This is a genomic window from Desertihabitans brevis (assembly GCF_003327535.1).
Lineage (GTDB): Bacteria > Actinomycetota > Actinomycetes > Propionibacteriales > Propionibacteriaceae > Desertihabitans > Desertihabitans brevis.
Map to the genome: position 1 here is coordinate 1 of NZ_QOUI01000013.1, position 111,439 is coordinate 111,439.

The 111,439-nt window shown below is 74.0% G+C and carries 112 protein-coding genes, 1 tRNA gene and 2 pseudogenes (1 of these 115 cut by a window edge); 92 read left to right on the plus strand and 23 right to left on the minus strand.

Features of this window, described 5'->3' with window-relative positions; genetic code table 11:
- The 4 genes from infB to DT076_RS17200 form a co-directional block, all read left to right on the plus strand.
- A partial coding sequence (gene infB, locus DT076_RS17185; RefSeq protein ID WP_114128036.1) for a translation initiation factor IF-2 occupies positions 1–2,687 on the plus strand: 2,687 nt, incomplete at its 5' end.
- A 124-nt stretch (positions 2,688–2,811) separates the two neighbouring features.
- Complete coding sequence (gene rbfA / locus DT076_RS17190) at positions 2,812–3,306, plus strand: 30S ribosome-binding factor RbfA (RefSeq protein ID WP_114127940.1); 495 nt, start codon at positions 2,812–2,814, stop codon at positions 3,304–3,306.
- The gene (gene truB / locus DT076_RS17195) at positions 3,303–4,199 is read left to right on the plus strand and encodes a tRNA pseudouridine(55) synthase TruB (protein ID WP_114127941.1); all 897 of its coding nucleotides are present in this window, start codon (positions 3,303–3,305) and stop codon (positions 4,197–4,199) included. The genes rbfA and truB overlap by 4 nt, the downstream gene beginning before the upstream one ends.
- 125 nt (positions 4,200–4,324) lie before the next feature.
- Positions 4,325–5,215 carry a bifunctional riboflavin kinase/FAD synthetase gene (locus DT076_RS17200; RefSeq protein ID WP_114127942.1) on the plus strand — a complete coding sequence of 297 codons (891 nt, stop codon included), beginning with the start codon at positions 4,325–4,327 and terminating at the stop codon, positions 5,213–5,215.
- A 25-nt stretch (positions 5,216–5,240) separates the two neighbouring features.
- On the opposite strand, the gene DT076_RS17205 is transcribed toward DT076_RS17200, so the two are convergent.
- Together DT076_RS17205 and DT076_RS19705 are read right to left on the minus strand one after the other, a co-directional pair.
- Entirely contained in the window at positions 5,241–5,552 is a 312-nt protein-coding gene (locus DT076_RS17205) for an AzlD domain-containing protein (RefSeq protein WP_114127943.1), read from the minus strand.
- Complete coding sequence (locus tag DT076_RS19705) at positions 5,549–7,141, minus strand: AzlC family ABC transporter permease (RefSeq protein ID WP_199539264.1); 1,593 nt, start codon at positions 7,139–7,141, stop codon at positions 5,549–5,551. The genes DT076_RS17205 and DT076_RS19705 overlap by 4 nt, the downstream gene beginning before the upstream one ends.
- A gap of 150 nt (positions 7,142–7,291) precedes the next feature.
- Between DT076_RS19705 and DT076_RS17220 the strand changes: the two genes are divergently transcribed.
- The 9 genes from DT076_RS17220 (at position 7,292) to DT076_RS17260 (ending at position 17,643) form a co-directional block, all read left to right on the plus strand.
- The gene (locus tag DT076_RS17220) at positions 7,292–8,578 is read left to right on the plus strand and encodes an ABC transporter substrate-binding protein (protein ID WP_114127945.1); all 1,287 of its coding nucleotides are present in this window, start codon (positions 7,292–7,294) and stop codon (positions 8,576–8,578) included.
- A complete protein-coding gene (locus tag DT076_RS17225) occupies positions 8,578–9,573 on the plus strand; it encodes a carbohydrate ABC transporter permease (protein WP_114127946.1) in 996 nt (331 codons plus the stop codon). Before DT076_RS17220 ends, DT076_RS17225 begins: the two co-directional genes overlap by 1 nt.
- Entirely contained in the window at positions 9,570–10,466 is an 897-nt protein-coding gene (locus DT076_RS17230) for a carbohydrate ABC transporter permease (protein ID WP_114127947.1), read from the plus strand. The genes DT076_RS17225 and DT076_RS17230 overlap by 4 nt, the downstream gene beginning before the upstream one ends.
- A gap of 33 nt (positions 10,467–10,499) precedes the next feature.
- The gene (locus DT076_RS17235; RefSeq protein WP_114127948.1) at positions 10,500–11,741 is read left to right on the plus strand and encodes a glycosyltransferase; all 1,242 of its coding nucleotides are present in this window, start codon (positions 10,500–10,502) and stop codon (positions 11,739–11,741) included.
- Between the two features lie 184 nt (positions 11,742–11,925).
- Positions 11,926–12,189, plus strand: a complete 264-nt coding sequence (gene rpsO / locus DT076_RS17240) for a 30S ribosomal protein S15 (protein ID WP_114127949.1) — start codon at positions 11,926–11,928, stop codon at positions 12,187–12,189.
- 255 nt (positions 12,190–12,444) lie between these two features.
- Positions 12,445–14,670 carry a polyribonucleotide nucleotidyltransferase gene (locus tag DT076_RS17245; RefSeq protein ID WP_114127950.1) on the plus strand — a complete coding sequence of 742 codons (2,226 nt, stop codon included), beginning with the start codon at positions 12,445–12,447 and terminating at the stop codon, positions 14,668–14,670.
- A gap of 7 nt (positions 14,671–14,677) precedes the next feature.
- Positions 14,678–16,006, plus strand: coding sequence for a M16 family metallopeptidase (locus DT076_RS17250; RefSeq protein WP_114127951.1), 1,329 nt, complete (start codon positions 14,678–14,680; stop codon positions 16,004–16,006).
- Between the two features lie 162 nt (positions 16,007–16,168).
- Complete coding sequence (gene dapB / locus DT076_RS17255; protein WP_114127952.1) at positions 16,169–16,918, plus strand: 4-hydroxy-tetrahydrodipicolinate reductase; 750 nt, start codon at positions 16,169–16,171, stop codon at positions 16,916–16,918.
- The gene (locus DT076_RS17260) at positions 16,915–17,643 is read left to right on the plus strand and encodes a DUF2993 domain-containing protein (RefSeq protein ID WP_114127953.1); all 729 of its coding nucleotides are present in this window, start codon (positions 16,915–16,917) and stop codon (positions 17,641–17,643) included. The genes dapB and DT076_RS17260 overlap by 4 nt, the downstream gene beginning before the upstream one ends.
- Before the next feature lie 10 nt (positions 17,644–17,653).
- Here the strand turns inward: DT076_RS17260 and DT076_RS20300 are convergent, their stop codons facing one another.
- The 3 genes and pseudogenes from DT076_RS20300 to DT076_RS17270 form a co-directional block, all read right to left on the minus strand.
- Positions 17,654–17,929 (minus strand): PhzF family phenazine biosynthesis protein, encoded by a 276-nt coding sequence (locus tag DT076_RS20300; protein ID WP_267896846.1) that lies wholly within the window; start codon positions 17,927–17,929, stop codon positions 17,654–17,656.
- A gap of 76 nt (positions 17,930–18,005) precedes the next feature.
- Positions 18,006–18,587, minus strand: a pseudogene (locus tag DT076_RS20305) (PhzF family phenazine biosynthesis protein); the annotation flags it as partial.
- Positions 18,485–19,033 (minus strand): GNAT family N-acetyltransferase, encoded by a 549-nt coding sequence (locus tag DT076_RS17270; protein ID WP_114127954.1) that lies wholly within the window; start codon positions 19,031–19,033, stop codon positions 18,485–18,487. The pseudogene DT076_RS20305 and the gene DT076_RS17270, both read right to left, overlap by 103 nt.
- Before the next feature lie 137 nt (positions 19,034–19,170).
- On the opposite strand from DT076_RS17270, the gene DT076_RS17275 reads away from it, so the two are divergent.
- The 5 genes from DT076_RS17275 to DT076_RS17295 all read left to right on the plus strand — a co-directional run bounded on the left by DT076_RS17275 (position 19,171) and on the right by DT076_RS17295 (position 24,036).
- The gene (locus DT076_RS17275) at positions 19,171–19,896 is read left to right on the plus strand and encodes a HemK2/MTQ2 family protein methyltransferase (RefSeq protein ID WP_199539265.1); all 726 of its coding nucleotides are present in this window, start codon (positions 19,171–19,173) and stop codon (positions 19,894–19,896) included.
- The gene (locus DT076_RS17280) at positions 19,893–20,126 is read left to right on the plus strand and encodes a CDGSH iron-sulfur domain-containing protein (protein ID WP_233494033.1); all 234 of its coding nucleotides are present in this window, start codon (positions 19,893–19,895) and stop codon (positions 20,124–20,126) included. The genes DT076_RS17275 and DT076_RS17280 overlap by 4 nt, the downstream gene beginning before the upstream one ends.
- Complete coding sequence (locus tag DT076_RS17285) at positions 20,123–21,124, plus strand: iron-containing redox enzyme family protein (protein WP_114127955.1); 1,002 nt, start codon at positions 20,123–20,125, stop codon at positions 21,122–21,124. The genes DT076_RS17280 and DT076_RS17285 overlap by 4 nt, the downstream gene beginning before the upstream one ends.
- Positions 21,125–21,177: 53 nt before the next feature.
- Positions 21,178–22,860, plus strand: a complete 1,683-nt coding sequence (locus DT076_RS17290) for a ribonuclease J (protein ID WP_114127956.1) — start codon at positions 21,178–21,180, stop codon at positions 22,858–22,860.
- Between the two features lie 327 nt (positions 22,861–23,187).
- Complete coding sequence (locus tag DT076_RS17295) at positions 23,188–24,036, plus strand: carbon-nitrogen hydrolase family protein (RefSeq protein ID WP_199539266.1); 849 nt, start codon at positions 23,188–23,190, stop codon at positions 24,034–24,036.
- 69 nt (positions 24,037–24,105) lie between these two features.
- On the opposite strand, the gene rpmB is transcribed toward DT076_RS17295, so the two are convergent.
- Positions 24,106–24,303, minus strand: coding sequence for a 50S ribosomal protein L28 (rpmB, locus tag DT076_RS17300; RefSeq protein WP_114127957.1), 198 nt, complete (start codon positions 24,301–24,303; stop codon positions 24,106–24,108).
- A gap of 301 nt (positions 24,304–24,604) precedes the next feature.
- Between rpmB and DT076_RS17305 the strand changes: the two genes are divergently transcribed.
- Positions 24,605–24,943 carry a hypothetical protein gene (locus DT076_RS17305; protein WP_199539267.1) on the plus strand — a complete coding sequence of 113 codons (339 nt, stop codon included), beginning with the start codon at positions 24,605–24,607 and terminating at the stop codon, positions 24,941–24,943.
- 6 nt (positions 24,944–24,949) lie between these two features.
- On the opposite strand, the gene DT076_RS17310 is transcribed toward DT076_RS17305, so the two are convergent.
- The gene (locus DT076_RS17310; protein WP_114127958.1) at positions 24,950–25,144 is read right to left on the minus strand and encodes a hypothetical protein; all 195 of its coding nucleotides are present in this window, start codon (positions 25,142–25,144) and stop codon (positions 24,950–24,952) included.
- A 117-nt stretch (positions 25,145–25,261) separates the two neighbouring features.
- Between DT076_RS17310 and DT076_RS17315 the strand changes: the two genes are divergently transcribed.
- From DT076_RS17315 to ftsY, 13 genes are all read left to right on the plus strand, one after another.
- The gene (locus DT076_RS17315; RefSeq protein WP_233494034.1) at positions 25,262–27,529 is read left to right on the plus strand and encodes an ATP-dependent DNA helicase RecG; all 2,268 of its coding nucleotides are present in this window, start codon (positions 25,262–25,264) and stop codon (positions 27,527–27,529) included.
- The gene (rsmD, locus tag DT076_RS17320) at positions 27,526–28,146 is read left to right on the plus strand and encodes a 16S rRNA (guanine(966)-N(2))-methyltransferase RsmD (RefSeq protein WP_114127959.1); all 621 of its coding nucleotides are present in this window, start codon (positions 27,526–27,528) and stop codon (positions 28,144–28,146) included. The genes DT076_RS17315 and rsmD overlap by 4 nt, the downstream gene beginning before the upstream one ends.
- Positions 28,146–28,622, plus strand: a complete 477-nt coding sequence (coaD, locus tag DT076_RS17325; RefSeq protein WP_325048385.1) for a pantetheine-phosphate adenylyltransferase — start codon at positions 28,146–28,148, stop codon at positions 28,620–28,622. The genes rsmD and coaD overlap by 1 nt, the downstream gene beginning before the upstream one ends.
- 131 nt (positions 28,623–28,753) lie before the next feature.
- Positions 28,754–29,335: a YceD family protein gene (locus tag DT076_RS17330; protein ID WP_114127961.1), complete on the plus strand. Its 582-nt coding sequence runs from the start codon at positions 28,754–28,756 to the stop codon at positions 29,333–29,335.
- Between the two features lie 2 nt (positions 29,336–29,337).
- A complete protein-coding gene (rpmF, locus tag DT076_RS17335; RefSeq protein WP_114127962.1) occupies positions 29,338–29,529 on the plus strand; it encodes a 50S ribosomal protein L32 in 192 nt (63 codons plus the stop codon).
- On the plus strand, positions 29,492–30,334 hold the full coding sequence (rnc, locus tag DT076_RS17340) for a ribonuclease III (RefSeq protein WP_114127963.1): 843 nt from the start codon (positions 29,492–29,494) through the stop codon (positions 30,332–30,334). The genes rpmF and rnc overlap by 38 nt, the downstream gene beginning before the upstream one ends.
- Positions 30,327–31,181, plus strand: coding sequence for a bifunctional DNA-formamidopyrimidine glycosylase/DNA-(apurinic or apyrimidinic site) lyase (gene mutM, locus DT076_RS17345; protein WP_114127964.1), 855 nt, complete (start codon positions 30,327–30,329; stop codon positions 31,179–31,181). Before rnc ends, mutM begins: the two co-directional genes overlap by 8 nt.
- A gap of 114 nt (positions 31,182–31,295) precedes the next feature.
- On the plus strand, positions 31,296–31,826 hold the full coding sequence (locus DT076_RS17350; RefSeq protein WP_114127965.1) for a gluconokinase: 531 nt from the start codon (positions 31,296–31,298) through the stop codon (positions 31,824–31,826).
- Positions 31,827–31,925: 99 nt separating this feature from the next.
- Positions 31,926–32,912 (plus strand): class II fructose-bisphosphatase, encoded by a 987-nt coding sequence (gene glpX, locus DT076_RS17355; RefSeq protein ID WP_114127966.1) that lies wholly within the window; start codon positions 31,926–31,928, stop codon positions 32,910–32,912.
- A gap of 58 nt (positions 32,913–32,970) precedes the next feature.
- On the plus strand, positions 32,971–33,570 hold the full coding sequence (locus tag DT076_RS17360) for a GtrA family protein (RefSeq protein ID WP_114127967.1): 600 nt from the start codon (positions 32,971–32,973) through the stop codon (positions 33,568–33,570).
- The gene (smc, locus tag DT076_RS17365) at positions 33,570–37,151 is read left to right on the plus strand and encodes a chromosome segregation protein SMC (RefSeq protein WP_114127968.1); all 3,582 of its coding nucleotides are present in this window, start codon (positions 33,570–33,572) and stop codon (positions 37,149–37,151) included. Before DT076_RS17360 ends, smc begins: the two co-directional genes overlap by 1 nt.
- Before the next feature lie 136 nt (positions 37,152–37,287).
- The gene (locus DT076_RS17370; RefSeq protein ID WP_114127969.1) at positions 37,288–37,557 is read left to right on the plus strand and encodes a hypothetical protein; all 270 of its coding nucleotides are present in this window, start codon (positions 37,288–37,290) and stop codon (positions 37,555–37,557) included.
- A gap of 48 nt (positions 37,558–37,605) precedes the next feature.
- Positions 37,606–38,805: a signal recognition particle-docking protein FtsY gene (gene ftsY / locus DT076_RS17375; protein WP_114127970.1), complete on the plus strand. Its 1,200-nt coding sequence runs from the start codon at positions 37,606–37,608 to the stop codon at positions 38,803–38,805.
- Between the two features lie 56 nt (positions 38,806–38,861).
- Here ftsY and DT076_RS17380 read toward each other — a convergent pair whose 3' ends face one another.
- Positions 38,862–39,350, minus strand: coding sequence for an SRPBCC domain-containing protein (locus DT076_RS17380; protein ID WP_114127971.1), 489 nt, complete (start codon positions 39,348–39,350; stop codon positions 38,862–38,864).
- Positions 39,347–39,706: an ArsR/SmtB family transcription factor gene (locus DT076_RS17385; RefSeq protein WP_233494035.1), complete on the minus strand. Its 360-nt coding sequence runs from the start codon at positions 39,704–39,706 to the stop codon at positions 39,347–39,349. Before DT076_RS17385 ends, DT076_RS17380 begins: the two co-directional genes overlap by 4 nt.
- Positions 39,707–39,834: 128 nt before the next feature.
- Here DT076_RS17385 and ffh point away from each other — a divergent pair, with 128 nt between their 5' ends.
- From ffh to DT076_RS17455, 14 genes are all read left to right on the plus strand, one after another.
- The gene (gene ffh, locus DT076_RS17390) at positions 39,835–41,442 is read left to right on the plus strand and encodes a signal recognition particle protein (RefSeq protein WP_114127973.1); all 1,608 of its coding nucleotides are present in this window, start codon (positions 39,835–39,837) and stop codon (positions 41,440–41,442) included.
- A 158-nt stretch (positions 41,443–41,600) separates the two neighbouring features.
- Entirely contained in the window at positions 41,601–42,905 is a 1,305-nt protein-coding gene (locus DT076_RS17395; protein ID WP_114127974.1) for an ABC transporter substrate-binding protein, read from the plus strand.
- A gap of 3 nt (positions 42,906–42,908) precedes the next feature.
- Complete coding sequence (locus tag DT076_RS17400) at positions 42,909–43,865, plus strand: carbohydrate ABC transporter permease (protein ID WP_114127975.1); 957 nt, start codon at positions 42,909–42,911, stop codon at positions 43,863–43,865.
- The gene (locus DT076_RS17405; RefSeq protein ID WP_114127976.1) at positions 43,858–44,775 is read left to right on the plus strand and encodes a carbohydrate ABC transporter permease; all 918 of its coding nucleotides are present in this window, start codon (positions 43,858–43,860) and stop codon (positions 44,773–44,775) included. The genes DT076_RS17400 and DT076_RS17405 overlap by 8 nt, the downstream gene beginning before the upstream one ends.
- Positions 44,776–44,863: 88 nt before the next feature.
- Positions 44,864–46,195: a Gfo/Idh/MocA family oxidoreductase gene (locus DT076_RS17410; RefSeq protein ID WP_233494036.1), complete on the plus strand. Its 1,332-nt coding sequence runs from the start codon at positions 44,864–44,866 to the stop codon at positions 46,193–46,195.
- Positions 46,192–48,792 (plus strand): glycosyl hydrolase, encoded by a 2,601-nt coding sequence (locus tag DT076_RS17415; protein ID WP_158548187.1) that lies wholly within the window; start codon positions 46,192–46,194, stop codon positions 48,790–48,792. Before DT076_RS17410 ends, DT076_RS17415 begins: the two co-directional genes overlap by 4 nt.
- Before the next feature lie 42 nt (positions 48,793–48,834).
- Positions 48,835–49,989, plus strand: a complete 1,155-nt coding sequence (locus tag DT076_RS17420) for a Gfo/Idh/MocA family protein (RefSeq protein ID WP_114127977.1) — start codon at positions 48,835–48,837, stop codon at positions 49,987–49,989.
- A 46-nt stretch (positions 49,990–50,035) separates the two neighbouring features.
- A complete protein-coding gene (locus DT076_RS17425; protein ID WP_233494037.1) occupies positions 50,036–51,133 on the plus strand; it encodes an amidohydrolase family protein in 1,098 nt (365 codons plus the stop codon).
- A 199-nt stretch (positions 51,134–51,332) separates the two neighbouring features.
- The gene (gene rpsP, locus DT076_RS17430; protein WP_114127979.1) at positions 51,333–51,797 is read left to right on the plus strand and encodes a 30S ribosomal protein S16; all 465 of its coding nucleotides are present in this window, start codon (positions 51,333–51,335) and stop codon (positions 51,795–51,797) included.
- A gap of 1 nt (position 51,798) precedes the next feature.
- Positions 51,799–52,053 carry an RNA-binding protein gene (locus tag DT076_RS17435; RefSeq protein ID WP_114127980.1) on the plus strand — a complete coding sequence of 85 codons (255 nt, stop codon included), beginning with the start codon at positions 51,799–51,801 and terminating at the stop codon, positions 52,051–52,053.
- Positions 52,054–52,057: 4 nt separating this feature from the next.
- Positions 52,058–52,615 carry a ribosome maturation factor RimM gene (gene rimM, locus DT076_RS17440; protein WP_114127981.1) on the plus strand — a complete coding sequence of 186 codons (558 nt, stop codon included), beginning with the start codon at positions 52,058–52,060 and terminating at the stop codon, positions 52,613–52,615.
- An 85-nt stretch (positions 52,616–52,700) separates the two neighbouring features.
- On the plus strand, positions 52,701–53,408 hold the full coding sequence (locus DT076_RS17445) for a succinate dehydrogenase cytochrome b subunit (RefSeq protein ID WP_114127982.1): 708 nt from the start codon (positions 52,701–52,703) through the stop codon (positions 53,406–53,408).
- A gap of 98 nt (positions 53,409–53,506) precedes the next feature.
- Positions 53,507–55,522 carry a fumarate reductase/succinate dehydrogenase flavoprotein subunit gene (locus DT076_RS17450; protein WP_114128042.1) on the plus strand — a complete coding sequence of 672 codons (2,016 nt, stop codon included), beginning with the start codon at positions 53,507–53,509 and terminating at the stop codon, positions 55,520–55,522.
- Positions 55,523–55,565: 43 nt separating this feature from the next.
- On the plus strand, positions 55,566–56,309 hold the full coding sequence (locus tag DT076_RS17455) for a succinate dehydrogenase/fumarate reductase iron-sulfur subunit (RefSeq protein WP_114127983.1): 744 nt from the start codon (positions 55,566–55,568) through the stop codon (positions 56,307–56,309).
- Positions 56,310–56,381: 72 nt separating this feature from the next.
- On the opposite strand, the gene DT076_RS17460 is transcribed toward DT076_RS17455, so the two are convergent.
- Both DT076_RS17460 and DT076_RS17465 read right to left on the minus strand, forming a co-directional pair.
- On the minus strand, positions 56,382–57,191 hold the full coding sequence (locus DT076_RS17460) for a hypothetical protein (RefSeq protein ID WP_114127984.1): 810 nt from the start codon (positions 57,189–57,191) through the stop codon (positions 56,382–56,384).
- Positions 57,188–57,682: an RNA polymerase sigma factor gene (locus tag DT076_RS17465; protein WP_114127985.1), complete on the minus strand. Its 495-nt coding sequence runs from the start codon at positions 57,680–57,682 to the stop codon at positions 57,188–57,190. Before DT076_RS17465 ends, DT076_RS17460 begins: the two co-directional genes overlap by 4 nt.
- A 269-nt stretch (positions 57,683–57,951) precedes the next feature.
- Between DT076_RS17465 and rplS the strand changes: the two genes are divergently transcribed.
- The 7 genes from rplS to dprA all read left to right on the plus strand — a co-directional run bounded on the left by rplS (position 57,952) and on the right by dprA (position 63,437).
- Complete coding sequence (gene rplS, locus DT076_RS17470; protein ID WP_114127986.1) at positions 57,952–58,299, plus strand: 50S ribosomal protein L19; 348 nt, start codon at positions 57,952–57,954, stop codon at positions 58,297–58,299.
- A 142-nt stretch (positions 58,300–58,441) separates the two neighbouring features.
- Positions 58,442–59,227, plus strand: a complete 786-nt coding sequence (gene lepB / locus DT076_RS17475; RefSeq protein WP_233494038.1) for a signal peptidase I — start codon at positions 58,442–58,444, stop codon at positions 59,225–59,227.
- Positions 59,227–59,916 (plus strand): ribonuclease HII, encoded by a 690-nt coding sequence (locus tag DT076_RS17480; RefSeq protein ID WP_114127988.1) that lies wholly within the window; start codon positions 59,227–59,229, stop codon positions 59,914–59,916. Before lepB ends, DT076_RS17480 begins: the two co-directional genes overlap by 1 nt.
- A 13-nt stretch (positions 59,917–59,929) precedes the next feature.
- Positions 59,930–60,244, plus strand: a complete 315-nt coding sequence (locus DT076_RS17485) for a DUF2469 domain-containing protein (RefSeq protein WP_114127989.1) — start codon at positions 59,930–59,932, stop codon at positions 60,242–60,244.
- 150 nt (positions 60,245–60,394) lie between these two features.
- Positions 60,395–60,757: a YraN family protein gene (locus DT076_RS17490; protein ID WP_114127990.1), complete on the plus strand. Its 363-nt coding sequence runs from the start codon at positions 60,395–60,397 to the stop codon at positions 60,755–60,757.
- On the plus strand, positions 60,754–62,283 hold the full coding sequence (locus DT076_RS17495) for a YifB family Mg chelatase-like AAA ATPase (RefSeq protein WP_114127991.1): 1,530 nt from the start codon (positions 60,754–60,756) through the stop codon (positions 62,281–62,283). Before DT076_RS17490 ends, DT076_RS17495 begins: the two co-directional genes overlap by 4 nt.
- Positions 62,280–63,437, plus strand: coding sequence for a DNA-processing protein DprA (dprA, locus tag DT076_RS17500; protein WP_233494039.1), 1,158 nt, complete (start codon positions 62,280–62,282; stop codon positions 63,435–63,437). The genes DT076_RS17495 and dprA overlap by 4 nt, the downstream gene beginning before the upstream one ends.
- On the opposite strand, the gene DT076_RS17505 is transcribed toward dprA, so the two are convergent.
- Positions 63,394–64,299, minus strand: a complete 906-nt coding sequence (locus DT076_RS17505) for an MBL fold metallo-hydrolase (RefSeq protein WP_199539269.1) — start codon at positions 64,297–64,299, stop codon at positions 63,394–63,396. The genes dprA and DT076_RS17505 overlap by 44 nt on opposite strands.
- Before the next feature lie 47 nt (positions 64,300–64,346).
- Here DT076_RS17505 and DT076_RS17510 point away from each other — a divergent pair, with 47 nt between their 5' ends.
- Complete coding sequence (locus DT076_RS17510) at positions 64,347–64,994, plus strand: hypothetical protein (protein WP_158548188.1); 648 nt, start codon at positions 64,347–64,349, stop codon at positions 64,992–64,994.
- A gap of 18 nt (positions 64,995–65,012) precedes the next feature.
- Here the strand turns inward: DT076_RS17510 and DT076_RS17515 are convergent, their stop codons facing one another.
- On the minus strand, positions 65,013–65,372 hold the full coding sequence (locus DT076_RS17515) for a GNAT family N-acetyltransferase (RefSeq protein ID WP_325048386.1): 360 nt from the start codon (positions 65,370–65,372) through the stop codon (positions 65,013–65,015).
- Between the two features lie 195 nt (positions 65,373–65,567).
- Between DT076_RS17515 and DT076_RS17520 the strand changes: the two genes are divergently transcribed.
- Together DT076_RS17520 and DT076_RS17525 are read left to right on the plus strand one after the other, a co-directional pair.
- A complete protein-coding gene (locus DT076_RS17520) occupies positions 65,568–66,749 on the plus strand; it encodes a cystathionine gamma-synthase (protein ID WP_114127994.1) in 1,182 nt (393 codons plus the stop codon).
- Positions 66,750–66,830: 81 nt separating this feature from the next.
- Positions 66,831–66,916, plus strand: a tRNA-Leu gene (locus DT076_RS17525).
- A gap of 31 nt (positions 66,917–66,947) precedes the next feature.
- Here DT076_RS17525 and DT076_RS20475 read toward each other — a convergent pair.
- Positions 66,948–67,463 (minus strand): annotated as a pseudogene (locus tag DT076_RS20475) (lysoplasmalogenase family protein); the annotation flags it as partial.
- Positions 67,464–67,566: 103 nt separating this feature from the next.
- Positions 67,567–68,985: an MFS transporter gene (locus DT076_RS17535; RefSeq protein WP_114127995.1), complete on the minus strand. Its 1,419-nt coding sequence runs from the start codon at positions 68,983–68,985 to the stop codon at positions 67,567–67,569.
- Between the two features lie 73 nt (positions 68,986–69,058).
- Here DT076_RS17535 and DT076_RS17540 point away from each other — a divergent pair, with 73 nt between their 5' ends.
- A complete protein-coding gene (locus tag DT076_RS17540) occupies positions 69,059–70,177 on the plus strand; it encodes a LacI family DNA-binding transcriptional regulator (RefSeq protein ID WP_114127996.1) in 1,119 nt (372 codons plus the stop codon).
- Positions 70,178–70,182: 5 nt separating this feature from the next.
- Here DT076_RS17540 and DT076_RS17545 read toward each other — a convergent pair whose 3' ends face one another.
- From DT076_RS17545 to DT076_RS17555, 3 genes are all read right to left on the minus strand, one after another.
- A complete protein-coding gene (locus DT076_RS17545; RefSeq protein ID WP_114127997.1) occupies positions 70,183–71,697 on the minus strand; it encodes an aldehyde dehydrogenase (NADP(+)) in 1,515 nt (504 codons plus the stop codon).
- Between the two features lie 61 nt (positions 71,698–71,758).
- A complete protein-coding gene (locus DT076_RS17550) occupies positions 71,759–72,610 on the minus strand; it encodes an NAD-dependent epimerase/dehydratase family protein (protein WP_114127998.1) in 852 nt (283 codons plus the stop codon).
- The gene (locus DT076_RS17555; protein ID WP_199539270.1) at positions 72,607–73,386 is read right to left on the minus strand and encodes an IclR family transcriptional regulator; all 780 of its coding nucleotides are present in this window, start codon (positions 73,384–73,386) and stop codon (positions 72,607–72,609) included. Before DT076_RS17555 ends, DT076_RS17550 begins: the two co-directional genes overlap by 4 nt.
- A 150-nt stretch (positions 73,387–73,536) precedes the next feature.
- Between DT076_RS17555 and DT076_RS17560 the strand changes: the two genes are divergently transcribed.
- From DT076_RS17560 to DT076_RS17600, 9 genes are all read left to right on the plus strand, one after another.
- Positions 73,537–74,847, plus strand: coding sequence for an enolase C-terminal domain-like protein (locus DT076_RS17560; RefSeq protein ID WP_114127999.1), 1,311 nt, complete (start codon positions 73,537–73,539; stop codon positions 74,845–74,847).
- 25 nt (positions 74,848–74,872) lie between these two features.
- A complete protein-coding gene (locus tag DT076_RS17565; protein WP_114128000.1) occupies positions 74,873–75,994 on the plus strand; it encodes a hypothetical protein in 1,122 nt (373 codons plus the stop codon).
- A gap of 58 nt (positions 75,995–76,052) precedes the next feature.
- Complete coding sequence (locus DT076_RS17570; RefSeq protein WP_114128001.1) at positions 76,053–76,811, plus strand: (Fe-S)-binding protein; 759 nt, start codon at positions 76,053–76,055, stop codon at positions 76,809–76,811.
- The gene (locus DT076_RS17575) at positions 76,808–78,313 is read left to right on the plus strand and encodes a LutB/LldF family L-lactate oxidation iron-sulfur protein (protein WP_114128002.1); all 1,506 of its coding nucleotides are present in this window, start codon (positions 76,808–76,810) and stop codon (positions 78,311–78,313) included. Before DT076_RS17570 ends, DT076_RS17575 begins: the two co-directional genes overlap by 4 nt.
- A complete protein-coding gene (locus DT076_RS17580; RefSeq protein ID WP_114128003.1) occupies positions 78,310–79,002 on the plus strand; it encodes a LutC/YkgG family protein in 693 nt (230 codons plus the stop codon). The genes DT076_RS17575 and DT076_RS17580 overlap by 4 nt, the downstream gene beginning before the upstream one ends.
- Positions 79,003–79,049: 47 nt before the next feature.
- Complete coding sequence (locus DT076_RS17585) at positions 79,050–79,841, plus strand: SDR family NAD(P)-dependent oxidoreductase (protein ID WP_114128004.1); 792 nt, start codon at positions 79,050–79,052, stop codon at positions 79,839–79,841.
- Between the two features lie 46 nt (positions 79,842–79,887).
- Positions 79,888–80,760 (plus strand): CPBP family intramembrane glutamic endopeptidase, encoded by an 873-nt coding sequence (locus tag DT076_RS17590; RefSeq protein WP_114128005.1) that lies wholly within the window; start codon positions 79,888–79,890, stop codon positions 80,758–80,760.
- A gap of 26 nt (positions 80,761–80,786) precedes the next feature.
- The gene (locus DT076_RS17595; protein WP_199539271.1) at positions 80,787–81,521 is read left to right on the plus strand and encodes an N-acetyltransferase; all 735 of its coding nucleotides are present in this window, start codon (positions 80,787–80,789) and stop codon (positions 81,519–81,521) included.
- Between the two features lie 65 nt (positions 81,522–81,586).
- The gene (locus DT076_RS17600) at positions 81,587–81,784 is read left to right on the plus strand and encodes a DUF5703 family protein (protein WP_114128006.1); all 198 of its coding nucleotides are present in this window, start codon (positions 81,587–81,589) and stop codon (positions 81,782–81,784) included.
- A gap of 131 nt (positions 81,785–81,915) precedes the next feature.
- Here DT076_RS17600 and DT076_RS17605 read toward each other — a convergent pair whose 3' ends face one another.
- Positions 81,916–82,914 carry an aldo/keto reductase gene (locus DT076_RS17605; protein ID WP_114128007.1) on the minus strand — a complete coding sequence of 333 codons (999 nt, stop codon included), beginning with the start codon at positions 82,912–82,914 and terminating at the stop codon, positions 81,916–81,918.
- A 51-nt stretch (positions 82,915–82,965) separates the two neighbouring features.
- On the opposite strand from DT076_RS17605, the gene DT076_RS17610 reads away from it, so the two are divergent.
- Positions 82,966–84,012 carry an LLM class F420-dependent oxidoreductase gene (locus DT076_RS17610; protein ID WP_114128008.1) on the plus strand — a complete coding sequence of 349 codons (1,047 nt, stop codon included), beginning with the start codon at positions 82,966–82,968 and terminating at the stop codon, positions 84,010–84,012.
- Here the strand turns inward: DT076_RS17610 and DT076_RS17615 are convergent.
- Positions 84,009–84,842, minus strand: a complete 834-nt coding sequence (locus DT076_RS17615; protein WP_114128009.1) for an undecaprenyl-diphosphate phosphatase — start codon at positions 84,840–84,842, stop codon at positions 84,009–84,011. The two genes, DT076_RS17610 and DT076_RS17615, sit on opposite strands and share 4 nt — an antisense overlap.
- A gap of 171 nt (positions 84,843–85,013) precedes the next feature.
- Here DT076_RS17615 and DT076_RS17620 point away from each other — a divergent pair, with 171 nt between their 5' ends.
- The 4 genes from DT076_RS17620 to DT076_RS17635 all read left to right on the plus strand — a co-directional run bounded on the left by DT076_RS17620 (position 85,014) and on the right by DT076_RS17635 (position 89,973).
- On the plus strand, positions 85,014–85,529 hold the full coding sequence (locus tag DT076_RS17620) for a flavin reductase family protein (RefSeq protein WP_114128010.1): 516 nt from the start codon (positions 85,014–85,016) through the stop codon (positions 85,527–85,529).
- 134 nt (positions 85,530–85,663) lie between these two features.
- Positions 85,664–87,208: an aldehyde dehydrogenase family protein gene (locus tag DT076_RS17625; RefSeq protein ID WP_114128011.1), complete on the plus strand. Its 1,545-nt coding sequence runs from the start codon at positions 85,664–85,666 to the stop codon at positions 87,206–87,208.
- Positions 87,205–88,650 (plus strand): aminotransferase class III-fold pyridoxal phosphate-dependent enzyme, encoded by a 1,446-nt coding sequence (locus tag DT076_RS17630; protein WP_199539272.1) that lies wholly within the window; start codon positions 87,205–87,207, stop codon positions 88,648–88,650. Before DT076_RS17625 ends, DT076_RS17630 begins: the two co-directional genes overlap by 4 nt.
- Entirely contained in the window at positions 88,651–89,973 is a 1,323-nt protein-coding gene (locus DT076_RS17635) for an aminotransferase family protein (protein ID WP_114128012.1), read from the plus strand.
- Here DT076_RS17635 and DT076_RS17640 read toward each other — a convergent pair.
- Entirely contained in the window at positions 89,968–90,351 is a 384-nt protein-coding gene (locus tag DT076_RS17640; RefSeq protein ID WP_158548189.1) for an ester cyclase, read from the minus strand. The two genes, DT076_RS17635 and DT076_RS17640, sit on opposite strands and share 6 nt — an antisense overlap.
- A gap of 275 nt (positions 90,352–90,626) precedes the next feature.
- Between DT076_RS17640 and DT076_RS17645 the strand changes: the two genes are divergently transcribed.
- From DT076_RS17645 to DT076_RS17685, 9 genes are all read left to right on the plus strand, one after another.
- Positions 90,627–91,184 (plus strand): ATP-binding protein, encoded by a 558-nt coding sequence (locus DT076_RS17645; protein WP_114128014.1) that lies wholly within the window; start codon positions 90,627–90,629, stop codon positions 91,182–91,184.
- 56 nt (positions 91,185–91,240) lie between these two features.
- On the plus strand, positions 91,241–91,945 hold the full coding sequence (locus tag DT076_RS17650; RefSeq protein ID WP_114128015.1) for an MSMEG_4193 family putative phosphomutase: 705 nt from the start codon (positions 91,241–91,243) through the stop codon (positions 91,943–91,945).
- Positions 91,946–91,999: 54 nt separating this feature from the next.
- Entirely contained in the window at positions 92,000–92,605 is a 606-nt protein-coding gene (locus tag DT076_RS17655) for a DUF3090 domain-containing protein (protein WP_114128016.1), read from the plus strand.
- An 18-nt stretch (positions 92,606–92,623) separates the two neighbouring features.
- Positions 92,624–93,448, plus strand: coding sequence for an SCO1664 family protein (locus tag DT076_RS17660; RefSeq protein WP_233494040.1), 825 nt, complete (start codon positions 92,624–92,626; stop codon positions 93,446–93,448).
- A gap of 140 nt (positions 93,449–93,588) precedes the next feature.
- The gene (locus DT076_RS17665; protein WP_158548190.1) at positions 93,589–94,896 is read left to right on the plus strand and encodes an ABC transporter substrate-binding protein; all 1,308 of its coding nucleotides are present in this window, start codon (positions 93,589–93,591) and stop codon (positions 94,894–94,896) included.
- A gap of 43 nt (positions 94,897–94,939) precedes the next feature.
- Entirely contained in the window at positions 94,940–96,184 is a 1,245-nt protein-coding gene (gene mshC, locus DT076_RS17670) for a cysteine--1-D-myo-inosityl 2-amino-2-deoxy-alpha-D-glucopyranoside ligase (protein ID WP_114128018.1), read from the plus strand.
- Between the two features lie 43 nt (positions 96,185–96,227).
- The gene (locus DT076_RS17675; protein ID WP_114128048.1) at positions 96,228–96,503 is read left to right on the plus strand and encodes a phosphoribosyl-ATP diphosphatase; all 276 of its coding nucleotides are present in this window, start codon (positions 96,228–96,230) and stop codon (positions 96,501–96,503) included.
- Positions 96,504–96,552: 49 nt separating this feature from the next.
- Complete coding sequence (gene hisG / locus DT076_RS17680; RefSeq protein WP_114128049.1) at positions 96,553–97,395, plus strand: ATP phosphoribosyltransferase; 843 nt, start codon at positions 96,553–96,555, stop codon at positions 97,393–97,395.
- Between the two features lie 4 nt (positions 97,396–97,399).
- Positions 97,400–97,834 (plus strand): PH domain-containing protein, encoded by a 435-nt coding sequence (locus DT076_RS17685; protein WP_114128019.1) that lies wholly within the window; start codon positions 97,400–97,402, stop codon positions 97,832–97,834.
- Between the two features lie 21 nt (positions 97,835–97,855).
- Here DT076_RS17685 and DT076_RS17690 read toward each other — a convergent pair whose 3' ends face one another.
- Positions 97,856–98,380, minus strand: a complete 525-nt coding sequence (locus tag DT076_RS17690; RefSeq protein ID WP_114128020.1) for a hypothetical protein — start codon at positions 98,378–98,380, stop codon at positions 97,856–97,858.
- Between the two features lie 102 nt (positions 98,381–98,482).
- Between DT076_RS17690 and DT076_RS17695 the strand changes: the two genes are divergently transcribed.
- The 5 genes from DT076_RS17695 (at position 98,483) to DT076_RS17715 (ending at position 101,662) form a co-directional block, all read left to right on the plus strand.
- Positions 98,483–99,001: an SseB family protein gene (locus DT076_RS17695; RefSeq protein WP_114128021.1), complete on the plus strand. Its 519-nt coding sequence runs from the start codon at positions 98,483–98,485 to the stop codon at positions 98,999–99,001.
- Between the two features lie 303 nt (positions 99,002–99,304).
- The gene (infC, locus tag DT076_RS17700) at positions 99,305–99,976 is read left to right on the plus strand and encodes a translation initiation factor IF-3 (protein ID WP_407642744.1); all 672 of its coding nucleotides are present in this window, start codon (positions 99,305–99,307) and stop codon (positions 99,974–99,976) included.
- A 146-nt stretch (positions 99,977–100,122) separates the two neighbouring features.
- Positions 100,123–100,317, plus strand: coding sequence for a 50S ribosomal protein L35 (gene rpmI / locus DT076_RS17705; protein ID WP_114128023.1), 195 nt, complete (start codon positions 100,123–100,125; stop codon positions 100,315–100,317).
- Between the two features lie 125 nt (positions 100,318–100,442).
- Positions 100,443–100,817 (plus strand): 50S ribosomal protein L20, encoded by a 375-nt coding sequence (rplT, locus tag DT076_RS17710; RefSeq protein ID WP_114128024.1) that lies wholly within the window; start codon positions 100,443–100,445, stop codon positions 100,815–100,817.
- 35 nt (positions 100,818–100,852) lie between these two features.
- On the plus strand, positions 100,853–101,662 hold the full coding sequence (locus tag DT076_RS17715) for a TrmH family RNA methyltransferase (RefSeq protein WP_114128025.1): 810 nt from the start codon (positions 100,853–100,855) through the stop codon (positions 101,660–101,662).
- A 4-nt stretch (positions 101,663–101,666) separates the two neighbouring features.
- Here the strand turns inward: DT076_RS17715 and DT076_RS17720 are convergent, their stop codons facing one another.
- Entirely contained in the window at positions 101,667–102,977 is a 1,311-nt protein-coding gene (locus tag DT076_RS17720; protein ID WP_114128026.1) for a uracil-xanthine permease family protein, read from the minus strand.
- 56 nt (positions 102,978–103,033) lie between these two features.
- On the opposite strand from DT076_RS17720, the gene DT076_RS17725 reads away from it, so the two are divergent.
- From DT076_RS17725 to DT076_RS17755, 7 genes are all read left to right on the plus strand, one after another.
- On the plus strand, positions 103,034–103,843 hold the full coding sequence (locus DT076_RS17725) for an LLM class flavin-dependent oxidoreductase (RefSeq protein WP_114128050.1): 810 nt from the start codon (positions 103,034–103,036) through the stop codon (positions 103,841–103,843).
- A gap of 143 nt (positions 103,844–103,986) precedes the next feature.
- On the plus strand, positions 103,987–105,069 hold the full coding sequence (gene pheS / locus DT076_RS17730; protein WP_233494046.1) for a phenylalanine--tRNA ligase subunit alpha: 1,083 nt from the start codon (positions 103,987–103,989) through the stop codon (positions 105,067–105,069).
- The gene (pheT, locus tag DT076_RS17735) at positions 105,066–107,567 is read left to right on the plus strand and encodes a phenylalanine--tRNA ligase subunit beta (RefSeq protein WP_114128028.1); all 2,502 of its coding nucleotides are present in this window, start codon (positions 105,066–105,068) and stop codon (positions 107,565–107,567) included. Before pheS ends, pheT begins: the two co-directional genes overlap by 4 nt.
- Before the next feature lie 63 nt (positions 107,568–107,630).
- Complete coding sequence (gene argC, locus DT076_RS17740) at positions 107,631–108,665, plus strand: N-acetyl-gamma-glutamyl-phosphate reductase (RefSeq protein WP_114128029.1); 1,035 nt, start codon at positions 107,631–107,633, stop codon at positions 108,663–108,665.
- Positions 108,662–109,945 carry a bifunctional glutamate N-acetyltransferase/amino-acid acetyltransferase ArgJ gene (argJ, locus tag DT076_RS17745; protein ID WP_233494041.1) on the plus strand — a complete coding sequence of 428 codons (1,284 nt, stop codon included), beginning with the start codon at positions 108,662–108,664 and terminating at the stop codon, positions 109,943–109,945. The genes argC and argJ overlap by 4 nt, the downstream gene beginning before the upstream one ends.
- A 116-nt stretch (positions 109,946–110,061) precedes the next feature.
- Positions 110,062–110,961 (plus strand): acetylglutamate kinase, encoded by a 900-nt coding sequence (argB, locus tag DT076_RS17750; protein ID WP_233494047.1) that lies wholly within the window; start codon positions 110,062–110,064, stop codon positions 110,959–110,961.
- A protein-coding gene (locus tag DT076_RS17755; protein WP_114128031.1) for an acetylornithine transaminase crosses the window boundary here: on the plus strand, positions 110,958–111,439 show its start. It continues 790 nt past the right edge of the window; only the first 482 of its 1,272 coding nucleotides appear in the window; its start codon is at positions 110,958–110,960; its stop codon lies off the right edge, out of view. Before argB ends, DT076_RS17755 begins: the two co-directional genes overlap by 4 nt.

The following is a 111,439-nucleotide window of genomic DNA, read 5'->3' on the forward strand; positions in this document are numbered from 1 at the left end:
GATCTCCCGAGAGCGGGAGCCGCCCGGCCGCGACGGGTCCCCGTCCGGGCGCGCCGCGTCCCGGGGCCCCGCGTCCCGGTGGCCCGCAGGCCGGCGGTCCGCAGACCGGAGACGCCCCGCGTCCCGGCACCCAGCCCGGTGGGGCAGCCCGTCCCGCCGGTCAGCCCGGTCCGCAGGACGGGGCACCCCGCCCGGCCGGCCCGCAGGGCGGTGCGCCGCGTCCCGGTGGTCCCTCCGCCGGTGCCCCGCGCCCCGGTGCGGCGCCGCGTCCGGGCGCCCCGCGTCCCGGCGCCCCCGGTCCGCGTCCGCCGCGTGCCGGCTCCACCGGCGGCCTGCCCAGCGGGCAGCCGGCCGGACGTCGTGGGCCCGGTGCCCCGCGTCCGGGCAACAACCCGTTCGCCTCCTCGCAGGGGATGGGCACCCAGCGTCCCCGTCCGCCGCGTCCCGACGCCGGACGTCCCGCCGAGGGCGCGCGTCCGGGTGGGCCACGTCCGCCGGCCGCCCGTCGTCCCGGTGGGCCCGGCGCCCCGGGTGGCGCCGGCCCGCGTCCCGGTGTGCCGGGGATGCCGCGCCCCAACCCGGCGATGATGCCCAAGCAGTCCTCCGGACAGCTCGGCGCGCCGGCCCAGCGCGGTCGTGGCGGCCCCGGTGCCGGTCGCGGTCGCGGCGGCCCCGGTGGTGGCGGTCGTGGTCCCGGTGGTTTCGGCGGCCCGCCGATGGGCGGTGGCGGCCCCCGCGGTCGCGGCGGTCGCAGCGGTGGTGGCACCCAGGGCGCCTTCGGTCGCCCCGGTGGTCCGTCGCGCCGCGGTCGGAAGTCGAAGAAGCAGCGTCGTCAAGAGTTCGACCAGATGGAGGCGCCGAGCTTCGGCGGCGTGAGCGTCCGCAAGGGCGACGGCTCCACCATCCGGCTCGCCCGCGGTGCCTCGCTGACCGACCTCGCCGAGAAGATCGGTGCCGAGCCGGCGTCGCTGGTGCAGGCCCTGTTCCACCTCGGTGAGATGGTCACCGCCACCCAGTCGGTGAACGACGAGACCCTGCAGCTGCTGGGGTCGGAGCTCAACTACGACATCCAGGTCGTCTCCCCCGAGGACGAGGACCGGGAGCTGCTGGAGAGCTTCGACATCGAGTTCGGCGAGGACGAGGGCGACGAGTCCGACCTGGCGGCCCGTCCGCCGGTCGTCACCGTGATGGGTCACGTCGACCACGGCAAGACGAAGCTGCTGGACGCGCTCCGGCGCTCCAACGTGGTGGCCGGCGAGGCCGGTGGCATCACCCAGCACATCGGCGCCTACCAGATCGAGACCGAGGTCGACGACGTCGAGCGCAAGATCACCTTCATCGACACCCCGGGTCACGAGGCGTTCACCGCCATGCGTGCCCGCGGTGCCAAGGCGACCGACATCGCCGTGCTGGTGGTCGCCGCCGACGACGGTGTGATGCCGCAGACGATCGAGGCCCTCAACCACGCCACGGCGGCCGACGTGCCGGTCGTGGTCGCGGTGAACAAGGTCGACAAGGAGGGCGTGGACCCGTCCAAGGTCCGCGGCCAGCTCACCGAGTACGGCCTGGTCCCCGAGGAGTACGGCGGCGAGACGATGTTCGTCGACGTCTCCGCGGTCACCGGTCAGGGTCTGGAGGAGCTGCAGGAGGCGATCGTGCTGACCGCCGACGCCGCGCTCGACCTGCGGGCCAACCCCGACATGGACGCCCAGGGCGTGGCGGTCGAGGCGCACCTCGACAAGGGCCGCGGCCCGGTGGCCACGGTGCTGGTCCAGCGGGGCACCCTGCGGGTCGGCGACTCCATCGTCTGCGGTCCGGCCCACGGCCGGGTCCGGGCGCTGATCGACGACAACGGCAACACCCTCGACGAGGCGCTGCCGTCGACGCCGGTGCAGGTGCTCGGTCTGACCGCCGTCCCCGGCGCGGGCGACAGCTTCATCGTCGTCAACGACGACCGGATGGCCCGCCAGATCGCCGAGCGTCGCGAGGCCCGGCTCCGGATGGCCGCCCAGGCCGCCGGTGCCCGCCGCAAGACCCTCGACCAGCTGTTCGAGCAGATGGAGAAGGGCGAGACCAGCGAGCTGCTGCTCATCCTCAAGGGTGACGGCTCGGGCTCGGTGGAGGCTCTCGAGGACGCGCTGAGCAAGATCGACGTCGGCGAGGAGGTCTCGCTGCGGGTGATCGACCGCGGTGTCGGTGCCATCACCGAGACCAACGTCTCGCTGGCGGCCGCCTCCGGTGCGGTGATCATCGGCTTCAACGTCCGGGCGCAGGGCAAGGCCACCGAGATGGCGGACCGCGAGAACGTGGACATCCGCTACTACTCGGTGATCTACGACGCCATCGACGAGATCGAGGCCGCGCTGAAGGGGATGCTCAAGCCGATCTACGAGGAGGCCCAGCTGGGCACCGCGGAGATCCGCGAGATCTTCCGCTCCTCCCGTGCCGGCATCATCGCCGGGTGCATGGTCACCGGCGGCATCATGCGCCGGAACGCCTCGGCTCGTCTGCTCCGGGACGGGGTGGTCGTGCACGAGTCGTCCATCGCCTCGCTGCGGCGGGAGAAGGACGACGTCACCGAGGTCCGCGAGGGCTTCGAGTGCGGTCTGACCATCGCCAACTACTCCGACATCCGGATCGGCGACATCATCGAGACCTACGAGATGCGCGAGAAGCCCCGCGACTGACCGAGGTCCCCGAGCGGCGACGGCGCACCCCCACCCGGGGGTGCGCCGTCGGCGTCTCGGGCCCCGTCCGCAACGACTAGGCTGAACCGTCCGCCACCGCTGCGGACCGACCCGAGGAGGAACGATGCCCTCACCCCGAGTGCTCAAGCTCGCCGACCAGATCAAGGTCATCACCGCGCAGATGCTCGAGCGCAGGATCAAGGACCCGCGGCTCGGCTTCGTCACCGTCACCGACTGCCGGCTCACCGGTGACAGCCGCGACGCCACCGTCTTCTACACGGTCTACGGATCCGAGGCCGAGCGCGCCGGGACGGCCGCCGCACTCGCCTCGGCCACCGGGCTGATCCGCTCCCAGATCGGCAAGCAGCTGGGTCTGCGCCACACCCCGTCGCTGGTGTTCGTCGAGGACGCCGTGCCGGAGGCGGCCCGCCACTTCGAGGACGTCCTGGCCGAGGCGCGCTCCGGCGACGCCGCGGTGGCCGCCCGCGCCGCCGGCGCCAGCTACGCGGGGGAGGCCGACCCCTACAAGAAGCCACGGGTCGCCGAGGACGAGGACGAGGACGACGACGAGCCGGTCGACGACGGGCCGGTCGACGACGAGGACGACCGCACCCGGTGAGCCCGACGCCCGCCGGTGTGCTCGTCGTCGACAAGGCGCCCGGGCTGACCTCCCAGCAGGTGGTCGGACGGGTGCGCCGGCTGGCCGGCACCCGCAAGGTCGGCCACGCCGGGACCCTCGACCCGATGGCGACCGGCGTGCTCGTGGTCGGCATCGGTCGCGCGACCCGGCTGCTCGGCCACCTGATGCGGGGCCGCAAGGGCTACTCCGCCACCATCCGGTTCGGCCAGACCACGGTCACCGACGACGCCGAGGGCGACCCGACCGGCGCGGCCGGCGCCGGCGACCTCACCCTGGAGCGGGTGCGCTCGGCGCTGCCCGACTTCACCGGCGAGATCTCCCAGGTGCCCACGGCGGTGTCGGCGGTCAAGGTGGACGGCCGGCGCGCCTACGCGCTGGTCCGGGCGGGGGAGGACGTCGAGCTGCGGGCGCGTGACGTCACCGTGCACTCCTTCGTGGCCACCGCGGCCCGGGCGGCCACGGCCGCGACCGACGGCGCGGAGGTCGCGGTGCTGGACGTCGACATCGAGGTGGAGTGCAGCTCCGGCACCTACATCCGGGCGCTGGCCCGCGACCTCGGTGCGCGTTTCGGCACCGGTGGGCACCTCACCCGGCTGCGGCGCACCTTCGTGGGCCCGTTCGACCTGGCCCGCGCCACGGTCCTCGACCCGGCGCCCGAGCCGCTGCCGGTGCTCGGCCTGGACGCGGTCGCCCGAGAGTGCTTCCCCGCGGTCGACCTCGACGCCGCCGCCGCCACCGACGTGGGCTTCGGACGCCGGCTCGACCTCGAGCTGCCGGCCGAGCTGACCGCCCTGTTCGACCCCGACGGCCGGTTCCTGGCCCTCTACCGGCGGCGCGGCCGCGCCGCGGTCGCCGAGGCCGTCTTCGTCTGACCGCCGGGCGCCGCCAACCTGAGGGACGGCCGTCCCCTCCGTGGTCGGGAGGCACCGTCCCCGGTGGCTACAGTGAGACCCCGGACGCGTCGTGGACCGCAGCGGCGCCCGGGGACGGGAGACGGATGAGCAGGTCGGTCGTCGTGATCGGCAACTTCGACGGCGTGCACACCGGCCACCGGTGGTTGCTCGAGCAGGCCCGGCTCCGCGAACCCGGCGCCCGGCTGGTGGCCGTGACGTTCTGGCCGCACCCGGTCTCGGTGGTGCGGCCCGGCCGGGAGCCCAAGCTGCTGACCGACCCCTCGCAGCGGGAGCGGCTGCTCCGCGAGGCCGGCGCCGAGCAGGTCGTCGTGGTCTCCTTCACCACCGAGGTCTCGCGCTGGTCGCCCGCGGAGTTCGTCGACCGGGTGCTGCGTCCCCTCGACCCGGTGCGGGTGCTGGTGGGGGAGGGCTTCACCTTCGGCCACCGGGCCGCCGGCACCCCCGACACCCTCCGCGAGCTGCTCCGGGGTGTGGCCGAGGTGGACGCGGTAGCCCTGCACCGCGCCGACGAGGCGCCCGCCTCCTCCAGCCGGATCCGCGCCGCCCTGGCCGCCGGTGACCTCGCCACGGCCAACGCGCTGCTGGGACGTCCGTACTGCTTCAGCGGGACGGTGGTGGTCGGCGACCAGCGCGGCCGCCAGATGGGCTTCCCCACCGCCAACCTGCTCGTGCCCGAGTCGATGGCCGTGCCCGCCGACGGCATCTACGCCGGCTGGCTGACCGCCCGCAGCGGCCCCGACGCCGGACGCCACCCCGCCGCCATCTCGGTCGGCACCAACCCCACCTTCGACGGCGTCCAGCGCCGGGTGGAGGCCAACGTCATCGGCCGCACCGACCTGCAGCTGTACGGGGTCGAGGTCGACGTCGAGTTCACCGCCTGGGTGCGCGGGCAGGTCCGCTACACCGGGATGGACGACCTGGTGGTGCAGATCCGCGCCGACGTGGCGACCATCCGCGAGGTGCTCGGCATCTGAGCCCGGGACGGCCGGACGCCCGCACTCAGGGCATCCCGGCCAGCCGGGCCAGGGCCGCGGCCGCCGCCCCGGCCACCACCACCACGATGAACGGCGCCCGCAGCACCAGGGCGAGGGCCGCGGCCGCCAGCGCCACCAGGCGGGCGTCGGGGCGCAGCAGCTGGCCGTCCGCGACCGCGTTGAGGATGGTCAGCGAGGCCAGCAGCCCGACGGTCAGCGTCCCCGCCGCCTGCAGCAGCCAGGGCCGCTGCAACCGCTCGGCCGGCACCAGCCAGCCCAGCAGCTTGGTGGTGAACGCGATCACGCAGGCCAGCAGGATCCAGCCCCACAGCGTCATCGTCGACCTCCCCGGGCGTCCCGCGTGCGCAGCAGCAGGTGCAGCAGCACCGCGACGGCGGCCGCGGCCAGGATCGGGATCCCCGGCGGCAGCCACGGCACCGCGACCACGGTCACCACGGCGCAGACCACCGCCACCGCGACCGGGTCGCGCCCCTTCAGCCGGGGCCACAGCAGGCCGAGGAAGGCCGCCACCGCGGCCCCGTCCAGACCCCAGACCCGGGGGTCGCCGATCGCGCTGCCCAGCAGCGAGCCGACCACGGTGAAGAGGTTCCACAGCACGAAGATCCCCAGACCGGCGGCCCAGAACCCGCGGCGCTGCTCCTCCCGGTCGCCCTGGGCGGTGGCGATCGCGGTCGACTCGTCGATGGTCACCTGGGCCGAGGCCAGCCGACGCGCCCAGCCGCGCGGGGCCAGCAGGGCGTTGAGCTGCACCGCGTAGAGCGCGTTGCGCACCCCCAGCAGGGACGCCGCCGCGGTGGCCGCCGCGCCGCCACCGCCGCCGGCGAGCACCCCGATGAAGGCGAACTGCGAGCCGCCGGTGAACATCAGGAAGCTGAGCGCCTGGGTCTGCAGCACCGACAGCCCGGCCGCGGTGGCCAGCGCCCCGAACGAGACGCCGTAGATGCCGGTGGCCGCCGCGAGCGTGAGACCCGCGCGGACGGCCGGGGAGGTGCGGAGTACGGGGGAGAGCGGCACCGCAGCAGGGTAGTGCGGACGACCGACGGTGGGCGCTGCCGCCTCAGAGCCCGTCGGTGTCGTGCCAGTGCTGCTGCCAGCGCCAGTCGATCGGGTCACCGGCGCGCTGGTAGCGGATGTCGGTGGACAGCCGCAGCCGGCGTCCGGGGTCCACGTTGTCCAGCGAGGCGTGGACGATGTAGGGCGAGTGCACGAGGACGTCCCCGCGCGCAGCCCGGCCACCAGCCAGCGGGTGTCGTGCTGCTCGGCCAGCGACGGCAGGTCGGGGGTCATCGACGCCGCGGGACGGGCCCGCCCCTCGGCCTCCTCCCGGGCGTAGACGTGGTGCGACCCCTCCAGGTAGGTCAGCGGTCCCACCTCGAGCGGGGTGTCGCCCAGCGGCACCCACAGCGACAGCAGCCGGTCGGTGCCCTCGCGCAGGTAGACCAGGTCGTAGTGGGCCTGGGTGGCGGTGCCGATCCCGCGCTCGCCCGGGCGGAGGTGGCGGACGATCTTGCGCCGGTGCAGGAACGTCTCGGCGTCGTACAGCCAGCCGAACCAGTCCCGGATCGCCGGCTGGCGGCAGAACTCGGCGTAGGCGGGCCCGGGCACCACCTCGGTGAACAGCGCGTGCCGCATCGCGGCCAGGTCGACCGTCCCGCCGCCGTCGACGCCCTCCACGGGAGCCCGGGCGGGGTCGAGCAGGCCGACCCCGGCCAGGGCGGTGAAGTAGTGCGCCCGGAAGGCCAGCACGTCGTCGGGGTCGAGGAAGCCGGGCAGGAACAGGTAGCCGTGCTCGCGCAGCCGGGCCCACAGCGCGTCGCGGTCGCCGCGCTCGGCGTCCGGCACCGCGACGAGGTCGCCGAGGCGGTGCGGCCGGTCGTCCAGCACGTGGCCGTTGGAGGTCAGCACCCGTCCAGCCTGCCCCGACGCCCCCCGCAGCGGAAGCCCCGCCCGGCCTTACGGGGGTCGTTGACACGTCTCAACGCCGGTGCGACGCTGTCGACCACGACCGGGCCCCGACCTGGTAGGGCCCTGCTCACGACGAAGTGAGAGGTACTGATGCACCCCCTCAGTCGACGACGCCTGCTCGGGCTCGGAGCAGCCGCCGGCGCCGCGGCCGCCACCGCCGGCCTCAGCGCCTGCACCGGCAGGACGTCGCTGTCCACCGACCCCGACGAGCTCGTGCTGTGGCTGTGGAACCGCTCGGCCAGCCCGCAGCTGCTCGCCGAGGCGGCCGAGAACATCCCCGGCACGACCAAGCGGCTGCGCGCCGACTACATCGGCACCACCTTCGACACCAAGCTGCGCACCAGCCTGGCCGCGCAGTCCTACATCCCCGACCTGACCTACATCAACTCCAACAACGCGCTGTACTTCCCCAGCGAGGACCAGTTCCTCGACCTGGGCGAGCTGGGCGCCTCCGCCCACGAGCAGGACTTCTACCCCTGGAAGTGGAGCCTGTGCCGCACCCCGACCGGCGTGCTGCGCTTCTACCCGCTCGACATCGGACCGACGGGGTTCTTCTACCGGCGCGACATCTTCGCCGACGCCGGGCTGCCGTCCGAACCCGAGGAGGTCTCCGCGGCGATCCGCACCTGGGACGAGTGGCTGGAGCTGGGCGCGAAGCTGCGCCGCGACGCCGACGTCGCCCTGGTGCAGACCACGACGGTGCTCTTCAACATGTTCATCAACGCCTCCGCCGAGCGGTACTTCGACGCCCAGGACCGGCCGCTGTTCGACCGTCCCGGCAGCGCCGTCCGGCAGGCCTGGGACCTCGCGGTGCGCGGGCTGGAGACCGGGGTGGTGGCCAACGCGGCCAGCACCACCGACCAGAACGCGGCCTGGGTCAGCGGCTCGACCGCCGGCCACATCGAGGGCGCCTGGTGGACGCAGGTGGTCAAGGAGACCGCTCCCGACACGGCGGGGCAGTGGCGGATCGCGGTCCAGCCCGGGCCCCCGGGCAACTCCGGCGGATCCTTCGTCGCCCTCTCGCGCACCTGCAAGGACCCCGAGGCCGCGTTCGCCCTCATCGAGTGGATGCAGTCGCCGGAGAACCAGGTGCGCAGCTACAACGACGTCCAGCTGTTCCCCTCCACCCCGGCCTCCTTCGAGACCGGCGAGATGGACCCGCAGAGCGACTTCTTCGGCGGGCAGGACCCGCTGGAGTTCTTCTCCACCGCCGCCGAGACGGTGCCCACCACCTTCATCAGCACCCACGAGTCCAAGGTCGGCGCCTTCCGCACCGAGCTCGCCCTGGTCGCCAACGGCGCCAAGGAGTCCGAGGCCGGCTGGGAGGCCGCGGTCGCCGAGGTCAACCGGGTGCTCGAGAAGCGAGGAGTGATCTGATGGCGAGCACCAGCTCGGCCGCGACCCTGCCCACCCGCGTCGGCGCCGAGGACGCCCCCCGCCGGCGCGGCGCGCTCGTCCGGTACTGGCCGCAGTACGTGGCGATCGCCCCGTTCTACGTGCTCTTCCTCGTCTTCGGCCTCTTCCCGGTGGCCTACTCCTTCTACCTCTCCTTCACCGAGTGGGACGGCGCGAGCGACATCACCTTCGTCGGCCTGGCCCAGTACCAGTACCTGCTCGGCGACGCCCGGTTCTGGAACGCGGTCGGCAACACGCTGATCATCTGGGTCGGCTCGACCGTCCCGATGCTCTTCTTCGCCCTGCTCATCGCGTTCCTGCTGCACCAGAACATCCGCTTCAAGGGCGCCTACCGGATCGCCTTCTTCCTGCCCAACGTCACCTCGATGGTGGCCATGGCCATCGTCTTCGGCTCGGTGTTCTCCGACAGCTTCGGCCTGGCGAACGGTCTGCTGCGCGGCATCGGGCTGCCGGAGGTCGGCTGGCTCACCGAGGGCTGGAGCATCAAGCTGACCCTGATCATCATGGTGATCTGGCGCTGGACCGGCTACAACGCGATCATCTACCTCGCCGGGCTGCAGGCCATCCCGACCGAGCTCTACGACGCCGCCAAGGTGGATGGGGCCAGCACCTGGCGCCAGTTCGTCTCGATCACCGTGCCGATGCTGCGCCCCGTCATCCTCTTCACCGTCATCACCTCGACCATCGGCGGGCTCAGCCTGTTCACCGAGCCGCAGGTCCTGCTGGCCAACGCCGGCGGCAACGAGAACTCCGGCGGTCCGGGTGAGGCCGGCATGACGATCGTGCTGTACCAGTACAACCAGGCCTTCACCCAGTTCGACTTCGGCTACGCCTCCGCCATCGCCTGGGCGCTGTTCGTGCTGGCCTCGGTCTTCGCCATCATCAACTGGCGGCTGGTCCGCGACCGCGAGGGCCTGGTCGAGCGACGGCGCCGCCGCGGAGGGGAGGCCCGATGAGCACCACCGACCTCGGCACCGCCCGGCTGGGCGACCCGACCCAGCAGCGCGCCGACCGCGCGATCGTGCGCCGCAGCCGGGCCGGACGGGTGGTGATCCACGTCTGCCTGGTGCTGGCTGCGCTGGTCTCGATCTTCCCGTTCTACTGGCTGGTCGCGATGGCCACCCAGTCCACGGCCGAGATCTTCGGCTACCCGCCCAAGCTGACCTTCGGCGGGCAGCTGCTGGCCAACGTCCGCGACGTGGTGACGAGCATCGACCTGCTCGACGCCCTGCTCAACACGGTCTTCGTGGCCGGCGCCTCGGCCGTCCTGGTGATGCTGTTCGACTCCCTCGCCGCCTTCGCCTTCGCCAAGTACCGCTTCCCCGGGCGCGACCAGCTCTTCGTCGTGCTGCTGGTGACGTTCCTGCTGCCGGGGAGCCTGTCGCTGGTGCCGAGCTTCATCCTCGTCTCCCGGCTGGGCTGGGTGGGCGGCTTCGAGTCCCTCATCATCCCGGGCATGGCCAACGCCTTCGGCATCTTCCTGCTGCGCCAGATCGCCAGCTCCTCCATCGACGACTCCCTCATCGAGTCGGCGCGGATCGACGGTGCCGGGTTCTTCAAGACGTGGTGGTTCGTCGGGGTGCCGATGATGCGCGGCGGGCTGGCCTTCCTCGGCATCTTCACCTTCATCGCCCAGTGGAACGACTACGTCTGGCCGTTGATCGTGCTGGTCGACCCCGAGCGGCAGACCCTGCAGACCGCGCTGCAGTCGCTCAACACCATCTACAACACCGAGTACGGCATGGTGATGGCCGGGGCGCTGATCAGCGTCGTCCCGCTCATCGTCGTCTTCGCCCTCGGCGCCCGCCACCTCATCGCCAACATCGGGGCGGGGGCGTTGAAGGGCTGACCACGGCGGGCGCGGTGGCGTAGCGTCGGCCTCATGCGGGTGCTGATCGTGACCTACGGCACCGAGGGCGACGTCCGGCCCTACGTCGCGCTGGCGCGGGGGCTGCAACGGGCCGGCCACGAGGTGGCGGTCTGCACCGCCGACTCCTTCGCCGGCCTGGTCGAGGGCGCCGGTGTCCCGCTGCTGGGGTTCGGCGACGAGCTGTACCGGGCCACCCGGGAGGTGATGGCGAACGCGTCGGGGGTGCTGGGCACGCTCGCGCAGGCCCGGGTGTTCCCCCGGCTGATGCGCCAGGGCTTCGACCGGCAGTGGGCGGCGGCGCAGGAGTTCCGCCCCGACGTCGTCGTCTACCACCCCAAACCGCTCGCCCCGCCCTCCATCGCCGAGAAGCTGGACGTGCCGGCGGTGGCGGCGCTGCCGTTGCCGATGTACACCCCGACCACCGCCTTCGGCTCGGCGTTCCTCCCCGCCGCGCCGCGACCGCTCTGGCCGGCGGCCTACTGGCTCGGCCGGGTCTCCGCCGGTGCCTACGTCTCGGTCGTCAACGACTTCCGCCGCGGTCTCGGCCTGCGACCGCTGCCGCCCTGGCACGACGAGCTGGTCCAGCCCGACGGCAGCCCCCGGCACGTCCTCTACCCGTTCTCCCCCCAGCTGGTGCCGCGTCCGGCGGACTACCCCCCGACCGCGCACGTCACCGGCTACTGGTTCCTCGACACGGCGACCGGCTACGTCCCCGACGAGCGGCTGGCCGCCTTCCTGGCCGACGGCCGCCCCGACCTCTACCTGGGCTTCGGCTCGATGGCCTTCGGCCGGGTCCGCGAGCAGCGCACCGCGGTGGTCCGCGAGGCGCTGGCGCGGACCGGGCTCCGGGCCGTGGTGGCCAGCGGCTGGGGAGGGCTGGACCCGGACGGCTGGCCCGCGCACGTGCTGGCGGTGGGCAGCGTCCCGCACGACTGGCTCTTCGAGCGCGTGCGCGCGGTCGTCCACCACGGTGGCGCCGGCACCACCGGCGCCGGGCTGCGCGCCGGACGTCCTGCCCTGGTCTGCCCGGTGCTGGCCGACCAGCCGTTCTGGGGTGAGCGGCTGCACCGGCGCGGGCTCGGGCCCGAGCCGCTGCCGGCCGGCCGGCTGACGCCGTCGCGCCTGGCCTCCCGGCTGGGCGAGCTGGTCGGACGACCCGACTTCGCGGCCCGGGCCGCGACCGTCGGCGCCGCGGTCCGGTCCGAGGACGGCGTGGCGGAGGCGGTGCGGGTGCTCGAGCAGGTGGTGCGCTGAGCGCGGACGTCGGGGCCGGGGAGCAGGATTCGCCCTGGCCGACACGCCGCTGGTAGCATCTCCGAGGTTGCCGTTCGATCGGCCGCGGATGCCCAAGAGCTCCCGCCCACACCGAGTGGATCCTCCTGCAGCGCAGGGGAGGGAGCGCCGCGCAACAAGTCACGAGAGGAGCTCTGGCCCCAGCATGGATGCCGAGACCAAGAAGAAGATCATCGAGGAGTACGCCACCCAGCCGGGCGACACGGGCTCCCCGGACGTGCAGATCGCGGTGCTCACCCACCGCATCTCCCACCTGACCGAGCACCTGAAGCAGCACAAGGGTGACCACCACAGCCGCCGCGGGCTGATGCTGATGGTCGGTCAGCGTCGCCGGCTGCTCAACTACGTCGCCCGCAACGACATCGAGCACTACCGCTCGCTGATCGCCCGCCTGGGTCTGCGCCGCTGACCCGGCACGGCTCCCCACCTGCGTGGGGAGCCGTTCGGCGTTCTGGGCCCGGTCGACCAGACTGGGCCCGACAACTGGATACCAACCGTTCCCACCGGCACCGCGACCGCCCAGCGCGCCCGGTCCTCGGTAGTGGCCCTCGGAGCGCACCGCACGGCGGTGCCCCGTTCCGCGGGCCTCGATCGAAGACCGGCTCTGGGGTCCTCCCGCTGCGAGAGGCGCGTGTGGTGCTGGTGCCACCCGAAAGGACACCCCATGGAGGGACCTGACCTGCAGTACACCGAGGCCGTCCTCGACAACGGCAGCTTCGGCAAGCGCACCGTGCGCTTCGAGTCGGGCCTGCTGGCCCGCCAGGCCGCGGGCTCCGCCGCGGTCTACCTCGACGAGGACACCATGCTCCTCTCGGCCACCAGCGCCCAGAAGAACCCGCGCGAGGCCATCGACTTCTTCCCGCTCACCGTCGACGTCGAGGAGCGGATGTACGCCGTCGGGCGCATCCCCGGCTCGTTCTTCCGCCGCGAGGGACGCCCCAGCGAGGGCGCCATCCTCACCTGCCGGCTGATCGACCGCCCGCTGCGGCCCTGCTTCGTCAAGGGCCTGCGCAACGAGGTCCAGGTCGTCGTCACCGTGATGGCGCTCAACCCCGAGGTGCTCTACGACGTGGTGGCGATCAACGCCGCCTCGATGTCGACCCAGCTGGCCGGTCTGCCGTTCTCCGGCCCGGTCGGCGGCGTCCGCGTCGCCCTGATCGGTGACCAGTGGGTGGCCTTCCCGACCGTCTCCCAGCTCGAGGACGCCACCTTCGACATGGTGGTGGCCGGCCGCGTCACCGCCGACGGCGACGTCGCGATCATGATGGTCGAGGCCGAGTCCACCGAGAAGACCTGGGACCTGGTCCGCAGCGGGCGCACCGCCCCGACCGAGGAGGTCGTCGGCGGTGGTCTGGAGGCCGCCAAGCCGTTCATCAAGCAGCTCTGCGACGCCCAGGCGGAGCTGGCCGCCAAGCTGCCCCCGAAGGCGACCGGGGAGTTCCCGCTGTTCCTCGACTACGAGGACGACGTCTTCGGTGCGGTCTCCGACGCCGCCGCGGACGAGCTCGGCTCGGTCCTGGCCATCGCCGGCAAGCAGGAGCGCGAGGAGGCCACCGAAGTCCTCAAGGACAAGGTGGTGGCCCAGCTGGCGCCGTCCTACCCGGGCCGGGAGAAGGAGATCACCGGGGCCTACCGGGCGCTGACCAAGAAGCTGGTCCGCCGCCGGGTGCTCACCGAGAAGGTCCGCATCGACGGCCGCGGGCTGGCCGAGATCCGCACCCTGAGCGCCGAGGTCGACGTGATCCCGCGCGTGCACGGATCGGCGCTGTTCCAGCGCGGGGAGACCCAGATCCTGGGCGTCTCCACCCTGAACATGCTCGACATGGAGCAGAAGCTCGACACCCTGGCGCCGGAGAAGTCCAAGCGCTACATGCACAACTACAACTTCCCGCCCTACTCCACCGGTGAGACCGGCCGGGTGGGTTCGCCGAAGCGTCGCGAGATCGGCCACGGCGCGCTGGCCGAGCGGGCCCTGGTGCCCGTGCTGCCGCCGCGCGAGGAGTTCCCCTACGCCATCCGCCAGGTGTCGGAGGCGCTGGGCTCCAACGGCTCCACCTCGATGGGCTCGGTCTGCGCGTCCACGCTGTCGCTGCTCAACGCCGGTGTGCCGCTGCGGGCCCCGGTGGCCGGCATCGCGATGGGTCTGATGAGCGAGGAGATCGACGGGAAGACCCACTACGTGGCGCTGACCGACATCCTCGGCGCCGAGGACGCCTTCGGCGACATGGACTTCAAGGTCGCCGGCACCCGGGAGTTCATCACCGCCCTGCAGCTGGACACCAAACTGGTCGGCATCCCCGCCTCGGTGCTGTCCAGCGCGCTCCTGCAGGCCCGCGACGCCCGTCACACCATCCTCGACGTGATGTCGGAGGCCATCGACGGGCCGGACGAGATGAGCGACTACGCGCCGCGGATCATCACCGTCACCATCCCGGTCGACAAGATCGGCGAGGTGATCGGTCCCAAGGGCAAGGTCATCAACCAGATCCAGGACGACACCGGCGCCAACATCTCGATCGAGGACGACGGCACCATCTACATCGGTGCCGACAACGGCGAGGCCGCCGAGGCCGCCCGCGGGATGGTCAACGCGATCGCCAACCCGACCATGCCGGAGGTCGGCGAGCGCTACCTCGGCACCGTGGTGAAGACCGTCGACTTCGGCGCCTTCATCTCGCTGCTGCCGGGCAAGGACGGCCTGCTGCACATCAGCAAGCTGCGCGAGCTCAACGGCGGCCAGCGGGTCAACAACGTCGAGGACGTCGTCAGCGTCGGGCAGAAGATCCAGGTCGAGATCGCCGAGATCGGCGACCGGGGCAAGCTGTCGCTGGTCCCGGTGGTCGAGGACGCCGGCGAGCCGGCCGAGGTCGAGGCCCCGGCCGAGGCCTGACCCCTCGGTGGCACGACAGCAGCACGCGGAGGCCGCGGGCGCGCACCTGGGCGGGACGATCCGTCGCACGGTGCTCGCCAGCGGCCTCCGCGTCGTCTCCGAGGACGTCCCCGGCAGCAGCACCTTCTCGGTGGGCTTCTTCGTCGGGGTGGGCTCCCGCCACGAGTCCGAGCACCTGCACGGCGCCTCGCACTTCCTCGAGCACGTGCTGTTCAAGGGCACCCGGCGGCGCGGGCCGGAGGAGATCTCGGCCGCGATCGAGCAGGTCGGCGGCGACCTCAACGCCTACACCGCCAAGGAGCACACCTGCTTCTACGCCCGGGTGCTGGCCGAGGACGCGCCGGTCGCCTGCGAGGTCATCACCGACATGCTGACGGCTTCCCTGGTGCGCGCCGACGACCTGGAGTCCGAGCGCGAGGTGATCCTGGAGGAGATCGCCATGCACGCCGACGAGCCGGGGGAGGTGGCCGCCGACCTGGTCGCGGAGCGGCTCTTCGCCGGCCACCCGCTGGCGCGCAGCGTGATCGGCAGCCGCGCCTCGATCGGGGCGATCACCCGGGAGCAGGTGGTGGGGTTCTGGAAGCGTCACTACCGCCCGAGCTCGCTGGTGGTGGCCGCCGCCGGCCGGGTCGACCACGACGCCCTGGTCGGGCAGCTGTCGGTGTTCGACCAGCTGCCGCCGCAGCCTGCGGCCCGGGTGCAGCAGGCGCCGTCGCGCCGCCACGAGTCCGGGGTCGGGGTGGTGCGCCGACCGACCGAGCAGTGCACCGTCTCGATGGCCTTCCCCGGGTTCAGCACCTTCGACGACCGTCGCTACCCGCTCGGCCTGCTCGCCGCGGTGCTCGGCGGCGGCATGTCCTCCCGGCTGTTCGTCGAGGTGCGCGAGCGTCGCGGGCTGGCCTACACCATCGACGCCGCCGAGACCGCCTGGTCCGACGCCGGGCTGTTCAGCGTGGACTGGCAGTGCGCGCGGGAGCGGGTGGAGCAGATCGCCGGGCTGGTCCGCGACGAGCTGGCCGCGGTGGCCCGGAACGGCATCAGCCCCGACGAGCTGGCCCGGGCGAAGAGCCAGCTCCGCGGGCAGACCGTGCTCGGCTACGAGGGCCCGGGGGCGCGGATGAGCCGGCTGGGCACCGCCGAGCTGGTCGGTGACACCCGCACCATCGCCGAGCTGCTCGACCGCTACGACGCCGTCACCGGCGAGCAGGTCACCGCCCTGGCTCGCGAGCTCTTCGGCTCCGCGCCCTACCTGGCGGTGGTCGGCCCGGCCCCGGACCGCCGCCGTCTGCAGGCTCTGCTCCGCGGGTGGGGTTCCGCCGCCGCTCCCGCCGCCTGACCGCCCGCCCCCGACGCGCTGAGCTCGTCGAAGCGCCGTCCTGAGCTCGTCGAAGGAGAGGGGCGATCTCGGGTGACCGTCGCCCGCCCAACCGCGTGGTCGGGGACGCCGTCCGCACCGGACGCCCGTAGCATCGCCCGCGTGCCCGACGAAGGAGGAACGATGACCCCGCTGCCCGTCGCCGTGCTCGGCGCCCGCGGCCGGATGGGAGCCGAGACCGTCCGGGCGGTGCAGGCCGCCGAGGACCTGGAGCTGGTGGCCGCGGTCGGCCGCGGCGACGACCTCGAGGCGGCCGCGGGGGCCCGCGTGGTGGTCGACTTCACCCGGCCCGACGTGGTGATGGACTCCCTGCGCTGGTGCCTCGACCGCGGCATCTCCGCCGTCGTCGGCACCACCGGGTTCACCGACGAGCGGCTCGCCGAGCTGCGCGACCGCTTGGGGCCCGACCCCTCGGTCGGGGTCGTCATCGCGCCCAACTTCTCGGTCGGTGCGGTGCTGATGATGCACTTCGCCGAGCAGGCCGCCCGCTTCTACGAGTCGGTCGAGGTGGTCGAGCTGCACCACCCCGACAAGGTCGACGCGCCCTCGGGCACCGCGGTGCGCACCGCGGAGCGGATCGCCGCCGCCCGCCGCGACGCCGGTCTGCCGCCGTCCCCGGACGCCACCACCACCGAGCGCCCGGGCGCCCGCGGCGCCGACGTCGACGGGGTGCGGGTGCACGGGGTGCGGCTGCGGGGGTTGGTCGCACACCAGGAGGTGCTGCTGGGCGAGGAGGGCGAGACCCTGACCATCCGTCACGACTCCTTCCACCGCTCCTCCTTCATGCCCGGCGTGCTGGCCGCGGTCCGCCAGGTCGGCGACCACCCGGGGCTGACGCTCGGCATCGAGCCGTTCCTCGGGCTCGACCGTTGACCGCCCGCCGTCGCCGCTGGGTCGGCCCGGTGGTCGGCCTCGTCGCCCTCGGGCTGCTGGCCGTCGGGCTGGTGGTCGGCGACCGGGCCGTCGAGGACGCCTTCGAGCAGCGCACCGCCACCGAGACCCAGAGCTCGCTCGCTCTGGACGTCCCGCCCGCGGTGGATGCCCAGGAGGACCGGCCGTTCGCCGCCGCCCTGCTGAACGGGGACGTCGAGCGGGTGGTGCTCCGCACCGGCGCCACCGGGGTGGGCGCGGGCCCGCAGCGGATCCAGCTGGAGCGTCTCGACCTGGTGCTCGAGCACCTGCGCAGCCCCGACCGATTCCTCACGACCAGTGCGGACCGCATCAGCGGCATTGCCCTGGTGGGCTACCCCGAGATCGGCCGGCTCGCCGGTCGCGACGTCCGCGCCGGTGAGCAGACCCCGGCCGGCACCCGGTGGGAGGTGCGCACCACCACCACCGTGCTCGGCGTGGACATCCCGGTCGTGGTGACCGGCCTGCCCACCCTGGACGGCGCCTACGGACGCCAGCTGGTGCTCACCGACGTCTCGCTGCGGGTGGCCGACTACGACATCCCGCAGCGGGTCGCCGACGACGTCGTCGCGGGTGTGGTGCAACCGGTGCCGCTGGAGCTCCCGCTGGGCCTGCGCGGGGACACCCTGGCCTCCACCCCGGACGGCCTGGAGCTCGGCTTCAGCGGTACCGACGTCGTGCTGGGGTGAGCCGACCCGGCTAGAGCGCGACGGTGCCGCTGATCAGCACCTCGGCGCGTCCGCCCACCCGGACGTCGGCACCGTCGCGTTCGACGTGCACCCGGCCGGCCCGGCCCAGCACGGTGCCCTGGGCGGCGACGTAGCGCCCGGGCAGCACCCCCGTGCCGGTCAGCCACTGCCCGAGCCCGGCGTTGAGCGAGCCGGTGACCGGGTCCTCGACCAGCACCCCCTCGTGCACGAGGAACGCCCGCACCTCCAGCCGGCAGCCCTGGCCGGTGTCCCGCAGCCCGGCCACCCCGACCTCCAGACCTTTCCAGCAGCGCCGGCTGCGGCCGGACCCGCAGCACCGTCTCCGCGTCGGGCAGCAGCACCCCGATCCACTGCGGCCCGTTGACCAGCCAGACCGCCTCCACGACGTCGGCCGCCGACAGCCCGAGACCGGCCACCAGCCGTTCGCGCAACGCCTGCTCGACCGGCTCGTGCCGCAGCAGCGGAGGAGCGGTGAAGGCCAGCCGGTCCCCGTCGCGGCGCACCTCCACCAGCCCGGCGCCGCACTCCTGCACCACCGCGTCGCCGCGCGGACGCCCGCCGGCGTCCAGCCAGGCCGCGGCCGAGCCGAGCGTGGGATGGCCGGCGAAGGGCAGCTCGGTGGTCGCGGTGAAGATCCGCACCCGGTAGTCGGCGCGGGGGTCGGTGGGCGGCAGCAGGACGGTCGTCTCGGACAGGTTGGTCCAGTGCGCGAAGGCCTGCAGGGTCGCGTCGTCGAGGCCCTCGGCGTCCAGCACCACGGCCAGCGGGTTGCCGCGGCCGGTGTCGGAGCCGAAGACGTCGAGCTGGCGGAATCGTCGCCTCACCGGTCCTCCGGGGTGATGTCGGTGTGCAGCCGCACCTGGCGGAGCCGGACGGCGCCGTCCTCGCTGCCCAGCTCCCGGTGCGCGCCGTCGGGGGCCCACCCGGCGGAGCTGAGGAAGGTGCGCAGCCGGTCGTCGGTGCTGGCCACCCAGCAGGTGGCACGGGTGAACCCGTCGGCCCGCAGCGTGTCCACGCAGGCGTTGAGCAGCCGGGAGCCGTGCCCGCGGCCGGTGGCGCGCGGGTCGACCACGAACTCACCGACCATCCCGTCCACCCCGGGCTCGGCGTCGGCGTCGGGACTGGGGGAGGTGGTGGCGAAGCCGACCAGCTCGCCGTCGCCCAGGGCCACCAGCACCCGGCACTCCGCCAGCGGCGGCCGGTCGATCGCGGCGTACCACTGCTCGGTCATCTCGGCCAGGTCGATCCCGCCCAGGGCGACCGACCCGACCTCGCTGTGCTGCCAGACCCGGCGTTGGAGCGCCGCCAGCGCGGGTGCCTCCCGGGGCAACGCCGTCCGCACGGAGTCCGCGATCGGGGTGTCGGCCACGGTGCCCGATGGTAGACCCCGTGCCCCGTCGGTGGAGCCGGCACCGCAGGTCGGGGCCGGTTTGACGGCGCGCGCGGACGGATACCTCCGCGGCAGCCGGCCGTCCCGCTCCGGCCCCCGCGACCACGAGGAGTGCCATGGCCTTCGCAGGAGTCGACGCGCTGTTCCGCCCGGTCGGTCGGTCCGGCACCCGGTGGCCGCCCACCGTGGCGCTGCCCGGCACCTACCGGGTCCAGCACGACTCGCTGCTGCTGGCCGAGCACGTCCGCCGGCACGCCGCGGGACGCAGCGTCCTCGACGTCTGCACCGGGACCGGCTTCCTCGCCCTCACCGCGCGGCAGGCCGGCGCCACCGACGTCGTGGCCGTCGACCTGGCCCACCGCTCGGTGCTCAGCGCCCGGCTCAACTCCGTGCTGTCGCGCTCGGCGCTGACCGTGCGCCGCGGTGACCTCTTCGCCCCGGTCATCGACCGGCGTTTCGACCTGGTGGTCTGCAACCCGCCCTACGTGCCCTCGCCCACCGACGTCCTGCCCCGGCACCGCGCCGCCCGCTGCTGGGACGGGGGGACGTCTGGGCGGCTGGTCCTCGACCGGGTGTGCGCCGGCGCGGCCCAGGTGCTCGCCGGAGACGGCCGGCTGCTGCTGGTGCACTCCACGGTGACCGGGGTGGAGGCCACCCTGGAGCGGCTCGACCGGCACGGGATGCACGGCGAGGTCGTGGCGCGACGCACGGTGCCGTTCGGGCCGGTGATGACCCAGCGCGGCGCCTGGTTGCACGAGCGTGGTCTGCTGGACCCGCAGGAGCAGGAGGAGACCCTGGTGGTGGTCGAGGGCCGGCGTCGCCGGCGGGAGGAGGACCGGTGAGGGGAGAACCGGCGGAGGTGGCGACGACGGCGGAGGACCCGCCGGCGCACCGCGTGCTCGTCGCGGAGGACGGGCCCGTGCTGGTGGAGGGGCCGGTGGAGCTCGAGCTGCCCGACGGCAGCGTGGTGCGCTCCGAGCGCCGCGTGGTCGCGGTGTGCACCTGCCGGCGCAGCGCGATCTACCCTCTCTGCGACACCAGCCACCGCCGTCGACGGAGGAGGACGACATGACCGCGACCATCCCCGCACCGGTCGAGCAGCTCGACCGTCCCGCCGTGCCGCCCGCACGGGGCGAGCTGTCGACCGCCGTGGTCGACCTGCTGCACGGGCGCCGCGACGACGTGCCCGACCCGACCGCCGCCGATCCCTTCGGCGACGACCTGCAGCTGGCGCTCGCGCTGACCGGTGAGCTGCACTACCGCGGCCTGCAGGGCGTGGACGACGAGCTGGAGTGGGCGCCGGCGGTGGCCTCGGCGCGTCACGCCATGCAGGACCACTTCCTGGCTGCGCTGCGCAAGCAGCTGCCCGGCGGCGACGACGTCGAGGAGGTGGTGGCCGAGCTCGTGGTCGAACCGGTCGACGGCACCGGCGTCAGCCACCACCTGGCCGCCGAGGGCACCGTCGAGCAGTTCACCGAGTACGTGGCCCACCGGGCGCACTACCACCGCAAGGAGGCCGACCCGCAGGCCTGGGTGATCCCGCGGCTGCAGGACGCCGCCAAGGCGGGGCTGGTGACGGTGGAGCACGACGAGTACGGCGCCGGACGGGCCCGGGCCATGCACTCCGCGCTGTACGCCCAGATGATGCTCGAGCTCGGGCTGGACCCGGGCTACGGCGCCCAGCTCGCGGTGACCAGCCGCTGGGTGCTGGCCGAGGTCAACCTGCAGACCCTGTGCGGGCTGCGGCGCAGCCTGCGCGGCGCCTCGGTCGGGATGTTCGCGGTGATCGAGCTCACCTCCTCCCCGGGTTCGGCCCGGTTCGTGCAGGCGGCCCGCCGGCTCGGGCTGGGGCCGGCCACCGAGCACTTCTACGCCGAGCACGTCGAGGCCGACGCGGTGCACGAGCAGGTGCTGCGGCGTCAGGTGCTGGCGCCGCTGCTGGCCCTGGAGCCGGGGCTGGCCGGCGACGTCGTGCTGGGCATGCAGGCCAGCGGGTGGCTGGGCGACCGGTTCGCCGAGGAGCTGCTGACGGCCTGGGGGCGGGGCGCGTCCAGCCTGGTGGCGGCGTGAGCGCGGTCGCGGCCGGTCCCGGCACGACGTCGCACCACTAGGGTGTGGGAGTGATGAGTGCTGCACTGCGAACCCCGCCCCGGCTCGCCCCCGACACGCTGCGGGTCACCCCGCTCGGCGGGTTGGGCGACATCGGGCGCAACATGGCTGCGCTGGAGGTCGACGGCCAGATCCTGCTGATCGACTGCGGGGTGCTCTTCCCCGAGGACGACCACCCAGGGGTCGACCTCATCCTCCCCGGGTTCGAGGTGATCGCCGACCGGCTGGACGACGTGGTCGGGCTGGTCCTCACCCACGGCCACGAGGACCACATCGGCGCGGTGCCCTACCTGCTGCGCCAGCGGCGCGACATCCCGCTGATCGGCAGCCGGCTGACCCTGGCGCTGGTGCGGGAGAAGCTGCGCGAGCACCGGCTCCGCGACACCGAGTACCGCACCGTCGAGGACGGCCAGCGGGTCACCTTCGGCGCCTTCGACCTCGAGTTCATCGCGGTCAACCACTCGATCCCCGACGCGCTGGCCGTCTTCGTCCGCACCGCCGCCGGCACCGTCCTGCACACCGGCGACTTCAAGATGGACCAGCTGCCGCTGGACGGACGGATCACCGACCTGCGCGCCTTCGCCCGGCTGGGCGAGGAGGGCGTCGACCTGCTGATGGTCGACTCCACCAACGCCGAGGTGCCCGGTTTCACCACCCCCGAGCGCGACATCGCACCAGCGCTGGAACGGGTCTTCGCCCGCAGCACCCAGCGGCTGATCGTGGCCTGCTTCGCCTCCCACGTGCACCGGGTCCAGCAGGTGCTGGACGCCGCGGTCAGCCACGGCCGCAAGGTGGTCTACGTGGGCCGGTCGATGGTGCGCAACATGAAGGTGGCCAGCGACCTCGGCTACCTGCACGTGCCCGGGAACACCCTGATCGAGCTCAAGGACATCGAGAACCACCGGCCCGAGGACGTGGTGATCATCTCCACCGGCTCCCAGGGCGAGCCGCTGTCGGCGCTGTCGCGGATGGCCAACCGCGAGCACCCGGTGATCGACCTGGAGCGTGGCGACACCGTGGTGCTGGCCAGCTCGCTGATCCCCGGCAACGAGAACGCCGTCTACCGCGTCATCAACGGCCTGGCCAAGCTGGGCGCGACCGTGGTGCACAAGGGCAACGCGATGGTGCACGTCTCCGGCCACGCCAGCGCGGGGGAGCTGCTGTACTGCTACAACATCCTGCGTCCGCGCAACGTGATGCCGGTGCACGGCGAGGTCCGCCACCTGATCGCCAACGGCGCGCTGGCCGAGGCCACCGGCGTCCCGGCCGACCGGGTGGTGCTGGCCGAGGACGGCACCGTCGTCGACCTCGCCCGCGGCCGGGCCCGGGTCGTCGGGCAGGTCGACTGCGGCTACATCTTCGTCGACGGCTCCACCGTCGGCGACGTGTCCGAGACCGCGCTGACCGACCGCAGGATCCTCGGCGAGGAGGGCTTCATCTCCGTGGTCGCGGTGGTCAACACCCGCTCCGGACGGCTGATCAGCGGGCCCGACATCCACGCCCGCGGGTTCCACGAGGACGCCACCGTCTTCGACCCGGTCGCCGGGCAGATCACCCGCGCCCTGGAGGACGCCCTGGGCGACGGCGTCACCGACACCCAGCGGCTGCAGCAGGTCATCCGCCGCACCATCGGGCGCTGGGTCAACACCTCCTACCGGCGCCGGCCGATGATCGTCCCCACCGTCGTCACCGTCTGAGGACGCGGCGCGACCCGCGGCGCGGGGTGGTTGACGGGCGGGGTCGCCCGGGCGAGCATGGTGCCCGGCGTGACCCACGCCCCACCTCCGTCGACCGGCCCCAGCCCGGTCCCCAGCAGGAGGCAAAGGGACTCCCGTCTCGGGTCGCTCGTCTGAGTCCCTCCGCCCCGGACGGGACCGCTGGGGGGTCGCGCCCGGGTGCGTGGAAGGCCAGATGACAGCGCACCGCAACCTCAAACGACGGGTCGGGCCCGCGCCGCCAAGACGGGCGAGTCCTACACCGCTGCCCTCCGGCACTTCCGTCCGACTCCTCCAGGAGAATCCGACATGCCGGAACCCACCACCCACACCCTGCGTCTGGCCGTCGTCTCGTCGACGGTGCGCCAGGACCCGACCGATGCCGCCGCCCTGCAGGCCAGCGGCGCTGAGGCCAGCGCGCTGGTGCGCCGGGCCGCCGCCGCCGGAGCCCGCCTGGTGCACCTGACCGAGGGGGCGCTCTGCTTCCCCGACAAGCGGGTGGTCTCGGCCACCGGACCCGAGGAGATCGGGCCATCCGACTGGAGCCGGGCGGACTGGCCGGTGTGGCAGGAGCAGCTGGACGCCCTCGCCGCGCTGTCCGCCGAGCTGGGGGTGTGGACGGTGGTGCCGTCGGTGCACCCCCGACCCGCGCCGGCGCGCCCGTACAACAGCGTCTACGTCCTCTCCGACCGGGGGACGGTGGCCGCCCGTTACGACGAGCGGATGCTCTCGACCTCCAAGGCCACCTGGATGTACGCCGCCGGCGAGCAGCCGGTGACCGTCGACGTCGACGGGTTCCGGCTCGGGTTCGCCCTCGGGCTCGACGTCCTCCTGCCCGAGCTGTTCACCGGCTACGACCACCTCGACGTGGACGCCGTCCTGGTCTCCTACGCCACCAGCGGGCTCACCGGGAACGCCCACATCGGCACCCGGGCCCGTGGGGCGGCGGCCTCGCACACCTGCTGGGTGAGCCTGGCCGTGCCGGCCGACGCCACGGCCGGGCTGACCTCGATGGTGGTCGACCCGGTGGGGGAGGTGGTGGCCGAGGCGCCGGGCGAGGGCGTCCCCGGGTTCGTGCTCGCCGACCTGCACCGGGCCGAGGTCATCGCGGCCGGCCGGGCGTTCCGCCGGCGCTCCCGCGAGCGGCTGCCCGGCTGAGCCGACAGCGCCCGACGACGGCAGAGCCCGCCCCGGAGGACCGGGACGGGCTCTGCTGGTGCTCTGGGCTCAGGCGCTGACGGCGCGGGTGACCTTGCCCGCCTTGAGGCAGGAGGTGCACACGTTGAGCCGCTTCGGGGTGCCGGCGACGACCGCCCGGACCCGCTGGATGTTCGGGTTCCAACGCCGGTTGGTCTTCTTCTTCGACCAGGGGACGTTGTGTCCGAAGCCCGGCCCCTTGGCGCAGACGTCACATACGGCAGCCACTGGATCTCTCCTCGTCAGGTGCCGCCCGGGTCAGCCGGGGCGGCGCAGCTCGGACTCGCGGGTGTGCGAGTGGGTGTACACGTGTGGTGGTCCCAGGATCGGGAACCGGTCAAGCGTAGCCGACCGGCACCACGGACACCTAATTCCCCGGCCGGAGCGCGGGCGCCGGCCGAGGTCGTCCACAGCCTGCCACGGTGCCTGAGCGTCGTCCACAGGCGGCCCGGCGGTGGCGCATGACCGCCGCCGAGCCGCCCATGGTCAGGGCATGCCGGACGTGCCGGCCCGACCAGAGGAGACCTCCGTGAACCGACCGATCGCCGCCGCCTGCTGCGCCGCGGGCTGCCTCGTCGCCGTCCTCGCCGGGACGCTCGGCGCCGCCGCCGGCCCCGCCGCCGCGCACCAGCCGACCCCCGAGCCGCCCGGCGACACCGTCGTCCGGGTGACCGGGGACGCCGCGAACGGCTTCAGCATCCTGCACGCCGACGGCACCGAGCTGCACCCGCCGACCGACTCCGAGGCCCTGGCCGAGTGCGCCGAGTACGACACCGCCCGGCAGCGGGTGGCCTGCCGTACCGAGGTGCGCACCTGGTACCGCGACCTGGCCGTGCTGCAGCAGGCCCTGGAGTGGGCCGGGCGCTGAGCGGGGTCAGAGACCGAGCTTGCCGCCCAGACCACCCAGGCCGCCGAGCAGGTCCGACGGGTCCACGCCCAGCCGCTGCAGCAGGCCGGCGTCGCGGTCGGTGTCGACCTGGTCGGGCAGCTCGGACTCGGCCTGGCCGGCTTTGTCCTGGTGGCCCATCTCCTTGAGCTTGTCGATGATCTGCTGCTTGTCGATCTGCATGTCGGCTCCTCCGGCTCCGTCGGTGGGCCCGGGGTGTACCCGGTCGACGCGGCGGTACCCAGCCGCCGCGGTGCGGGTGGCCCGGGCCCGTCAGGGGGTCGCACTAGGGTGCCCGGTGTGACAGCACCGACCGGCGGCTGGCGGACCGACGCGTTCGCCCTCCTGCACACCAAGGTCGAGCGGCTCGTCGGCGGCGCGACCGCGAAGGCGCTGAGCCGGTGGCGGATCGAGACCGTCGGCGACCTGCTGCGCCACCTGCCACGGCGCTACTTCGCCGGTGCCGAGACCAGCGACCTGGCCGCGCTGGTGCCGGGGGAGGAGGTCGCCGTCCTCGCCACGGTGCGCTCCACCAAGCTCCACCACGGCCGGTACAACCCCGACGACCGCTCGCGCGGACAACGGCGGGCACCCCGCGGACGGCTGGAGGTGGTGGTCACCGACGGCAGCGCCGACCTCGCGCTGACCTTCTTCGGCAACAGCCACCTGCTCGAGCACTGGTCGGCCCAGCTGCCGGCCGGGGCGCGCGGCATCTTCGCCGGCAAGGTGGGGGAGTTCCAGCAGCGCGCACAGCTGACCAACCCCGACTACGTGGTGCTGGCCCCCGACGGGCGGGTGGTCGGCGGCGCCCAGCGCAACCTCGCCCTCGCCCAGGTCGGCCACGACGGCCTGATCGGGCTGTACCCGACGACGAAGAAGCTGCCCACGTGGCAGGTGGCCGAGTGCGCCCGGCTGGTGCTGGAGGCGGTCGAGCAGCAGCTGCAGGACCCGCTGCCGGCCTGGGTGCGGCTGCGGCTGGGGGTGCCGGACCTGGTGTCGGCCTTCCGCTCGGTGCACCTGCCGCGCACCCGCGACGAGGTGGAGCCCGCCCGCCGGCGGCTGCTGCTGGACGAGGCGCTGGCGGTGCAGGTCACCATGGCCCAGCGCCGCGCCGAGGCGGCCCGGGTGCCCAGCACCCCGCGCCCGCGGCGGACGGAGGGGCTGCTCGCCGACTTCGACCGGCGGCTGCCGTTCACGCTGACCGACGGCCAGCAGCAGATCTCGGAGGAGATCTTCACCGACCTGGCCCGCGAGCACCCCATGCAGCGGCTGCTCCAGGGCGAGGTCGGGTCGGGCAAGACGCTGGTGGCGCTGCGGGCCATGCTGGCGGTGGCCGACACCGGCGGGCAGAGCGCCCTGCTGGCCCCCACCGAGGTGCTGGCCAGCCAGCACCACACCACCATCACCGCGATGCTCGGCGACATGGCCCACGCCGACACCCTGCACGCAGCCGAGCACGCCACGCGGGTGGTGCTGCTGACCGGCTCGATGAGCGCCCAGCAGAAGCGCGAGGCGCTGCTCGAGGTCGCCAGCGGGCGCGCCGGCATCGTCATCGGCACCCACGCCCTGCTCTCCGCGCAGGTCCAGTTCGCCGACCTCGGCCTGGTGGTGGTCGACGAGCAGCACCGCTTCGGCGTCGAGCAGCGGGCCGCCCTCGCGGCCAAGGCCGACACCCGGCCGCACCTGCTGGTGATGACGGCCACGCCGATCCCGCGGTCGGTGGCGATGACCGTCTTCGGCGACCTCGAGGTGAGCACCCTGAGCGAGGTCCCCGCCGGACGCAGCGAGGTGACGACGGTGCTGGTCGACGAGCGGCGCAACCCCCGCTGGGTCGACCGGGCCTGGCAGCGGATCCGCGAGGAGGTCGCCGCCGGGCGGCAGGCGTTCGTGGTCTGCTCCCGGATCGCCGAGTCCGACACCGTGCGGCCTCCCGGCGGGGATGAGGCGGAGGACGCCGTCCCGCCCCGGACCGTGGAGGACCTGCACGCCGAGCTCGTCGCCGGCCCGCTGTCCGGGCTGACGGTGGAGATGGTGCACGGCCGGCTGCCCGCCGAGCAGAAGGACGCCACCATGCGCCGCTTCGCCGCCGGCGAGGTGGACGTGGTGGTCGCGACCACGGTGATCGAGGTGGGGGTGGACGTGCCCAACGCCTCGGTGATGGTCATCAGCGACGCCGACCGGTTCGGCATCTCCCAGCTGCACCAGCTGCGCGGCCGGATCGGCCGGGGTGCGCACCCGGGGGTGTGCCTGCTGCTGACCACGAGCCCGGCCGACTCCGAGGCCCGCCGGCGCTTGGAGGCGGTCAGCCGCACCCGCGACGGCTTCCAGCTCGCCGACGTCGACCTGGCCCAGCGGCAGGAGGGCGATGTGCTCGGCGCCAGCCAGTCCGGAGCCCGCTCCAGCCTGCGGCTGCTGCGGGTCATCGACCACGCCGAGGAGATCCAGCTGGCCCGCGAGGTCGCCGAGGAGTGGGTGGGACGTCCCGACGCCGCCACCGATCCGGTGCTGGCCGACCTGCGTGCCCAGGTGGAGCTGCTCGCCGACCCGGAGTGGATGGAGCGCACATGAGCCGGATCATCGCCGGCAGCCGCCGCGGCCAGCGGCTGGACACCCCGGCGGGCGAGCGCACCCGGCCGACCACCGACCGGGTCCGCGAGGCCTTCTTCTCCGCGCTGGCCTCCTGGGCCGGGACCGCCCACGCCCCGGTCGAGCGGTGGTTCGCCGGCCTGCGCTTCGCCGACCTGTACGCCGGCTCCGGCGCGGTCGGGCTGGAGGCGGCCAGCCGGGGCGCGAGCGCGGTGCTGCTGGTGGAGGCCGAGCGGGCGGTGGCTGCGGTCACCCAGGCCAACGTCCGCCGCCTCGGACTGCCCGCGCGGGTGCAGACGGCCAAGGTCGAGCAGCTGCTCGGCGCGCCCGCGCCCGAGCCCTTCGACGTGGTGTGGCTCGACCCGCCCTACGCCGTCGACGCCGCCACCCTGGATGTCCAGCTGCGGGCCGTGGTCGCCGGCTGGCTGGCCCCCGACGGCGTGGTGGTGGTCGAGCGCGGGCGGCGCAGCCCCGACCCGGGCTGGCCGGAGGGGATGGAGACGTGGTCGCGTCGCTACGGTGAGACCGTGCTGCACTGGGCGCAGCGGCAGCCGGCGGACGAGCAGGGCCAGCCGGCGGACGAGCAGGAGGAAGCCTGATGCGGGCCATCTGCCCGGGGTCGTTCGACCCCGTCACCCACGGCCACCTCGACGTCGTGGGGCGGGCCTCCCGGCTGTTCGACGAGGTGGTGGTCGCGGTCGGGGCCAACACCAGCAAGACCGCGCTGTTCACTCCCGAGGAGCGGGTGGAGATGCTGACCGAGACGGTGGCCGGACGCCCGGGCGTCACCGTCACGCTGTTCTCCGGGCTGCTGGTCGACTACTGCCGCGACCACGACGTCGACGTGGTGGTCAAGGGCGTGCGCCGGGCCGCCGACGTCGACCACGAGCTGCCGATGGCCCAGCTGAACGAGCGGATGGGCGGGCTGGAGACGGTGTGGCTGCCCACCGCCGCGCAGTGGGCCCCGGTGTCGTCCACCCTGGTCCGCGAGATCGCCCGGCTCGGTGGGGACGTCACCCCGTTCGTCCCCGACGTCGTCGCCACCCGGATCGCCGCCCGGCTCGGCGCCGGGTGACCACCGGGACGCGCCTGCGAGCACCGGCGAGGGAGGCCGTCGTCCGGCGGTTTGGCGAAGGGCACCGGCGGCGGGTAGCATCGCACGTCGGTTATGACGCTGTCGTACCGCCGCGTGTGAAAGGCAATGCGATGACTTCGCTGCACCGCCCCGCCGATCCCCGTTCGGGGCTCGTGATCAGCACCCACGACCTGGGTCGCCAGCAAGGGCGGATGATGGAGGTCACCCGTGTGGCCGACGCACCCGACGAGCTCGGCAACGACGTGATCGGAGTGCCACCTGGTTCGCCGATCGCCCTCGAGCTCCGGCTCGAGAGCGCGGGGGACGGGGTCCTGGTCACCGGATCGGCTGAGGTCGAGGTGTCGGGGGAGTGCGCACGCTGCCTGACCGCGATCTCGGACCGCACCGAGCTCGACGTGATGGAGCTGTTCCTCTACCCCGACAGCGAGGCCGACGACGAGGAGGCCAGCAGGCTGGAGGGCGAGCTCATCGACCTCGAGCCGCTGATCCGCGACACGGTGGTGCTCGACCTGCCGTTCACGCCACTGTGCCGCGAGGACTGCGCCGGGTTGTGCCCGCTCTGCGGGCAGGACCTGAACGCCGCCCCCGACCACACCCACGAGGATCCGGTCGATCCCCGCCTGGGTGCGCTGGCCGACTGGCAGCCCCAGACCAGCAGTACCGAAGAGACCAGCACACCAAGGGAGCAATGACCATGGCCGTCCCGAAGCGGAAGATGTCGCGCAGCAACACCCGGCACCGCCGTTCGCAGTGGAAGACCACCGCGCCCGCGCTGGTCACCTGCGCCAACGCGGCCTGCCGCGCCAAGCACCTGCCCCACACCGCCTGCCCGTCCTGCGGCCAGTACGGTGCCGGCGCGAGCCGCCGTCAGGTGCTCGAGTCCTGACTCGTTGAGCAGCATCGACTCCGTGCTGGAGCAGCTGGGGGTCCCGCTGGACCCCCAGCTGTTCGAGCTCGCAGTGACGCACCGCTCGTTCGCCTACGAGAACGGCGGGCTGCCCACCAACGAGCGCCTGGAGTTCCTCGGGGACTCGGTGCTCGGTGTGGTCGTCACCGAACACCTCTACCGCACCCACCCCGACCTCAGCGAGGGCCGGCTGGCCAAGCTCCGTGCCGCGGTGGTCAACGCCCGCGCCCTGGCCGGTGTCGCCCGGGGTCTGGAGGTCGGCCCGCGCATCCGGCTGGGCCGGGGTGAGCTCAACAGCGGCGGCCACGACAAGTCCTCGATCCTGGCCGACACCATGGAGGCGCTGATCGGTGCGGTGCACCTGGCGCACGGCGTGGAGGGGTCGGCGCGCTTCGTGCACCACCTCTTCGACCCGCTGATGGAGGCCGCCGCCAAGCTCGGCGCCGGTCTGGACTGGAAGACCAGCGTGCAGGAGCTGGCCGCCGGTGCCGGGCTGGGCATCCCCGCCTACACCATCACCGAGGCCGGGCCGGACCACGCCAAGGAGTTCGAGGCCTGGCTGGTGCTCGGTGAGGAGCACTTCGGCCCCGGTCGGGGCCGCAACAAGAAGCAGGCCGAGCAGGAGGCCGCCGCGCTGGCCTTCCGGATGCTCGAGGAGCGGCTGGCTGACCAGCCCCAGGCCGTCGCTGCGGCCGCGGCGGCCGGGGCCGAGGGCGCTGCGGAGTCGCTCGTCGGCGGCGACGCCGCGGACGGGTCGGCCTCCGACCGGCCCGTCGATGCCTGAGCTGCCCGAGGTCGAGGTCGTCCGCCGCGGTCTGGAACCGCAGCTCACCGGTCGCACGGTGGCCGCGGTGCAGGTGCTGCACCCGCGCCCGGTCCGACGCCACCTCGCCGGGCCCGCCGACTTCGCCGCCACCCTGGTCGGGCGCACCTTCGACGTCCCCCGCCGGCGCGGCAAGTACCTGTGGCTGCCCCTCACCGACGGCGACGCGGTGCTGGCCCACCTCGGCATGAGCGGGCAGTTCCGGGTGGACGGGCCCGGTCGTCCGCTGGCCCGCAACACCCGGGTGGTCGTCTCCTTCACCGACGGTCGGGAGGAGCTGCGCTTCGTCGACCAGCGGATGTTCGGCGGGTTGTCGCTGTCCCCCGGCGGGGCCGGGCTCCCGCCGGAGATCGCCCACATCGCCCTCGACCCCTTCGACCCGGCCTTCGACCCGGCCGAGGTCGGTCGCCGGCTGCGACGCCGGCGCACCGGGCTGAAGCGGGCCCTGCTCGACCAGACCCTGGTCTCGGGGATCGGCAACATCTACGCCGACGAGGCGCTGTGGGCCAGCCGGCTGCACTGGGCACGCGCCACCGACACCCTGGCCGCCGCCGCGGCCCGCGACGTGCTGCTCGCCGCCCGCGACGTGATGGCGGCCGCGCTGCAGCAGGGCGGGACGTCCTTCGACGCGCTCTACGTCGACGTCAACGGCTCCAGCGGCTACTTCTCCCGCGCGCTCGCCGTCTACGGCCAGGCCGACCGCCCCTGCCCGCGCTGTGGCACCGCGGTCGTGCGGGACTCCTTCATGAACCGCTCCTCCTACCGCTGCCCCCGCTGCCAGCGCCGGCCGCGGTCGGCCCGCTGGTGAGCGCCCGCGCCCCGCGCGGCCCGGTCGGCGGGCCGCGGGAGGCCCCGCGCCGGTAGCATCACGCTCCCGGACCCGCCCCGCCGCGGGTGCCGCCGTCTCGTCGCGAGGAGTGCCATGCCAGCCGCACCACCGGTCCGCCGCATCGTGGTGATGGGCGTCCAGGGGTCAGGCAAGACCACCATCGGACACCTGCTGGGGGAGCGGCTGGGCTGGCGCTTCGTCGACGGCGACACCCTGCACAGCGACGAGGCGCGGGCGCGGATGGCCGGCGGCACCCCGCTCACCGACGAGGACCGCCACCCCTGGCTGGAGCGGGTCGGGCAGGTGCTCGGATCGCAGGCGCCGGTGGTCGTCGGCTGCTCGGCGCTGCGCCGCCGCTACCGCGACCAGCTGCGTCGGCACGCTCCCGACGCGGTGATGGTGCACGGCCACGCCGACCCCGAGCTGCTGGCCGCCCGCGTCGCCGGGCGTCAGCACGAGTACATGCCGCCGCAGCTGCTGCAGTCCCAGCTGGAGACCCTGGAACCGCTGCAGGACGACGAGGCCGGCATCGTCGTCGACGTGGACGCCCGCCCCGACGACATCGTCACCGACGTCATCCGCCGGCTCGGCCTGCGACCCGACCCCGACGGACCGGAGCGCTGACCCGCACCGCCGGTCCGGCACGGTCGCGACGGCCCGGTCCGGTGGGCGTCCCCCACTAGGCTGAGCCGAACCCTGCTGCACCCGACGGAGGACGAGGCCGTGCCCGACACCGATCTGCTGTACCGCCAGCCCGACCGCAACCTCGCGCTGGAGCTGGTGCGGGCCACCGAGGCCGCGGCCATCCGTGCCGTCCCCTTCATCGGCCGCGGCGACAAGAACGGGGCCGACGGTGCCGCGGTGGACGCGATGCGCTCCTTCCTGGCCACGGTCGACTTCGCCGGCGTGGTGGTGATCGGGGAGGGCGAGAAGGACGCCGCCCCGATGCTGTTCAACGGCGAGCAGGTGGGCACCGGACGCGGCCCGGCCTGCGACATCGCGGTCGACCCCATCGACGGCACCTCGCTGACCGCCTCCGGCCGGCGCAACGCCATCTCGATGATCGCCGCCGCCGACCGCGGCTCGATGCTGGACGCCTCCAGCGTCTTCTACATGGACAAGCTGGTCGCCGGGCCGGAGGCCGTCGGGCTGCTCGACATCCGCCGCCCGATCGGGGAGAACGTCCGGCTGCTGGCCGAGGCCAAGGGCAAGCCGGTGGCCGAGATGCAGGTCGGCGTGCTGGACCGCCCGCGCCACGAAGGGCTGATCGAGGCCATCCGGGCGGCCGGTGCCGGCACCCGGCTGATGCTCGACGGCGACGTGGCCGGTGGCATCGACGCCGCCTCGCACGACGGCGCCCTCGACCTGTGCGTGGGCATCGGTGGCAGCCCGGAGGGGGTGGCCACCGCCTGCGCCATCCGCGCCCTGGGCGGGTTCATCCAGACGGTGCTCGCCCCCCGCGACGACGAGGAGCGCCAGCGCGGCCTGGACGCCGGCCTGCGGTTCGACCACGTCTACGACGCCGAGCAGCTGGTCACCAGCGACAACACCTTCTTCGTCGCCACCGGCATCACCGACGGCAACCTGGTCGCCGGCGTCCGCCGGGACGGCCCGGTGATCCGGACCGAGTCGATCGTCCTGCGCTCCCGCTCCGGCACCATCCGGCGGGTCACCGCCGACCACCTGGTGCAGAAGTGGTTGGAGTCCTGACCGCGCCCCGCCGCGGGGACGACCCGCGCCGGTGCGCGCGCGGTAGGTTGGCCCGACCGTGAGACGCCTGACCGACTACCTCCTCGTCCGCCACCGCCACAACTGGATCCAGCTGATCCGCTTCGGCCTGGTCGGCGGCTCGGGCGTGCTCGTCAACCTGCTCGTGGTGATCGCCTGCAACCGGGTCGGCGCCGACGAGCACGGTGTCGTGGTCGACCTGCCGTTCAGCCCCTTCAACGTGCGCTGGTACCACGTCTACTCGACGCTGGCCTTCCTGGTGGCCAACGTGTGGAACTTCCAGCTCAACCGCTCCTGGACGTTCAAGAGCGCCCCGCACTCGGGCTGGTGGCGCGAGTACGGGCCCTTCCTCGCCGTCGGCCTGGTCGGTCAGGCGGTCAACCTGCTCATCGTCACCCTGCTGCTCAACCCGCAGTCGCCGCTGGCCCTGCCGGTGTCGGTGTTCGACTCCTCCAGCGGGTTCCGCACCCCGCTGTACTGGGCGCAGCTGATCGGCATCGTGCTGGTGACCCCGCTGTCGTTCGTGGTCAACAAGGTGTGGACGTTCGCCTCGGTCCGCCGGGCCCGCCACGCCGCCGCGTCCGACGACGACAGCACCGGGGCCGCCGGAGGTGGCGGCGGACGGGTCGAGGTGTCCTGATGCACCTCAAGAGCCTCACCCTGCGCGGGTTCAAGTCCTTCGCCTCGGCCACCACCCTGCAGTTCGAGCCCGGGATCACCTGCGTCGTGGGCCCGAACGGCTCGGGCAAGTCCAACGTGGTGGACGCGCTGAGCTGGGTGATGGGCGAGCAGGGTGCCAAGTCGCTGCGCGGCGGCAAGATGGAGGACGTCATCTTCGCCGGGACGTCCGGACGCCCGCCGCTGGGCCGGGCCGAGGTGGTGCTGACCATCGACAACTCCGACGGGGCGCTGCCGATCGACTACACCGAGGTGACGATCGCCCGCACGATGTTCCGCAACGGCGGCTCGGAGTACGCCATCAACGGCAACCCCGCCCGGCTGCTCGACGTGCAGGAGCTGCTCAGCGACTCCGGCATCGGCCGCGAGATGCACGTCATCGTCGGCCAGGGCCAGCTCGACTCGATCCTCAGCGCGACCCCCGAGGGCCGGCGCGGCTTCATCGAGGAGGCGGCCGGCGTCCTCAAGCACCGCAAGCGCAAGGAGAAGGCGTTGCGCAAGCTGGAGGGCTGCGAGGGCAACCTCGACCGGCTGCAGGACCTGCTGGGCGAGGTGCGCCGTCAGCTCAAGCCGCTGGGCCGCCAGGCCGAGGTGGCCCGCAAGGCCGCCGTCGTGCAGGCCGAGGTGCGCGACGCCCGGGCCCGGCTGCTGGCTGACGAGCTGCTGCAGGCCACCCTCGAGCAGCAGGGCGACGACGCCGACGAGGCCCGGCTGCGGGCCCGTCGCGCCGAGCTGGAGCAGCAGCTGCAGCGTGCCCGGGAGGCCGAGGCCGAGCAGGAGGCGGCGCTGCGGGCCGCCGCCGCGGCGCTGGCCGCGGTGCAGGAGAGCTGGTACGCCCTCGCCGGGCTGCGTGAGCGGGTGGGCAGCACCGTGAGCATCGCCCGCGAACGGGTCCGCCACGCGGCCGAGGCGCCGGTGGAGGACCGCCCGGGTCGTGACCCCGAGGCGCTGGAGGCCGAGGCCGAGCAGGTGGCCGGTGAGGAGGCCCGGCTGCGCACCGAGGCGGAGGCCGCCGCGGAGGCGCTGCAGCAGGCCGGCGAGCACCGGGCCGAGGTGGAGCGCGCCCACGCCGAGGCCGACCGCGAGCTGGCGGCCCGGGTGCGGGCGGTGGCCGACCGGCGGGAGGGGCTGGCCCGGCTGCGGGGGCAGGTCAGCTCGCTGCGCTCACGCGCCGCGGCGGGCGAGGACGAGATCGGCCGACTCACCGGAGCCCGGGACGCCGCCCGCGAGCAGGCCGCCGAGGCCACCCGGGCATTCGCCGCGCTGGAGGCGACCGTGGCCGGCCTGGACGCGGGCGAGGTCGGCCTCGACACCGAGCACGAGGAGGCGGTGGCGGCGCTGGAGGCCGTCCGGGCCGAGGTGGAGCAGCTCCGGGCGGCCGAGCAGGCCGCGCAGCGGCAGCGGGCTGTGGCCTCGGCACGGGCCGAGGCGCTGCGCTCGGGGCTGGAACGGGGCGACGCCGGTGCGGCGCTGCTGGCCGCCGACGTCCCCGTGCCGGGGGTGCTGGGGTCCGTGGCCACCCTGGTGACGGTCGAGAGCGGCTGGGAGCAGGCCATCGGCGCCGCCCTCGGACCGGTGGCCGATGCGGTGGCCGTCGACGGGCTGGAGGCCGCCACCACCGTCTTCGACCGGCTGCGGGCCGACGACCTGGGCCGGGCCGGGCTGCTGGTGGGCTCGGACCGGGCGCCGCTGCCGGACGAGGTCGACCTGCCCGCCGGGGCCCGTCCGGCCGCCGCGCTGGTCAGCGGACCCGCCACGCTCCGTCCCGCCCTGGCGCGGCTGCTCGCCCGGGTCGTCGTGGTGGAGGACCTGGCCACGGCCCGCGCGGTGGTGGAGGCCCACCCCTGCCTGAGCGCGGTCACCCGGGACGGCGACGTCCTCAGCCACTGGTTCGCCGCCGGCGGCTCCACCGCGCGCCCCAGCCTGATCGAGGTGCAGGCCGCCGTCGACGAGGCCGAGCGGGAGCTGGCCGAGCGTGAGCACGAGTGCGAACGGCTCACCTTCGCCCTCGCCGAGGTCGACGGCCGGCTGGCCGAGGCGACCCGGCGCAGCGACGTCGCCCTGGCCCGCCTGCACGAGTCCGATGCCTCGATGGCCGCCGTCGCCGAGGAGCTGGGTCAGCTGCACTCCCGCGCCCGGGCGGCCGAGGGCGAGGCCGAGCGGCTGGAGCGGGGCATCCAAGCCGCGGAGGAGGCCCGCGACCGCGATCTCGCCGGGCTGGGCGAGCTGGAGGAGCGGCTGGCCCGCGCCGAGCAGGAGGGCGACGAGGAGGCCGAACCCGATCCCGCCGAGCGGGACGAGCTGGCCGAGCGTGCCCGCACCGCCCGGGCCGCCGAGATGGAGGCCCGGCTGCAGCTGCGCACGCTGGAGGAGCGGGTGCGCAGCCTGGCCGGCCGGGTGGAGGCGCTGCGTCAGGCGGCGCGCGCGGAGCGGCAGGCCCGTGAGCGGGCTGAGGCCCGGCGCGAGCAGCTGCGGCGGGAGGGCGCGGTGGCGGCGGAGGTGGTCCGCGGCGGGCAGTGGCTGCTCGCCCGGGTGGAGGCCTCCCACCGCCTCGCCACCGGGCAGCGCGACGCCGCCGAGCGCGACCGCACCGCGGCTGAGCAGGCGCTGGCCCGGCTGCGGGCCGAGGCCCGTGAGCTGTCCCGGGCACTGGAGCAGGTGATCGACTCCGCGCACCGCGACGAGCTGGCGCGGGCCCAGCAACGGATGCGGATCGAGCAGCTGCAGGAGCGTTCGCGCACCGAGCTCGGCCTCGACCCCGACACCCTGCTCGCCGAGTTCGGGCCCGAGCAGCCGGTTCCGGTGCTCACCCGACCCGACGGCACCGCGCTCGGCGAGGGCGACGAGACCCCCGAGCCGGTGCCCTACGTGCGCGAGCAGCAGCAGAAGCGGCTCCGCGCCGCCGAGCGCAACCTGGCCGTGCTGGGCAAGGTCAACCCGCTGGCGCTGGAGGAGTTCGAGGCGCTGCAGGAGCGGCACGCCTTCCTGGCCGAGCAGCTGGACGACCTGCGCCGCACCCGCCAGGACCTGATGGACATCATCGTCGAGGTCGACAACCGGGTGCAGCAGGTCTTCGCCGAGGCCTACGCCGACGTCGAGAAGGCCTTCCAGCACGTGTTCTCCCGGCTCTTCCCCGGCGGTGAGGGGCGGCTGGTGCTGACCGAGCCGGGGGAGTGGCTGACCACCGGTGTCGACGTCGAGGCCCGGCCGCCGGGCAAGAAGGTCAAGCGGCTGTCGCTGCTCTCCGGCGGGGAGCGGTCGCTGGTGGCGGTGGCGTTCCTGGTGTCGCTGTTCATGGCCCGTCCCAGCCCCTTCTACATCCTCGACGAGGTGGAGGCCGCCCTCGACGACACCAACCTGGGCCGGCTGCTGGAGATCTACGAGGAGCTGCGTGCGACCAGCCAGCTGCTCGTCATCACCCACCAGAAGCGCACGATGGAGATCGCCGACGCCCTCTACGGGGTGAGCATGCGCGGTGACGGCGTCTCGGCGGTGATCAGCCAGCGGCTGCGTGACACCGCGGACGCCGCCGCCACCGGATGAGGCCGGGAGTTCACCGACCGGACACCTCGGATCGGCAAAGTCTCCGTGTCGTCTCGGTCAACTCTCAGGTGTCCGACGCACACTGGGTGCGGCCCGGTGGACGCCGGGCCGGGGATCTCGTGCAGGAGGACGTGTCGTGGTCGGCGCAGTGATCGCCATGCTGGTCGTGCTCGGTGTGGCCGTGGGTGTCACCCTGGTGGTGGCGGTGGGCATCGCGGGGAAGGCGTCGGACCGCGCCCCCGGGGTCACGACCCGCCTGCAGCGCGCCGCCCGCCACCTCAACGGGGAGGCCGACGTGCCGCCGCGGCTGGAGAAGCTGGTGCGCGAGGTGGTCGAGCGGGTGGAGTCCGACCGCGTCCCGTCGGCGACGACCGCCGCGCCGCAGGCCGAGCACGCCACGCGCTGACCCGACGACCCCGCCACCCCCGCGTCGGGACCTCCCTAGGATGTCGGGGTGAATGCTGACCTGCTGTACCTGATCGTCGGCGTCGTCGCCCTCCTCGTGGTGGGCGCGGTGGTCGCGACCGTCGTCGTCCGTCGGCGCCGCGCGCTGCCGCCGGCCCCGCCGGCCGAGGAGCTCGAGCGTCCGGCCGTCGGCACCGCCACCGCCCCGTCGAAGGAGCGGGGAGAGCGGGCGCCGGGCACGACGGCACCGCCGGAGACGCTCCCGGACACGCAGGTGGAGCCCGCTCCGGCGCCGCTGGACGTCCCGGAGGCCCCGGAGAGCCGGCTGACCCGGCTGCGGCGCCGGCTCGCCGGCCAGGACAACGCGCTGTCCCGCGGACTGCTCGCCCTGCTGGCGCGGGACCGGATCGACGAGGACACCTGGGAGGAGTTCGAGGACACCCTCATCACCTCCGACCTCGGCGTCGGCCCCACCACCGAGCTGGTGGAGGCGCTGCGGACCCGGCTGAAGGTGGAGGGGGTCGCCGACCCCGGGGCCGCCCGCCGGGTGCTGCGCGAGGAGCTGCTGCGGCTGGTCGACCCCACCATGGACCGCAGCCTGGCCACCGAGCCCGGCACCGACGCGAACGGCGCGCACGTGCCTGCCGTGGTGCTGGTGGTCGGGGTCAACGGCACCGGCAAGACCACCACCGTCGGCAAGCTGGCCCGGGTGCTGGTGGCCGAGGACAAGGACGTGCTGCTGGGCGCCGCCGACACCTTCCGGGCCGCTGCCGCCGACCAGCTCGAGACCTGGGGCAGCCGGGTCGGCGTCCCGGTGGTGCGCGGGGCCGAGCAGGCCGACCCCGCCTCGGTCGCCTTCGACGCGGTGCGGGCCGGCCAGCAGGGCGAGGCCGACGTGGTGCTCGTCGACACCGCCGGTCGGCTGCACTCCAAGACCGGGCTGATGGACGAGCTGGGCAAGGTCAAGCGGGTGATCGAGCGGACCGCCCCGGTGGGGGAGGTGCTGCTGGTGCTCGACGCCACCACCGGCCAGAACGGGCTGACCCAGGCCCGGATCTTCCGTGAGGTGGTCGATGTCACCGGCATCGTGCTGACCAAGCTCGACGGCTCGGCCAAGGGGGGCATCGTCGTCCAGGTGCAGCGCGAGCTCGGCGTCCCGGTCAAGCTCATCGGCCTGGGTGAGGGCGTGGACGACCTCGCCCCCTTCGACGCCGAGCAGTTCGTCGACGCGGTGCTGTCGGAGGCCTGAGGCACTCCCGGAGGCCGGCGGCGCCACGACGCCGCCGGCCCATCGGTGCACGCCGCTCAGGCGGCCGGCTCGTCCATCGACCGGCCGGTCTCGAGCAGCGTCTTGAGCCCGGACAGGCTCCACAGCCAGCCTCCGCCGCCCTGGGCCGGGTCGCCGCCGCCAGAGATCTCCTCGGCCAGCTCGGGTGCGGCGCTGACGTCGTGGGTGAGCACCACCCGGGTCAGCCCGCTCGGGTACTCGGTCAGCTCCCAGGTGACGCGGGTGGGCGCGATCCCGGGGCGCCAGGTGGGCGTCCAGTCCAGGACCAGGCGGTGCGGCGGGTCGACCTCGACCACGCGGCCCTCGATGGCCACGTCGCCCATCCCCATCTCCTTCATCTCCGGCGTGCTGAGGTTGCGGTACACGCCGCCGGGCGTGGGCTCGAACTCGACGTCGCCGCCGTAGCCCCAGCGGCTGGTGTGCTCGGACTGCGTGATCCCCTCCCACACCTTCTGGGCGGGGGCCTGGATGTAGATGCTGTAGACCTGGGTCAGCGGTGTGCTCATGACTCGTCCTCGTCTGGTTCTGGTGCCGGGTTCTCGATGCGGTGCTTGAGGTCGAGCAGGACCGACGCCACGCCGGCCCGCTCGGTGTACTTGCCGATCCACCGCTGGTGGATCTGCTGGATCGGGACGGGGTTGAGGTGGTGCACCTTCACCCGTCCCTGCTTGCGCGCCACGACGAGATCGGCCTGCTCGAGCAGCCGCAGGTGCTTGGCCACCCCGAACCGGGTCATCTCGACGTGCTCGTTGACGACGGCCTCCAGCTCGCCGAGCGAGCGCCCGTCCCGCTGGAACAACGCGTCCAGGAGGAGCCGGCGGACCGGGTCCGCCAGTGCCCTGAACACGAGGTCGTCGTCCACACCGCGAACATAGGTGACCAAATGGTCACATGTCAATGGAGGAGAACGCGTTCGCGAGCCCCTCGGACCCGGAGACCGGACGGTACGCTGGGCCGCTGACGCACCCGCCCGACCTGAGGAATCCCCACGTGTTCGACACCCTGCAGGACCGGCTGAACTCGGCCTTCAAGTCGCTGCGCGGCAAGGGCCGGCTGACCGAGGCCGACATCGACGCCACCTGCCGCGAGATCCGCATCGCCCTGCTCGAGGCCGACGTCAACCTGTCGGTCGTCAAGGAGTTCGTCGGGGCGGTGAAGCACCGGGCCCGCGGGACGGAGCTGAGCGGTGCGCTCAACCCGAGCCAGCAGATCATCAAGATCGTCGACGAGGAGCTGGTCGCCATCCTCGGCGGGGAGACCCGCACCATCCGCTTCGCCAAGAAGCCGCCGACGGTGATCATGCTCGCGGGCCTGCAGGGCGCGGGCAAGACCACGCTGGCCGGCAAGCTCGGTCGCTGGCTGCGAGAGCAGGGGCACTCCCCGCTGCTGGTGGCCGCCGACCTGCAGCGTCCGAACGCGGTCAACCAGCTGCAGGTGGTGGGTGAGCGGGCCGGCGTGCACGTCTTCGCCCCCGAGCCCGGCGTGACCACCGCCGGCGGCGCCGACCAGCCGACCGGCGACCCGGTGCTGGTGGCCCGCCGCGCGATGTACCACGCCCAGCAGAAGCTCTACGACGTCGTCGTCGTCGACACCGCCGGGCGGCTGGGCGTCGACGAGGAGCTGATGCGCCAGGCCGCGGCCATCAAGGCCGAGGTGCGTCCGCAGGAGACCCTGTTCGTCGTCGACGCGATGATCGGCCAGGACGCGGTCAACACCGCCCGGGCCTTCGCCGAGGGCGTCGGCTTCGACGGCGTGGTGCTGACCAAGCTCGACGGCGACGCCCGTGGTGGTGCGGCGCTGTCGATCGCCAAGGTCACCGGCCGGCCGATCATGTTCGCCTCCAACGGCGAGCAGCTGACCGACTTCGACGTCTTCCACCCCGACCGGATGGCCAGCCGCATCCTCGGCATGGGTGACGTGCTGACGCTGATCGAGCAGGCCGAGCGCACCTTCGACGCCGAGCAGAGCGCCAAGGCCGCGGCCAAGCTGCAGAGCAAGGGCGGCAGCGACTTCGGACTGGCTGACTTCCTGCAGCAGATGCAGATGGTGCGCAAGATGGGCCCGCTGTCCAAGATCTTCGGGATGCTCCCGGGGATGGGCGAGATGAAGGACCAGATCGCCAACATCGACGAGCGTGAGGTCGACCGGATCGAGGCGATCATCCAGTCGATGACGCCGGCCGAGCGCGACGACCCGAAGATCCTCAACGGTTCGCGCCGCGCCCGGATCGCCCGGGGCTCGGGGGTGGAGGTCTCCGACGTCAACAACCTGGTCAACCGGTTCATGGAGGCCCGCAAGGTGATGAGCCAGCTGGCCGGCGGGTCGATGCCCGGGATGCCGCCGGTGCCGGGTCTGCCGGGAGGGTCCGGCGGAGGCGGGGGCGCCCGCAAGGGCAAGCAGCAGGCCAAGCGGAAGAAGGCCGGCAAGGGCGTCTCCGGCAACCCGGCCAAGCGGCGCGAGCAGGGACGTCCGAGTGCGCCGGCCGCCGACGGGGCGGCCGCCTTCGGCCAGCTGCCGAAGGGCCCGCAGGACGCCCAGCAGGCGATGGCGGACTTCGACCTGCCGCCGGAGCTGCGCAAGATGTTCGACAAGCGCTGAGTCGCGCTCGCCGGGCGGTCCGACGACGGGCCGTCCGGCGGTGCGGGAGCCGTCCGGGCGACGGCACAAGATAACGATTGAGACGATTCAGTGGACAGAGCAAGCGCTTGCGTCTACCGTCATCCGAGTTCTTTCAGTTCAACGACGAGGGGAAAGAGATGGCTGTCAACCGTAGGCAGTTTCTGACCGCAGCAGGCGGTCTGGCGGCGGTGGCCGGCTCCGGTGGGCTCGCCGCGTGCGGCGACTCCGGCAGCGGCGGCGGCGGGAACGCGGACGGGTCGGCGGAGCTGGCCTTCGCCTGGTGGGGCAACGAGGTGCGCAACGCGAACACCACGGCCGCCATCGACGCCTACACCGCGGCGAACCCGAACGTGACCATCTCGCCCCAGCCGGGGGAGTGGGCCAGCTACTGGGACAAGCTCGCCACCCAGACCGCGGGCAACACCGCGCCCGACATCATCCAGATGGACATGGCCTACATCTCCGAGTACGGCACCCGCGGTGCCCTGCTCGACCTGGAGGAGTACGGCGTCGACGTCTCCAAGTTCGCCGAGGGCACGGTCGACTCGGGTCGCATCGACGGCACGCTGTACGGCGTCAACGCCGGCATCAACACCCCGACGATCCTGGCCAACCCCGAGCTCTACGAGGAGGCCGGTGTCGACATGCCCGACGACACCACCTGGACCTGGGAGGAGTACGGCGCGATCGCGGAGGAGCTCAGCGCCAAGCTGGGCAGCGGCTCCTTCGGCTCGGACTCGATCTTCAACGACGTCCTGCTCAGCGCCTACCTGCGCCAGCAGGGCAAGGAGCTGTTCACCCCCGAGGGCCTCGGCTTCGCCGTCGAGGACGTCATCCCGTGGTTCGAGCTGATGAAGTCCTTCGTCGACTCCGGCGCGCTGCCCGACGCGGCTCGCATCAGCGAGGGCGCCACCAAGCCCCTCGACCAGGGCGACTTCGTCGTCGGCAACAGCGCCATGGCGCAGTACTGGTCCAACCAGGTGGAGGCCGTCAACAAGTCCTCGGGCAAGACCATGGCCATCCTGCGCTACCCGAGCACCACGGGTCAGGCCACCGACCGGAAGGCCTGGTACAAGGCGTCGATGCTGTGGTCGGCCTCGGCCCGCACCCGTCACCCCGAGGCGGCCGTCGCCCTCATCAACTGGTGGGTCAACTCCTCGGAGAGCGCCGAGGCCAACCTGGCCGAGCGCGGCATCCCGGCGAACCTGGAGATCCGCGAGCAGGTCACCCCGGAGCTGTCGGAGGACCAGCAGGCCGTCGCGGAGTTCATCGCCGACATCGAGCCCGAGCTGGGCACCACCCCGATCGCCCCGCCGCCCGGTGGTGGCGAGCTCGGCGACATCATGCAGCGCTACCAGCTCGACATGCTGTTCGGCCGCACCGCCCCGGCCGACGCCGCCAACGGCTTCTACACCGAGGCCTCCTCCAACCTGAAGGTCTGAGGGATGAGTGCGCTCTTCGAGCTGACGAGCCTCAAGGGCAGCAGGGCCAGGACACCGGAGGAGAAGGCGGCCCGCCGCAAGGAGGCGGGCCGCGACAACCTCGCCGGCTACCTGTTCCTGCTGCCCTGGCTGGTCGGCCTGGTCGTCATCACCGTCGGTCCGCTGGTCGCCTCGCTGTACTTGTCGTTCACCGACTACAGCCTCATCCAGGCGCCGGAGTGGACCGGTCTGGAGAACTACGTCCGGATGCTGGAGGACCCTCGCCTGCACAACGCGCTGCGGGTGACCTTCATCTACGTGGTGGTCGGCACCCCGCTCCAGCTGGCGGTGGCCCTGGGGATCGCGCTGCTGCTGAACGAGGGCATGAAGGGTCTGGCGTTCTACCGCTCGATCTTCTACCTGCCCTCGCTGCTGGGCGGCTCGGTGGCCATCGCGCTGCTGTGGCGCCAGCTGTTCGGCACCGACGGCCTGGTCAACCAGCTGCTCCGGCTGCTCGGCGTGGACGCCACCATCGGATGGGTCTCCGACCCCAGCTACGCGCTGTGGACGATCATCCTGCTGCACGTGTGGACCTTCGGCTCGCCGATGGTGATCTTCCTCGCCGGCCTGCGCCAGATCCCGGCGATGTACTACGAGGCGGCCGCCGTCGACGGGGCGACCCGGTGGTCCCGGTTCGTCCGGATCACGCTGCCGCTGCTCTCGCCGATCATCTTCTTCAACCTCGTGCTCCAGGTGATCGGGGCGTTCCAGTCCTTCACCCAGGCGTTCGTGGTCTCCAACGGCACCGGTGGCCCGTCGGACTCGACGATGTTCTACACGCTGTACCTCTACGACCGCGGCTTCGGCAACTTCGAGATGGGCTACGCCGCGGCGATGGCCTGGCTCCTGGTCGTCATCGTCGGGGCCCTCACCGCCGTCAACTTCCTGCTCTCAAGGTTCTGGGTGTTCTACGATGACTGACCTCGACACCGCCGCCCTCCCCGCCACGCCGGCCGGCACCGAGCGGCCCGCGCCGCGGTCGCAGCAGGCCGAGTCCTCCGGCGGACGCGTCGCCCGGTCGCTGCTCAAGCACCTGATGCTCATCCTGGCCAGCATCGTGATGATCTACCCGCTGCTGTGGCTGCTCGTCAGCTCGTTCCGGCCCACCGAGGTCATCTTCCGCACCCCGGGGCTCTGGCTCAACGAGCTGTTCGTGCAGAACTACAGCGAGGGCTGGTTCGCCCTCGGCAGCCCGTTCCACGTCTACCTGTTCAACTCGCTGGTGGTCACGGTCGGCGCGGTGGTGGGCAACCTCGTCTCGTGCTCGCTCGCGGCCTACGCGTTCGCCCGGCTGAAGTTCCGGCTCCGCACGCTGTGGTTCGCCATCATGCTGGTGACGATCATGCTGCCGATCCACGTCATCGTGGTGCCGCAGTACATCATCTTCAACCTGCTGGGCTGGGTGAACACGATCATCCCGCTGGTGCTGCCGAAGTTCCTGGCCACCGACGCCTTCTTCGTCTTCCTCATGGTCCAGTTCATCCGGGGCATCCCCCGCGAGCTGGACGAGGCGGCGCGCATCGACGGCTGCGGGCACTGGCAGATCTTCACCCGGGTGATGCTGCCGCTGATGGGTCCGGCGCTGGCCACCTCGGCCATCTTCACGATCATCTGGACCTGGAGCGACTTCTTCACCCCGCTCATCTACCTCACCGACCCGACGAAGTACACGGTGCCGCTGGCCCTGCGCTCCTTCCTGGACGCCACCAGCGGCAGCAACTGGGGGGCGATGTTCGCGATGTCGATCGTCACCCTCGTCCCGATGTTCCTCGTCTTCCTGTTCGGCCAGAAGTTCCTCATCCGCGGTATCGCGACCACCGGCGGCAAGTGAGGCACGGGAGGCGGCGGTCCACGTGACCGCCGCCTCCCGCTGCCCTGCCCCGTCCCGTCCCGGTCCCGAACGAACGAAAGGTTGTCCTGTGGGTTCCCCCCGACGCTATGTGGTGGTCGGCACCGGCCACCGCGTCCAGATGTACCTCGACGCGATGGCCGGCGCGCACCGCGACGACGCCGTCCTGGTCGCCCTGCTCGACCCCAACCCGGGCCGGGTCGAGCACCACCGGGCCCGGCTGGAGGCGGCGGGGCTGGACGTCTCCTCGGTGGTGACCGGCGGCCCGGAGGCGCTCGAGCAGACCATCGCCGACACCGGGGCCGACCGGGTCGTCGTCACCTCGCCCGACCACGCCCACGCCGGGCTGGTCGTGCGCAGCCTGGACGCCGGCGCCGACGTCGTGGTCGAGAAGCCGCTGACCATCGACCCCGAGAGCGCGCGGGCCATCGCGGAGGCGGTCGCCCGCACCGGCCGTGACGTGGTGGTCACCCACAACTACCGCTACTCCCCGCGCAACTCCGGGCTCAAGCAGCTGATCCGCGACGGCGCGATCGGCACGCCGCTGTCGGTGACCTTCGAGTGGATCCTCGACACCGCCCACGGCGCGGACTACTTCCGGCGCTGGCACCGGGACAAGAAGAACTCCGGCGGTCTGCTGATCCACAAGGCCTCCCACCACTTCGACCTGGTGAACTGGCTGCTCGCCGACGCCCCGACCCAGGTCTACGCCCGCGGCGGGGTGCGCTTCTACGGCGCGGAGAACGCCGACGCCCGCGGTCTGCCGCCGCGTCCGCCGCGCGGCACCCACGACGGCGAGCACAGCCCGTGGGAGCTCGACCTGCGCGACGACCCGCGGCTCAAGGCGCTCTACCTCGACAACGAGCAGCACGACGGCTACCACCGCGACCAGGACGTCTTCGGCCCCGGCGTGACCACCGAGGACAACCTGGCCGTGGTCGTCGACTACAGCCGCGGTGCGGTGCTCAGCTACGCCCTCAACGCCCACGCCCCGTGGGAGGGCTACCGCATCTACGTCAACGGCACCGAGGGTCGGGCCGAGCTCGAGGTGGTCGAGCGGGCCGCCGTCCTGCTCGACGACGCCGGCGGCACCACCGTCGACCCCAGCGCCCTGCCGGCCTCCTCCAGCCGCCACGGCGGCGAGCGGCTCACCCTGCAGCGGCACTGGGAGCCCGCCCAGGAGATCGAGATCCAGCAGGGCGAGGGTGGTCACGGTGGCGGGGACGCCCTGCTGCTGGCCGACGTCTTCCGGGGTCCCGGCGAGGACCCGCTGGAGCGTCCCTCCACCTGGGTGGACGGGATCCGCTCGATCGCGGTCGGGATGGCCGGCAACGAGTCCCTGCGCACCGGCCAGGCCGTCCGGGTCGAGGACCTGGGGCTCGGCGTCGACCTCAGCCGGTGACGGCCGCGCAGCCGGCGGACGCCGGGACGCAGGCGCAGGTCGAGCGGCTGCGGGCCGGTCTCGCCGACCCGCCGCGCGAGGCGGCGCCGATGATGCGCTGGTGGTGGTTCGGCCCGGCGGTGGAGCGGGCCGAGCTGGACCGCGAGCTCACCGTGATGGCCGCCGCCGGTCTCGGCGGGGTCGAGGTGGCCTACGTCTACCCGCTGGAGCCGGCCACCACGACGCTGCTCTCGGAGTCGTTCCTCGCCGACCTGCGTTTCGCCGCCGAGCGGGTGCGTGAGCTCGGTCTGCGCTTCGACCTCACCCTTGGCACCGGCTGGTCCTTCGGCGGCCCGCACATCGACACCGCCCTGGCCGCCCGCCGGCTGCGCTGGGACCGTCGCGAGATCACCCCCGGACCGCTACGGATCGGCGCCACCTCGCCCTGGCCGGGCGAGGAGCTGGTGGCGGCCTACCTCGGCGACGGCTCGGAGCAGGAGACCCCCGACGTCTTCACCCCGCTGCCGGTCACCGACGGCGAGGTGCGGGTGCCCGACGGGCGCGGTCCCCGGCAGGTGCTGCTGGTCTGGTCCGAGCCCACCGGGCAGAACGTCAAGCGCGCCGCCGCCGGCGCCGAGGGCCCGGTTCTCGACCACTACAGCGCGGCCGCCACCCAGCGTCACCTGGAGGCCTTCGGCGACCCGCTGCTGGACGCTGTCGACCCCGCGCTGGTCGGGTCGGTGTTCTGCGACAGCCTCGAGGTCTACGCCGCGGACTGGACACCGGCGCTGCCCGAGGAGTTCGAGCGCCGCCGCGGCTACCCGCTGCTGCCGGTGCTGCCCGCGCTGCTGTCCACCGACCCGGCGACCGCCGCGGTGCGCGCCGACTACCACCGCACCCTGGTCGAGCTGTACGAGGAGAACTTCGTCGCCGTCGTGCAGCGCTGGGCCGCCGGGCGCGGCGTGCCGTTCCGGCTGCAGGGCTACGGGGTGCCCCCAGCCACCGTGGCCAGCTACCGCTTCGCCGACCTCTTCGAGGGCGAGGGCTGGGGCTGGAAGCGCCTCACCCAGACCCGGTGGGCGTCCTCGGCCGCGCACCGCTACGACCGCCCGGTCGTCTCGGCCGAGGTGTGGACCTGGCTGCACTCGCCGTCCTTCCGCGCCACCCCGCTCGACCTGCAGGGCGAGGCCCACGAGCACCTGCTCAACGGCGTCAACCAGCTGATCGGGCACGGCTGGCCCTACTCCCCGCCCGACGCGCCGGGGCTGGGCTGGTTCTTCTACGCCGCCGGCGCCTACGACGACCGCAACCCCTGGTGGCCGGCGATGCCGGGGCTGGTGGCCGCGCTGAGCCGGCTCAGCTGGCTGCTGCGCCAGGGCAGCCCGGTGGCCGACGTCGCGGTCTACGTCCCGCTGACCGATGTGCTGGCCGGGATGGGCAGCGCCACCGGCGGCTCGCTGGACGCCTGGCGCGAGACCGCCCGGCGCGTCCCGGCCGAGGTCACCGCCGCCGTCCGCGAGCACGGGCTCGACTACGACCTGGTCGACGACGAGGTGCTCGACGGGCTCGACCCCGGGCGTTACCCGGTGGTGGTCGTCCCGGCCACCACCACCGTCCCCGAGCCCACCCGGGCCTGGCTGGCCGCGGTGCAGGAGCGGGGTGGGACGGTGCTGCGGGTCGGCAGCCCGGTCGACGTCGGCGGCCGTGCGGTGGCCGCCGGGTCGTTGGCCGCCGCCCTCGGCGAGGTCCTCGAGCCGCTGCTCGTCCCCGACCGCCCGACGCCGTCGCTGGGCGTGGTGGTGCGGCGCACCGCCGGCGCCGAGGTGGTGCTGCTGGCCAACACCGGCCCGGAGCCGCTGCAGCGCTCGCTCACCTCGCGCAGCCCGCACACCCGCTACGAGCAGTGGGACCCGGTGACCGGACGGCTGGTGCGGGCCGGCGCGCTGGCCGACGGCCTGGCGCTGGAGCTGGAGCCCTACCAGGCCACGGCGCTGCTGCTCAGCGACGCCCCAGCGCCCGCCGAGCCGGCCCTACCGGCCGCCGCGCACGGGTCGTCGACGCCCCTCGCCGACGGCTGGAGCGTCACCTTCCCCGGGGAGGCGCCGGCCCCGGTGGACGTGCCGCACGTGTGGGAGGAGACCGGCCGGCCCGGGTTCTCCGGCACCGCCCGCTACGCCACCACCGTCGAGCTGGACGCGCTGCCCGACGGCGCCCGCGTCGTCCTCGACCTCGGCGGCGTCACCCCGGTCGGCGACGCCGGCGCCGACGAGGGGCTGGTCGGACCGTCCTACCGGGCCCGCGTGCGCGGGCCGGTCGGCGAGGTCGCGACGGTGGAGGTCAACGGCACCGGCTGCGGCGTGCTGTGGTGCCCGCCGTACCGGGTCGACGTCACCGACGCCGTCCGGCCGGGACGCAACGAGGTCGTGCTCGAGGTCGCCAACACCGCCGCCAACGCGCTGTCGGTCGACGAGGAGATCCACCGGCTGGCCGCCGAGGCCGAGCGGCGCGACGGCCGCCGGTTCCGGATGCAGCAGCTGGACCGGGCAGCCGAGAGCGTGCGCTCGGGACTGCTCGCCGCGCCGACCCTGCGGGTGCACGCGCCGGCCCCGCCCGGCTGACACCCCAGCCCACCGCCCACCCGTGACGTCTGAGGAGAAGTGATGGCCCCCGCCGCGCCCACCAACGCCCCCGCCCGCATCGTCCAGGTCGGCGCCTCCGGCTTCGGCCGGGTGCACCGTGAGCGGATCGCGGCCGCGCAGCAGCGCGGCGAGGCCGAGCTGGTCGCGGTCGTCGACCCCTTCGTCGGCGCGCTGGACGGGCCCGACGCCGGTGTCCCGCTGCTGGGCACCCTGCCCGAGGCGCTGCAGACGTCAGGGAGGGTGGACGTGGTGAGCATCGCGGCACCGATCGCCGAGCACGCCGAGCTGGCGACGCTGGCGCTGCAGGCCGGTGCGGACGTGCTGCTGGAGAAGCCGCCGGTGGCGGTCTGGGCGGACTTCGAGCGGCTGCTCGAGCTGCAGCGCAGCACCGGCCGGCTGGTGCAGGTCGGCTTCCAGAGCCTGGCCACCGACGGCGCCGACCTGCTCGGCTCCGACGCCCTCGGGCTCGGGACGCTGCAGCAGGTGGGCGCGGTCGGGCTGTGGCTGCGCACCCTGGGCTACTGGTCGCGCTCGCCGTGGGCGGGCCGGCGCACCCTCGACGGGCGTCCGGTGGTGGACGGGGTGGTGACCAACCCGCTGGCCCACGCGGTCGCGACCGCGCTGGCCGTGGTGGGCTGCCGCCGGGCCGAGGACGTCGCCGAGGTGGAGGTCGAGCTGTTCCGGGCCAACGCCATCGACGCCGACGACACCTCGGTGGTGCGGGTGCGGACCGCCGCCGGTGACGTCGTCACCTGCGCGCTCACCCTGTGCTCCCCGGTGCAGCAGGACCCGTGGGTCGAGGTCGTGGGCGAGCACGGGCGGGCCCGCTACCTCTACACCGAGGACCGGATCGAGGTCACCACCGCCGACGGCACCCGCACCGCCGCGGTCACCCGCACCGACCCGCTGGCCAACCTGCTCGCCGCCCGGCGCGGGGAGGCCGAGCTGATGGTGCCGCTGGTCAGCACCGGCGCCTTCATGCGGGTGATGGACGCCGTCGGCCGGACGACGCCGGCCCCGATCCCCGCCTCGGGCGTCCGCTGGGTGGGGGAGGGCGCCGACCGCCACCCCGAGGTCGAGCAGGTCGACCACTGGGCGCAGGAGGCCGTCCGGCAGGGACGCACCTTCACCGAGCTCGGCGTGCCCTGGGCCCGGGCCGGCGCGACCACGGCCTGACCCCTGCTACGGGTGCCTCCGCGGCGGTGGTCCTAGGCTGCCGGGCGTGAGCCACCCCGACCCGACCCCACCGCCGGGACCGCTGCACCTGCGCGACGTCGTGCTGGTCGAGACCGGCGAGCGGACCGACCTGTGGGTGGCCGACGGCCGGCTGGTCGACGGCCCGGTCGCGGGGGCCACCACCGTCGCCGAGGGCGGCTGGGTGCTGCCCGGGCTGGTCGACGCCCACTGCCACATCGGTCTGGAGGCCGCCGGCGCGGTGGACCGGGCCCGGGCCGAGCAGCACGCGCTGACCGAGCGCGCCGCCGGCGTCCTGCTGCTGCGCGACGCCGGGTCGCCGGCCGACACCCGCTGGATCGACGACCGGGACGACCTGCCGCGGGTGGTCCGCGCCGGTCGCCACATCGCCCGCCCGCGGCGCTACCTGCGCGACTACGCCGACGAGGTGGAGCCCGACGGACTGGTCGCGGCGGTGGAGCGGCAGGCGGCCCGCGGCGACGGCTGGATCAAGCTGGTGGGGGACTGGATCGACCGCTCCGTGGGCGACCTCACCCCGCTGTGGCCTGCCGACGTCGCCGCCGCGGCGGTCGCCCGCGCCCACGAGCTGGGCTGCCGGGTGACCGTCCACGTGTTCTCGGAGCAGGCGGTGGCCGAGCTGGTCGCGGCCGGGGTGGACGGCGTCGAGCACGGCACCGGGCTGACCGACGACGTCATCGCGCAGATGGCCGAGCGGCAGGTCGCGCTGGTGCCCACCCTGGTGCAGCTGGAGAACTTCCCCCGCTTCGCCGCCCAGGGCCGCGAGAAGTTCCCCCGCTACGCCGCCCACATGGACGACCTCCACGCCCGCCGGTTCGACACCATCGGCCGGGCGGTCGAGGCCGGCGTCCCGGTCTACGCCGGCACCGACGCCGGCGGGTTCCTGCCGCACGGGATCATCGCCCGTGAGGTGGCGGCGCTGGCGCGGCTGGCAGGCCCCGAGACCGCCCTCGGGGCGGCGTCCTGGCGGGCGCGGGAGTGGCTCGGCCACCCCGGGCTCACCCCGGGTGCGCCCGCCGACCTGGTCGTCCTGGGCGCCGACCCACGGGTCGAGCCCGGCGTCCTGGCCTCCCCCCGCCGGGTGGTGCTGCGCGGCCGCGTGGTCTGACGCGCGCCCGCGGCGGCGTTTGGAGGCGGCGTGCCGCTCTGGCAGAATGGCCCGCGCATCCGTGCTGCCCTGGTGCCCTCTCTCCGCCGGGCGCAGCGCTGGTCCACCCGGGTTGAGGTGCGCTGCCCCACCAGCGCGCCGACTGCTCACCCACCGCGCCGGGGCCGTCCCGGCCGAACCACCAGGAGAAACCACACCCGTGGCTGTCAAGATTCGTCTCAAGCGACTCGGCAAGATCCGTTCGCCGCACTACCGCATCGTCGTCATGGACTCGCGCCAGAAGCGCGACGGCCGGGCGATCGAGGAGATCGGGCTCTACCACCCGAAGAACGACCCGTCGGTGATCCAGGTCGACTCCGAGCGCGCCCAGTACTGGCTCGGCGTCGGCGCCCAGCCGACCGAGGCCGTCGTCGCCATCTTCAAGCGCAGCGGGGACTGGCAGAAGTTCTCCGGCGACACCTCGCCGTCGGGCATCGACCCGCAGGCGGAGAAGAAGGACAAGACCGCGCTGTTCAACGCTGCGCTGGCCGACACCGCCGACGAGCCCAGCGTGGCCGCGTTCAGCAGCCGCAAGAAGGCCGACGAGACCTCCTCCACCGAGGCCTCCGCGGGCGAGACGGGCGCAGGGGAGACCTCGACCGACGAGTCCTCCACCGAGGCCTGAGGTGCTGGCCGACGCGCTGGAGCACCTGGTCCGCGGCCTGGTCACCCACCCCGACGACGTCCGGGTGCGGGACGTCGACGGCCGCCGCGGGCGGATGCTCGAGGTGCGCGTGCACCCCGACGACGTCGGCAAGGTGATCGGTCGCCAGGGGCGCACGGCGAGCGCGCTGCGCACCGTGATCACCGCCCTGGCCGGACGGGACCGGATCCGCGTCGACTTCGTCGACGTCGACCGTCCTCGGCGGGGCGGACGCTGAGCCGGTGACGGCAGTCGACGTGGTGGTCGGCCGGGTCGGCCGACCGCACGGCGTCCGGGGTGAGCTCAGCATCGAGCTGCGCACCGACGAACCGACGAGGCGCTTCGCGCCGGGTGCCATGCTGCACCTGGTGCGGAGCGCCGCGGCGCGTCCGGGGCTCGACCGCTGGCCCGTCGAGCGGACGGTGACGGTGGTCAGCACCCGCTGGCACCAGGGCCGGATGCTGGTGCGCCTGGACGGGGTGGACGACCGCGACGCCGCCGAGGCGCTGCGGGGGCTGCTGCTGGTGGTCCGCGTCGAGGAGGACGAGGAGCCCGAGGAGCCGGGGGAGTACTACGACCGGCAGCTGGTCGGCCTGGCCGTGCTCGACGCCGCGGGGCAGCGTGCCGGCACGGTCCGGGCCGTGGTGCACCTGCCGGCCCACGACCTGCTCGAGGTCGACGTGGAGGACGGACGCCGGCTGGTGCCCTTCGTCGAGGCGCTGGTGCCCGAGGTCGACCTGGCGGCCGGCCACCTGCGGCTGGCCGACGTCGAGGGGCTGCTCGACGACCTGGAGGGATAGCCCCCGGTCGTCGGACGAACGTGACGTCGAGCACGCGAGGACCACCTTGGTTTCCGGGGTCCTGGCAGAGAACTAAGGTGAGGCTGTGGCAACGACGACGATCTCGGCGCAGCGCAGGGCACTGCGTTCGACGGTGGCCAAGAAGGTCATCATGGCGGTCTCCGGCCTCATCATGGTCGGCTACCTGCTCGCCCACATGTACGGCAACCTCAAGGCCTTCTCGGGGATGCAGGCCTTCGACGAGTACTCCCACCACCTGCGCGAGCTCGGCGAGCCGATCCTGCCGCCCAGCGGCGCGCTGTGGATCATCCGGGTGGTGCTGCTGGTCGCGGTGGTGGCCCACATCTGGGCCGCGGTGCTGCTGGCCCGGCGGTCCTGGACCTCGGCCGGGGTCAACCGCTACGAGACCAGGCGCAACCGGCGCGGCATCCAGCGCACCTACGCCTCGTTCACGCTGCGCAGCGGCGGTGTGGTCATCGCCCTGTTCGTCGTCTACCACCTGGCCCACCTGACCTGGCACTGGATCGAGCCGGGCGGCTCCTCGCCCTCGCCCTACGGCCGGCTGGTCGCCGGCTTCTCCGTGTGGTGGGTGGTCGCGCTCTACGTCATCGCCCTGCTCGCGGTGGGCTTCCACCTGCGCCACGGCGTCGCCAGCGCGCTCTACACCCTCGGCGCCGGCACCACCGCGACCGCGCGGCAGGTGATCGTGGTGGTCTCGATCGTGACCTCGCTGGTGATCACCGTCGGCTTCCTCATCGTCCCCTTCAGCGTCCTCCTGGGAGTGATCCAGTGACCGACCACAACCCGTTCGAGAACCCCGGGCAGAGCTACGACAGCACCGACCGCGACGACCAGCCGATGGACCCGCGGGGTGGCCGTGAGGCCGAGGGCATGGCCGAGCACGAGTCGACCTTCCCGGTGAGCGAGAACGCCCCCTCCGGTCCCGAGCAGCAGCAGCTGCCCGACGCCGACGCCTACTTCACCCTCGGCGACCCGATCGCCGACACCAAGGCCCCGGGCGGGCCGATCGAGGCTCGGTGGTCGGAGCGCAAGTTCGGCGCCAAGCTGGTCAACCCCGCCAACCGGCGCAAGCTCAGCGTCATCATCGTCGGCACCGGGCTGGCCGGGGCCTCGGCCGCCGCCACCCTCGGCGAGAGCGGCTACCAGGTCAAGAGCTTCTGCTACCAGGACAGCCCCCGCCGGGCGCACTCGATCGCGGCCCAGGGCGGCATCAACGCCGCGAAGAACTACCGCAACGACGGCGACTCGACCTTCCGGCTCTTCTACGACACCGTCAAGGGCGGCGACTACCGCAGCCGCGAGTCGAACGTCTACCGACTGGCCGAGGTCAGCGCGAACATCATCGACCAGTGCGTGGCCCAGGGCGTCCCGTTCGCCCGCGAGTACGGCGGCCTGCTCGACACCCGCTCCTTCGGCGGCGTGCAGGTGCAGCGCACCTTCTACGCCCGCGGCCAGACCGGCCAGCAGCTGCTGCTCGGCGCCTACCAGGCGCTGGAGCGCCAGATCGCGGCCGGCACGGTGACGATGTACGCCAAGCACGACATGCTCGAGCTCGTCGTCGCCGACGGCCGCGCCCGCGGCATCGTGGTCCGCGACCTGACGACCGGTGAGATCGAGACGCACTTCGCCGACGTGGTGGTGCTGGCCACCGGTGGCTACGGCAACGTGTTCTTCCTCTCCACCAACGCGATGGGCAGCAACGTCACCGCCGCCTGGCGGGCCCACCGCAAGGGGGCCTACTTCGCCAACCCCTGCTACACCCAGATCCACCCCACCTGCATCCCGGTCTCCGGCGACTACCAGTCCAAGCTCACGCTGATGAGCGAGTCGCTGCGCAACGACGGCCGGATCTGGGTGCCGAAGTCCGGTGAGGACACCCGCGAGGCGCGCGACATCCCCGAGGAGGAGCGCGACTACTACCTGGAGCGCCGCTACCCGGCCTTCGGCAACCTGGTGCCCCGCGACATCGCCTCCCGCGCGGCCAAGGCGGTCTGCGACGAGGGCCGCGGCGTGGGCCCGAGCGGGCTGGGGGTCTACCTCGACTTCGCCGACGCCATCAAGCGGCTGGGCCGCAAGGCGGTCGAGGCCAAGTACGGCAACCTCTTCGACATGTACGCCCAGATCACCGGCGAGGACCCGTACGAGACGCCGATGCGGATCTACCCGGCCGTGCACTACACGATGGGCGGGCTGTGGGTGGACTACGACCTGCAGTCGACCATCCCCGGGCTGTTCGTCACCGGTGAGGCGAACTTCTCCGACCACGGCGCCAACCGCCTCGGCGCCTCGGCGCTGATGCAGGGGCTGGCCGACGGCTACTTCGTGCTGCCCAACACCATCGCCGACTACCTGGCCGACGGGCCGTTCGAGAAGATCGACGACACCCATCCGGCCGCGGTGGAGGCCGTGACCGAGGTCACCGACCGGGTGCAGAAGCTGCTCTCGGTCAAGGGGACCCGCACGGTCGACTCCTTCCACCGCGAGCTCGGCCAGATCATGTGGGAGTACTGCGGCATGGAGCGCAGTGAGGAGGGCCTGCGCAAGGCCATCGGGATGATCCGCGAGCTCCGCGAGGCGTTCTGGAACGACGTCCTGGTGCCGGGCTCGGGCAACGACCTCAACCAGTCCCTGGAGCGGGCCGGCCGGGTGGCCGACTTCCTCGAGCTGGGTGAGCTGATGTGCGTGGACGCCCTGCACCGCCGCGAGTCCTGCGGCGGGCACTTCCGGGCCGAGTCCCAGACCGAGGACGGCGAGGCGCTGCGCCACGACGACGAGTTCGCCTACGTGGCCGCCTGGGAGTTCACCGGCACCGGCCAGCAGCCGGTGCTGCACAAGGAGGATCTCGTCTACGAGTTCGTCGAGATGAAGCAGCGGAGCTACAAGTGAGCGCCGGGACACCCCCGCGCCGGCTCCGAGGAGGGAACGAGTCGTGAACATCACCCTGCGCGTGTGGCGCCAGGCCGGGCCCGACGTCGAGGGCCACATGGAGACCATCGAGGTCCCCGACGTCAGCGAGCACATGTCCTTCCTGGAGATGATCGACGTCGTCAACGACCGCCTCACCCTGGAGGGCAAGGAGCCGATCGCGATCGACTCCGACTGCCGTGAGGGCATCTGCGGCACCTGCGGTGTGATGATCAACCGGCAGGCCCACGGCCCGGTGCGGGCCACCGTCTGCCAGCTGCACATGCGCTCGTTCACCGACGGCGAGACCATCGACGTGGAGCCGTGGCGGGCCGACGCCTTCCCGGTGGTCAAGGACCTCGTGGTCGACCGTTCCGCCTTCGACCGGATCATCGCCGCCGGCGGCTACATCAGCGCCCCCACCGGATCCGCGCCCGAGGCCCACTCCACCCCGGTGAAGAAGGCCGACGCCGACCACGCCTTCGACGCCGCCACCTGCATCGCCTGCGGCGCCTGCGTGGCCGCCTGCCCCAACGGCTCGGCGATGCTGTTCACCGCGGCCAAGGTGACCCACCTGGGGCTGCTGCCGCAGGGCCAGCCCGAGCGGGGCTCCCGGGTGCTGAACATGATCAACCAGCACGACGAGGAGGGCTTCGGCGGCTGCACCAACATCGGCGAGTGCACCGCGGTCTGCCCCAAGGGCATCCCGTTCGACACCATCAGCCAGCTCAACCGCGACATGCTGGGGGCGCTGCTCCGCGGCGAGTGAGCGCACCGGCGTCCAGCCAGGCACCGAGGGCCGTCCCCGTCCGGGGGCGGCCCTCGGCGCGTGCCGGGGCGGTCAGCGGGCGAGCCGCTCGTTCATGTTCTGCAGCGTGCGGATCATCGGGTAGGTCTGGCCGACCGGGCCACCGGGTTCGGCGTCCCAGCTGAAGTCCTGGCCGACGCTCTCGAAGGTGGCCAGCACCACCCGGTCCCCGACCTGGGTGGTGCCGTAGTCGACCCACAGGCCTGGCTCGTCGCCGGCGTCGACGGCCACCGAGACGTAGCCGGCGCGGCCCCGGGGGACCGGGACGTCGAGGGTGGTGGGGCCCACCACCGGCGGGGTGCCCTCCTGCTCCAGGGTGGAGCCGCACTCCTCGCCCCAGCGCTGCAACGTCGACCACGCCCGCCCGGCGGCCGCCTCGTCGGGGAAGGCCATCACCACGGCCGCCGCGGTGACGTCGGAGCTGACCTCGACCAGACGGGTGTCGGTCGCCCCGAGGCTGCCGGTGCCGGCCTGCTGGCACCGGGAGATGGCGACGTCGTCGACCACCGAGGCCCGGTAGCCGTCGAAGGTGATGCCCTCGCCCCACTCGAAGTCCTCCGCCCGGGGCACCTCCGCGTCCTCCAGCCGGTCGCCGGGGCCCGGGATGGGGCTGGCGGTGACGGCGGGGGAGGGGGCGATCGGCCGGGACGGGGGCGGGCCGATGAGCTGGGCGACCAGGACACCGGCACCGGCGGCCAGCACGGCCACCACCGCCACCGCGCCGACGACCTGCCGGCGGTGGACCCGGCGCCGGTCACCCAGCCGGCGCAGCGGGGCGGGATCACCGGCCGGGGTCTGCTCGGCCACCCGGCGCAGCGGGTCGAAGATCGGGTCGGTGCTCATCGGTGCTCACTCCTCTCGGACTCCGACAACAGATGGGCGAGGGCGGCCCGGCCCCGCGAGAGGCGGGCCTTGACGGTGCCCTCGGGGGCGCCGACCTCCCGGGCCACCTCGGCCACCGGCAGGTCGGCCAGGTGGTGCAGCACGATCACCCGCCGCTGCTCGACCGGCAGCCGTTGCAGGGCCCGGGTCAGCGCCACCGACTCGATGTCGGGTGGCTCCACGGCCCGCTCCTGCTGCAGCGCCCGGTCCGGGGCCCGGCGGGCCAGCCGGGAGCGGCGCCAGCGGCTGACCGCGATCCGGTAGGCGGTGGTGCGCAGCCAGCCCTCGGGCGAGGACGCGCGGTCCAGCGTGTGCCGTTTGTCCCAGGCCCGGATGAACGCCTCCTGCACGCAGTCCTGGGCCTCGGCCCGGTTGCCGCACATGGCGTAGACCTGCGCCACCAGCGAGCCGAAGGAGGTGCGGTAGAGGACGTCGAACTCCTCGCTGTCCATCCCGCTCCTCCCGGCCCGACCCGGCCCTGCAGCCCGCGGGTCCGTCCCCGCCGGCGGTCTCTGCTCGACTGCCACCTTCACGTGCTGTCTACGCGCGGCGCGGGCCCCCGGTTGCACCCGGTCGCCGATTTCCGACCCTGGGCGCGCTGTGGCAGACTTCTGCGCTGGTGCGCATGCCCGGCTCCTGCCACGGGGGGACCGTCCGGACGGCGCCACCACCCGAACTGACTGCACTGACCAGGTGACCTGTGGCACCGGCGAGGACCATCATGAGCAAGCTGATCGAGGCCGTCGACCAGGCCTCCCTCCGGACCGACATCCCGACCTTCCGCGCCGGCGACTCCGTCAAGGTGCACGTCAAGGTGGTCGAGGGCAACCGCTCCCGGATCCAGGTGTTCGCCGGCGTGGTCATCGCCCGCAACGGTGCCGGGCTGCAGGAGACGTTCGTCGTCCGCAAGGTCTCCTTCGGCGTCGGCGTCGAGCGCACCTTCCCGGTGCACAGCCCCATCGTCGACAAGATCGAGGTCGAGCGCCAGGGCGACGTGCGCCGCGCCAAGCTCTACTACCTGCGCGGTCTGCGCGGCAAGGCCGCCAAGATCAAGGAGAAGCGCGCCTGAGGGCAGCTCTCCCCGACGATCGCACGCACCGGCTCCCGGTGCGTGCGATCGTCGTCTTCGCCCCGTCGACTAGGTTGGGGCGGGGTCCGCGGGGCGGTGCTCCGGACGGATCCGTCGCAGGCACGACGAAGAGGTGGCGTGGGTGAGTGAGTCACGGATCGGCGAGGAGCCGCCGAGGACCGGCGTCGGACGGCGCGTCGGGTCGGTGGTGAAGGAGCTCCTCATCGTCGTGGTCGGGGCGGTGGTGGTCTCCTCGCTGCTGCGGGCGTTCGTGGCCCAGCCCTTCGTCATCCCGTCGGGGTCGATGGAGGACACCCTGCAGATCGACGACAAGGTCGTGGTGCAGAAGGTCACCGACTTCAGCCGGGGCGACGTCGTCGTCTTCGTCGACCCGGGCGACTGGCTCGGTCCGGAGTACGAGGCCGCCGAGCGCGGACCGGCCGGCCAGGTGCTCGAGTTCATCGGGATCCTCCCCGACACCAGCTCCAACCACCTCATCAAGCGCGTGATCGGCATGCCCGGCGACACCGTGCACTGCTGCGACGACCAGGGCCGGCTGAGCGTGAACGGCGTCCCGCTGGAGGAGGAGGACTACCTCTACCGCGGCGACGACGGGGAGCCGGTCGCGCCCGCAGACGTGCCCTTCACCGTGGTGGTGCCGCGGGACCGCATCTTCGTCATGGGCGACCACCGCAACGACTCCCGCGACTCCCGGTGCCACCTCGCCGACGTCCCCGCCGCCGGCGGGCCGATCGGCACCGAGGCCTTCGTCCCGGTGCAGAACGTGGTCGGACCCGCCTTCCTCATCGCCGCGCCGTTCGACCGGTTCCAGCGGCTGACCGTCCCCGACACCTTCGCCCGGATCCCCGACCCGGCCGAGCCGGCGCCGGAGCAGGCGGTGATCGAGCCGGAGGGGGTCAGCTGCTGATGCCCGACGGTGCCCAGCGCTCCCGGCCGAGGTTCGTCATCCGGCGCAGCAGCGGCCTGTACGGCTACGAGCGCGCCCTGCAGCGGGCCGGTTTCCCCCTGGTGGCCGGCGCCGACGAGGCCGGCCGCGGCGCCTGCGCCGGTCCGCTGGTCGCCGGCGCGGCCATCCTGTCCGACCGGGCCTCGCGCCAGATCGAGGGCCTGCGGGACTCCAAGCTGCTCAGCGCCGCCCAGCGGGAGCGCTGCTACGACGAGGTGGTCGCCAAGGCGGTCAGCTGGTCGGTGGTGGTGCTGCCGGCGGGCGAGTGCGACCGGCTCGGGATGCACGTGGCCAACGTGCAGGCGCTGCGCCGGGCGCTGCACCGCCTCTCGGTGCACCCCGACTACGTGCTCACCGACGGGTTCGGGGTGGACGGGCTCGGCGTCCCCGGGCTGGCGGTGTGGAAGGGCGACCGGGTGGCCGCCTGCGTGGCGGCGGCGTCCGTGCTGGCCAAGGTGACCCGCGACCGGATCATGGCCGACCTGCACGAACGGTGGCCCGAGTACGACTTCGCCACCCACAAGGGCTACTGCACCCGCGAGCACCAGGAGCGCCTCGACCGCCACGGCCCCTGCCCGGAGCACCGCCGCCGGTTCGACAACGTGGTGCGGGCGATGCGAGGGCCCGGCGACGTGCGCGCCGTCGGCTAGAGTGCCAGGCGAGATGAGTGCAGAAGACCTGGAGCAGTTCGAGAGCGAAGCCGAGCTCAAGCTGTACCGCGAGTACAAGGACGTCGTGCGGCTGTTCACCTACGCCGTGGAGACCGAGCGCCGCTTCTACCTCTGCAACACCGTCGACCTCAAGGTCCGCACCGAGGGCGGCGACGTCTACTACGAGGTCTCGATGGCCGATGCCTGGGTCTGGGACATGTACCGTCCGGGCCGCTTCGTGAAGAACGCCAAGGTGCTCACCTTCCGTGACGTCTCCATCGAGGAGATCGTGCACTCCGACCTCGAGGTCCCCGACTCCGGACGCTGACGCCTGCCGCGTCACCCACGACGCCCTGAGCCTGTCGAAGGGCCGCCTCCCGCCGACGTTGTGCACAGCCCCCGAGCGCCGTCCACAGCCTCCTCGTCCTCGCAGCACCCGCGTCCCCGCCCGCCCACGGTGGGGGTGGAGGTGGGGACGATGGGCACACGACAGGCGCTGGGACGGCTGGGCGAGACGCTCGCCGCCGGACTGCTGGAGGAGCAGGGCTGCGAGGTGCTGGAGCGCAACTGGCGCTGCAGCGAGGGCGAGATCGACATCGTGGCGAGGGAGCTCTCGACGTCGACCTACGTCTTCTGCGAGGTGAAGTGCCGCCGCGGCCTGGGCTGGGGCGACCCGCTGGAGGCGATCACCTGGGCCAAGCTGCGCAAGCTGCGCCAGCTGGCCGCGATCTGGTCCTCCCGCGCCGACCCCCGGCCCGAGCGGATCCGGATCGACGCCGTCGGGGTGGTGCTGCGCCCGGGTGAGACACCGCTGCTCAGCCACGTGCGGGGCGTCGGATGAGCCTGGCGCAGACCTGGTCGGTGGCGCTGCTGGGGATGGACGGGCAGATGGTCGAGGTGGAGGCCGCCATCGGCGGCGGGCTGCCGCGCACCGTGCTCGTCGGCCTGGCCGACACCGCCCTGTACGAGGCGCGGGACCGGTGCCGGGCGGCGGTCTCCACGTCCGGGTTCAGCTGGCCGAGCCAGCTCGTCACCATCAACCTCACCCCGGCCAACCTGCCCAAGGCGGGCTCGCACTACGACCTCAGCATCGTGGCCGCGGTGCTCGCCGCCGCCGAGGTGGTGCCGCGGGAGGCGCTGCGCGACCGGGTGCTGCTGGGCGAGCTCGGGCTCGACGGCCGGGTCCGACGGGTGCGCGGTGTCCTGCCGGCGCTGCTGGCCGCCCGGGACGCCGGCTTCGAGCGGGTGGTGGTACCGCACCACCAGCGGGCCGAGGCCGGTCTGGTGGACGGTCTGACGGTCGACTCGGTGGGGTCGCTGGTCGAGCTGGTCGACTGCCTGCACGGACGCCCGGTGCTGCCGCCGCCGCAGGCCGTCCCCGACCCGGTCGAGCCTCCCACGACGAAGGACGTCTGCGAGGTGGTCGGCCAGCCCGAGGCGAAGTGGGCGCTGGAGGTCGCTGCCGCGGGCCGGCACCACCTCTTCCTCCAGGGTCCACCGGGGGTCGGCAAGACGATGCTGGCCGAGCGGCTGCCGGGGCTGCTGCCCGAGCTCACGCTGTCGGAGGCGCTGGAGGTCTCCGCCATCCACTCCCTGGCCGGGCACGGCGTCGACGGGCTGATCACCCGCCCGCCCTTCGCCGACCCGCACCACTCCGCCTCGCTGCCCAGCGTGGTCGGCGGCGGGGCGCGGATGGCCCGCCCCGGCGCGATCTCGCTGGCCCACCGCGGGGTGCTGTTCATCGACGAGGCGCCGGAGTTCCCTTCCAAGGTGCTCGAGGGGTTGCGCACCCCGCTGGAGTCCGGCCGGGTGACCCTGGGCCGGGCCGAGGTGCAGGCCAGCTACCCGGCCCGCTTCCAGCTGGTGCTGGCCGCCAACCCGTGCCCGTGCGGGCAGGCCGCCACGCCGGGCGCGGAGTGCACCTGCACCCCGATGGCGGTGCGCCGCTACGCCGAGCGGATCTCCGGGCCGATCCTGGACCGGGTCGACATCAGCACCACCCTCGCCCCGCTGCGCCGGGCGTACCTGCGGGGAGCGATCGAGCCGGGGGAGCCGACCGCCGTGGTCGGTGCCCGGGTGCTCGAGGCCCGCGAGCGGCAACGGCACCGGTTGGCCGGCACCGGCTGGTCGACCAACGCGGAGGTGGTCGGGCACCACCTGCGCCGGGTGCTCCCGCTGCCCGAGGGGGTCGAGGCCCTCGACCAGGCGCTGCAGCGGGGTCGGATCAGCGCCCGCGGCGTCGACAAGGTGCTGCGGATCAGCTGGACCCTGGCCGATCTGGCCCAGGCGTCCCGACCGTCCCGCTCGCACCTGCTGGCCGCACTGGCCATGCGGCGCGGCGAGCAGCTCGAGGGGCGGCTGCCGTGAGCGGCACGGAGCCGCTGGTGCCGCCGAGGACCGCCGCCCCGGACGCCGAGCGGCGGGCCCGGATGGCGCTGGCGTGGGTGGTGGAGCCGGGTGAGCCGCGGATCTCCGCGCTGGTCGCCGAACGGGGTGCGGAGGAGGTGTGGGCCGCGGTGCGCGCCCGCACCGACGGGTCGGTGTGGGCGCGTCGGGCCGCCCTGCTCGACCTGCGCGCGGTGACCGTGGCGATGGCGGCGGTGGGCGCACGGTTCGTGGTGCCCGGTGACGAGGAGTGGCCGGCCCAGCTGGAGGACCTGGCCGGCTGCGAGCCGCTGTCGGACCGCGGTGGGGTGCCGCTCGGGCTGTGGGTGCGGGGAGCGGGCCGGCTCGGCCAGCTGGCCGCGGGCGCGGTCGCGGTGGTGGGCGCCAGGGCGGCCACCACCTATGGTCAGGGCGTCGCCCAGGACATGGCCTTCGACCTCACCGCCCAGGGCACCGCGGTCATCTCCGGAGGAGCCTTCGGCATCGACGCCGCCGCGCACCGGGGCGCCCTGGCCGCCGGTGGCGGCACCGTGGCCGTGCTGGCCAGCGGGGTGGACGTCGCCTACCCCCGCGCCAACCAGACGCTGTTCAGCCAGGTCGAGGAGCACGGGCTGCTGGTCTCGGAGCACCCGCCGGGAGAGCACCCGACCAAGGTGCGCTTCCTGGGCCGCAACCGGCTGATCGCCGCACTCAGCGCCGCCACCGTCGTCGTCGAGGCGACGGCACGCTCGGGGGCGCGCAACACCGCGAGCTGGGCCACGCGGTGCGGGCGGGTGCTGGCAGCGGTGCCGGGGTCGGTGCACTCCGCCCAGTCGGTGACCCCGCACCGCTTGATCGCCGACGGCGAGGGGGTGCTCGTCACCGGGGCGGCCGACGTGCTGGCCCTGCTCGCGCCACTGGATGCCACCCGTCCGGGCGCGCCCGGGCACCAGCAGCGGCGGCTGCTCGACGACTGGGACCCGGGCACCGTCGCCGTCCGGGAGGCCCTGCCGGCCCGCGGCGGGCTCACCGTCAGCGAGATCTCGCTGCGCAGCGGGCTCGACGTCCCCGACTGCCTCGCCCACCTCGCCTGGCTGGAGCAGGAGGGCCACGTCACCAGCTCGGGGACGGGGGAGTGGCACCTGCAGCGCCGGTGACGGGCTCCGGTGAGCGGACGGCGTCGTCGGTGCCGGTCAGGTGGTCGTGGTCGCCGCGCACCCAGGCGCGGTGGCGCTCGGCGGAGTCGTGCACCACCGTCGCGGCGTCCCGGTCGACCCGGCCGTCGAAGTTGCCGTAGATCCGCTGGAAGGGACGCTCCTCGTGCAGTGCGGCGATCCGGGTCTGGATCACGGCCACCACCGGGTCCGACAGCGGCAGGTGGTTGGGGTAGCTGCGCATGAACCCGACGCTGCGCCGGTCGGGGTTCGGTGCCACCGTGTCGCCGCTGAGCAGCACGCCCGCCCCGTCCGGCGCGGCCCAGCGCGCGACCGCGCTGCCGGGGAAGTGGCCGCCGATGCGGACCAGCAGCACGCCGGCCAGCTCCAGCCGGTCCTCCCAGAGCCGGACCGCCGGGTCGGTCCGCTGCAGCCATCGGGCGTCGTGGGCGTTGACGAGCACCGGCGCCCCGCCCAGCCGTCGCGACCACTCGACCTGGACGCCGAACATGTGCGGGTGGCTGGCCGCGATGCCCACCACCGGGCCGTGCTCGGCCACCGCGGCCGCGAGCTCGTCATCGACGTAGCCGGTGGGGTCCCACAGCACGTTGCCCTCGGGCCCGGTCGCCAGCAGCGCCTGCTGCCCGATGCCGACCTCGGGCTGCACCGTGACGCCGAACAGGCCTGGTTCCAGCTCCCGCACCCGGCCGCGGTGGCCCGCCGCCGACAGCTCGGCCAGCGTGGTCCACCGCTGACCCGCCGGCGGGACGTACTGGCGCTCGTCGGAGCAGATCGGACAGCTCGCCGGGGGAGTAGGCGACGACGGGTGCTCGACGGCGCAGGTGGCGCAGATCCAGGAAGTCACGGCCTCATCGTGCGACCTCCAGCGCGCTGGAGGTCAAGCAGGAGAGGATGGCGGTCATGAGCTGGTACGCCCGACCCTCCTGGCGCCTCGCCGGTCAGCTGGCCGCCGACCTGTTTGTCCTCGGCTGGGCGCTCCTGTGGTGGGGCGTCGGGCGGCTCGTCGACGACGCGGTCAGCGCGCTCGCCGCGCCGGCGCGCGAGGGCGGGGCCGCGGCGCGCTCGATGGAGGAGTCGTTCCGCGCCGCGGCGCGCACCGCCGGGCAGGTGCCCGGGCTGGGCGGGGAGCTGCGGACCCCGTTCGACGACGCCGCCGCCCGCACCGCGGAGCTGGCCGGGGCGCTGGGCCGGCAGGCGATCCAGATCGAGCAGCTCGGCACCCTCGCCGGGGTGCTGACCTTCCTGCTGCCGGTGGCGCTGCTGGTGGTGCTGTGGCTGCCGCGGCGGGTCGCCTTCGCCCGGCGCAGCGCAGCCGCCCGCCGCTTCGTCGACTCCACGGCCGACCTCGACCTGTTCGCGCTCCGGGCGATGGCCACCATGCCGCTGGACCAGCTCGCCAGGATCAGCGACGACCCCGTCGCGGCCTGGCGCGCAGGGGACCGGCGGGTGATCGAGGCACTGGCCGACACCTCGCTGCGCAAGGAGGGGCTGCCGCTGCCCCGGGCGGGCCGGCGGGGCGCCGACCGACCTGGCGCCTGACCGCCCGGCGGCCGTCGGCTACGCCAGGAGGTCGGCGTAGCCGGGGTGCTGGTCGATGAACTGCGCCGTGTAGGGGCACTGGGGCACCACCGACCAGCCCCGTGCCCGCATGTCGTCCAGCACCACGGTGGTCAGCCGGCCGGCGATCCCCTCCCCGCGCCGCCCGGGATCGGTGCCGGTGTGGGTGATGGTGGCCACCGTGCCGTCGAGGCGGTAGTCGACCACCCCGACCTCGCGGCCGTCGTCGGAGGCCACGAACCGGTGCTCGGCGTCGCGGTGCTCGAAGGTCAGCGTCATCGCGCACCTCCCGCGCCGGGTCCGGGGTGGCGGGGCTCCCGCGTGCTCGTCATGGCGCCATCGTGCCAGCCGGCTCCGCAGCGCCCGGGCGGTGTCGGGAACCCACCCGTGGTGCCGGGCCGGTGCCGCCGGCGTCCCAGGTCACGCCGAGGGTGCCGACCTCCGGTCGCCTGCTCGGGCAGCTCGACCTCCACGGCACGGTGGCGCCTCCGTGCGGCGGCGTCCCAGGGCCCGGATCGGGCCGGCCGGTGTGCCCGGGCGACGTAGCGTGAGGGTGTGAGCGAGCGTCCCGAGAGCGGTCTGAGCACCCGAGCCATCCACCTGGGCATCGACCCCGATCCCTCGACCGGGGCGATCTCCCCGCCGATCTTCCAGACCTCGACCTTCCTCCAGGACGACGTCGCCCAGCCCCGCAACGGCTACGAGTACGCCCGCTGCGCCAACCCCACCCGCGACCTGCTGCAGCGCCAGGTGGCCGGTCTGGAGGGCGGCCGGCACGCCTTCTCCACCGCCTCCGGGCTGGCCGCGGAGGACCTGGTGCTGCGGGCGACGCTGCGTCCCGGGGGCCACGTGGTCACCGGCACCGACGCCTACGGCGGCACCTTCCGGCTGCTGGAGCGGGTCTGGGACCGCTGGGGGATCGCCACCAGCGTGGTCGACCTGACCGACCCGGCCGCCCTGGAGCAGCACCTGGCCGCCCGGGATGCCGGGGCGGCCGACGCCGGCTTGGTGGTCTGGGTGGAGACGCCGTCCAACCCGTTCCTGCAGATCACCGACCTGGCCGCCTGCGCGGAGGTGTGCCACCGCCACGGGGCCCTGCTGGTGGTCGACAACACCTTCGCCTCGCCCTACCTGCAGCGTCCCCTCGAGCACGGCGCCGACGTGGTGGTGCACTCGGCCACCAAGTACCTGGCCGGGCACTCCGACTCGGTCACCGGGATGGTCGTGGTCGACGACGACGCGCTCGCCGAGGAGCTGGCCTTCCTCGCCAACGCGGCCGGCTCGGTCTCCGGACCGATGGACGCCTGGCTGACCATCCGCGGGATCAAGACCCTCGGGGTGCGGATGCAGCGCCACTGCGAGAACGCGCTCGAGCTGGCCGGCTGGCTGAGCCGGCACCCGGCGGTGACCCGCGTGCACCACCCGGGGCTGCCCGAGCACCCCGGTCACCGGGTGGCCGCGGCCCAGATGGACGGGTTCGGCGGCGTGGTCTCCATCCAGCTCGCCGGCGGGCGGGAGGCCGCGCTGGCCGCCGCCCGGGCCACCGAGGTGTTCCTGCTGGCCGAGAGCCTGGGCGGGGTGGAGTCGCTCGTGGTGCACCCCGGCGAGATGACCCACGCCTCGGTCAAGGGGACGCCGCGGGCCGTGCCCGACGACCTGCTGCGGCTCTCGGTCGGCATCGAGGACGTCGCCGACCTGCGCGCCGACCTCGACCGGGCCCTCCGCGCCGGCGGCTGAGACCGGCCCGGCGCTCGATGCGACGCGGCGGCGCGGAGTTGCTATAGTTCATCGCTGTCCGGCCGAGGCCGGGCACCACTCGTCCGGGTGGCGGAATAGGTAGACGCGCTAGCTTGAGGTGCTAGTGCCCGTTTTAGGGCATGGGGGTTCAAGTCCCCCCTCGGACACAGTCGCACCGCGGCGTAGCAGGCCCGCGGTCATCAGCACCTGCGCCGCCAGGTAGGACGCCATCACCGCCACCCCGTGCCAGGACGGCACGGTCCCGGGTCGGAAGAGGGCCAGGGCGAGGACGGCGTCGGAGCACAGGAACAGCACGGCGCCGATCGCCGCCAGCCGATGCACCCCGGTGGCCAGGACGCCCGCCGCCACCAGGCAGAGCGCGTACCCCGCCACCGGCCCCAGCAGCACCCCCGCCCCGGGCGCGCACAGCGCGACGACCACCGCCCCCGCGGCGAGGTAGGGCAGCACCAGCCAGCGCCGGCGCGCCAGCACGCTCCTCCCGCGCCAGGGCCAGAACACCCGCGCCCAGACCAGGTGCGCCAGCGCGAAGAATCCGAGCTTCACCGCCAGCCCCGGCTCGCGGCCCAGCGGCCACGGCACGTCCCCCAGCCAGCTGAGCCCCAGCGCGACCAGCACCAGCCGCACCGCCGGTGGGCGCGGGGAGCGGGTTCCGGCCAGCACCGTCCCCGCCAGCAGGGGCATCAGCAGCGACATCGTCACGTCGCGCACGGGCGCCAGGACCGCACCCTGGGCGAGCAGGTGCAGCACGCCGACCCCGGCGAGGGCGGCGCCGAACGCCGTCGCGGCCCGCGGGTGCTCAGCCGGCACCGGAGCCCGCCGGGCCGGCGAGCAGCCCCCCGGTGCGACGCAGGCCGACGAAGCTGACGAGCCCGCCCAGCACCAGCAGCACCACGCACACCAGCTGCGCCGCCCGGTAGCCCGGGGTGAAGGTGGCCGCGTCCTGGTAGTCGGCGCCGGTGAGCCCGACCAGTGACGGCAGCGCGGCCACGGCCAGCAGCCCGCCGCTGCGGGCGACCGCGTTGTTGATCCCCGACGCCACCCCGGCGTACCGGTCCGGGGCGGCGGCCAGCACACTGGCGGTCAGCGGCGCCACCAGGGCGGTCAGCCCGAGCCCGAACACCAGCACCCCCGGCAGCACCCCGGTGAGGTAGCCGGTGCCCGGGCCGACACCGACCAGCAGCAGGGTGCCCAGGGCGCACAGCAGCGGGCCGACCGACAGCTGCCAGCGCGGCCCGATCCGGGCGGCCAGCGTGCCGGAGCGTCCCGACAGCAGGATCATCAGCACCGTCATCGGCAACGTGGCCAGACCCGCCTGCAGCGGGCTCCAGCCCGCGCCCACCTGCAGCTGCAGGGTGAGGAAGAACGTCATCGCGCCGAGCGCGCCGTAGACCAGCAGCGTCATCGTGTTGGCGATGCTGAACACCCGGTCGGCGAACAGCGACGGCGGCACCAGCGGGTCGGCGGTCCGGCGAATCCGCAGCACGAACGCGGTCCCGGCCACCACCCCGACGGCGGCGACGGCGAGCAGCCAGCCGGGCGCGGCGGCCCCGGTCTCGGTCAGCGCCCAGGTCACCCCGGCCAGCGCCGCCGCGCTGAGCAGCGCACCCCAGCCGTCGAAGCCGCGCACGGCGTCGGGGTCGCTGGACTCCGGCAGGTGCCGCCAGCCGATCAGCAGCACCGCGGCGGCCAGCGGCACGTTGAGGAAGAAGATCCACCGCCAGGACGCCACCTCGACCAGCCAGCCGCCGAGCAGCGGCCCGACCACCACGGCGAGGCTGGTCAACCCCGACCAGCGCCCGATCGCGGCGGCCCGGTCCTCCCGGCGGAGGGAGGACTGCAGCAGCGCCAGGCTGCTCGGGGTGAGCAGGGCACCGGAGACGCCCTGCAGCAGCCGGGCGACGACGAGCACCTCCGGCTCCCGGGCCAGCCCGCAGGCCACCGAGGTGACCGCGAACCCGGCCACCCCCAGCAGGAACAGCCGGCGGCGTCCGAACCGGTCACCCAACGACCCGCCGAGCAGGATCAGCGAGGCCAGCGCGAGCAGGTAGGCGTTGACCACCCACTGCAGCTCGGTGACCGAGGCGTCCAGGTCGGTGCCGAGCACCCGCAGCGCCACGTTGACCACGGTGCCGTCGAGGAAGGCCATCCCCGACCCGAGCACGGCCGCGGCCAGGATCCACCGTCCACGCGCGCTGTCGCCGGCCACCGGTCCCATGCCGGTCAGCCTAGGGTCGGCGCGTCCGGGACCGCGGGACGCGGGGGCCGCCCACGCAGTAGGGTGCCCAGCCATGACGGAGCAGGCCGACGGCGACCCCGAGGGCCCGGACCCGACCGCGGGCCGGCAGCGTGGGTCGACGCGGCCGGCGCCGGGCCCAGCTCCGCGCCGGGTCGCCAGCATCCGCGACGTGGCCGCCGGCGCCGGCGTCTCGGTGGGCACCGTGTCGAACGTGCTCAACGCACCCGAGCGGGTGGCGCCGGCCACCGCCGAACGCGTCCAGGCGGTGATCGAGGAGCTCGGCTACGTGCGCAACGAGGCGGCCCGCCAGCTGCGCGCCGGCACGAGCCTCAGCCTCGGGTTCGTGGTGCTCGACGTCGGCAACCCCTTCTTCACCGACGTCGCCCGCGGCGCCCAGGAGGTCTCCCAGACCGCCGGGCTCAGCGTGGTGCTCGGCACCAGCGACCAGGACCCCGCCAAGGAGGCCGCCTACCTCGACCTGTTCGAGCAGCAGCGGGTGGCCGGGGTGCTGCTCACCCCGGTGCAGACCGACGCCGCGATGGTGGCCCGGGTGGCCCGGCGGACGGTGCCGGTGGTGCTGGTCGACCACCGCGGCGACGACCCGCGGGTGTCCTCGGTGGCGGTGGACGACGTGGCCGGCGGGGCGATGGCGGTGCAGCACCTGCTCGACCTCGGCCACCGCCGGATCGCCATGGTCGGCACCCCGTCGGTGCACGTGGTGGCCGCCCGGCTGGAGGGGGCGCGCCGGGCCGTAGCCGGGCAGCCCGGCGCGACCCTGGAGCTGGTCGACACCGACTCCTTCACCGTGCCGGCCGGCCGGTCAGCGGCGCGGACGCTGCTGCGGCGTCCGCGTGCCGAGCGGCCGGAGGCGGTGTTCGCGGCCAACGACATGCTGGCGGTCGGCTGCCAGCAGGCGTTCGCCGTGCAGGGCTCCGGCGCGGGCGAGCCGCACCGGATCGCGCTGATCGGCTACGACGACGTCGAGCTGGCCAGCGTGACCAGCGTCCCGCTGAGCTCGGTGCGCCAGCCGCGCGAGGAGATCGGGCGCACCGCGGTCCGGCTGCTGCTCGAGCAGATCGCCGACCCGGCCGCGCCTCGCCAGCACCCGGTGTTCACCCCGGAGCTGGTGGTGCGGGAGTCCACCACCTCCGGGGTGCCGGTCTGGGGCTGACGGCCTCAGGCCCCGGGCAGCACCAGCCGCCCGTCGACCCGGCGCGGGACGTCGGTGGCGTCGTCGCGCAGCTCGGCCGGCAGCACCGACTGCGGCGCGTTCTGGAAGACCACCGGACGCAGCCAGCGGCGGATGGCGCTGGCCCCGACCGAGGTGTGCTGGGTGTTGGTCGCCGGCCACGGGCCGCCGTGGTGCTGGGCCCAGCTGACCGCGACACCGGTCGGGTAGGCGTCGAAGAGGATCCGTCCGGCGTGGCCCTGCAGCAGCCGGGTCAGCCCCTGCAGCTCCTCGCCCTCCTGGCCGCTGGTCTGCACGGTGGCGGTGAGCGAGTCCTCCAGCGTCTCCAGCGCCTGGTCCAGCTGCTCGGGCCCGGACCAGCGCACCACCATGGTGGCCGGGCCGAAGATCTCCTTGCTGGTCTCCGCGCCGAGGGTGTCGGCGTCGATCTCGAAGACCGCCGGGCCGACCCGGAAGCCCTCGCCCTCGGCCTCCATCCGCACCACCGGCCGCACCCCCGGCACCGAGGCCAGCCCGTCGGTCAGCTCGGTGTAGGAGCTGCGGATCCGCTCGTTGAGCAGCGGGACGGTGGTGGCCTGCTGCAGGTTCTCCGCGAGCGCCGCGACGACCGCGTCGCCGTCGGCCCCTGTCGGCACCAGCACCAGGTTGGGCTTGGTGCACAGCTGGCCCGAGGAGCCGCTCACCGAGGTGGCCAGCCCGGCCCCGATGTCGGCGGCGCGGGCGGCCGCCGCCCCGGGGGTGACGACCACCGGGTTGAGGCTGCTGAGCTCGCCGAAGAAGGGGATCGGGTTCTCCCGCTCCGCGATCGCGGCCATCAGCGCCTTGCCGCCGCCGGTGGAGCCGGTGAAGCCGACCGCGGTCACCTGCGGGGCCTTGACCAGGACCACCCCGGCCTCCTGGCCATGCACCAGCCCGAAGACCCCGGCGGGTGCGCCCTGGGCGGTGGCGGCCTCGCTCATCAGCCGGTGGCAGAGCACGCTGGTGGCCGGGTGGGAGGGGTGGGCCTTGACCACCACGGGGCAGCCGGCGGCCAGCGCGGAGGCGGTGTCGCCGCCGGGGACGGAGAAGGCGAGCGGGAAGTTGCTGGCGCCGAACACCGCGACGACGCCGGTCGGGACGAGCATCCGGCGCAGGTCCGGGCGCGGACCCATGGGGGTGTCCCCGGCGGAGTCGAGGGTGACCTCCAGGTAGCTGCCCTCGGTGATCACCTCGCCGAAGAAGCGCAGCTGGAAGACCGTCCGGGTCAGCTCCCCGTTCAGCCGGGTGCTGCCCAGACCGGTCTCCTCGTCGGCGGTGGCGACGATCTCGTCGCGGGCGCCCTCCAGGGCGTCGGCCATCGCGCCGAGCAGGGCGGCCCGCTCGGTGCGGGGCAGGTCGGCCAGCCAGTCGGCGCTGGCCGCGGCGGCCTCCACCACGGCGGTCACCTCGGCGGCGGACATCTCGGAGGCCACCGGCTCCAGGGCGCTCCCGGTGGCGGGGTTGGTGGCGGTGATCGCGGTCATCGTCTGCCTCTCGTTCTCGTGGGTGTCCCGGCGCCGCGCGGCCCGGGAGATCGGGTCGGGATCAGGGCCGGGGCATCGCGGACCCGAGCTCGGTCTGCGTGAACGGTCCCCCAAGGTACGGCAGGGCCTCGGGGTCGACCTGGTCCGGTGGGTAGGCGGCCGCCAGCTCGGGCAGGTCGCGCTCGGCGTCGTGGCGGGAGGTGTAGCCCGCCACCGGGGTGGTGGACAGGTCGAACCAGCCGCGGGTGTTGGCCGAGATGCCCCAGGCCAGCCGGAAGTCGACGTCCTCATCAGCCAGCCAGGCCAGCAGCATGGCGTCGAGGTCCGCGGGGGCGAACCAGGTGCTCAGCGCCCGTGACCCGCTGGGGGAGTCGGTGCACGAGCCGATCCGCAGCGCCAGCACGTCGATCCCGAAGCGGTGGTGGTACAGCGCGCCCAGGGCCTCCATGGCGGCCTTGGAGACGCCGTAGTAGGTGTCGGCCAGCGGGACGCAGGTGGGCGGCAGGCCGGTCGGCGGGGCGCTGTCGCGGTGCTGGAACCCGGCGGCGTGGTTGCTCGAGGCCAGCAGCACCTTGGCCGCGCCGGCGTGCCGGGCGCCCTCCAGCACGGTCCGGGTGCCGTTGATGTTGACGTCGAGGATGTCCTCCCAGGCGTCCTCGACCGGGATCCCGCCGTAGTGCAGCACCGCTGCCACGTCCGCGCAGCCGCGGGCCACCAGGTCGGCGTCGGTGACCGAGCCGACCAGCACCTCCGCACCCGCGGGCGGGTCGGCCGGCTCCACCACGTCCAGCAGCCGCAGCTCGAAACCGGCGGCGGCCAGGGTCGCGGCCGAGCGCGAGCCGAGGTGGCCGGCGGCGCCGGTGACGAGGACGGTGCGCCCCGCTCCGGGCAGGGCGTCTCCAGTGGTCGTCATCGCACTCCTTCACGTCGTAGGGTCGCGGTCAGCCGGTCGCGGGCCGCGACCAGCTCCTCGGCGGTGCGTCGCACCTCGGTCTCGGTGGCCTGCTCGGCGTCCATCGCACAGCTGATGGCGTCGGTGGCGGGGATGCGGTGGTGCACGGCCACCGCCACGCAGACCCGGCCGGCCCGGCTCTGCTCCCGCTCCACCGCCCACCCGCGGCTGCGGGCCTGCTCGACCGCCGTGGCCAGCGCGGCGGGGTCGGTGAGGGTGTGCTCGGTCAGCTGCGGCAGCGTGGCGGGCAGCAGCGTCCGCACCTCGTCGTCGGTCCGCTCGGCCAGCAGCACCTGCCCGAGCGCGGTGGCGGTGGCGGGCAGGCTGCGCCCGACCCGGAAGGTGTCGGTGTCACGGGTGCTGGCGTAGCGGGTGGTGAGGTAGAGGACGTCGCCGCCGACCAGCCGGGCGTAGTGGCTGGTGTGGCCGGTGCGGGTGCGGACCTCCTCCACCGCGTCCTGGGCGTAGGGCAGCACCGTCTCCCCGTCCAGGTAGGCCGACCCGCTGACCAGGGCCTGGGCGCCGACCCGCAGCCGTCCGGTGCCCGGTTCCTGGTGCAGCCAGCCGCCGCTCTCCAGCGTGCGCACCAGCGCGTGCAGGGAGGAGCGGGGATAGCCCAGGTGGCGGGCGAGATCGGGGGCGGTGAGCTGCCCGGGCCAGCGGGCCACCGTCTGCAGGATCTCCAGCGTGCGCTCGGCCGACTTCACCGCGGGTGGCGCGCTGGGGGCGTCCGGCACCGGGGCTCCTGTCGTTGACACCGTCGGCTGACCGTCTTAACGTACCAGCGAGGTTGTCCATGTCAATGAACCACGTCCACGTACGTGGACACCTGCCGACAGCGGAGTCGCCCGGGCCCGCTCCGACCCCCGACGAGGAGCCGCAGCCGCATGACCGACGAGCACCAGACCGAGGGCCCGGCCCGACCGGTTCGCTGGGCCACCATCACGGGGGTCGAGGTCACCCCGGTCGCCTTCGCCGACCCGCCGCTGCTCAACTCGGTCGGCGTCCACCAGCCGTGGGCGATCCGCAGCGTGATCCGGGTCCGCACCGACGCCGGGGTGGTCGGGCTGGGGGAGAGCTACGGCGATCAGGCCTTCCTCGGCCGGCTGCGACAGATGGGCGAGCGGCTGGTGGGGGAGCGGATCGTCGACCTGCACCGGCTGGAGGAGATCGCCCGCGACGTGCTGGCCGAGCTGACCGTCAGCGACACCCACGGCCTGACCGGCACCCTCAGCCCGGTCAAGAGCGTGGCCCGGCTGGTGGCGGCCTTCGAGGTGGCGCTGCTGGACGCCCAGGGCCACCAGCTCGGCGTGCCGGTGTGGGCGCTGCTCGGCGGGCAGCGCCGGTCGCGGGTGGAGTTCAGCGGCTACCTGTTCTACAAGTGGGCCGGCCACCCCGGCCAGCCCGACGACGAGTGGGGCCCGGCGCTCGACCCGGCCGGCGTGGTCGCCCAGGCCCGGCGGATGGTGGAGGGGTACGGGTTCACCTCGCTCAAGCTCAAGGGTGGGGTGTTCCCGCCCGAGCAGGAGGCCGAGGCCGTGCTCGCGCTGGCCGAGGCGTTCCCCGGCATGCCGTTGCGGATCGACCCGAACGCGGTGTGGACCGTCGACACCTCGGTGCGGGTGGCCGAGCGGCTGCGCGGGGTGCTGGAGTACTACGAGGACCCGACCGACGGCCGGGCGCAGATGGCGGAGGTGGCGCGGCGGGTGGACGTCCCGCTGGCCACCAACATGTGCGTGGTCGGGGTGGAGGACCTGCCCGAGGCGGTCCGGCTGGGGTCGGTGCAGGTGGTCCTGGCCGACCACCACTACTGGGGCGGGCTGCGGGCCTCGATGGAGCTGGCCCGGACGGCGGAGGTGTTCGGGCTGTCGCTGTCGATGCACTCCAACTCCCACCTCGGCATCTCGCTGGCCGCCATGGTGCACTTCGGTGCCGCCGCCCCCAACATCGGCTACGCCTTCGACACCCACTGGCCGTGGAAGAGCCCCGAGGAGGACGTCGTCGAGCCCGGCGTCTTCACCTTCCGCGACGGCCACCTCGACGTGCCGACCGCCCCCGGCCTCGGCGTCACCCTCGACGAGGAGGCGCTGGCGCGCCAGCACCGGCGCTACCTCGAGGCCGGCATCCTCGACCGCGACGACACCGCCTACATGCAGACCGTCGACCCCGGCTACCGGGCGCTCAAGCCGCGCTGGTGACCGCCGACCCGGATCGGAGCAGACCGTGCAGCTGATCGGCTACGCCTACCCCTGGGACCTCACCGAGGACCCCCGCCGGCGCGACCGGGTCCTCGGCCTCGGCCTGCACGCCGTCGCGGTGGCCGGTGCCTACCACGCGGTCCGCGCCGCCACCCCCAGCCACCCCCGCCACCGCACCAAGGACGCCCGGCACGCCGCCTTCTACCGTCCGGTGCGCCGGGACCGGTTCGGCGTCCTGGTGCCGGCCGAGCCGTCCTGGACCGAGCAGCGGGACGCCTTCGGCGAAGCGGTGCGCACCCTGCACGAGAACGGCACCCGCGCGCTCGCCTGGACGGTGCTCTCGCACAGCTCCGAGATCGGCCGGCGCCACCCCGACCACACGGTCGTGAACGCCTTCGGCGAGCGCTACCCGTGGGCGCTGTGCACCTCTTCCCGCGACGTGGTCGAGCTGGCCGCGGCGCTGGTGCGCGAGCTCGGCGAGGGGCTGCCGCTGGACGGCTACGTGCTGGAGGCGGTCGGCCACCTCGGCTTCACCCACGGCGGGCTGCACGACAAGACGATGGCCTACTCCGCGCTGGAGGCGACACTGCTCTCGATCTGCTTCGCCCCGGCCTGCCGGGAGCTGCGGGGCGGCGACGACGAGGAGCTGCGGACGGCCGTCCGGGCCGCGCTCGACCCCGCCACGGCCCGTCCTGCTGCCGACCTCGCCCCCACCGACCTGACCGGGGCCCTCGGGCCCGAGCTGGAGGGACGGCTGGCCGCCGCCCGCGCGGTCGCGGTGGGACGGACCTGCGCGGCCCTGGCCGAGGTGGTGCACGGCGAGGTGTGGGCCCACGGCGACCCCGACGTGCACGCCACCGGCGCCTTCACCGCCGCCACCCCCGAGCTGCAGCGGCTGGCCGACGGCCACGTGGTCGCCGCCGCCTGGGGGTCGCTGGAGTCGATCGGTCCCGCGGTGGCCGCGCTGTCCTCCCAGCCGCACCTCGGCGCCTACCTGACGGTGCTCGAGCCCGGCTCGCCGCCGCTGGCCGAGCAGGTCACCCGGGCCGCCGAGGCGGGCGCCTCGACCGTCCACCTCTACCACCTCGGTCTGTGCACCGACCGCCACCTCGACGAGATCGCCGAGGTCGCCCAGGGGCTATCCTGACCGCTCGCAGGCACCGCCGCCGGAGCGGGAGCACATCACGAGGAGACGACGCCAGCCGATGCGCATCGCCCTGTTCATCACCTGCCTGGGTGACGCCATGTTCCCCGACGTCGGCCGGGCGACCACCCGGCTGCTGCGCCGGCTCGGCCACGAGGTGGTCTTCGACCCCGCCCAGGTGTGCTGCGGCCAGATGCACGTCAACACCGGCTACCAGCGCGAGGCGCTGCCGATGGTGCAGCGCTTCGCCGACGTCTTCGCCGACGCCGACGCCGTGGTGGCGCCGTCCGGCTCCTGCGTCGGGTCGGTCCGCCACCAGCACGCGCTGGTCGCCGACCGCTTCGGCAGCCGCGCCCTGCAGCAGCAGACCCGCCGGGCCGCCGAGCACACCTACGAGCTGTCGGAGCTGCTGGTCGACGTGCTCGGCGTCACCGACGTCGGCGCGCACTTCCCGCACCGGGTCACCTACCACCCGACCTGCCACTCGCTGCGGATGCTGCGGGTGGGGGACAAGCCGCTGCAGCTGCTCGGTGCGGTGGACGGCCTCGACCTGGTCGAGCTGCCCGGCGCCGACCAGTGCTGCGGCTTCGGCGGCACCTTCGCGCTGAAGAACGTCGACACCTCCACCGCCATGCTCAGCGACAAGATGACGGCGGTGACGTCGACCGGGGCCGAGTACTGCACCGCCGGCGACTCCTCCTGCCTGATGCACATCGGCGGCGGACTGTCCCGCACCCGGGCCGGCACCCGCACCATCCACCTGGCCGAGATCCTCGCCTCCACCGTCGAGCAGCCCTGGACCCCGGGAGGTCACCGATGACGGTCAGCCCGACCCGCGCCGGGACGGTCGACCTCGGCATGCCGGGGCTGCCGCCGGTCGCCCCGCGCGAGGGCTTCCTGCGCGCCGACCGCCCCTTCCCCGCCGCCGCCCGCGACGCGCTGGCCGACCCGCAGCTGCGCCGCAACCTCGGCCACGCCACCCGCACCATCCGCGGCAAGCGGGCCGCGGTGGTGGGCGAGCTGCCGCACTGGGAGGAGCTGCGCGAGGCCGGGCGCCAGCTCAAGACCCACACCATGGCCTCCCTCGAGAACTACCTCGTCCAGCTCGAGCAGGCGGTGACGGCCCGCGGCGGGGTGGTGCACTGGGCCCGTGATGCCGCCGAGGCCAACCGCATCGTCACCGACCTGGTCCGCGCCGAGGGTGCGGACGAGGTGGTCAAGGTCAAGTCGATGGCCACCCAGGAGATCGGGCTGAACGAGGCCCTCGAGGCGGCCGGGATCACCGCCACCGAGACCGACCTGGCCGAGCTGATCGTCCAGCTCGGCCACGACCGTCCCTCCCACATCCTGGTGCCCGCCATCCACCGCAACCGGACCGAGATCCGCGACATCTTCCTCGCCGAGATGGGCGACGCACCGGCCGACCTCACCGACGAGCCGGCCGCCCTGGCCGCTGCCGCCCGCCAGCACCTGCGCCGCAAGTTCCTCTCGGCCAAGGTCGCGATCAGCGGGGCGAACTTCGCCGTCGCCGAGGACGGCACGCTGGCCGTGGTGGAGTCCGAGGGCAACGGGCGGATGTGCCTGACCCTGCCCGAGACCCTCATCACCGTGATGGGCATCGAGAAGGTGGTCCCGCGGGCGGAGGACCTCGAGGTGTTCCTGCAGCTGCTGCCGCGCTCCTCGACCGGGGAGCGGATGAACCCCTACACGTCGATGTGGACCGGCGTCACCCCCGGCGACGGCCCGCAGCGCTTCCACCTGGTGCTGCTCGACAACGGCCGCTCCCGGGTGCTGGCCGACGAGCACGGCCGCGACGCGCTCAACTGCATCCGCTGCAGCGCCTGCCTCAACGTCTGCCCGGTCTACGAGCGCGCCGGCGGGCACGCCTACGGCTCGGTCTACCCGGGCCCGATCGGTGCGGTGCTGTCCCCGCAGCTCACCGGGGTGGAGGACAACGCCTCGCTGCCCTACGCCTCCTCGCTGTGCGGGGCCTGCTACGACGCCTGCCCGGTGAAGATCGACATCCCGAGCATGCTCGTGCACCTGCGCGCCGAGCACGTCGAGGAGCACCGCCGGCAGAGCCGTGGCCCGGACGCGGAGTCGGTGGCCATGCGGCTGGCCTCCTGGGTGATGAGCCACCCCCGGCGGTGGGCGGTGGCCGCCCGGGCCGGTCGGCTGGGACGCCTGCTGCGCGGCCGCCGCGGCACCATCGGTGCCCTGCCCGGGCCGGTGATCGGCAGCTGGACCGGCGCCCGCGACCTGCCGGCCCCGCCGCAGCAGACCTTCCGCGACTGGTGGCGCGGCCAGCAGGAGGACGCATGAGCACCCGGGACGCGACCGCGTCCGCCGCGGCGCGGGAGGAGGTGCTGGGTCGGCTGCGGCAGGCCCACGCCGCCGCCCCGCCGGGGGACTGGCCCTACGCGCAGCTGACCCGCGACTACCGCGAGCCGGAGGAGCGGACGGCGGCCGGGCTCGACCGCTCGGCGCGGCTGGAGCTGCTGGTCGACCGGCTGGTCGACTACAAGGCCGAGGTCCGCGAGTGCGCCCCGGCCGAGGTCGCGGCCACCGTGCGGGCCCGGCTGGACGCCCGTGGCGCCCGCCGGGTCGGGGTGGCGGCCGGGCTGCCCGAGCGGGAGGCCCTGACGGCCGGGGACGGGGTCGAGTGGCTGGTCGAGTCGGCCGACGACCCGCTCCCGGTCGACGTCCTGGACGGGGTGGACGCCGTCGTCACCGGCTCCGCGGTCGCCGTGGCGCTGACCGGCACCATCGTCCTCGACGCCTCCGCCGACCAGGGCCGCCGCGCGTTCACCCTGGTGCCGGACCACCACGTCTGCGTGGTGCGCGAGGCCGACGTCGTGCACGGGGTGGGCGAGGCGCTGCGCCGGCTCGACACCACCCGGCCGCTCACCTGGGTCAGCGGGCCGAGCGCGACCAGCGACATCGAGCTGGACCGGGTCGAGGGCGTGCACGGGCCGCGGGTGCTCGACGTGGTCGTCGTCCGGGACAGCTGACCAGCCCGGGTCGGCGTGGGCCAGCCGCGCCGGGGTACCCGGCAGGCATGGACACCGCACCCCTCGCCCTCGTCACCGGCGCCTCCAGCGGGATCGGCCGCGAGCTCGCCACCGTCCTCGCCGAGAACGGCTTCGACCTCGTCGTCAACGCCGAGGACGCCGGCCTGGACGCCGCCGCCGAGCAGCTGCGCGCCACCGGAGCCGACGTCACCGCCGTCCGCGCCGACCTGCGCTCCCCGGAGGAGGTCCGCCGGCTGCACGCCGCGGTGACCGGCACCGGACGTCCGCTCGACGTGGCCGCCCTCAACGCCGGCGTCGGCCGGGGCGGCGCCTTCGTCGAGACCGACCTGGAGCAGGAGCTGGCGGTGATCGAGACCAACATCACCGCCACCGTCCACCTGGCCAAGCTGGTGCTGCGCGAGATGGTCGCCCGCGACGAGGGCCGGGTGCTCATCACCTCCTCGATCGCCTCGACCATGCCCGGCTCGTTCCAGGCCGTCTACAACGCCTCGAAGTCGTTCCTGCAGTCCTTCGCCGAGGCCCTGGTCGACGAGCTGAAGGACTCCGGCGTCACCGTCACCTCGCTGATGCCCGGGCCGACCAGCACCAACTTCTTCTCCCGGGCCGGCATGGACGACACCCCGATCGGGCAGAGCGCCAGCCAGGACGACCCGCGCCGGGTCGCCGAGCAGGGCGTCGCCGCGCTGCTGGCCGGCAAGCAGAAGGTCACCGGCGGTTCGGTGGGCACCAAGCTGCAGCAGGCCACCAGCGGACTGCTGCCCGACCGGCTCAAGGCGGCCCTGCACCGCCGGATGGCCGAGCCCATCGACCGGGACTGACCGGGCCGCCGCCCCTGCCCGGGGCGCGCAGGGCAGGATGTGCGCCATGGACGGACCCGCCGCGACCACGCCCGAGCCCGCAGACCCCCCGAGCGGGACGACCGCCACCGAGGAGCAGCCGGCTCCGCCGCCGCGGTGGAGCGTGAAGCTCGTCCCGGCCGCGCTGCTGTTGACCTCGGCGTTCTTCTTGTTCGCCTACCAGGTGTGGTGGATCGGCTACCCGCTGCTCGTCGCGGCCCTCGTGCTCGCGGTGCTGCTCGACCGCGGCCTGGCCAAGGACCTGCTGCTCATCGCGCTCGGCATCGGGATCGTCTCCTGGACCTCGGTGGAGGCCGACGTCGGCTGGTCCTCCTTCATCCGGATCGGCGCCACCCTCGCCCTGGCGGTCTCGGTGCCGCTGCTGGTCGACCGCCTGGTCTTCCGCCGGAAGGCCTACACCTTCCCCTGGCGCAGCCGGCAGAAGAAGACGAGGGGCGAGATCGCCTACCTGTTCGCGGTGCCCTTCCTCGGCTGGGCGATCCTGCCGTTCTACTTCATCCGCTCCGGCGCCTACGAGAACTGGCCGCAGATCGTCGACACCTCCGAGCTCGTGCGCTTCTTCATCGGCGTCAACGCGGTCGGCACCTGGGACGAGCTGTTCTTCATCTGCACGGTGTTCGCCCTGCTGCGCCGCCACTTCCCGATCTGGCAGGCCAACCTGCTGCAGACCGCGATCTTCGTCTCGTTCCTGTGGGAGCTCGGCTACCGCGAGTGGGGTCCGCTGCTGACCATCCCGTTCGCGCTGCTGCAGGGCTACCTGTTCTCCAAGACCCGCTCGCTGGGCTACGTGCTGATCGTGCACCTGCTCTTCGACGCCATCGTCTTCCTCGCCATCGTGCACGCCCACAACCGCGACTGGTGGCCGATCTTCCTCTACTGACCGCCCGGCGCTGGCACACTGTGCCGGTGCCCAGCCTCGCCGTCGTCTCCCTGGCCGAGCGTCCCGAGCTGACCGACGCGTTCTGGTCGGTGCCGGGGGACTGGCCGGAGTTCATGCTCCAGGACCCGGTCTCGGCCACCCGCTACGGCGACGCGGTGGACCGTCACCCCGACCTGCACCTGGTGCTGCTGGAGGACGACGAGCCGGTCGGACGCCTGCACGCGGTGCCGGTGCGCTGGCCCGGGCCCGATGCGTTGCCGGTGCGCGGCTGGGACTGGGCGCTGGAGCAGGGCGTCGACGACCCGCCGGCCGAGCTGACCGCGGTCAGCCTGATCGAGGCCCGGCTGGCCCCGCAGCACCGCTCCCGCGGGCTGAGCCGGGTGCTGCTCGCCGCCGCGCGGGAGCGCTGCGCCCGGGCCGGGGTGGTCGACCTGCTGGCGCCGGTGCGTCCGGCCGCGAAGGCCGCCGAGCCGACCACGCCGTTCGCCGAGTACGTGCACCGGCAGCGTCCCGACGGGCTGCCGGCCGACCCCTGGATCCGGGTGCACGCGCGGGCCGGCGGGGTGCTGGCCGGGGTGGCGCCGCTGTCGATGACGATCCCCGGCACGCTGGCGCAGTGGCGGGCCTGGACCGGGTTGGCCCTCGACACCGACGGCCCGCAGGTCGTCCCCGGCGCTCTGGTGCCGGTGCACGTCGACACCGCCCAGGACCACGCCGTCTACGTCGAGCCCAACGTCTGGGTGCACCACCGCCTCGGCTGAGGTGCGTCCGGTCCGCCCGGCGTGCGCTGCGGCCCGTGGCGTCGGCCTTGGGTAACCTTCCCGACATGTCGCTGACAGCCGTGGAGTACGAGGAGCGGCGGGTCCGGCTCGATCGCGACCTCTCCCGCAACGCCGTCCGCCGCCTGCTCACCGACCACGCCGAGTACGGCGGCTGGGAGCTCGCCCGGCTGCGCCGCTACCGCGACGGCACCCGTGAGGCGTGGATGCGGCGCAAGATCATCCGGATGCGCCGGGTGGCCTGAGCTCCCGGGCACTCCTGCCGGTCCGGTCAGGCGTGAGGGTGCAGCAGCACCGTGGTCCAGCCGCCCTCGCGCTGGTCGAACCGCTCGTGGGAGACGGCCCGCCGGCTGGTCCGCGGCACGTGGTCGACCGCTCAGCGGGCGGACGGACCGGGCGGGCCCGGGCCGTCGAGGTCGCGGCCCGGCAGCGGCCCGCCGCTGACGTCGTCCAGCGCGCGGGCGATCTCCTCGGGCAGGTCCAGCGGCTCGGTGCTGAGGCACGCCTTGAGCTGGGAGACCGTGCGGGCGCCGAGCAGCGGAGCGGTCACCGAGGGGGCGTCGCGCACCCACAGCAGGGCCACCTGCAGCGGGGTGAGGTCGAGGCCCTCCGCGGCCCGAGCCACCGCCTCCACCACCGCGCGCGAGCGCTGCTCCAGGTAGGGCTCGACGAACCAGGCGAAGTGCTCCGAGGCGGCTCGGGAGTCCCGCGGGGTGCCGGTGCGGTACTTGCCGGTGAGCACCCCGCGACCCAGCGGGGACCAGGGGAAGAAGCCCATCTCGAAGGCGCGGACGGCCGGCAGCACCTCGATCTCGGCGCGCCGGGCGAGCAGGGAGTACTCCACCTGGGTGCTGACCACCGGGGAGCGCCCGGGCACCGCACGCTGCCAGGTGGCGGCCTGCGCGGTCTGCCAGCCGACGTAGTTGGAGACGCCGACGTAGCCGACCCGGCCCGAGCTGACGGCCATGTCGAGGGCGGCCAGGGTCTCCTCGACCGGGGCCTCGCCCCAGGCGTGCACCTGCCACAGGTCCACGTGGTCGACGCGGAGCCGGCGCAGCGAGGCGTCCAGGTCGCGCAGCAGCGCCCGTCGGGAGGTGTCGACGACCCGTTCGCCGTCGCGGACGCCGAACCCTGCCTTGGTGGCGAGCACCAGGTCGTCGCGGTCCACCACCCGGCCGAGCATGTCGCCGATCATCGTCTCGGCGTCGCCGTTGCCGTAGGCGCCGGCGGTGTCGACCAGTGAGCCGCCGGCCTCGACGAAGGTGGTGAGCAGCTGCTCGGCCGTCGCCGCGGAAACGTCGCGGCCCCAGGTCAGGGTGCCCAGCCCGAGCCGGGACACCCGGAGGCCGGAGGCCCCTACCGATCGTTGCCGCATGGGCCCGCACCCTAACGGGGCCGGACGACTGGACGCGTTAGGTTGGCCGTCATGCGGCTGGGACTGAACCTGGGATACCTGGTGGCCGGCGACGACCCGGCCGGCCAGCTGCGGCTGACCCGCCACGCCGAGGAGCTCGGGTTCGCCGTGGTGTGGGCCGCGGAGGCCTACGGCTCGGACTCGCCCACGGTGCTGGCCTGGCTGGCCGGGCAGACCTCGCGGATCGAGCTCGGGTCGGCGGTGATGCAGATCCCGGGCCGCACCCCGGCGATGACGGCGATGACCGCCGCCAGCCTGGACGTCCTCAGCGGCGGCCGGTTCCGGCTCGGGCTCGGGGTGTCGGGCCCTCAGGTCTCCGAGGGCTGGCACGGGGTGCGGTTCGCCGCCCCGCTGGAACGCACCCGGGAGTACCTGGACGTGGTCGGCGCGGCGCTGCGCGGGGATACGGTGCGCTACGACGGGCGCCACCACCGCCTGCCGCTGCCCGACGGGCCGGGCAAGGCGCTGCGGCTGACCGTCCGGCCCACCCGGCCGGTACCGGTCTACCTGGCCGCGGTCGGCCCGCGGAACCTGCGGCTGGCCGGGGAGCGCGCCGACGGCTGGCTGGCCGTCTTCTACTCGGCCGACCACGCCGGGGAGCAGCTTGCCGCGATCGCCGCCGGCCGGGCGGAGCGGGGGCTCGGCCTGGAGGGGTTCGACGTGGTGCCGACCGTGCCGCTCGTGGTCGGCCCCGACGTCGCCGCCTGCGCCGACCCGGTGCGGGCGCACGCCGCCCTGTACGTCGGCGGCATGGGCAGCCGGGAGCAGAACTTCTACAACGCGCTCGCGGCGCGGATGGGGTACGCCGAGGAGGCGAGGCGGGTGCAGGAGCTGTTCCTGGACCGTCGCCACCGCGAGGCCGCCGCGGCCGTGCCGACCGAGTTCATCGACCGCACCTCGCTGCTCGGCGACCGACCCCGGCTCACCGCCCGGCTGCGCGAGCTGCGCGACAGCGGCGTCACCACCTGCACGGTGACGCCGTTCGCGGGCTCGGTGGAGGCCAAGTGCGAGGCGCTCACCGAGCTGGCCGCCGCGCACGCCGACCTCGGGCCGGCCTAGCCCGTCGGCAGCGGCTCCAGGACGCCGGTGAGCAGCAGCACCGCCACTCCCGCCGCCAGTGCGATCCGGTAGATGACGAACGGCAGGAAGGTGTGGGTGCTGATGAAGCGCAGCAGCCACGCGATCACCGCGAACCCGACGACGAACGACACCACGGTGGCCAGCACGATCGGCCCCCAGGCCGGCGGCACGGGGTCGGTGCCGATGTCGGTGAGCTTGTAGAAGCCGGAGCCCAGCACCGCCGGGATCGCCAGCAGGAACGAGTACCGTGCCGCGGCCTCACGCGTGTAGCCCAGCGCCAGCCCGGCGGCGATGGTGGCGCCGGAGCGCGACACGCCCGGCACCAGCGCCAGCGACTGCGCGAGACCCATCAGCACGCCGTCGCGCCAGCTGATCGACTCCAGCGGCTTGACGTTGCGGGCCAGCCGGTCGGCGATCCCGATCACCACGCCGAACCCGGCCAGCATGGCGACGGTGATCCACAGGTTGCGCAGCGCGGAGTCGATGGCGTCCTGGAAGAGCAGGCCGAGCACCACGATCGGCACCGAGCCGATGATCACCAGCCAGCCCATCCGGACGTCCGGGTCGTCCTTGGGCACCCGCCCGGCCAGCGAGCCGAACCAGCGGCTGATGATCCGGGCGATGTCGCGGGCGAAGTAGACGACCACGGCGGCCTCGGTGCCGAGCTGGGTGATCGCGGTGAACGCCGAGCCGGGGTCCTCACCGCCGATCAGCTGCCCGACGATCGACTGGTGGGCGCTGGAGGAGATCGGCAGGAACTCCGTCAGTCCCTGCACGATCCCCAGGATCAGGGCGTCCCACCACGACATCGCACATCCCTCGCTGCTCGTCCGGAGCCCCGCTGGTCGCGGGCCGGCGCCCACAGTAGGGGCAGCAGACGTCCCAGCGCGCCCGGCACGCGCGGTCTCGGCCCGCGGTGCCACCCCGCCTGCCCGCGACCGCTACTCCGGTCGGACGGGCCGGACGGCAGACTGTCCGGTGTGACGATCCACAGCGAGCACCCGTTCGCCACCCCGGAGGAGGAGCGCGACCCGCTGCGCCGGCTCCGGGGCCGGCTGCCGCAGCCGGTCACCGTCTGGACCACCGGCCGGGGTCCCGCCCGGGAGGGCTGGACGCTGAGCTCGGTGCTGGTCGCCGACGGCGACCCGGCCGAGGTGGTCGGGCTGCTCGACCCCGACAGCGACCTGGCCGCCGTGCTGGAGCCCGGGACGTCGCTGGTGGTCAACCTGCTGGCCGTCGGCCAGGGTGGGGTCGCCGACGCCTTCGCCCGGGTGGCGCCGTCGCCGGGCGGGCCGTTCCGCACCGGGGTGTGGCACGACGGCGAGGCCGGGCCGCGGCTCGACGGAGCGGCGGGGTGGCTGGAGGCGGTGGTGCGGACCGAGCCGGTGCCCGGCGTGGGGTGGGCGCTGCTGGTGCGCGCGGAGGTGCGGCGGGCCGAGGTCGGTCCGGGGACGGCGGGGCTGGTGCACCACCGCGGCCGCTACCACGTGCTGTGACCCGCGTCCGACCCCTCCCGGCGAACCTTCAGACGGGATAGAGTTCGGCACAGGAGCCCGGTTGCGAGATCTTTCGTCGCAGGACGGCTCGCTGACCGTTGATCTTTGCTCACCGCCGAGGGAAGGGGACGCCCGTGGCCGCCCGCATCACCTACGCCACGCTCACCGCCGACAACGAGGAGCTGCACACCGCCTACGAGGACGGCGTCCGCCGCGCCCGGGCCCGGCTGGGTGAGGAGGTCGCGGTAGCGGAGGACCCCGAGCCCGGAGAGCCCGTGGAGGTGCGCAGCCCCGCCGACCCGGCGGTCGTGGTCTGCACCGTGCGCCCGGCGTCGCCCCGGGCCGTGCAGGCGGCGGTGGCCGCGGCGAAGCAGGCCTACCCCGGCTGGGCGGCGACCCCCTGGCAGGAGCGGATCGCGCTGCTGCGCCGATGCGCCGACGTCATCAGCGACCGCGCCGACGAGCTGGCCGCGCTGATGACGATCGAGGTCGGCAAGAACCGGCTGGAGGCGCTCGGCGACGTCGAGGAGGCCGCGGTCTTCTTCCGCTACTACAGCGACCTGATGGAGGCCGCCGACGGCTACAGCCGGCCGATGGACAGCTTGTCCGACACCGAGCGGACCCGCAGCGTGCTGCGTCCGCACGGGGTGTGGGGTGTGATCAGCCCGTTCAACTTCCCGATGGCGCTGGCCGCCGGTCCCACCGCGGCCGCCCTGGTGGCCGGGAACACCGTGGTGGTGAAACCGAGCCTCCAGGGCACCGCCACCGCGTGGCGGCTGTTCGAGGTGCTGCGCGACGAGCTGCCCGCCGGGGTGGTGCGGCTGGTCCCCGGCGGGGACGAGCAGGGCCGGGCCCTGGTCGGCTCGCCCGACGTGGCCGGGCTGACCTTCACCGGCTCCTACGAGGTGGGGATGCAGGTGCTGGGGGCGGCGAGCACGCCGTGGCCGCGTCCGGTGATCGCCGAGATGGGCGGCAAGAACCCGGCCGTGGTCACCGCCTCGGCCGACCTCGACGCGGCGGCCCAGGGGGTGGCGCGCTCCGCGTTCGGGTTCGGCGGGCAGAAGTGCTCGGCCTGCTCGCGGGTCTACGTCGACCGCGCGGTGCACGACGACTTCGTGGCGCGGCTGGTGGCCCGGGCCGGCGACGTGGTGGTGGGCGACCCGCTGGAGCGCGACACCTTCCTGGGCCCGGTGGTCGACGCGGCCGCGGTGGACCGCTTCCGCGAGGCCGTCGCCGCCGCCCGCGAGCGCGGTCGCGTCGTCGCCGGTGGGGACGTCCTCACCGGCGAGCGGCTGCCCGGGCACTACGTCGCGCCGACCGTCGTCACCGACCTCGACCCGTCCGACCCGCTGCTGTCCACCGAGCTGTTCCTGCCCTTCGTCGCGGCGGTGCCGGTGGACGGGCTGGAGCAGGCGGTGGCCCACGCCAACGACACCGTGTTCGGGCTGACGGCCGGGCTGTTCTCGGGCGAGGGGGAGGAGATCCAGCGCTTCCTCGACACCATCGAGGCCGGGGTGGTGTACGTGAACCGGCCGGCCGGTGCGACCACCGGCGCCTGGCCCGGGATCCAGCCGTTCGGCGGCTGGAAGGGGTCCGGCTCCTCGGGCAAGGCCGGCGGTGGCGTGTACTACCTCCTGCAGTTCATGCGCGAGCAGTCCCAGACGGTGGTGCAGCGGTGACGACGACCGACGCCCCGACCCGCAGCTCCGACCCGTCCACCGACATCCCGACAGGAGAGCCGATGACCCCCTTCGACGGACGTCCCGTCCCCGACCTGCGGACCGAGCTGCCCGGCCCGCGCACCGGAGAGGTGGTCCAGCGCGACCACGCGGTGACCAGCCCGTCCCTGCCGCGGGCCTACCCGTTCGCGCCGCTGCGGGGGTCGGGCAGCGTGCTGGAGGACGTCGACGGCAACCTCTTCCTCGACTTCAACGCCGGGATCGCCGTCAACGCCACCGGCCACGCCCACCCGCGGGTCGTGGAGGCGGTGCAGCAGCAGGCCGGGGAGCTGCTGCACTACTCGGCCAGCGACTTCTTCCTGCCGATCTACTCCGAGACCGCCGAGGCGCTGGCGCGGGTCGCGCCGATCAGCGGCCCCACCCGGGTGTTCCTCACCAACTCCGGCGCGGAGGCGGTCGAGGGGGCGCTCAAGCTGGTGCGCCACGCCACCGGCCGCTCGGAGGTGATCAGCTTCTACGGCGCCTTCCACGGACGCACCTACGGCGCGCTCAGCCTGACCTCGTCCAAGGCGAAGTACCACGCCGGGTTCGGGCCGCTGCTGCCCGGCGTGCACCACGTGCCCTACGCCGACCCGGCCAAGGTCGCCGCCGGCGAGCCCGACACCGCCACCTTCGACGCGCTCGAGCGGCTGTTCCGCCACGACGTCGACCCGCGCGAGGTCGCCGCGGTGTTCGTCGAGCCGATCCAGGGCGAGGGCGGCTACATCGTGCCCGCCGAGGGTTGGCTGCGCCGGCTGCGCGAGGTGTGCGACGAGCACGGGATCCTGCTGGTGGCCGACGAGGTGCAGTGCGGGATGGGTCGCACCGGACGCATGTGGGCGATCGAGCACACCGGGGTCGAGCCCGACGTGCTGATCAGCGCCAAGGGGCTGGCCTCCGGGCTCCCGCTCGGGGCGTTCGTGGCCCGGGCCGAGCTGATGGAGAGCTGGGGCACCGGCACCCACGGCTCGACCTACGGCGGCAGCCCGGTGCCGTGCGCGGCGGCGCTGGCCACCCTGGCGGTGATCGAGGAGGAGGGCCTGCTCGAGCACGTCGCCACGGTCGGGGAGCGGGTGCTCGAGGGGCTCCGCGAGATCGCCGAGCGGTACCCGGACGTGGTGGTCGACGTGCGCGGGGTCGGGCTGATGATCGGGGTGCAGCTGTGCAGCGGACCGGTGGCGGCGATGGTGCAGCAGGCCTGCTTCCAGCGCGGGCTGCTGGTGCTGGAGGCCGGTGAGGACGTGGTCCGGATGTCGCCGCCGCTGGTCGTCACCGCCGAGCAGGTGGAGACCGCGCTGCGGATCGTCGGCGAGGCGGTCGGCGAGGTGGCGGACACCGTCGGCCCCGACCTGCCCTCCGGAGGTCCGGGACGTCCGGCGACCGCGGCCGGGGGAGGCCGGTAGGTGGCCGGCGCCCACCTGCTCGCCCGCGGTGAGGGTCTGCCGCGGGTGGACTCCGCCGAGGGCGTGCACGTGGTGGGCACCGACGGCCGGCGCTACCTCGACGCCGCCGGCGGGGCGGTGGTGGTGGGGGTGGGGCACGGCCGCACCGCGGTGGTGGAGGCCGCCGCCGAGCAGGCGCGCCGCGTGGCCTACGTCCACGGTACGGCCTTCTGCGCCGACGTGCTGGACGAGTACGCCGACGCGCTCGCCGCGCGGCTGCCGGTGGCCGACGCCCGCGTCTACCCGGTCTCGGGCGGCAGCGAGGCGGTGGAGACGGCGCTCAAGATGGCCCGGGCCCACCACCTGGCCCGCGGTGAGGACCGGTCCGTGGTGGTCGGGCGGCGGCACTCCTACCACGGCAGCACCCGCGGAGCCCTCGACGTGTCCGGACGGGTCGGGCTGCGCGCGCCGTACGAGCCGTGGCTGTCGCACGCGGTGCACACCAGCACCCCGCAGGAGTACCGCTGTCCGAACCCCGACCACCCGGTGCGGTGCGGCCGGTGGCACGCGCACCACCTGGAGCGCACGCTCGCCGAGGTCGGCCCGGAGCGGGTGGCCGCCTTCGTCGCCGAGCCGGTCGCCGGCGCGGGTCTGGCGGCCTGCGTGCCGCCGGGAGACTACTGGCCGGCGGTGGTGGAGGTGTGCCGGCGGCACGGGGTGCTGGTGGTGGCCGACGAGGTGATGACCGGGTTCGGCCGGACGGGACGGTGGTTCGCCAGCGAGCACTATGGCCTCCAGCCGGACCTGCTGACCGCCGGCAAGGGGGCGGCGTCGGGCTACTGGCCGCTCGGGCTGGCGGTGGCGAGCGGGGAGGTGGCCGAGACCCTGCGCGAGGGCGGGTTCGTGCACGGGTTCACCTACTCCCACCACCTGGTCGGGGCGGCGACCGGGCTGGCGGTGCTGCGCTGCCTGGAGGAGGACGGCCTGGTCGCGGCGGCGCAGGTGCGGGGGCGCCAGCTGCGGACGGCGCTGGAGGGCGAGCTGGCCGACTCCCCGCTGGTGGGGGACGTCCGCGGCGCCGGTCTGCTGGTCGGGGTCGAGCTGGTCGCGGACCGGGCGAGCCGTCGTCCGTTCCCACGGTCGGAGCGGCTGACCGAGCGGCTGGTGGCGACCGCGAAGGAGCTCGGCCTGCTGCTCTACCCGGCGGCCGGCTGCGCCGACGGGACCTCCGGTGACGCCGTGCTGCTCGGGCCGCCGCTGGTGATCAGCGCGTCCGAGGTCGACGAGCTGGTCACCCTGCTGAGCCGGGCGCTTCGGGCGCTCACGCCCGGGACGGCGTCATGACCGCAGCCGGGCGTTGTCGACGGCGCCCTCCACCTCGACGATGAGGCCGTCGAGGAAGCGGTACAGGTCGAGCTCGTCGGTCTCCACCCGCGAGCCGTCCCCCGGCGCGCCGAGGAACTCGGCCATCCGGGTGCCGGTGCCGCGCAGCCGGACCGCCAGCCACTCGCCCTCGACCACGGTGCGCTGCAGCTCCCAGGTGTAGTCGGGGAACACGGTCACCGTCCGCACCACGTCGGCGATGTACTGCTCGCGGGTTCGCACGACACCGTTGACCCGGATGGTGTCGGCCACGTGGGTGCCGAGCGCGACCCAGTCCCGCCGGTTGCAGGCGGCGAGGTAGCGGCGGTAGCGGTCGACGACGTCGTCACGTTCACTCACGCTCCCATCGTCGTCCGCCCTGGCTGGTCCGGTCGACCGTGTGGGCGGTGACGGTCGACGCCGGCCGGGGTATCGCCTTGACCGTCGAACTGTGTTCGACGCCAGGGCGCGGCTCTGACAGCACGGGTGGTGCCAGCGGGATCTGCCCGTCGCGGCCCCTTGTGCCCAGGCGCGGTCGCCGAGCAACCGCCAGCCCGCCGGCACAGCACGGTCGGGGAGAAGGGGTACCGGCTGCCGCTCGCGTCGTCGCGGTGGGTGGTCGCTAGCCTCACCCCGTGGCCCGCCTCATCCTGCTCAACGGCGTCCCGGGCGCGGGCAAGTCGACGCTGGCCCGCCGCTACGCCGGCGAGCACCCGCTCACCCTGGTGCTCGACGTCGACCTGGTCCGCGCCCTGCTCGGAGCCTGGCAGGACCACCCGGCCGACGCCGGACGCCTGGCCCGCCGGATCGCCCTGGCGATGAGCGCGGTCGCCCTGGAGCAGGGCCACGACGTGGTCGTGCCGCAGTACCTCGGCCGGCTCCCGTTCGTCGAGCAGCTGGCCGAGCTCGCGGGAGAGGCCGGGGTGCCGTTCGTCGAGACGGTGCTGCGCACCCCGCTGCCGGTCGCCGTGGCCCGCTTCACCGAACGGGCCGGGACGGGCCGCGACGCCGCCGAGGTCGCCGCACCGGTCGACGACCCGGCCGCGCTCGTCGCCGAGGCCGACGCCGCGATCCGGGCGGTGGTCGCCGCCCGCCCGGCCACGGTGGTGCTGGAGGACGTGGACGCCGACCCCGAGGTCGGCTACCGCCAGCTCCTCACCGCCGTCGCCGCCGCCCGGACGTCCGCCGCCTGACCGCCCGACCACCTCACCCGGACGCCCGACCCCGGCCCGCACGTAGGCTCGCGGCCATGACGACGCTGCTCCTGGTCCGCCACGGCCGCACCACCGCCAACCGCACCGGCGTGCTGGCCGGCCGGACCCCGGGGGTCGACCTGGACGAGGTCGGCGTCCAGCAGGCGCAGGCCGCCGCGCAGCGGATCGCCGGTCTGCCGCTGGCCCAGGTGGTCACCTCCCCGCTGCGCCGCTGCAAGCACACCAGCCAGCTCCTCACCGAGGGCCGCGACCAGCCCGTCGAGGTGGTCACCGACGCCCGGATCACCGAGTGCGGCTACGGCGCCTGGTCCGGGCGTCCGCTCAAGGAGCTGGCCAAGGAGAAGCTGTGGGCCACCGTGCAGCAGACCCCGTCCGCGGTCCGCTTCCCCGACGGGGAGGCGATGACCGAGATGTCGGCCCGGGCCGTCGGCTGTGTGCGCGAGCGCGACGCCGCGCTGGCCGCCAGCGTCGGCGACGAGGCGGTCTGGGTGGCGGTCAGCCACGGCGACGTCATCAAGGCGATCCTGGCCGACGCCCTCGGCATGCACCTGGACGCCTTCCAGCGGATCGTGGTCGACCCGGCCTCCATCTCGGTGGTCCGCTACAGCGCCGGACGGCCGTTCGTCGTCTCCACCAACACCACCTCCGGCGACCTGTCGGGTCTGCAGCCGCCGCGGCGCAAGGGCCGCCGCAAGCCCGCCGACGCCGCGGTCGGCGGCGGCCTGGGCAGCCAGGAGTGACCAGCGCCCAGCACGACCGCCTCGCCTCCTCACCGACGACGTAGGCTGCTCGGTATGGCGATCGTCGTGCACCGTTACGAGGCCCCGGACCGCTTCGTCGCCGGCACCGTGGGCTCCCCGGGGGAACGCACCTTCTTCCTGCAGGCCCGTGAGGGCAACCGGATCACCAGCGTGGCGTGCGAGAAGCAGCAGGTCTCCGTGCTGGCCGAGCACCTGGAGCGGGTGCTGGAGGAGGTCGTCCGGCGCACCGGCGGACGGGTCGAGGTGCCGCCGCCGCGCGACGTCCCGGACGACAACCAGCCGCTGGACGCCCCGATCACCGAGGAGTTCCGGGTCGGCACGATGACCATCGCCTGGGACGCCGACGACGACAAGATCGTCATCGAGATGTTCTCCAGCACCGACGCCGAGGTGTCGGGTCTCGACCTCACCGAGGCCGACCCCGAGGTCGAGGCGGAGATGGTGCAGGCGGTGGAGGAGGAGCGCGCCGAGGAGGTCTTCGTGGTGCGGATCACCCCGCGCACCGCCCGCGACTTCGTGGCCCGCGCCAACGCCGTGGTCTCGGCCGGACGTCCCAGCTGCCCCTTCTGCCTGCAGCCCATGGACGCCGAGGGCCACGTCTGCCCGCGCGCCAACGGCTACCGGCGACCGCTGTTCTGAGCGGCAGGTCCGGACGAGTTGAGCGAGGAGACCGGGGAGCTGTCGGAGCTGCTGGACGGCCTCAGCGAGGTCGACCCCCTCACCGTCGACCTGGGTTCGGGTGAGCTCGAGCTGATCGGCCGGCTGCCCACGGCCTCCAACGGCACGTTCCTGTCCCGGCTGGAGCGCGGCGACGAGCGGGTGCTGTGCGTCTACAAGCCGACGGCGGGGGAGCGTCCGCTGTGGGACTTCCCCGACCGCACCCTCGGCCTGCGCGAGGTGGCCGCCCACGAGCTCTCGCGGGTCGCCGGCTTCGACGTGGTGCCGCGCACGGTGCTGGTCGAGGGCCCGCTCGGCCCGGGCTCGCTGCAGGCCTGGGTGCGCGACGACGAGGCCGATGACGAGGTCGTCGACCTGGTGCCGCTGGAGCAGGCCGAGCGGCCCGGCTGGTTCGCCGTGCTGGAGGGTCTGGGGGCCCGCGGCGAGGAGGTCGTCGTGGTGCACGCCGACGACCCGCGGCTGCGGCGGCTGGCCCTGTTCGACGCGGTGGCCAACAACGCCGACCGCAAGGGCGGCCACATCCTCACCCGGCACGGCCACCTCTTCGGCGTCGACCACGGGCTGACCTTCCACCCCGCTCCGAAGCTGCGCACCCTGCTGTGGGGCTGGGCCGAGGAGGAGCTCACCGAGGAGGAGCGCGCCCTGGTGGGTCGGGTCGTCACCGACGGCTGCGAGGCCCTGGCCGAGCTGCTCACCGAGCCCGAGCTCGTCTCGCTGGAGCTGCGCTGCACCGAGCTGCTGCGCAGCGGTCGCTTCCCCGCCCCCGACCCGGGCTCCCACACCGTGCCCTGGCCGCCGTTCTGACGGCCGCCCGCTGAGCCGGCCGACCCGCCGTCCGGCGGTACCGGTCCCCGATGGGCCGCACTGGCTATGCTCGCCGGGACGGGGAGGCGCATGCCTCCCCTTCGTCCGCCGATCAGAGCCGCCCGGTGGGAGGGCCCCGCATGACCGTTCCGCATCCCCGTCCGACCCGTCGCCCCGTGCGCCGCGCGCTGCTCGCCGCGGTCGCCGCCCTGGGGCTCCTCGTCCCGGCCGCCTGCTCCGGCGGCGGTGAGCCGGAGGGGCCGGTGACCCTGCGGGTGTCCACCTGGGGCAACGACTCCCGGCTGAAGCTCACCGAGCAGGCCGTGGACGCCTTCGAAGCCGCCAACCCCGACGTCACGGTGGTCGTGGAGAACAGCGAGTGGGGTTCCTACTGGGACAAGCTCGCCACCCAGACCGCCGGCAACAACTCTCCCGACGTGATCCAGATGGACGAGGCCTACATCGCCGCCTACGGCTCGCGGGGGGCGTTGCTCGACCTCGGTGAGGTCTCCGAGCAGCTCGACCTCTCGGCCATGGACCCCACCGTCCGCGACACCGGCCTGGTCGAGGACGAGCTGGTCGGCGCGCCGATCGGGGTGGGCAACTTCTCCGTCGCGGTCAACCCCGAGGTGCTGGAGCGGGCCGGCGTGGAGATGCCCGACGACACCGCCTGGACCTGGCAGGACCTCGCCGACATCTCCGCCACCGTCAGCGAGGAGCTGGGCTCGGAGGGCGTCTACGGGCTGGACGGCTTCGGCTCCGGCGCCGCCGAGCTCGGGGCCTGGGCCCGCCAGCACGGCGAGGAGGTGTGGCCGACCACCGGCCCCGGGGTCAGCGAGGCCACCGTCCGCAGCTTCTTCGACTACTCCACCGGTCTGGTCGAGAGCGGGGCCACCCCTCCGGCGGAGGTGCAGGTGGAGAACGCCAACCTGCCGCTGGACGCGTCCATGTTCGCCACCAACCGGGCCGCCTTCCACCTGCTCTTCCACACCCAGATCTCGGCGTTCGGCGCCGCCAGCGGCACCCAGCTGGAGCTGCTCCGGCTGCCCGCCCAGGCTCCGGGGGAGTCCCCGCGGATGGTCAACAAGGCCTCCATGTACTGGTCGATCGCCTCGCGCTCGGAGCACCCCGAGGCCGCTGCCCGGCTGATCGACTTCCTGCTCACCGACCCCGCCGCCACCACGGTGCTGACCACCGAGCGCGGCATCCCGGCGATCCCCGAGGTGCAGGAGGAGATCTCCTCGCTGCTCGACCCGCAGGCCCAGGTCAGCCTCGACTTCACCCAGGCGATCACCCCCGAGCTGGTGCCACCACCGCAGGTCACCCCCGCCACCGCGTCCGGGTTCAGCGACGAGTTCAACCTGATCGGCACCGACGTGCTGTTCGGCCGGGCCACCCCCGCCGACGGCACCGCGCGCGTGCTGAGCGCGGTCCAGAGCATGGCGTGAACCCGGGGCCGCGACCCCACTCGGGCTGGGTAGGGTCGCGCCCATGCAGGCATGGAGCACCCCGAGCGTCCCGACCCTCCTCCCCGTGGCCGAGCCGCCGGTGCTGGTGCACGACAGCGCCCGAGGTGGGCTGACCGAGGTCGGTCCGACGCCGGGGTCCGGGGCGTCCGCACGGCTCTACGTCTGCGGCATCACCCCCTACGACGCGACCCACATGGGCCACGCCAACACCTACGTCGCCTTCGACCTGCTGCACCGCACCTGGCTGGACCGCGGGCTGGACGTCCACTACGTGCAGAACGTCACCGACGTCGACGACCCGCTGCTCGAGCGCGCCACCCGGACCGGCGTCGACTGGGAGCAGCTGGCGCGCGAGCAGACCCAGCTCTTCCGCGACGACATGACCGCGCTCAACGTGCTGCCGCCGCGCGACTACGTCGGTGCGGTCGAGTCGATCCCGTTGGTGACCGACCTGCTGCAGACGGTGCCGCACGCGCTCTACCAGGTCGAGGACGCCGAGCACCCCGACTGGTACTTCGCGGTGGGGGAGGCGTCCTCGTTCGGCTCGGTCTCCGGGCTGGACACCGCCACCATGCACACCCTCTTCGCCGAGCGCGGCGGCGACCCCGACCGCCCGGGCAAGAAGGACCCGCTGGACTGCCTGGTCTGGCGGACCGCCCGCGACGGCGAGCCGTCGTGGCCGAGCCCGTTCGGGCCGGGACGTCCGGGCTGGCACATCGAGTGCACCGCGATCGCGCACCACCTCCTCGGGGCCGAGATCGACGTCCAGGGCGGCGGCTCGGACCTGGTCTTCCCCCACCACGAGATGTGCGCGGCCGAGGGCGAGGTCGCCACCGGACGCCCGTTCGCCCAGCACTACGTGCACAGCGGCATGGTCGGGCTGGACGGGGAGAAGATGTCGAAGTCCAAGGGCAACCTCGTGCTCGTCTCGACGCTGCGCGCGCAGGGCGTCGACCCGATGGCGATCCGGCTCGCCCTGCTGTCGCGGCACTACCGCAGCGACTGGAGCTGGTCTGAGGAGCTGCTCACCGAGGCCCAGGACCGGCTGGCGCGGTGGCGCCACGCCTGCGCCCTGGACGCCGCACTGGGCGCGGAGGAGACGATCGCCGAGGTCCGCCGGGCGCTGCGCGACGACCTCGACGCCCCCGCCGCGCTCGGGGCGGTCGACGCCTGGGCCGGCGCCTCGGCCTCGATCGACGGCGATGACGCCGAGGCGGGGGCGACCGTCGCGCGGCTGGTCGACGCCCTGCTGGGCGTCCGGCTGTGACGGCGGCACCGTCGCGACGGGTTAGGGTCGCCCCGTGACCGAGGTGCCACAGGACCGCAAGAGCTTCGAGCAGCTGTTCGCCGAGCTCCGGCAGAAGGCCGTCGCCCGTCCGGAGGGGTCGGGGACGGTGGCGGCGCTGGAGGCCGGCGTGCACGCGATCGGCAAGAAGGTCGTCGAGGAGGCCGCCGAGGTGTGGATGGCCGCGGAGTACCAGAGCCGCGAGGAGGCGGCCGAGGAGATCAGCCAGCTGCTGTACCACCTGCAGGTGATGATGGTCGCGCTCGACCTCGACCTGGACGACGTGTACCGGCACCTCTGAGGCAGTAGGGTTCCTCGGCGTGACCAGCGCCCGAGAGTCCGGTTCAGCACTGCTGCGCGTCGCCGTCCCCAACAAGGGGGCGCTGTCGGAGGCGGCCGCCACGATGCTGCGCGAGTCCGGCTACCGGCAGCGCTCCGACACCAAGGAGCTCGTCCTGGTCGACGAGGTCAACAGCGTCGAGTTCTTCTACCTGCGTCCCCGCGACATCGCCACCTACGTCGGTGAGGGCACCCTCGACTGCGGGATCACCGGCCGCGACATGCTGCTCGACTCCGGCGCCGCCGCCGACGAGGTGCTGCCGCTGGGGTTCGGCGCCTCCCGGTTCCGCTTCGCCGCCCCCGCCGGCAGCGGGTTCACCCGCGACAGCCTGCGCGGGCTGCGGGTCGCCACCTCCTACCCGGGTCTGGTGGGCGCCCACCTGCGGGAGGCCGGCGTCGAGGCCCGGCTGATCCGGCTGGACGGGGCGGTGGAGAGCGCCATCCGGCTCGGCGTGGCCGACGCCATCGCCGACGTGGTGGAGACCGGCACCACGCTGCGCCAGGCCGGGCTGGAGCTGTTCGGCGAGCCGATCCTGCAGTCCGAGGCCATCGTCATCAAGCGCAGCGGCACCGCCCCGCAGGGTCTGGACACGCTGCTGCGCCGGCTCCGCGGCGTCCTGGTCGCGCGGACCTACGTGATGATGGACTACGACGTCCCGGCCGAGGCGCTGGAGCGCGCCACCGCCGTCACCCCCGGCTTCGAGTCGCCGACCGTGTCCCCGCTGGCCCGGGAGGGCTGGTTCGCGGTGCGCGCGATGGTGAAGCGGGCCGACGCGCAGGCCATCATGGACGCCCTGTGGGAGGAGGGAGCGCGTGCCATCCTCGTCACCGACATCTCGGCCAGCCGCCTCTGACCGGGTGGTCTGCCGGCCCCGGGTGCTGCTGGTCTTCGCCAGCAGCGTCTCGGTGCTCTTCGTCGCCGCCTGCCTGGCCGGCTGGTCGGCCCTGGGTGCGGAGCTGCGGGCCCAGTTCACCGTGCTGCAGGTGGCGACCCTGCTGATCTTCCTGGCCTGGATCGTCGGGCTGATGATGGCGATGGCGCTCAGCGTGGTGGTGGTCGACGGCACCACGGTGAAGGTCCGCAACGGTCTCATCACCCGGCGCTACCGCACCGCTGACGTGCGCGCGGTCCGCTTCCGCGACGGCGACCCGTGGGCCTACCTGGTGCTGCACGAGACCGACGCCGAGGGCGCGCACCGGCAGCGTCAGCTGCTGGCCATCCAGACCGTCGACCGCGGACGGGCCCGGGACGACGCCGCCCGGCTGCGCGAGCTCATCCGCTCCCGCCGCTGACGCCGCGTCCGCGGCGCCCGATCACTCGATCCCGCGGGACTTGAGCAGCGCCTCGATCTCGGCCATCTCCGGGTCCTCCTGCTGACCCTGACCCTGCTTGCCCTGCGCGCCCCCACCCTGCGCGCCACGCCCCTGCGCCGGACGCCGTCCGCCGGCCTGGGCCGCAGCGGGCGCGGCGCCCCGACCCACCGCCGGAGCCCGGTCGCGGCCCTCGGCCGCCGCGGTCCCGCTGCGCAGGTGGGAGCGGCGCACCAGCAGACCACCGACCACCCACAGCACCACCGCCACCGCCAGCAGCGCGAACCCCACCCACACGCCGGGCGAGAAGGCCAGCCGGCCGGCCCAGCCGACCAGCGCGACCACCGCGTCCCAGACCATCCGCAGCAGCCCGGTCAGGTAGAGCGCCACCGGGGTGAGGGTGAGGGCGGCACCCTGCAGGATGCGGCCGCGGGCAGCGCGCCGACTGCGCCAGAAGACCACGGTGGCCAGCAGGCCGAGGATGGCCAGGGCGACGCAGAGGGGAAGCAGGGCGGTGTCGGGGCTCATGGCACCAAGGCTGCCACCCCGGTCCGCACGCGGCATGGGGCATCCCCCGCGAGGGTCCCTGAGTCGCACCCGCCGCGGCGGTCAGGGCCTACGGTGGGACCCATGCCCGAACCCCAGCGCCGGCTGCACGACCCGCTCAAGGCCCTCGCCGACGACGACGGCTCCGCCGACCCGTCGGTGCGGCAGGCGCTGGCGGCCTCGGTGTCCGCGCCGTCCACCGAGAGCTACCTCGCCGCGGTCGCCGCGCTGTGCGGGACGCGGCTGCTCACCCCGATCGTCGCGGTGGGGGAGCAGGGCCCCGGTGGCGGGGACACGTCGGCCGACATGTCGGCGGTGCTGCTCTCCGACGCCACCGGCCGGCGGGCGATGCTGGTCTTCACCGGGGTGGACAGCCTGCAGCGCTGGGACGCCCGCGCCCGCCCGGTGCCGGCCACCCTGGACAAGGTGGCCGAGGCGGCGCTGGCCCAGGACGCGGTGGCCCTGCTGGTCGACCTCGAGGGGCCGCACCCAGTGGTGCTGGAGCAGCCGCTGCTCGGCGAGCTGGCCCGCAGCCGGCGGCTGGTGGCGCTGCCCGACGGCGGGTTCGGCTGGATGCAGGCCGGCGGCGGCGACCCGTCCTGAACCCGCCCGGAGGAATATCCGGGCCGCGGATTGTGCTGCACCGGGTGCAGTCGTCTAGACTGAACCGCGACCGATCCGGTTCTTCCGGGTCTGCAAGCGGAGACCTGATCTCCCACCCGCCACGGCCCCTGGTCGTCGGGTAGGTCACCGGTGGCTGGTCCGACGGACCCGCCGACGGTGTGTCTCAGGGTCTCCGCGTCCGCGGGGGCCCTTTCCTGGTTCCCGGGGTCGTGCAGCCCGGGAGTGCGCCGGTCGTGAGCCGAGGACCAACGTACTGGAGGACACATCAGCACCGAACCACGCATCAACGACCGCATCCGCGTCCCCGAGGTCCGACTCGTCGGCCCCGCGGGAGAGCAGGTGGGTGTCGTGCGCATCGATGACGCGCTGCGACTGGCTCGTGAGTCCGAGCTCGATCTCGTCGAGGTCGCGCCGATGGCTCGCCCGCCGGTGGCCAAGCTCATGGACTACGGGAAGTTCAAGTACGAGAACGCCCAGAAGGCCCGTGAGAGCCGCCGCAACCAGACGAACACCGTCATCAAGGAGATGAAGCTCCGCCCGAAGATCGACAGCCACGACTACGCGACCAAGAAGGGTCACGTCGTGCGCTTCCTCAAGGCTGGCGACAAGGTGAAGATCACCATCATGTTCCGCGGCCGCGAGCAGAGCCGTCCTGAGCTCGGCTTCAACCTGCTGAAGCAGCTCGCCGACGACGTCGAGGAGTTCGGCTTCATCGAGTCGACGCCCAAGCAGGACGGGCGGAACATGCTGATGGTGCTGGGCCCGCACAAGAAGAAGACCGAGGCCAAGGTGGACGTCGCCGCCGAGCGCGACGCCAAGATGGCCGCGCGCAAGGCCGACGCCGACCTGGAGGAGACCGAGCGCGCCAGCCAGCGGGCCGAGCACCAGGCGCAGCCCAAGAAGAAGAAGCGGAAGGGTCCGGCCGACAACATGGACCCCGACATCGATCTCTGAGCGGTCGACCGGCCACTGAGCGGTCGGAGACCGACGGGTCCGCAGCTCACCCCGAGCGACGGACCAGCGCCCGCCCCGGCGGGTGCGACCCGGTGGTCAGCGCCCACCCGGGAAACGCACGAAGGACAGGAACGGAGCGGCTAGCCATGCCGAAGATGAAGACGCACTCCGGTGCCAAGAAGCGGTTCAAGCTGACGGGCTCGGGCAAGGTCATGCACCGCAAGGCGGGCAAGATGCACCTCAACGAGCACAAGCCGTCCACCCGGACCCGTCGCCTCGACGGCGACGCGGTGCTCGCCAAGGGCGACGCCGCCAAGGCGAAGAAGCTGCTGGGCAAGTGAGCCCCCGCCGCGGCGACCGGTGACCGTGCGTCACCGCTGAGCGGCGGCCACCACCCGTCCCCGGCCGTCACCGGCCCGACAGACCCGCGCCCGCCATCCCGGGCGCCCACGAAGGAGAATCAACCATGGCACGCGTCAAGCGCTCCGTGAACGCCCAGAAGAAGCGCCGCGAGGTCCTCGAGCAGGCCTCCGGCTACCGGGGCCAGCGCTCGCGGCTCTACCGCAAGGCCAAGGAGCAGGTCACCCACTCGATGGTCTACGCCTACCGCGACCGCCGGGCGCGCAAGGGCGACTTCCGCAAGCTGTGGATCCAGCGGATCAACGCCGCCGTCCGCGCCGAGGGCATGACCTACAACCGCTTCATCTCCGGGCTGCGCACCGCCGGCGTCGAGGTCGACCGCAAGATGCTGGCCGAGCTCGCCGTCTCCGACTCCGCCGCGTTCGCCGCGCTGGTCGAGGTCGCCCGGGCCCACCAGCCCGCCGCGCCGGCCGCCGCCTGAGCCCGAGCAGCAGCGGCCGCTCCGGCGGTCCCGCGATGTCCGAGCCGACCGTCACTCCGCAGGGGTGGCGGTCGGCTCGTCGTCTGCGCACCCGCAAGCACCGTCTGGCCGAGCGGCGGTGGCTGGTGGAGGGTCCGCAGGCGGTCGGTGAGGCGGTGGCCGCCGGGGTGGTGCGCCGGCTCTTCGCCACCCCCGACGCCGCCGGGCGCCACCCGGGCCTGGTCGCGGACGCCCGGGCGTCGGGGGCCGCTGTCACCGACGTCACCCCCGACCAGCTGTCCGGGCTGGTGGACACCGTCACCCCCCAGGGCGTGGCCGCGGTCTGCGACGCCGTCGACGTCCCGCTGCCCGACGCCCTCGGCGAGACACCCCGGCTGGTGGTGGTCTGCGCCCGGATCCGCGACCCCGGCAACGCCGGCACCGTGATCCGCTGCGCCGACGCCTTCGGCGCCGACGCCGTGGTGCTCACCGACTCCTCGGTCGAGCTCGGCAACCCCAAGGTGCTGCGGGCCAGCGTCGGCAGCGTCTTCCACCTCCCGGTCACCACCGGCGCCAGCCTCGAGGACGTCGTCGCCGCGTGCCGCGCGCGTGGGCTGCAGGTGCTCGCGGCCGACGGCGGGGCCCCCGAGCAGCTGGACGCGCTGGCCACCCGCGGCGCGCTCGCCCGGCCGACCGCCTGGATGATGGGCAACGAGGCCTGGGGCCTGCCGGCCGAGGACGCGGCGCTGGCCGACGCCCGCGTCGGCGTCCCGCTGTGGGGTGCGGCCGAGAGCCTCAACCTCGCCACCGCCGCCGCGGTCTGCCTCTACACCACCGCCGCCGCCCAGCGCGCGGGCGGCGGCTGAGCGCTCAGACCGCCGGCGGGGACAGCTCGCCAGCCCGCCGGCCGCCGCGCAGCCGGTCGATCCCGGCCATCAGGTGGTAGACGACCAGGGTCGCGACCGTGCCGAGCACGATGCCGCCCACACTCACCTCGCCGGCGTTGACGGTGAAGTCGGCGATCGCCACGATCAGCCCGATGCCGGCGGAGAACTGGTGGCGCGGCAGCGAGAAGTCGACCCGGTGCTCCACCCAGATCCGCACGCCGATGATCCCGATCAGCCCGTACAGGGCGGTGGTGACCCCGCCCAGCACGCCCGCCGGGGTGGCGAAGATCAGCGCGCCGACCTTGGGGGACAGCCCGAGCAGGATCGCGGTGACGCCGGCCACCCAGTAGGCGGCGGTGGAGAACACCCGGGTCGCGCTCATCACGCCGATGTTCTCGCCGTAGGTGGTGGTGGCCGAGCCGCCGAAGGAGCCCGTCAGCACCGTGGCCAGCCCGTCGGCCAGCAGGGCGCGCCCCGCCAGCGGGTCGAGGTCGCGGTCGAGCAGCTGACCCACGCCGCGGACGTGGCCGACGTTCTCGGCCAGCAGCGGCAGCACCACCGGCACGAACAGCAGCAGCGCGGGCAGCTGGTCGGCGTCGAAGGAGGGCAGCTGGAACTGAGGCAGCCCCACCCAGGCCGCCGCCCGCACCGGGGTGAGGTCGACCTGGCCGAGCGCGGCGGCCACCAGGTAGCCGACGACCACGCCGATGAGGATCGACAGCCGGGCCACCAGGCCGCGGAAGGCCACCGCGACCAGCACGATCACCGCCAGCGTGATCGCGGCCACCAGCGGCGAGGCCTCGAAGTTCTGCTTCGCCGCCGGCGCGAGGTTGAAGCCGATCAGCGCCACGATCGTGCCCGAGACGACCGGCGGCATCAGCGCCGTCAGCCAGCGGGTGCCGACCAGCTGCACCACCAGCCCGACCAGCGCCAGCAGGGCGCCGGCCAGCACCACCCCGGCCAGCGCCAGTCCCGGGCCGCCCGCGGCGCTCGCGGCGGTGATCGGCGCGATGAAGGCGAAGGAGGAGCCGAGGTAGCTGGGCAGCCGGTTGCGGGTGATCAGCAGGAAGAGCAGGGTGCCGATCCCGGAGAACAGCAGCGTGGTGCCGGGCGGGAACCCGGTCAGCGTCGGCACCAGGAAGGTGGCGCCGAACATCGCCACCACGTGCTGCATGCCGAGCCCGACGGTGCGCGGCCAGCTCAGCCGCTCCTCGGGCAGCACCAGCGCGCTGGCGGCGTCCCCGGTCGCCGGGTCGACGGGTCGGTCGCTGCGCGGCGTCCAGGGCAGGGGCATCGGGCTCCTCGGAGTCGGTCGGGGCGAGGGTCGGGCGGAAGGGTAGCGTGCGGTCCGTGCCCGAGCTCGGTGTCATCATCCCGCCCGACCAACCACCGGAACGGTTCCTGCAGACCGCCGTGGACGCCGAGCGCGCCGGCCTGGACGAGGTCTGGGTCTGGGAGGACTGCTTCGCCGAGGCGGGGGTGGCGACCGCGGCCGCGGTGCTCGCCCGCACCGAGCGCGTCCGGGTGGGGATCGGCCTGCTGCCGGTGCCGCTGCGCAACGCGGCACTCACCGCGATGGAGCTGGCCACCCTGGCTCGGATGTTCCCCGACCGGCTGCTGCCCGGGATCGGCCACGGGGTGCTGGACTGGATGGGCCAGGTCGACGCCCGCGCCGCTTCACCGACGACGCTGCTGCAGGAGTACACCGAGGCGCTCGGCGCCCTGCTGGCCGGTGAGGAGGTGAGCACCCAGGGCCGCTACGTCCGGCTCGACCGGGTCCGGCTGCGCTGGCCACCGGCCGGACGGCTGCCGCTGCTGGTCGGCGCCCGCGGGCCGCGCACCCTCGCGCTGGCCGGCGCGCTGGGCGACGGCGTCATCATCGACGACGCCGACCTCGGCACCGTCGTCCCCGCCGTGGCCGCCGTCCGCGAGGCCCGCGCGGCGGCCGGACGGGCCGACGAGCCCGAGATCGTCGTCTTCGCCTCGGTGCCCGTCGGCACGGGTGCGGAGGCGCTCGCGACGACCGTCCGCGAGCTGGGCGAGGCCGGCGCGCACCGGGTGGCCGTCGTCGGCACCGCCCCGGACGGCCCGCCCGAGGGCGGGGAGGCCATCGCCGGCCTCGTCACCGAGCTCGGCCGGGCGCGGCAGCTGCTGGGCTGAACCGGGCCGCGGAACCGGCGCGACAGCACCGTGGCGACTCCCTAGACTGGCCCGGGCGCCGGCCCGACCGGTCGGACGCCGTCCGGACCAGACGAGGAGACCAGGTGTCACAGGCCCCCACCCCGGAGGCGACCGGGCAGGACGTGCCCGGCGACAACCCGCTCGCACCCGAGCAGGTGGAGGCCGCGGTCGCCGCGGCCCTCGCCGCCTTCGAGCAGGCCGGCACCACCGCCGAGCTGAAGCAGGCCCGGATCGACCACACCGGCGAGCGCTCGCCGCTGGCCCTGGCCAACCGCGCCATCGGCCGGCTGCCGGGCCCGGAGCGCAAGGAGGCCGGGCAGCGGATCGGGCAGGCCCGCGGACGGGTCTCCCAGGCGCTGGCCGCCCGCGAGGACCAGGTCGTCGCCGCCGAGCTGGAGGCCCGGCTGGCCGCGGAGGCCGTCGACGTCACGCTGCCGGTGGCCAGCATCCCGATCGGCGCGGTGCACCCGATCACCGGGCTGATGGACCAGATGTGCGACGTGTTCGTCGGCATGGGCTGGGAGGTCGCCGAGGGCCCGGAGCTCGAGGCGGAGTGGCTGAACTTCGACGCCCTCAACCTCCCGCCCGACCACCCGGCCCGCTCGATGGCCGACACCCTCTTCGTCGAGCCGCTGGACCACCAGACGCTGATGCGCACCCACACCTCGCCGGTGCAGATCCGCACCCTGCTCGACCGCGAGCCGCCGGTGTACGTGGTCTGCCCGGGCAAGGTCTACCGCGCTGATGAGCTGGACGCCACGCACCTGCCGGTGTTCCACCAGATCGAGGGCCTGGTGGTCGACAAGGGGATCACCCTGGCCCACCTGCGCGGCACCCTCGACCACTTCGCCCGCGCCATGTTCGGCGACATCCGCACCCGGATGCGGCCCAACTACTTCCCCTTCACCGAGCCGTCGGCCGAGATCGACCTGGAGTGCTTCGTCTGCCACGGCACCTCCGTCGGCAACCCCGACGCGCCGTGCCGCACCTGCTCCAGCGAGGGCTGGATCGAGTGGGGCGGCTGCGGGGTGGTCAACCCGCGGGTGCTCGCCGCCTGCGGGATCGACAGCGACGTCTACTCCGGGTTCGCCTTCGGGATGGGCATCGACCGCACGCTGATGTTCCGCAACAACGCCACCGACCTGCGCGACATGGTCGAGGGCGACGTGCGGTTCAGCCGCTCGCTGGTGGGGACGGCTCGATGAGGGCCCCGCTGAGCTGGCTGCGGGAGTACGCGGCCCTGCCCGCCGACCTCGACCCCCGCCAGCTGGCCGACCGGCTGGTCGGCTACGGCCTGGAGGTGGAGACCGTCGAGTCCGCCGGTGCCGACGTCAGCGGCCCGCTGGTGGTCGGACGCGTGCTGGAGCAGACGCCGGAGCCGCAGAAGAACGGCAAGACCATCAACTGGTGCCTGGTCGACGTCGGCGAGCACAACCCCGAGGGCGAGCGTGGACGCGGCATCGTCTGCGGGGCGCACAACTTCGGCGTCGGCGACCTCGTGGTGGTGGCGCTGTCGGGGGCCGTGCTGCCCGGCGACTTCCGGATCAGCGCCCGCAAGACCTACGGCCACGTCTCGGACGGGATGATCTGCTCCGCGGCCGAGCTCGGCCTGCCCGGGGACAGCAGCGGCATCATCGTGCTCGACGGCACCGACGACGACGGGACGCCGCTGACGCCCGGCCAGGACGCGCTGGGGCTGCTGCACCTGCGCGACGACGTGCTCGACATCGCCGTGACGCCCAACCTCGGCTACTGCTTCTCCATCCGCGGGCTGGCCCGCGAGGCCGCCGACGCGTACTCGGTCGACTTCACCGACCCGGTCGACCGGCCGCTGCCCAGCCAGGTCACCGAGGGCCACCCGGTGCGGATCGAGAGCGAGGCCTGCAGCAGCTTCGTCGCGCTCACCGTCACCGGCTTCGACGCCACCCGGCCCAGCCCGCGCTGGATGCAGCGCCGGCTGCAGCTGGCCGGGATGCGCCCGATCTCCCTCGGCGTGGACGTCACCAACTACGTCATGCTGGCCACCGGGCAGCCGCTGCACGGCTACGACGCCCGCCGCCTGCGCGGCACCGTCGTGGTGCGCCAGGCCACCGAGGGGGAGCGGCTGACCACCCTGGACGGCGTCGAGCGCACGCTCAGCGCCGAGGACCTGGTCATCGCCGACGACTCCGGGGCGATCGGGCTGGCCGGGGTGATGGGCGGCGCGGACACCGAGCTGGCCGACGACACCAGCACCATCGTGCTCGAGGCCGCCTGCTTCGACCCGGTCACGGTGGCCCGCACCTCCCGGCGGCACAAGCTGGGCAGCGAGGCGTCCCGGCGGTTCGAGCGCGGCGTCGACCCGCAGGCCGGCTACGCCGCGGCCCGGCTCGCGGCGGCCCTGCTGGTCCGTCTGGGCGGGGGCCGGCTGGAGCAGTCGGAGACCGTGCTCGGCTCGGCGCCGGCGGTGCCCGAGCAGCGGATCCCCGCCGACCTGCCCTCCCGCGTCCTCGGGATCGAGGTGCCGACCGAGCGGGTGCTCACCCTGATCCGTGCCGGCGGCACGGTGGCCGAGCTGGACGGCGACACCCTGGTGCTCACCCCGCCCAGCTGGCGGCACGACCTGCGCGACCCCTACGACTGGGCCGAGGAGGTCGGACGGAAGGTCGGCGTGGACACCATCCCGCCGGTGCTGCCCGTCCCGCCGGCCGGACGCGGACTGACCGTGGAGCAACGCGCCCGGCGTGCGGTCAACCAGGCGCTGGCCGCCACCGGCCACGTCGAGGTGCTCAACCTGCCCTTCCTCTCCGAGGCCGACCTCGACCGGCTGCAGCTGCCCGCCGAGGACGACCGGCGCAGCGTGGTGACCCTGGCCAACCCGCTGGCCGACACCGCACCGCACCTGCGCACCACCCTGCTGCCGGCACTGCTGCACGCGGTCGCGCGCAACGCCAGCCGCGGCACCCCCGACCTCGCCGTGCACGAGATCGGCTCGGTCTTCCGCGCCCGGCCCGGACGTGGGGTCGCCCCCCGCCCCGAGGTCACCCGGCGGCCGAGCGAGGCCGAGATCGCCGCGCTGGACGCCGCCCTGCCCGACCAGCCGCGCCGGCTGGCCGTGGTGCTCAGCGGTGACTGGCTGCCGACCACCCCGGAGCGTCCGGCCGTCCGCGCCGGGTGGCAGCACGCGGTCGAGGCCGCCGAGATCGCCGCCCGCGCCGTCGGGCTCGAGCTCGGGCGCCACGCCGACCAGCACGCCCCCTTCCACCCCGGACGCTGCGCCGCGCTGACGGTGGGCGAGGAGGTGGTCGGCCACGCCGGCGAGCTGCACCCGACGGTGTGCGAGGCCTTCGGTGTCCCGGCCCGGACGTGCGCGATGGAGCTCGACCTCGACCGGCTGGTCGCCCTGGCTCCGCGGGGCGGCTCGGTGGCACCGATCTCGACCCTGCCGGTGGCCAAGATCGACATCGCCGTGGTGGTGCCCGCCGCCACCCCGCAGGCCGAGGTGCAGGCGGCGCTGGCCGAGGGTGGGGGCTCGCTGGTCGAGTCGATCCGGCTGTTCGACGTCTACACCTCCGACGCCCTCGGCCCGGACCGCAAGTCGCTGGCCTACGCGCTGCTGCTGCGCGCCCCGGACCGGACCCTAACCGACGCCGAGGCGATGCAGGTCCGTGACGCCGCTGTGGCCCTGGCAGCCGAACGCTGCGGCGCCGAGCTGCGCAGCTGAGGGAACCGGCCCCGGACACGCGCGGGAACCGGTTCGCATAACTATGCGATCTATGACATAGTTATGCCTATGGTTTCCGTAGCGGTCGCCGGTTGCACCGGGTACGCGGGAGGCGAGCTGCTGCGCCTCCTGCTGTCCCACCCCGAGGTGGAGGTGGGCGCGCTCACCGCGGGCTCGAGCGCCGGCCGACGCCTCGGCGCGCTGCAGCCGCACCTCGGCCCGCTGGCCGACCGGGTGGTGCAGGAGAGCACCCCGGAGGTGCTGGCCGGTCACGACGTGGTCTTCCTCGCCCTGCCGCACGGCACCTCCGCCGCGATCGCCGCGGCGCTGCCCGAGGACTGCCTGGTGGTCGACTGCGGGGCCGACTTCCGGCTCGCCGACCCCGCGGACTGGCAGCAGTTCTACGGCACCGAGCACGCCGGCACCTGGCCCTACGGGCTGCCCGAGCTGCCGGGCCAGCGCGAGGTGCTCGCCGGCGCCCGCCGGATCGCGGTGCCGGGCTGCTACCCGACCTCGGCCACCCTGGCCCTGGCTCCGGCCGTCGCCGCCGGTCTGGTGGACGGGCGCGACGTGGTCGTGGTGGCCGCCAGCGGACCGTCGGGGGCGGGCAAGTCGCTCAAACCGCACCTGCTCGGCTCGGAGCTGATGGGCTCGGCCAGCGCCTACGGCGTGGGTGGGGTGCACCGCCACGTGCCGGAGATCCGGCAGAACCTGCGCACCCTCGGCGCGGACGACCCCACCCTCTCCTTCACCCCGGTGCTGGTGCCGATGTCCCGCGGCATCCTCAGCACCTGCAGCGCCCCGCTGCAGCCCGGGGTGGACGCCGAGCGTGCCCGCGCCGCGTACACCGAGGCGCTGGCCGACGAGCCGTTCGTCACCCTGCTGCCCGAGGGGCAGTGGCCGCAGACCCAGTCGGTGCTCGGCAGCAACACCGTCCACCTCCAGGTCGCCGTGGACGCCGCCGCCGGCCGGCTGGTCGTCGTGGTCGCGCTGGACAACCTCACCAAGGGCACCGCCGGTGGCGCGGTCCAGTCGATGAACCTGGCGCTCGGGCTGCCCGAGACGCTCGGCCTGCCGCTGGTGGGGGTGGCCCCGTGAGCGGCAGCGAACACCAGATGACACCCGTGAGCGGCAGCGAGCACCAGCAGACACCCGTGAGCGGCAGCGAGCACCAGCAGACACCCGCGAGCGGAAGCGCACAGGTCCCCGGGCGCACCGGGGTGACCGCCGCGACCGGGTTCGCCGCCGCCGGCGTCACCGCGGGGCTCAAGCCCAGCGGCAACCCCGACCTGGCCGTCGTCGCCAACCTCGGTCCCGAGCAGCACGCCGCCGCCGTGTTCACCACCAACCGGGTCGAGGCGGCCCCGGTCACCTGGAGCCGGGGCGTGGTCGCCGACGGCGTCGTCTCGGCGGTGGTGCTCAACTCCGGCGGCGCCAACGCCTGCACCGGGCCCCGCGGGCTCACCGACGCCACCACGATGGCGGCGTCCACCGCCGACGCGCTCGGGGTGGAGGCCGGCGACGTCGTCGTCTGCTCCACCGGGCTGATCGGCACCTACCTGCCGATGGAGCGGGTCACCGCCGGGATCGCCGCCTGCGTCCCCGCCCTCTCCACCGACGGCGGCGCCGCGGCCGCCCGGGCCATCATGACCACCGACACCCGGCCCAAGGAGGCCAGCCGCGTGGTCGAGGGCCCGTCCGGCTCCTGGACGGTGGGCGGGATGGCCAAGGGCGCGGGGATGCTCGCCCCCGGGCTGGCGACCATGCTCGTCGTCCTCACCACCGACGCCCGCGCCACCCCCGACGTGCTGCGTGGGGCGCTGGCGGAGGCCTGCCGGCTGACCTTCGACCGGGCCGACAGCGACGGCTGCATGTCGACCAACGACACCGTGCTGCTGATGGCCAGCGGCGCCAGCGGTGTCGAGGTGGACGCGGCCGAGCTCGTCCCCGGGCTCACCGCCGTCTGCGCCGAGCTCGCCGCCGGGCTCATCGACGACGCCGAGGGCGCCGCGCACACCATCGCGGTCACCGTGCGCTCGGCCGCCAGCGAGGACGAGGCGGTCGAGGTGGCCCGGGCGGTGGCGCGCAGCAACCTCTTCAAGTGCGCCGTCTTCGGCCGCGACCCCAACTGGGGACGGGTGCTGGCCGCGGTCGGCACCACCACGGCCGCCTTCGAGCCGTCCGCCCTCGACGTCGCCTTCAACGGCGTCCAGGTGTGCCGCTCCGGCGCGATCGGCGAGGACCGCTCGTTGGTCGACCTCTCCGGGCGCGACGTCGTCGTCGAGATCAACCTGCACGCCGGTCCGGCCCAGGCGACCGTCTGGACCAACGACCTCACCCACGACTACGTCACCGAGAACTCGGAGTACTCCACATGAACCCGACCGACGGACGCTCGGACCGGCCCGCCGACCCCGGCACCGTGCTGCGGGAGCCGAGCGACCACGCCGAGCTGATCCGCAAGGCCTCCATCCTCACCGAGGCGCTGCCGTGGATGGAGACCTACGCCGGACGCACGGTGGTCATCAAGTACGGCGGCAACGCGATGATCGACGAGGAGCTGAAGGCCGCCTTCGCCTCCGACATCGTCTTCATGAAGCGCTGCGGCCTGCACCCGGTGGTGGTGCACGGCGGCGGCCCGCAGATCTCGGCGATGCTCGACCGGCTCGACATCCGCTCGGAGTTCCGCGGCGGCTTCCGGGTCACCACCGCCGAGGCGATGGAGATCATCCGGATGGTGCTCGTCGGCCAGGTCGGCCGCGAGCTGGTCGGGTTGATCAACGCCCACTCCCCGCTGGCGGTCGGGATGTCGGGAGAGGACGGCGGTCTGTTCACCGCCGAGACCCGCACCGCGGTGGTGGACGGCGAGGAGGTCGACCTGGGTCTGGTCGGCGACGTGGTCGGTGTGCGCACCGGCGCCATCCAGGGGCTGATCGACGCCGGCCGGATCCCGGTGGTGGCCAGCATCGCCCCCGACGTCGACGGCGTGGTGCACAACGTCAACGCCGACACCGCCGCCGCCGCGCTGGCGGTGGCGCTGGAGGCCGAGCGGCTGGTGGTGCTCACCGACGTCGAGGGCCTCTACCGCGACTGGCCGTCCTCGGCCGACGTCATCAAGGAGATCGAGGCGAGCGCGCTGCGGGAGATGCTGCCCTCGCTGGCCTCGGGCATGGTGCCGAAGATGGAGGCCTGCCTGCGGGCGGTCGACGGCGGGTTGACCCGCGCCACGATCAGCGACGGGCGGGTGCCGCACGCGCTGCTGCTGGAGATCTTCACCAACGCCGGGATCGGCACGATGGTGACCCAGGACGGGCTGATCCGCCACGGCAGCCGGGTGTTCCCAGCCGACACCGGCATCCCCGCCGACGAGCTGTACAACGGAGGCCGGCCATGACCCACACCGCACCGGGCACCGCGGTCACCGACGCCGCGAGGCTGGCGCCGGCGCTCTCGGAGGGGGCCACCACCGCAGCCGTGCTGCAGGGCTACCAGCAGTCGATGATCGGGGTCTTCGGCACCCCGAAGCGGGTGTTCGTGCGCGGCGAGGGGGTGCACGTCTGGGACGCCGAGGGTCGCAAGCACCTCGACCTGCTGTCCGGGCTCGCGGTCACCGCCCTCGGCCACGCGCACCCGTTCGTGCTCTCGGCCATCACCAGCCAGCTGTCCACCCTCGGGCACGTGTCGAACTTCTTCGCCACCCCGGCCCAGGTGGCGCTGGCTGAGCGCCTGGTCGCGATGGCCGGCGGCGGGCCCGACCTGCCGGCCAAGGTGTTCTTCGCCAACTCCGGCACCGAGGCCAACGAGGCCGCGCTGAAGATCACCCGTCGCACCGGCCGCACCAAGGTGGTCGCCGCCGAGGGGGCCTTCCACGG

What these genes read in the sequence shown, in the direction of transcription:
- rbfA (WP_114127940.1), top strand. Translation starts at nt 2,812, where the DNA reads ATGCCCTCACCCCGAGTGCTCAAGCTCGCCGACCAGATCAAGGTCATC.
- DT076_RS17200 (WP_114127942.1), top strand. Translation starts at nt 4,325, where the DNA reads ATGAGCAGGTCGGTCGTCGTGATCGGCAACTTCGACGGCGTGCACACC.
- DT076_RS17205 (WP_114127943.1), bottom strand. Translation starts at nt 5,552, where the DNA reads ATGACGCTGTGGGGCTGGATCCTGCTGGCCTGCGTGATCGCGTTCACC.
- DT076_RS17220 (WP_114127945.1), top strand. Translation starts at nt 7,292, where the DNA reads ATGCACCCCCTCAGTCGACGACGCCTGCTCGGGCTCGGAGCAGCCGCC.
- DT076_RS17225 (WP_114127946.1), top strand. Translation starts at nt 8,578, where the DNA reads ATGGCGAGCACCAGCTCGGCCGCGACCCTGCCCACCCGCGTCGGCGCC.
- DT076_RS17230 (WP_114127947.1), top strand. Translation starts at nt 9,570, where the DNA reads ATGAGCACCACCGACCTCGGCACCGCCCGGCTGGGCGACCCGACCCAG.
- DT076_RS17235 (WP_114127948.1), top strand. Translation starts at nt 10,500, where the DNA reads ATGCGGGTGCTGATCGTGACCTACGGCACCGAGGGCGACGTCCGGCCC.
- rpsO (WP_114127949.1), top strand. Translation starts at nt 11,926, where the DNA reads ATGGATGCCGAGACCAAGAAGAAGATCATCGAGGAGTACGCCACCCAG.
- DT076_RS17245 (WP_114127950.1), top strand. Translation starts at nt 12,445, where the DNA reads ATGGAGGGACCTGACCTGCAGTACACCGAGGCCGTCCTCGACAACGGC.
- dapB (WP_114127952.1), top strand. Translation starts at nt 16,169, where the DNA reads ATGACCCCGCTGCCCGTCGCCGTGCTCGGCGCCCGCGGCCGGATGGGA.
- DT076_RS17275 (WP_199539265.1), top strand. Translation starts at nt 19,171, where the DNA reads ATGGCCTTCGCAGGAGTCGACGCGCTGTTCCGCCCGGTCGGTCGGTCC.
- DT076_RS17285 (WP_114127955.1), top strand. Translation starts at nt 20,123, where the DNA reads ATGACCGCGACCATCCCCGCACCGGTCGAGCAGCTCGACCGTCCCGCC.
- DT076_RS17290 (WP_114127956.1), top strand. Translation starts at nt 21,178, where the DNA reads ATGAGTGCTGCACTGCGAACCCCGCCCCGGCTCGCCCCCGACACGCTG.
- DT076_RS17295 (WP_199539266.1), top strand. Translation starts at nt 23,188, where the DNA reads ATGCCGGAACCCACCACCCACACCCTGCGTCTGGCCGTCGTCTCGTCG.
- DT076_RS17310 (WP_114127958.1), bottom strand. Translation starts at nt 25,144, where the DNA reads ATGCAGATCGACAAGCAGCAGATCATCGACAAGCTCAAGGAGATGGGC.
- rsmD (WP_114127959.1), top strand. Translation starts at nt 27,526, where the DNA reads ATGAGCCGGATCATCGCCGGCAGCCGCCGCGGCCAGCGGCTGGACACC.
- coaD (WP_325048385.1), top strand. Translation starts at nt 28,146, where the DNA reads ATGCGGGCCATCTGCCCGGGGTCGTTCGACCCCGTCACCCACGGCCAC.
- DT076_RS17330 (WP_114127961.1), top strand. Translation starts at nt 28,754, where the DNA reads ATGACTTCGCTGCACCGCCCCGCCGATCCCCGTTCGGGGCTCGTGATC.
- rpmF (WP_114127962.1), top strand. Translation starts at nt 29,338, where the DNA reads ATGGCCGTCCCGAAGCGGAAGATGTCGCGCAGCAACACCCGGCACCGC.
- mutM (WP_114127964.1), top strand. Translation starts at nt 30,327, where the DNA reads ATGCCTGAGCTGCCCGAGGTCGAGGTCGTCCGCCGCGGTCTGGAACCG.
- DT076_RS17350 (WP_114127965.1), top strand. Translation starts at nt 31,296, where the DNA reads ATGCCAGCCGCACCACCGGTCCGCCGCATCGTGGTGATGGGCGTCCAG.
- smc (WP_114127968.1), top strand. Translation starts at nt 33,570, where the DNA reads ATGCACCTCAAGAGCCTCACCCTGCGCGGGTTCAAGTCCTTCGCCTCG.
- DT076_RS17380 (WP_114127971.1), bottom strand. Translation starts at nt 39,350, where the DNA reads ATGAGCACACCGCTGACCCAGGTCTACAGCATCTACATCCAGGCCCCC.
- DT076_RS17395 (WP_114127974.1), top strand. Translation starts at nt 41,601, where the DNA reads ATGGCTGTCAACCGTAGGCAGTTTCTGACCGCAGCAGGCGGTCTGGCG.
- DT076_RS17400 (WP_114127975.1), top strand. Translation starts at nt 42,909, where the DNA reads ATGAGTGCGCTCTTCGAGCTGACGAGCCTCAAGGGCAGCAGGGCCAGG.
- DT076_RS17405 (WP_114127976.1), top strand. Translation starts at nt 43,858, where the DNA reads ATGACTGACCTCGACACCGCCGCCCTCCCCGCCACGCCGGCCGGCACC.
- DT076_RS17420 (WP_114127977.1), top strand. Translation starts at nt 48,835, where the DNA reads ATGGCCCCCGCCGCGCCCACCAACGCCCCCGCCCGCATCGTCCAGGTC.
- DT076_RS17450 (WP_114128042.1), top strand. Translation starts at nt 53,507, where the DNA reads ATGGCCGAGCACGAGTCGACCTTCCCGGTGAGCGAGAACGCCCCCTCC.
- DT076_RS17460 (WP_114127984.1), bottom strand. Translation starts at nt 57,191, where the DNA reads ATGAGCACCGACCCGATCTTCGACCCGCTGCGCCGGGTGGCCGAGCAG.
- DT076_RS17465 (WP_114127985.1), bottom strand. Translation starts at nt 57,682, where the DNA reads ATGGACAGCGAGGAGTTCGACGTCCTCTACCGCACCTCCTTCGGCTCG.
- rplS (WP_114127986.1), top strand. Translation starts at nt 57,952, where the DNA reads ATGAGCAAGCTGATCGAGGCCGTCGACCAGGCCTCCCTCCGGACCGAC.
- DT076_RS17480 (WP_114127988.1), top strand. Translation starts at nt 59,227, where the DNA reads ATGCCCGACGGTGCCCAGCGCTCCCGGCCGAGGTTCGTCATCCGGCGC.
- DT076_RS17485 (WP_114127989.1), top strand. Translation starts at nt 59,930, where the DNA reads ATGAGTGCAGAAGACCTGGAGCAGTTCGAGAGCGAAGCCGAGCTCAAG.
- DT076_RS17490 (WP_114127990.1), top strand. Translation starts at nt 60,395, where the DNA reads ATGGGCACACGACAGGCGCTGGGACGGCTGGGCGAGACGCTCGCCGCC.
- DT076_RS17495 (WP_114127991.1), top strand. Translation starts at nt 60,754, where the DNA reads ATGAGCCTGGCGCAGACCTGGTCGGTGGCGCTGCTGGGGATGGACGGG.
- DT076_RS17510 (WP_158548188.1), top strand. Translation starts at nt 64,347, where the DNA reads ATGGCGGTCATGAGCTGGTACGCCCGACCCTCCTGGCGCCTCGCCGGT.
- DT076_RS17535 (WP_114127995.1), bottom strand. Translation starts at nt 68,985, where the DNA reads ATGGGACCGGTGGCCGGCGACAGCGCGCGTGGACGGTGGATCCTGGCC.
- DT076_RS17540 (WP_114127996.1), top strand. Translation starts at nt 69,059, where the DNA reads ATGACGGAGCAGGCCGACGGCGACCCCGAGGGCCCGGACCCGACCGCG.
- DT076_RS17545 (WP_114127997.1), bottom strand. Translation starts at nt 71,697, where the DNA reads ATGACCGCGATCACCGCCACCAACCCCGCCACCGGGAGCGCCCTGGAG.
- DT076_RS17550 (WP_114127998.1), bottom strand. Translation starts at nt 72,610, where the DNA reads ATGACGACCACTGGAGACGCCCTGCCCGGAGCGGGGCGCACCGTCCTC.
- DT076_RS17560 (WP_114127999.1), top strand. Translation starts at nt 73,537, where the DNA reads ATGACCGACGAGCACCAGACCGAGGGCCCGGCCCGACCGGTTCGCTGG.
- DT076_RS17570 (WP_114128001.1), top strand. Translation starts at nt 76,053, where the DNA reads ATGCGCATCGCCCTGTTCATCACCTGCCTGGGTGACGCCATGTTCCCC.
- DT076_RS17575 (WP_114128002.1), top strand. Translation starts at nt 76,808, where the DNA reads ATGACGGTCAGCCCGACCCGCGCCGGGACGGTCGACCTCGGCATGCCG.
- DT076_RS17580 (WP_114128003.1), top strand. Translation starts at nt 78,310, where the DNA reads ATGAGCACCCGGGACGCGACCGCGTCCGCCGCGGCGCGGGAGGAGGTG.
- DT076_RS17585 (WP_114128004.1), top strand. Translation starts at nt 79,050, where the DNA reads ATGGACACCGCACCCCTCGCCCTCGTCACCGGCGCCTCCAGCGGGATC.
- DT076_RS17590 (WP_114128005.1), top strand. Translation starts at nt 79,888, where the DNA reads ATGGACGGACCCGCCGCGACCACGCCCGAGCCCGCAGACCCCCCGAGC.
- DT076_RS17600 (WP_114128006.1), top strand. Translation starts at nt 81,587, where the DNA reads ATGTCGCTGACAGCCGTGGAGTACGAGGAGCGGCGGGTCCGGCTCGAT.
- DT076_RS17605 (WP_114128007.1), bottom strand. Translation starts at nt 82,914, where the DNA reads ATGCGGCAACGATCGGTAGGGGCCTCCGGCCTCCGGGTGTCCCGGCTC.
- DT076_RS17610 (WP_114128008.1), top strand. Translation starts at nt 82,966, where the DNA reads ATGCGGCTGGGACTGAACCTGGGATACCTGGTGGCCGGCGACGACCCG.
- DT076_RS17615 (WP_114128009.1), bottom strand. Translation starts at nt 84,842, where the DNA reads ATGTCGTGGTGGGACGCCCTGATCCTGGGGATCGTGCAGGGACTGACG.
- DT076_RS17650 (WP_114128015.1), top strand. Translation starts at nt 91,241, where the DNA reads ATGACGACGCTGCTCCTGGTCCGCCACGGCCGCACCACCGCCAACCGC.
- DT076_RS17655 (WP_114128016.1), top strand. Translation starts at nt 92,000, where the DNA reads ATGGCGATCGTCGTGCACCGTTACGAGGCCCCGGACCGCTTCGTCGCC.
- DT076_RS17665 (WP_158548190.1), top strand. Translation starts at nt 93,589, where the DNA reads ATGACCGTTCCGCATCCCCGTCCGACCCGTCGCCCCGTGCGCCGCGCG.
- mshC (WP_114128018.1), top strand. Translation starts at nt 94,940, where the DNA reads ATGCAGGCATGGAGCACCCCGAGCGTCCCGACCCTCCTCCCCGTGGCC.
- DT076_RS17690 (WP_114128020.1), bottom strand. Translation starts at nt 98,380, where the DNA reads ATGAGCCCCGACACCGCCCTGCTTCCCCTCTGCGTCGCCCTGGCCATC.
- DT076_RS17695 (WP_114128021.1), top strand. Translation starts at nt 98,483, where the DNA reads ATGCCCGAACCCCAGCGCCGGCTGCACGACCCGCTCAAGGCCCTCGCC.
- rpmI (WP_114128023.1), top strand. Translation starts at nt 100,123, where the DNA reads ATGCCGAAGATGAAGACGCACTCCGGTGCCAAGAAGCGGTTCAAGCTG.
- rplT (WP_114128024.1), top strand. Translation starts at nt 100,443, where the DNA reads ATGGCACGCGTCAAGCGCTCCGTGAACGCCCAGAAGAAGCGCCGCGAG.
- DT076_RS17715 (WP_114128025.1), top strand. Translation starts at nt 100,853, where the DNA reads ATGTCCGAGCCGACCGTCACTCCGCAGGGGTGGCGGTCGGCTCGTCGT.
- DT076_RS17720 (WP_114128026.1), bottom strand. Translation starts at nt 102,977, where the DNA reads ATGCCCCTGCCCTGGACGCCGCGCAGCGACCGACCCGTCGACCCGGCG.
- pheT (WP_114128028.1), top strand. Translation starts at nt 105,066, where the DNA reads ATGAGGGCCCCGCTGAGCTGGCTGCGGGAGTACGCGGCCCTGCCCGCC.
- argC (WP_114128029.1), top strand. Translation starts at nt 107,631, where the DNA reads ATGCCTATGGTTTCCGTAGCGGTCGCCGGTTGCACCGGGTACGCGGGA.
- argB (WP_233494047.1), top strand. Translation starts at nt 110,062, where the DNA reads ATGGAGACCTACGCCGGACGCACGGTGGTCATCAAGTACGGCGGCAAC.